Genomic DNA, 113,209 nt, shown 5'->3' with positions numbered 1-113,209 from the left:
ATCCTTATGCTCATCATACCATGCGCTTTCAGGAATGAGAGCGTAGCCAAAATTTTCCTTTACCAGTGAAAGAATATTAGTATAACTACTGATCTCTTTAAGATTTGGGGTTGAAGATATACTTTTCAGAAATGTAGAGGTGATATGGTGTGTGCCTGCGCAGGCATTGGCGTCAATACAAAAGAATTCGTTATTCATTAAAATATCGCTAATGTCCTGTGCCTCAATAAGCGATTTTTTACTGTGATGGTAAATTAAAATAAGACGATCGCGCCTGATAAACATTTGTTTTAGCGGCGTACTGGCTTGTTCGCGCATAAATGCCAAATCCAGCTCGCCGGAAAGCAACTTCTCATTTTGTTGGGAGGTTGCAAGATCGATGAGGGTGATGTTCTTTTGTGGGCATTTTTTTGTGAATCCATTGAGTAATGCAGGTGCCAGATCCCGTGTCGCCATCCCAAATCCAACCGTCAAATCATTAGGGTTAGTTAAGGTGATGGCTTTGTGCCTTAATAAATCATAGGCGTTTAATATGTTATTTATTTCATTAAATAACAATTGCCCATTCTTAGTCAAGATTGTACCACTCTTGATTCTGGAAAAAAGATTAAGCCCCAACTCCCCTTCAAGCGCCTGTATCTGTTTTGTTAGTGTTGACTGTGTAACGCACAAACGCTCTGCCGCACGTTGAAAATTGCCAGTATTGGCTAGCTCAATAAAAGCCTTGAGAACCTTTTGATTCATATTCGTTTGAGGAAATAGTCAATTATTTTTTTTCATTATACAAACGATTAAGCGGTATGTAAAAAGATAAATGTTGAATCCGGGCGGGAAACGTTAGCTTTTTTTATTAATTAGGTAATATAAGCCGCAGGTGGATTGTTGCCAGACTTTAATTTTTAAAATGCTGAACGAGCACGTTTACCGAGTTTTTGCGGGGTAATTCCCTTATTGGAAGATTATTAATATTCACTCAAGCAATGTTTTTGGTTCTATGTATAGAAAACGGTAATGATTTAAAAGGAATGTACCGTCATTTACGTGGAACATTGCTATGTGCATTTTTTATGATGCAAGGAAAACAGCATGTCGATAGTGACTTCTAAGTTGCGAAACTCAAAGAGGATATTAAATTCATTTTCGGAGATTATAAGTAACTCAAAGTTAATTTACGGTGAGAATGATTCCTCTGAACTCCCTGTAATAAATGTTATTGAAATTCACCCCACTGACATTTGTGATTTGCAGTGTAGCTATTGTAGTTATAAAAATCAGCAGCACAGAGGGTTGCTTAATTTTAATACCGTTAAAAATATATTGCGATTGAATCCAAAAGCCGTAGTTATTGCCGGTGGAGGAGAACCCACTCTCTATAAAAATGACGGAGTTGACTTAAATGATGTTATTGATTTTTTATCAGCAAATAATATTGCGGTAGGGCTGATAACCAATGGTAGTCGAAAATTAGAGAAGGCCACCCTGGATAAACTAAGCTGGCTTCGCGTTTCTCTGGATGCAATCAACGAAGCGGAGTTTTTTAATCTTAAACATGGTAAGTTATCTGTCCGCAAAACGTTTCTGCATGCGGCAATAAATTCGAAATGCCAGCATGTAGGGATTGGTTTTTTATATGGCGATCATAACATTAATAATTTGCTCAGCATTTGTCGTGATATTTTTAGCGACTTTAATCACCATGTCAATATTCAGTTCAGACCCATATGTCGTATTCAGTCATGTGATTGTCCCTCACCGAATTATGCGACTGATAAAAGCTTTACGTCCGATCGCGAACTTTTTTGGCAGGAAAGTATTGCACGGTTAAAGGAGCAGCTATCAGCGACGGCCAGCGAAGATGAAGCCTTATATAATTTTGTGGTCAATAATACAAATTTATTAAATGTACTGACCAATACAGGGGAAAGAACGCTTAATTTCACACATTGCTATTCTACTTTAGCTCGCTGGTTGATCAGGGCCGATGGTAATATTTATCCATGCGTGATGAAGGCAACCAACGAGGGATTACCTGTAGGAAATCTATCTTCTCTTTCGGTTGCAGAAATAAATAATAACCTGAAGGGTTATTATGATTTATCGCCTGAATTTTGCCGGGGTTGTGAAGTATGTTGTCGCTTAGCTGGAGTCGTGAATGAAACAGTAGACAAGGCAGCGCAGCAAGGATTTATACCGAATAACGATAGTAATATTAGTGATTATTTTTATTGAGGAGCTGTAATGAAAAATTTTCCAGGTTGGCCTCAGTTCGATAAACAAAGCTATGCTGATATCGAAGAGATCTTGTCCAGTGGTAAGGTAAATTACTGGACCGGAAAAAAAGGGGTGCAGTTTGAGCGAGATTTTGCTGAGTGGAATGGCTCGGCATATGCTATTTCCTGCTCATCAGGAACATCGGCAGTACACATTGCGGTGAGTTCATTAAATATAGGGCCAGGTGATGAAGTCATTGTACCTTCATACACGTTCATCGCCACGTCTTTCGCGGTGTTACAGGCTGGTGCTATTCCCGTTTTTTGTGATGTAACGCCTGACCATACTATTGATCCAAATAAAATAGCCGAGCTCATCACACCCCGAACGAAAGCGATTATTGTTGTTCATCTGTATGGGGTGGTATGTGACATGGCCCCTATTATGGCTATTGCTAAAAGCCATAACTTAAAGGTTATTGAAGATAGCGCACAGTGTATTGGTGGGCGGTATAAAGGGAAAAAGACAGGCAATATCGGTGATATCGGTACGTTTAGCTTCTGTCAGGGTAAGCATTTTACTACCGGCGGCGAGGGCGGAATGGTTGTCACGAATAACGAGGATGTTGCCTGGGAATGTCGGGCATTCCGCGATCATGGTTTCGATGTAAAACGCAAAATAGATTTGTTGACGTTAGAAGAACAAACATTCCATGTGCATAACCGCATTGGTTTTAATTATCGCATGACCGAAATGCAATCTGCGATTGGGATAAATGAACTTAAACGCTTTGATAGCTGGAATTTAACACGCAGAAAAACGTTTGCGGCTATTTACGATGAGGCATTTGCAAATATGCCTGAGATCGCCTCTATCCCTTTCACGTCTGAGGAGAGAGAGAACGCGTACTGGTTGTATCCGTTAGTATTAAATCACGATAACTTTCCTGTTGATGCGGCAAAGGTTTTATCTGAACTAAAAAAAGCAGGCATTCCTGCATTTAAAATTCAGTGGCCTGAAGCTTATGGCGAAAAAGTTTACCGTGAGTTAAACGGCTTTGGTAGCGTCGATTTTCCATTTAAATCAAAAGAGTATACCGATCCAAAGTCCGTAGAGTATTCAAAGGTTGTTTGTGAAAAAGCAAGAAGCCTGCTGCCTGTTACCTTCAGTCTTTATCTTCATCCGACATGGAGTGTGGAGCATATTAATACCTGTATTAAAGGTGTTAAGCAGGTTTTTGATAAATGCAAACAAGATCTATAATGGCGGGGAAAGAAATTATGCAAAATATCGACCTTCACGTTCACTCCTCATGGAGTGATGATGCTGACTTTTCCGTCAGTCGGCTGATGACAATCGCAGAAAAAGAGAATGTTTCTGTATTATCCATCGCCGATCATAACTCATCTTCCTCGGTGGAAGAGGCTATCTACTGGGGGCATAAGTATAATATCCACGTACTGCCGGGTATTGAGATTGACTGCTCATTTGGCAATAATAACTATCACCTCCTGGGCTATGGTTATCGCCGCCATAGTACTGACTTTGCCGAGGTTAAGCGTAATTTTGATCGGCTACAACACGCGGCAACACCGATAAAGATTGAGAAGCTAAAAGCGCTCGGTTTGTTCCTTGATGAAGAGCGGCTTTTTGCGCTGGCGGGAGATCGTGTACCGCAGGAAGAGGAGATGGCGGAGCTGATCCTTGAGGATGAACGCAACGCCGGAAACGCGCTGCTTATTCCCTACAGAAAAGGCAATGCGCGGGGAGATATGCCGCTGATCAATTTCTTCTGGGATTTTTTTGGTAAAGGAAAATCCTGTCATGTAGAGATTGCGTTTCCTCCCTTACAGGACATGGTTGAGATTATTCGCAGTAACGGGGGAATTCCTGTTATTGCGCATATTGGTGCTAACGTAAAGAGCGGGCATACCGATGTGATTAGCGAGATGGTGAAATCAGGGGTCATGGGGGTGGAAGTTTTCTCCAGCTACCATAATAACGATCTTCGCCAGCAGCTATATGACTATGCCCAGGAACGCTCGCTGTTAATGACCTGCGGGAGTGACTTTCACGGTAAAAATAAGCCCAACATTCGGATGGGAAGTTGCCAGCTGAATCAGGCTGAAAGCGCAAAAGTGGAAGCCTTTTTGGATCGCGTTACGCTTTTCTAAATCTGTTGCTTAACCTGTGCCCGGTCAGTCGTTGTGCCGGGCATAACATCACGTTTCTGCACCGTATAAAGGCGTTTATTTTAAACCAGGTGATATATTCCCCCTCTGTTTAAAAGGCGTTTTTTGCCCGCAAACGGACTGATTTGATTCACCCCAGCTGTGCGATGCCATATCCAATAGTAAAGATTAACAAAATAATGGATACCCAGCAAAACTTATAAAATGCATTATTTGCGCCAATTCCAGTGCGAGCGAGAAAAGTATTTTCTTCTTTGATATGCCGGGCAGAGATCTCACGGAAGCGGCGAATATAATAAATGCAATAACACAGTAAGAGGGGGAGAATCAGTGCGCCAGTTATTTTTGAAAAAGCGACGCTGAGCAATACGGCGGCAGCAATAAAACCCACATAGACTATCGTTGCAGTTGATTCTAATTCTTTTAACTCGCTGCGTACTTCCGCCGCGTGCAACTCCCGCCAGCGCCGGAGCGTGCTGATGCTGAATCCATAGGTTTCGCACAAGACTTTATCAGGGACGCCGCTTTTAGACTGTTGCAGAAAATCAGCAATTTGTTCCTCGGTAAAGCGCGCTTTTGCCATTATCGTCCCTCCCTGGCCGGGCGGACAAGCGCCCGGCGTAGCACCTTCACGTCATGCGATTAACGACGCAAGGCGATGGCTTCAATCTCAATCTTCACATCTTTCGGCAGACGGGCCACTTCCACGCAGGAGCGTGCCGGGAAAGAGGCGTTATGCTCGGTGAAAAATGCTTCGTAAGTCGCGTTAACGGTAGCGAAGTCATTCAGATCCTTCACGAAAACGGTGGTTTTCACGATATCTCCGACTTTCAGGCCCGCCGCTTCGACGATGGCTTTCACATTCTCCAGCGACTGACGCGCCTGAGCGGAAACATCGTCCGCCACGCTGCCGGTTTTTGGATCGACCGGGATCTGGCCTGACGTAATGATCATGCTGCCAAGGTCAACGCCCTGAACATAAGGGCCGATAGCTGCTGGTGCATTTTCCGTCGCAATAGTTTTAGACATACTCTCTCCTGAAGTTATTCAATGTGTTCATGTAGGATGGCCCCATTATACAAACATTCTTCCGGCACAGGCGAAAAAGTGGGTAACGTAAAGTGTTATCCAATGTAATAGGGGGCAGTGCGGATGCGGTGTAACTCAGACGCAGACGCGGGGGGGCAACCTGCCCGGCGGCGCTTCGCTTGCGCGGGCCTACATTTGATGGGTTTTTTAGGCCGGGTAAGGCATAGCCGCCACCCGGCATTGCCCGGCACAATAGCCAGCGTAGTCTGTCATCCATCCCCGCCACATCTTAATCAGTGCCGGGAATGAAATTAATTTGCCAGCACCACCTGATGCGAGAACTCTTTCTCGCAGTATTTACACTTCAGCGCAATATCGTCCGCGCGCTTTTTAACGCTGAAGCTGGACTTCACCGGCTCCGCATGGCTGATGCAGTTGCTGTTCGGGCAGGTCAGCACCGCATCAATCCGCTCGGGCAGGTTAGGGTGCGATTTACCCACCACTTCATAATCGTCAATACGGTTAACCGTTGCCAGCGGGGCATACAGCGCCAGCTGGTCAACCTGCTCATCGGTCAGAAAGGTGTTTTCAATCTTGATGATGTCCTTACGGCCCATCGCGCCAGACGGCAGGTTGAGGCCGACCGTCACGCGCTGCTCGGTCTCGGTCAGTTTAAACAGCGTCAGCAGCCGGAAGCCGACCTGCGCAGGGATGTGATCGATAACGGTGCCGCGTTTAATGGCTTCAACCTGTAGTTTATTATCGTGTGTCATGGTCTTCCCCTTACAGTGCTAAGTCTTGATTCAGAACCAGTGCCAGCAGCGCCTGGCGGGCGAAAATTCCGTTGCCGGCCTGCTGGAAATACCAGGCGTGCGGCGTTTTATCGACGTCGGTGGCGATTTCGTCAATGCGCGGCAGCGGGTGCAGCACCTTCATATTCGCGCGCGCGCCGTTAAGGTCGCTGGCGCGCAGGACAAACTGTGCTTTCACGTTGGCGTACTCCGACGGGTCCAGACGCTCTTTCTGCACGCGCGTCATATAGAGAATATCGACCTCAGTCACCACCTCATCAATGGCGTGATGCACGCTCCAGGCGATCCCTTTCTCATCCAGCATATCCAGGATGTACTGCGGCATCGCCAGCGCGTCCGGGGCGATAAAGCAGAAGCGGTTGCCGCTAAATTTCGCCAGCGCCTGCGCCAGCGAGTGCACGGTACGGCCATATTTCAAATCGCCGACCATCGCGATAGTGAGATTCTCCAGCCGCCCCTGGGTTTCCTGGATGGTGAAGAGATCCAGCAGCGTCTGCGTTGGATGCTGGTTCGCGCCGTCGCCCGCGTTCAGTACCGGCACCGCGCCGGAGAATTCGGTCGCCAGACGCGCCGCGCCTTCCTGCGGGTGACGCATTACAATGGCGTCCACATAAGTGCTGATGACGGAGATAGTATCCGCCAGGGTCTCTCCCTTTTTGCCAAGCGAAGTGTTGGCGCTGTCTGAGAAACCGACCACGCTGGCACCCAGGCGATGCATCGATGTTTCAAACGACAGACGGGTGCGCGTCGACGCTTCGAAGAAACAGCTGGCGATCACTTTATGCTTCAGAAGTTCCGGCTGCGGGCTGGCCTTAAGCTTTGCCGCGGTCACCAGCACCAGCTCAAGCTCCTCGCGGCTGAGATCGTTTATGGAAATGATATGTCTCTGAAATAACGGATTAGCCATGTTTATCTCCTGACGCCTGGGCAAAAAAAAGCCCCTGCAATGAGGGGCTTTGAGAATGTATTGAGCAACGGAAAGAAAAACGGCAGGCCTGCACCCTGTTTCAGGTGCGCTAAGACAGTATGTCGTAGACACTGGACCATGCTTCCTCCCGGCAAATTGTCGGCGATTATACTCAGCTCTAAAACGGGATCAAGCGATTCATGGCGTTTTTATTCAACGCAAACGGTTCTATTGAATATTAATTCATATTTAGTATGTAATTAATCTGCTTGTGGACCAGCGCGGTGCGCTTCACCGCCCGCGGCGCGACCCAGACGATATTGCCGCTCGCCACAATGCCCAACACCTCCGGCAGCGCGCGATGATCGAGGATCCGCGCCACCGCCCGGCCATAGCCCGGCACGGTATGAATAAGAATAAATTCGCTGTTGTGCTCCACGCTGACCACCATCTCCGCCACCGATCGCGCCGCGTCCGGCGCGGGGCGTAGTTTAGGGTTCAGCGAATAAATTTTTTGCCCGCGGGCGTTGCGAATTTTTATCACCCCCAGCAGCGTGAGCAGGCGCGAGACTGAAGACTGGCTAATATTTTCAAAGCCATGCAGCTGTAAGTCACGGCGAATCTCTTCCTGCGAAAAGTAGCTTTTTTCGGCAATCAAACGCTGACACACGGTGAGCTGAAGCTGTTCTTTGGGGGAGTATTCACCATATTCCTTCATTCTTTTATCCTGTAATATCAGTTTGTTATCAGCCTCTCCCTTCTCCCGCATGCGAAGGGATACCGTATGATGTCATTGAGTTCGAATGAATGGCGCTGCGTCCTTCAGGTGCAGCGCCACCGTACCTATAGTAATGCCCCGATGCTTAAAGTTGCCATAATAACCAGCGTCAGGATGACGAGCAGCGGCGCAACCCACTTCAGATAACGTACGTAAGGAACGCGGGCAATCGCCAGTCCGCCCATTACCACTGCCGAAGTTGGCGTCACCAGGTTAACAATCCCGGAGGCGGACTGGTAAGCGGTGACCACCAGATCGCGCGGCACGCCAGCAAAATCCGCCAGCGGTGCCATAATGGGCATGGTTAACACGGCAAGACCCGACGACGACGGCACGAGGAAGGAAAGTACCACCTCCAGCCAGTACATCACGTTGATAAAGGCCATGCTGGAAAGGCCGCTGACGGTCTCCTCCGCGCTGTGCAGGATCGTGTGGGTAATCATGCCTTTATCCATAATCACCACAATGCCGCGCGCGATACCGATAATCAGCGCCACGCCCAGCAACTCCCGTGCACCGTTGATAAAGGTCGAGGTCAGTTCCTCTTCACTCATTCGGGCAATGATACCGACGATAATCGCCGCGACGAGAAAAACCGCCGAAATTTCCGCCATCCACCATCCCTGCACCGCCACGCCATAAATCATCACGGCGAACGCGAGGGCAAAAATCACCAGGATCAGCTTACGCACTGGCGTAAATGCCAGCGAGTCCTGCGTTTTTTCCCCGAGAAAATGCGCCCGGTTTTCTTCTTGTTTATCGGCGACGATAGAACGGGAAGGGTCGAGCCGGACCTGACGGGCATAGCGCATCACCCAGACCACGCAAATGATCCAGCCTGCCACCAGCAACACCGCGCGCATCCCGATCCCGTCGGTAAAAGGAATTCCGGCAGCGTTAGCGGCAATGACCGTTGCAAAAGGATTGATAGTGGAGCCCAGCGTGCCAATCCCCGCGCCGAGCAGGATCGTCGAGGCGGCAACCACCGGGTCAAACCGTGCCGCCAGCATGACCGGCACCAGCAGAGTATAAAAAGGCAGCGACTCTTCTGCCATCCCGTAAATGGTACCGCCGGCGGCAAACAGGGCCATCAGGATGGGGATCATCCACTCTTCGCGTCCGCGCAGACGCAGGGTAACGCACTCGATCCCGGCATCGATGGCTCCGGTTCTGGTCACAATGCCGAGGAAGCCACCGATGATCAAAATAAACAGCGCCACGTCGATGGCACCCGCCTGACCAGTTTCGGGATCGTACAGTCCGCTAATCGGGGCCATCACTACCGCGATAATGCCTTGCGGATGGGCCGCCACGTGCGCGTAGGTGCCGGCTACCGGCACCGCTTTGCCCAGCGCGTCGTTCATCGCCATATGATATTGCCCGGCCGGGATCAGCCACGTCAGCACGGCGACCAGGGCGATAAGAATAAACAAAATCGTGTAAGCCGAGGGGAATTTGAATTTACTCATGATAGGTTCCCTGTCCCGGCCTGCCAGTCAGCAGGCCGGAGCGTGATTACTCGCCGAGTGTCGCCACCATCACCGCTTTGATGGTATGCATACGGTTTTCCGCTTCATCAAAGACGATGGAGTGCGGCGACTCGAACACCTCTTCCGTGACCTCCAGCCCTTTCATGCCGTAAGCCATTTCGATTTCACGACCGGTTTTAGTGTGTTCGTTATGGAAGGCGGGAAGGCAGTGCATAAATTTCACCTGCGCATTGCCGGTAGCGTCCAGCACCTGCTGATTAATCTGGTAGGGTTTCATCAGGCTGACGCGTTCCGCCCACGCTTCTTTCGGCTCGCCCATTGATACCCATACATCGGTGTAGAGGAAATCGACGCCGTGGACGCCTTCTTCAACGTCCTCGGTGAGGGTGATGCGTGCGCCGGTTTCCCGGGCGATGGTCTGACACTGTGCGACCAGTGCCTCGTCGGGCCAGAAGGATGTCGGGGCCACCAGGCGGATGTCCATCCCCATTTTCGCCGCGCCGACCATCAGGGAGTTGCCCATGTTATTGCGCGCATCGCCCAGATAGGCAAAGCGCAGTTCCGCCAGCGATTTGCCCGGCGCATGCTCCAGCATGGTCATCAGATCGGCGAGAATTTGCGTCGGGTGAAATTCGTCCGTCAGTCCGTTCCACACCGGCACGCCGGCATAAGCGCCCAGCTCCTCAACAATTTGCTGACCAAAGCCGCGGTACTCAATACCGTCGTACATCCGTCCCAGCACCCGCGCGGTATCTTTCATCGACTCTTTATGACCGATTTGCGAGCCGCTGGGGCCGAGGTAGGTGACCTGAGCGCCCTGATCGAAGGCCCCGACTTCAAAGGCGCAGCGGGTACGGGTGGAGGTTTTTTCAAAAATCAGCGCGATATTTTTGCCTTTCAGCATCGGCTTTTCGCGCCCCGCTTTTTTGGCGGCTTTCAGTTCAATGGCCAGATCGATCAGGTACTGTATTTCTGCCGGGGTATAGTCCAGCAGTTTGAGAAAATTGCGGTTTTTTAGAGAGATAGCCATGATTCATTCCTTTTTTTAAATTACAGGGCAGCAGACGTCATGTTTTCCATGCGAATCAACGTGCCTTTATCCCCGGACAAAATGGCTGGGCCATCTGCCAGCGCGCCGATCCCGGCGCGCCCGTGGCAGGCTTCAACGTAGCGGCAGCAGGCCGCGATTTTTGGCCCCATTGACCCGGCATCGAACTGCATATTTCTGAGCAACTCCGGCGTCGCCTGAATCAAGGGGCGCTGCCCCGGCGTGCCCCAGTCGAGGTACACCGCATCTGCATCGGTCAGGATAAGCAGCGCGTCGGCATGAAGCTGGCGGGCCAGCAGCGCGGCAGAGAGATCTTTGTCGATCACCGCTTCAACGCCGTGGTAGCCGTCGGCTTTTTGCACCACCGGAACGCCGCCGCCGCCGTTGCAGATCACCAGGTGATCGCGTTCGAGCAGCGCCTGAATGGCATCGCTTTCCACAATGTGAGCGGGGAGAGGTGAGGGCACGACGCGGCGAAACCAGCGGCCATCGGCCTTAAACGTCCAGCCTTTCTCCTGGCTGAGCGCGTCGGCCTGCATCTGGTCATACACCGGACCAATGTATTTGGTCGGGTTGCTGAAGGCCGGATCGTCGGCATCGACTTCGACCTGTGTGAGCAGCACGCTGATATGGCGTTCAGGAAGTTGATTTTTAAGCGACTGCTGAAGCATATAGCCAATCATCCCCTGACTTTCCGCGCCGAGAATGTCGAGCGGATAAGGCGTAACGGCATCGCAGGCGCTGTTCTGTAACGCCAGCAGGCCCACCTGCGGCCCGTTGCCATGCACCAGCACCACGCGCCATTGCCGGGTCAGGCTGGCAATTGTCGCCGCCGCCAGATCGATATTTTTACGCTGAATATCCGCTTCCAGCGGCTCGCCGCGTTTTAACAGCGCGTTGCCGCCGAGCGCGACGACCAGAGTGGGTTTCATGTCCATCACAGGCTCCTTAAATGCCATCGCGTTGCAGTGGGCAGCTCATGCAGCGTGCGCCGCCGCGTCCGCGACCCAGTTCGTCGCCGGGGATCGGCAGCACGGTGATACCGGCTTTGTCATATTTTTCGTTGGTCCAGACGTTGCGCTCGTAGCCCACCACCACGCCAGGGCGCAGGGTCAGCACGTTATTGGCGTCGTTCCACTGTTCGCGCTCGGCTTCGAAGGCATCGCCGCCGGTGGTGATCAGCTGCACCTGATCAATACCCAGCGCTTTTTCGATGGCGTGCAGCAGGCTGGTTTCCTGAACGCGATCCAGCCCGCCTCGTCCGTCCGGCGTCAGGGTCCAGCACTGGGATTCTTTGCGAACCACTTCGGGGTAAACGGAGAAGGTGTCAACATCGATGTGGGTCATCACCGTATCGAGATGCATACAGGAGCGATGTTTGGGCAGTTCGACCACCACCACGCGTTCGGCCTGGCGGTGTTTAAATAAGGCGGTGGCAAGGAATTCCACGCCCTGCGGGGTCGTCCGTTCGGAGAGACCAATCAGGACAGCCCCGCGTCCAATGACTAATACATCGCCCCCTTCGAGGGTGGCGTGATCGTAATTAATATTCTCGTCGCCGAAATATTTTATAAAATCGCCGTTGGCAAATGCCGGATGCCAGCGATAAATAGCCCGCAAATTGTTGGTTTCCCGCTGACGTGCCGGTTTTGCCATGGGATTAATCGACACACCGTTATAAATCCAGCATGACGTATCGCGGGTAAATAAATGATTAGGCAACGGCTTCATAATAAAATCATTCGCGTCGTGGGTATCCACTACAATATTTTTTATAAATGAAGGAATTTCTCCGTAGGTCAGACCGCCGCTTAAATGACGCGCCAGTTGCCGGTGCTGCATATCCGCCAGCCAGCTGCGAACGTCGGAAGCAAAGCCCGGCCCGAGGCGATAATCCGACACCTGAGTGGTCAGCAGCCACTCTTTCGCTTCAGGAATATCAAGCGTTTGCGCCAGAAGATCGGTTAATAACAGCACTTCCACGCCCTGATCGCGCAGGGTGCTGGCAAAAATGTCATGCTCGGCTCCCGCCCGTTCAACGGATAAGACATCATCAAACAGCAATTCCTGGCAATTTGACGGGGTTAATCTTTTCAGGCTCAGATTAGGTCGATGAAGCATCACGCTTCGCAATGTTCCCACCTCGGAACCGACATAATTTTTTTCCATAATTATTCCTTGATGCTTTTTATAAATAAAAAGAGAGGTCGGCTAAAATGTATTTCGCGTTTGCCGGTAGCAATTAATGTCGTGATGGATAATAGGTTTTTTAAAGGCGGAAAATGTGATGCAGGTCACGCGATAATAGCTGTTGAAAGAATTGTTTATTATTTATGACGGTTGTCAGGAATTCGTTATTTAAATTACCACAGAGAATGAATGAATACGCTTTAATGGCCTGGATTATTCTTGTTTGTTAATAATATGTTGTTCCGTTAAATATATCTTAATATTGTAAGTGATTGAAAAGAAGCAACTTAATAAGTTGTCTTTTATCGTTATGCAGAAATACCACGATATTATTTAGCCCCTAAGCTAAATCAGTAAATAATTATGCCTTATTGCTGCAAAAATCCTGGCATCTAAAGTGTGATGGATCAATTGTTTTTATTATAAATACTTATTTTTCAATCAATTAAGTGTGGATTCTGTATTTACATTTTTCAGAGTATGCATAATTAGTGCATAAAAAGCGAAGCGCGATCACAGCTGATTAATCTCTTATCCGATAAACATGCGCTATCGCAAGTCTTCGACAGAAACGGGTGGCGGGCTGGTTTGATTGATCGTATAACGGAGGAAATGAAACATCGTTTTAATTAAGAGGGGTTATCATGATTGTTGGCAACATTCACCATCTGCAAAGCTGGCTACCGACGGAACTGCGTCAGGCTATTGAACATGTTAAAGCGCACGTCACCGATGCTACCGCAACCGGCAAATATGAGATCGACGGCAGCCGCCTGTTCTATATTCTTTCTGAAGATATGACCGAGCCTTTCGAAAAGCGTCGCGCGGAATACCATGCCCGTTATCTCGACATCCAAATCATTCTGAAAGGCCAGGAAGGAATGACCTTCAGTACGCTCCCGGCGGGTACACCGGACACGGACTGGCTGGCGGATAAAGACATCGCCTTCTTACCGGAGGGCGAGCAGGAGAAAACGGTAGTGCTGAGCGAAGGGGATTTTGTGGTGTTCTATCCGGGCGAAGTCCACAAGCCGCTTTGCGCGGTCGGTACGCCAGCGCAGGGGCGTAAAGTGGTGGTGAAACTGCTGGTGGAATGAGGCGGGAATTAGCGCTGCGAACGATCGCAGCGCTACAGCGTCTATTTCGCCAGTGTCGCCACCATCACTGCCTTAATGGTGTGCATCCGGTTTTCCGCCTGATCGAACACAATGCTGGCGGCAGACTCAAACACCTCATCCGTCACTTCCATGCCGCCTTGCAGACCATACTCTGCGACCATCTGCTTACCGAGAAGGGTTTGATCATCGTGGAACGCGGGGAGACAGTGCAGAAACTTCACCTGCGGGTTGCCGGTTAACTGCATCATATTGCTGTTCACCTGATAATCACGCAGCAGGGCGATACGCTCGGCCCACTTCTCTTTGGCTTCCCCCATCGATACCCAGACGTCGGTATAGATAAAGTCCGCGCCCTTCACGCCCGCCGCGACATCCTCCGTCAGGGTGATTTTACCGCCGGTCTGCGCCGCCAGCGCCTTGCACTCGGCAACCAGGCGCTCTTCCGGCCAGCAGGCTTTTGGGGCCACCAGACGCAAATCAAGCCCGGTAAGCGCTGCGGCTTCCAGCATGGTATTGCCCATGTTATTGCGTGCATCGCCTGCATAGACCAGCGTCATCTCATTAAATTTTTTACCCGGCAGATGCTCCTGCATGGTCAGCAGATCGGCCAGCAGCTGCGTCGGGTGAAACTCATTGGTCAGCCCGTTCCACACCGGCACCCCGGCAAACTCCGCCAGCGTTTCGACCACCTCCTGCCCGTGGCCGCGGTACTGAATGCCGTCATACATCCGGCCCAGCACGCGGGCGGTATCTTTGATCGATTCTTTATGACCAATCTGGCTGCCGCTGGGGCCAAGATACGTGACGCGCGCGCCCTGGTCGTATGCGGCAACTTCGAAAGAGCATCGTGTACGGGTGGAGTCTTTTTCGAAGATGAGCGCGATGTTTTTACCGCTAAGCTGCGGCACTTCCTGGCCCTGTTTTTTGTCCGCCTTCAGTCTGGCGGCGAGTTGCAGCAGGGTGTTGATTTCCGCAGGGGTGAAATCAAGTAACTTTAAAAAGTGTTTCTGGTAGAACGACGACATATTTCCCTCTCATGACGTAGGTCACTAGTTGCATTAAAATTCAATTTATCTGTATGAATATTCAATTGCAAGCCCTGTGCATAAATCTTTGCTGGATGGACTGGAGGCAATGTCAGCGGTGTGTGACAATAGAAGTAACTGCGGCAATTTATGAGGAACTCGCCATGGCAAACCCGGAATACCTGGAAGAGCAGCGCGAAGAGACGCGCTTGACCATTGAAGAATTAATTGAAGACGGCAGCGATCCTGATGCCCTGTACACCATTGAACATCATCTTTCCGCTGACGACTTCGATACGCTGGAGAAATTTGCGGTAGAAGCCTTCAAACTGGGTTACGAAGTGACCGAGCCGGAAGAGCTGGAAGTGGAAGAGGGCGATACAGTCATCTGTTGCGACATCCTCAGCGAATGCGCGCTGAATGCCGATCTGATCGACGCGCAGGTGGAACAGCTGATGACGCTGGCTGAAAAATTCAACGTCGAATATGACGGCTGGGGCACCTACTTCGAAGATCCCGACGCCGAAGACGGCGACGAGGATGACATCGACGAAGATGACGACGGCGTGCGTCACTAAGTTACCGACCCGGTGCGGCAGCCTCGGCTGCCGCACGCTCAGGACCGTTCATGAATTACCAGCACTTACTCTCTCCCGTTACCCAATTCCTGCACTGCCCGACGCCTCAGGCGTGGATCGATAAAGCCCGCGATCCGGCAAACCTCCCGCTGTTACTCACCGACCATATGGTCTGCGAACTGAAAGCCGCGCAAACCGCGATGCTGCTGGTGCGTAAGTATGTTGCCGATAAAGAGGGCGGCGATGTGCTGCTGGCGTGGCTGCAACCTTATGAAGCCTTTACTTTCCGCGAAGGGCCAGAGCCTGACTTCCTGGCGCTGCATAAGCAAATTGGTAAAAGCGTGATGCCCCGTACCGACGATCCGTGGGGACGCCAGCTGATCGACAGCATGCTGCTGTTAATCAAAGAAGAATTACACCATTTCTGGCAGGTGCGCGAGGCGATGGCGGTGCGTAGTATTCCTTACGTCAAAATCACCGCCAGCCGCTATGCTAAAGGCATGCTGAAAGAGGTGCGCACCCACGAGCCGCTGACGCTGATCGACAAGCTGATTTGCGGTGCGTATATCGAAGCCCGCTCCTGCGAACGCTTTGCCGCGCTTGCGCCGTATCTGGATGAGGATCTGCAAAAGTTCTACCTCTCCCTGCTACGCTCAGAAGCGCGTCATTATCAGGATTATCTCGCGCTGGCGCAGCAGATTGCCGGTGATGACATCACGCCACGCGTGCGGCATTTCGGGCACATCGAGGCGGCGCTTATTACGACAGAGGACAATGAGTTCCGTTTTCATAGCGGGGTTCCGGTCTGACAACACAGGACATCACATGAAAAAATGGTCAACTGCAGTGCTGGCAGGCATCATCTCGTTTATGGCTTTTGCCTGGATCGCCCACCGCTCCCCGGCTAAAACGGACGATGAACAATTCGACGCGATTGTCAGTACCATGCCGACTTATCAGGTATTGAAAGAGCAGGAGCCGCAGCTTTGGGAGTCTATTCGTACCCGCGCGTTGACCATGCAAAAAGAGGGTAAAACCGAGCAGCAGATCGTTGATGCGATCCAGCCGCAGGTGTTGAACCTGCAAATGCAGCGTCTGCAAACTGCGCCGGATGAAAATGTAGTGGCTTACATGAAAATCAATATGGAGCAGACCGCCGCCGTGCAGAAAGTCAGCGATGATGACTGCTACCGTTTTCTGTTCCCGGATGTGAAAGGGGGAATTAACCCGATGCGCATTCTGTCGCAGGAGATGTTCAATCGCCGCATGGAGATTGACGCCGCCATGATGCGTGCCGCTATGGGGCCGAACAAGCATACCGTGACGCCGCAGGAGCGGGAACATGCGCAGCAGGATATCCAGCCTGTTGCGCAGCAGATGAGTAAAAAATATGGGCAGGATTTGTCGATTATGTCCAATCCGGCCAGTGGTGTTGGCAAAGAGAAAATCACCTGTAATATCGTGCAGGATCTGTGGAATAGCGTCCTGACGTTACCGCAGGATAAAGCGGCGGGCGTGATTCGTTTTGCGATTGATTCATCGAATTAATTCCGACGGGCCTGTGTGAAATCATTTCAGGCCCGCAGTTCTTTATTCTCTTTTATAGATGCCAAAATAGCGCTTCAGACATTTATATCCTGTAAAAAGAGAATAAATGTTATTTAAAGATCTTTAAGCATCCGCACTTCACAATCCACATGGCCGGTGCAGCCCAGCGGGCCATCAATATGTTTAAAGCCCAGCCGTTCATATAGCCCTATCGCTTCTTTAAGAAAGGCGGTAGTTTCCAGATAGCAGCGTTTAAACCCCAGCTCACGGGCATGATCCAGCGCCATCAGCGCCAGCTTTTTCGCCAGTCCCTGACCGCGAATCGACGGCAGAAAATACATCTTCTGTAATTCACAGATATCCGGCTCGCTACAGGCCAGCGGCGCAATGCCGCCGCCACCAACGACCTTACCATTCTGCTCAACCACCCAATAGGCGTGACCCGGCTGACTATAGAGTTGATACAGTTCATCCAGATTCGGATCGGCTACCGTATAGCCTTTATCGGCCGTGAGGCCGTATTCGGCGGAAACCTGACGGATAACGGCGGCAATAGCCGGGTTATCCTGAGCCGTCAGGCGGCGCAGCGCGAGCGTGCTGACTACATTCATAACATTACCCAATTGCACATATCATACTTATGCATTTATTTAATACCATTCTCTCTAATGCGGCGCAAGCGACTTATAAAGTGGCAAATTTTTTTGTCAGACAGGACGGGAAGAGAGTATTGTACTGCCACAGGCCTTAGCCTGTTTTAAAAACAGTTATCTTAGTTATGGATTTGTTAATTTAGGGACGTTTTATGAACAAAGCTATAAATAGCACGGATGCTCAGTGCCATCCGTTTGTCTTTCGCGGCGATGGCGGAAAATATTTTCTTATTTGTTTGGTGAATGTTTTATTGTGCATTATTACGCTGGGTATTTATACCCCGTGGGCGCTGATGAAATGCCGCCGCTATATTTATTCTAATATGGAAGTTAACGGCCAGAGTTTTTCTTATGGCGTAACGGGTGGGAATATTTTCGTAAGTTTGCTGTTTTTCATGGTTATTTATATTGCCGTTCTGGTATCGATAGTAGCGCGTATTCCCGCTTTGGCCATTGTCCTGGTGATTGCCTTGTTTGTCCTGTTGCCATTTATGGTCGTGAAAGGGTTACGCTATCAGGCGGTGATGACCAGTCTGAACGGCGTACGTTTCGGCTTTAGTTGTTCGATGAAACGGTTCTGGTGGGTAATGGTGGGCTTGCCGATCGTATTGGCTATCGTACTGGGCCTGTGCGTTTTACTCATTGCAAAGATGTGTCCGGCAGATAGTGCGAGCGAAATGATTATATCAGGCGTTGTCCTGGCGCTGGTATGTATAGTGGCGATTGGCATTTTTAACGGTACCTTGTTTAGTAAGATAATGCCGTTCCTCTGGAATAATATTAGTTTTGGCATACATCGTTTCGAGGTGAAATTAGATACTGGCTACTGTATTAAATTCGCGATTCTGGCGTTTGTTACTCTGATCCCCTTTATAGGCGTGGCGGGGTATATCATGTTCGATCAGTTTATGGATGAAATGCGGGGCGGTTCCTTATACGGAGCCAGTGACATAATGGACATGAGCGAGATTATGGAGGGACTGCGCACGAGGATTATCGCGCAGGTGGTTTATTATTTTGGTATTGCGATCAGTACCAGTTATTTAACGGTCTCCCTGCGTAACCATTTCATGAGCCGACTTTCACTGGACGGCGGGCGTATTCGTTTCCGCTCGACAATGAACTACTCCGGTATGCTTTACCGGATGTGTGCATTAGTGGTGGTTTCTGGCATTACTGGCGGCCTGGCGTATCCTTTGCTGAAAATCTGGATGATCTCCTGGCAGGCGCAAAACACGCAGGTGATTGGCGATCTGGACGCGCTGGCGTTAGAGAATAATGACCAGCAAGCCGATGCTGGCGTCCTGGCGAAAGTGTCGCGTGGTGTCATGCCCGCCTTGCCGTTCCTGTAATCATAAAAAAGGCCGGAACAGGTTCCGGCCTCAGCGTGTTGTCGAACGTTAATCCGGGGAAGCATGCCGGGTGGCGCTTCGCTTACCCGGCCTACAAAACCCAAGATATCAATGTGTTATGCCTGTAGGCCCGCGCAAGCGAAGCGCCGCCAGGCAGAGCGGGCTTACAGCGCGCTAATTACCGCCTGCTGCTCAATCAGCTTCGCTTTCGCTTCGGCATACCCTTCCAGCTTCTCACGCTCTTTAGCAATCACCGCTTCCGGCGCGCGCGCTACAAAACCTTCGTTGGACAGCTTGGCTTCGATACGGCTCACTTCACCCTCGACTTTCGCTACTTCTTTCGCCAGACGCGCCAGCTCGGCATCTTTGTCGATAAGCCCCGCCATCGGGATCAGCAGCTCGGCACCGTCGATGATTTTAGTGACCGAAACCGGACCTTTATCATCAGCTGGCAGCACGGTAATGCTTTCCAGACGCGCCAGGGTTTGCAGGAAGCTGCGGTTGTCGTTCACGCGACGGGTCGCGTCGGCGCTTGCGCCGCGCAGCAGCAGTTCCAGCGGTTTACCCGGAGAGATATTCATCTCCGCACGAATGTTACGCACCGCGATGATCGCCTGCTTCAGCCACTCGGTATCGGCCAGCGCCGCTTCATCAACCTGCGCCGCATCATACTGCGGGAACGGTTGCAGCATGATAGTGTCGCCGGTGTTACCGCAAATCACTTTCACGCGCTGCCAGATAGTCTCGGTAATGAACGGGATGATCGGATGCGCCAGGCGCAGCAGACCTTCCAGCACGGTTACCAGCGTGTGACGCGTACCGCGCAGTTCAGACTCAGAACCGCCGTTCATCACCGGCTTGGTCAGCTCCAGATACCAGTCGCAGAACTGGTTCCAGGTGAACTCATACAGGATGCCCGCCGCGATGTCGAAGCGGTAGCTATCCAGCGCGTCACGGTAGGCTTTGATGGTCTGGTTGAACTCCGCCAGGATCCAGCGATCTGCCAGCGACAGGGTCATTTCGCCGCCGTTGAAGCCGCAATCCTGATCTTCGGTGTTCATCAGCACAAAACGGCTGGCGTTCCACAGCTTGTTACAGAAGTTACGGTAACCTTCCAGACGCTTCATATCCCAGTTGATATCGCGACCGGTAGAGGCCAGCGCCGCCAGGGTGAAGCGCAGGGCGTCGGTGCCGTGCGGCTCGATGCCGTTCGGGAACTGCTTCTCGGTGCGCTTGCGAATTTTGTCCGCCAGCTGCGGCTGCATCATGTTACCGGTACGTTTCTCCAGCAGATCCGCCAGGGAGATACCGTCAACCATATCCAGCGGGTCGATGACGTTGCCCTTGGACTTGGACATCTTCTGCCCTTCGTCATCACGGATCAGGCCGGTCATATAGACGGTATGGAACGGCACTTGCGGCTTACCGTTTTCATCTTTGATAAAGTGCATGGTCATCATGATCATGCGGGCGATCCAGAAGAAGATGATGTCAAAGCCGGAGACCATCACGCTGGTCGGGTGGAACTGACGCAGGGCGTCGGTATTTTCCGGCCAGCCGAGGGTGGAGAAGGTCCACAGCGCGGAGGAGAACCAGGTGTCCAGAACGTCTTCGTCCTGACGAAGCGCAACGTCCGCGCCCAGGCTGTTTTCCTGACGCACTTCGTCCTCGGTGCGGCCAACGTAGACGTTGCCTTCGTTGTCATACCATGCCGGGATGCGGTGACCCCACCACAGCTGACGGGAGATACACCAGTCCTGAATATCGCGCATCCAGGAGAAGTACATGTTTTCGTACTGTTTCGGTACGAACTGAATATCGCCATTCTCAACCGCTTCAACCGCCGGTTTCGCCAGTACATCGGCACGGACGTACCACTGGTCGGTCAGCATTGGTTCAATGACCACGCCGCCACGGTCGCCGTACGGGACGGTCAGGTCGTGCGGTTTGATCTCTTCCAGCAGGCCGAGGGCGTCAACGGCGGCGACCATCGCTTTACGCGCGGCAAAGCGCTCCAGCTTCTGGAACTCCGCCGGGATATCGCTGGCATAAACCTCAGACTCTTCGCCTTTGGTATCGAACACCTGGGCGCTTTCACGGATATCGCCGTCAAAGGTCAGAATGTTAATCATCGGAAGCTGGTGGCGTTTGCCGACTTCATAGTCGTTAAAGTCGTGCGCCGGGGTGATTTTCACGCAGCCGGTGCCTTTTTCCATATCGGCGTGTTCGTCGCCGACAATCGGAATGCGACGGTTAACCAGCGGCAGCACCACGAATTTGCCAATCAGATCTTTATAACGCGGATCTTCCGGGTTAACGGCCACGCCGGTATCGCCAAGCAGGGTTTCCGGACGGGTGGTGGCGACCACCAGGTAATCTTTACCGTCGGCGGTTTTTGCGCCGTCGGCCAGCGGATAGCGGATGTGCCACATTGAGCCTTTCGACTCGCGGTTTTCCACTTCGAGGTCAGAAATCGCGGTACGCAGTTTCGGGTCCCAGTTGACCAGACGCTTACCGCGATAAATCAGATCTTCTTTGTACAGGCGGACAAAGACTTCTTTCACGGCATTGGAAAGACCTTCGTCCATGGTGAAGCGCTCGCGCTCCCAGTCCACGGAGTTGCCGAGACGGCGCATCTGACGGGTAATCGTGCCGCCGGATTCCGCTTTCCACTGCCAGATTTTGTCGATAAAGGCATCGCGACCGTAATCGTGGCGGGTTTTGCCCTCTTCGGCAGCGATTTTACGCTCAACCACCATCTGAGTCGCGATACCCGCGTGGTCGGTCCCCGCCTGCCACAGGGTGTTTTTACCCTGCATGCGCTGGTAGCGGATCATGGTATCCATGATGGTTTGCTGGAAAGCATGACCCATATGCAAGCTGCCGGTGACGTTCGGCGGCGGGATCATGATGCAGAAGCTGTCCTGGCTTTCATCACCGTTGGGTTTGAAATAGCCCTGCTTTTCCCACTGCTCGTAAAGCGGCTGTTCGATATCTTGCGGGTTGTATGTCTTTTCCATTATTTCCAGGCTGCCGTATTCAGGTTAAAACCAGCCACGCGGTAGGCTTTGTAGCGTTCGCGTGCCAGTTGTTTCAAAGAGTCTTCATAAGGGACGAAGTCTACCACTTCTGTGAAAGCGGTGGCAAAATCTGCGAAGTTTGTCCGCAGGCTGATGAGGATATCGCGCGGACTGCTGTTACGCTTCTGCGGCCAGGCGATCTCCACCGGCGCGCCGCCGCGCGGACCTTCGCCTGCCAGATTATGCGGCACAAAGCTCTCCGCCGGGCGCGCCCACAGCGCTTCATCGAGGCGGATCGCCTGTTGCTCATCTTCGCAGGCGATCAGCACGCGTTTGCCGTTGCGCCAACGTTCTGCGGCAATTTCACACACCAGTTGTTCCACGGCGCTCAGGCCGTCGGTAGTGGTGTCGTTGTCCAGAAGGTAGAACGTTGCGTTTTTCATATAGGGCTTCTTGTGATGACGTTACCGGTGAAGGCCGGGTAGCCCGGCCTGGGTTTGGTGCTTTTAATGCCGGGTGGCGCTGCGCTTACCCGGCCTGGGATTTGGTGCCTTTAATGCCGGGTGGCGCTGCGCTTACCCGGCCTGGGATTTGTTGCCTTAATGCCGGGTGGCGCTGCGCTTACCCGGCCTACGATTTGCTGCCGTTTGTAGGCCGGGTAAGGCGAAGCCGCCACCCGGCATGGCGCATTACTCGTCGCCGTTCAATCCGGCGCGATTCAACAGGAACTGCGACAGCAGCGCCACCGGACGTCCGGTCGCCCCTTTGGCCTTGCCGGAGCGCCAGGCGGTACCGGCGATATCCAGGTGCGCCCAGTTATATTTACGGGCAAAACGCGCCAGGAAGCAACCGGCGGTGATAGCACCACCAGGACGCCCGCCGATATTCGCCATATCCGCAAAATTGGACTCCAGCTGATCCTGGAACTCATCGGCTAGCGGCAGACGCCATGCGCGATCGCCCGCCTGTTCGGACGCGCCGATCAGCTCGTGCGCCAGCGGGTTATGATTTGCCATCAGGCCGGTAATATGGTGGCCCAGGGCGATCACGCAGGCACCGGTCAGCGTCGCCACGTCAATCACCGTCTCCGGCTCGAAACGCTCAACATAGGTCAGCACGTCGCACAGCACCAGACGGCCTTCGGCGTCAGTATTCAGCACCTCAACCGTCTGACCGGACATGGTGGTCAGCACGTCACCCGGACGATACGCGCGGCCGCCAGGCATATTTTCACAGCCCGCCAGCACACCGATGACGTTAATCGGAAGCTGAAGTTCCGCCACCATCCGCATCACGCCGTACACCGCCGCCGCGCCGCACATGTCATACTTCATCTCGTCCATCCCTTCGGACGGCTTGATGGAGATACCGCCGGAGTCAAAGGTCAGCCCTTTGCCCACCAGCACAATCGGACGTGCGTCTTCGGAGGTATCGCCTTTGTACTCGATCACCGACATCAGCGACTCGTTCTGCGAGCCCGCGCCGACCGCCAGATAGGAGTGCATCCCCAGCTCTTTCATCTGCTGCTCGCCAATCACGCGAGTAATGACGTTTTTGCTGTAGCTGTCTGCCAGCTGGCGCGCCTGAGAGGCGAGGTAGGCAGCGTTACAGATATTCGGCGGCATATTGCCGAGATCTTTCGCGGCCTTGATCCCGGCGGCAATCGCCAGACCGTGCTGGATGGCGCGCTCGCCGCTGGTCAGCTCTCGGCGGGTCGGCACGTTGAACACCAGCTTACGCAGCGGACGACGCGGCTCGCTCCTGGTGGTTTTGAGCTGATCAAAGGTGTACAGCGTCTCTTTCGCCGTCTCCACCGCCTGACGCACTTTCCAGTAGTTATTGCGCCCTTTGACGTGCAGTTCGGTCAGGAAGCAGACCGCTTCCATCGAACCGGTGTCGTTAAGGGTATTGATCGTTTTCTGAATCACCTGCTTATACTGACGCTCATCCAGCTCACGCTCTTTGCCGCAGCCGATCAGCAGAATACGCTCTGACAGGACGTTCGGCACATGATGAAGCAGCAAGGTCTGCCCCGGTTTACCCTCCAGCTCGCCACGACGCAGCAACGCGCTAATATAGCCGTCGCTGATTTTATCGAGCTGTTCGGCAATCGGGGAGAGGCGGCGCGGTTCAAAGACGCCCACGACGATACACGCGCTCCGCTGTTTCTCCGGGCTACCGCTTTTTACACTGAACTCCATGCACTACGCTCCTGAATCTTAAAGACAACAGCGGAAGCTGCGGATAGAATTGCAAGCTTTCGTAACTCATGTCCGCTGTTGCGGTGACTTCGTGATAATCTTACTGTGACGGTTTAAACACCTCAGAGCGTTTCTGAAGCGACCATACTGCTAAGTAAAACTATCTTAGCGATGTTTTCAACGACTCAAGAGCATAAATGACGTTTAAGCCATGAAACAAGCGATTTTCCAGCAAAAAGACGGGTTTTTACAGGCGTATTTAAAGTGATAATCATAAGATATCTGGTGCGGGAGACGCTCAAAAGCCAGCTGGCGATCCTTTTCATCCTGCTTCTGATCTTCTTCTGTCAGAAACTGGTACGAATTCTGGGCGCGGCGGTTGACGGCGAAATCCCAACGAACCTGGTGCTCTCGCTGCTGGGGCTGGGCGTGCCTGAGATGGCGCAGCTTATTCTGCCGCTCAGCCTGTTCCTCGGGCTGCTGATGACGCTGGGCAAACTGTATACCGAAAGTGAAATTACGGTAATGCACGCCTGCGGCCTGAGCAAGGCTGTGCTGGTGAAGGCGGCGCTGATCCTCGCGCTGTTCACCGGCATCGTCGCGGCGGTGAACGTAATGTGGGCGGGGCCGTGGTCCTCCCGGCATCAGGATGAAGTGCTGGCGGATGCCAAAGCCAACCCCGGCATGGCGGCGCTGGCGCAGGGCCAGTTCCAGCAGGCCACCGACGGCAACTCGGTGCTGTTTATTGAGAGCGTCAGCGGCAACAGCTTCCACGACGTGTTCCTCGCCCAGTTGCGGCCAAAAGGCAACGCGCGTCCTTCTGTCGTGGTCGCGGACTCCGGCCAGATGGCCCAGCATAAAGACGGCTCCCAGAGCGTGACCTTAAACAAAGGCACCCGCTTCGAAGGCACCGCGATGCTGCGCGACTTCCGTATTACCGATTTCCAGAACTACCAGGCGATTATCGGCCATCAGGCGGTGACGCTCGATCCTGACGATACCGATCAGATGAACATGCGTACTCTGTGGAACACTGATACTGACCGGGCGCGGGCCGAACTACACTGGCGCTTCACGCTGGTGGCCACCGTGTTCATTATGGCATTGATGGTGGTGCCGCTGAGCGTGGTCAACCCGCGTCAGGGACGCGTACTGTCGATGCTGCCGGCAATGCTGCTGTACCTGATTTTCTTCCTGGTGCAGACCTCGCTAAAATCCAACGGCAGCAAAGGCAAGCTGGACCCGATGATCTGGATGTGGGCGGTGAACCTGCTTTACTTTGCGGTTGCCGTCGCCCTGAACCTGTGGGATACGGTGCCGATGCGCCGTCTGCGTGCCGGTTTCACGCGTAAAGGAGCGGTATAATGCAGGCATTTGGCGTACTTGACCGCTATATCGGCAAGACCATTTTCAACACCATCATGATGACGTTGTTCATGCTGGTGTCGCTCTCCGGCATCATCAAGTTTGTCGACCAGCTAAAAAAAGCCGGGCAGGGGAGCTATGACGCGCTGGGTGCGGGGATGTTTACCATCCTCAGCGTGCCGAAAGATATCCAGACCTTCTTCCCGATGGCGGCGCTGCTTGGCGCGCTGTTAGGGCTGGGGATGCTGGCGCAGCGCAGCGAGCTGGTGGTGATGCAGGCTTCCGGCTACACCCGCCTCCAGGTGGCGCTGTCGGTAATGAAAACCGCTATCCCGCTGGTCTTGCTGACGATGGCCATCGGTGAGTGGGTCGCGCCGCAGGGCGAGCAGATGGCGCGTAACTACCGCGCCCAGGCGATGTACGGCGGCTCGCTGCTGTCAACGCAGCAGGGCTTGTGGGCGAAAGACGGCGACGATTTCGTCTACATTGAGCGCATCAAAGGTGACGATGAACTGGGCGGCGTGAGCATTTATGCGTTTAACGACCAGCGTCGCTTGCAGTCGGTGCGCTACGCCGCCTCGGCTAAATTCGACAAAGACCGCGGGCAGTGGAATCTGTCGCAGGTGGACGAGTCCAACCTGAAAGATCCGAAACAGATCACCGGCACCCAGACCGTCACCAGCACCTGGAAAACTAACCTTACCCCGGACAAACTGGGTGTGGTGGCGCTGGAGCCGGACGCGCTCTCCATCAGCGGCCTGCACAGCTACAGCCGCTACTTGCAGTCGAGCGGCCAGGATGCGGGGCGCTACCAGCTTAAGATGTGGAGTAAAATCTTCCAGCCGCTGTCGGTGGCGGTGATGATGCTGATGGCGCTGTCGTTTATCTTCGGTCCGCTGCGTAGCGTGCCAATGGGCGTGCGGGTAGTCACCGGCATCAGCTTCGGCTTTATCTTCTACGTGCTGGATCAGATCTTCGGTCCGCTGACGCTGGTGTATAACATTCCGCCGATCCTCGGCGCACTGCTGCCCAGCGCGCTGTTTTTCCTCATCAGCCTGCTGTTGATGATGAAACGGGCCTGACGCCTCTCCCTTCATCCGCCTGCGGATGAAGGGATTTTCTGCTTTTCTCGGTTTATCCCGCTGCGCGAACTATGCTTTCCCTGTGTTCCACTTATTTCAGGGAAATTATGTCCAGATTCTTTTTTAATGACCGCAAACAGCTGGTCAACGACGCCATCGAAGGGATTGTTCTCTCCGCTCCACACGCCAACCTCGTTCGCCTCGACATCGACCCGGCGATCCGCGTTGTCGCCCGCGCCGACTGGGATAAAGGCCGCGTGGCGGTGATCTCCGGTGGCGGCTCCGGCCACGAACCGGCCCACGCCGGGTTTGTCGGTAAAGGGATGCTCACCGCCGCCGTCTGCGGCGACCTCTTCGCCTCGCCGAGCGTCGATGCGGTACTGAACGCCATCGTCGCCGTCACCGGCGATCGCGGCTGCCTGCTGATCGTCAAAAACTACACCGGCGACCGTCTCAACTTTGGTCTCGCCGCCGAGAAAGCCAAACGCTACGGCCTGAAGGTCGAGATGGTGATCGTCGCCGACGATATCGCGCTGCCGGACAATAAACAGCCGCGCGGCATCGCCGGCACAGCGCTGGTGCATAAAATCGCGGGCTACGCCGCCGAGCAGGGCAAAAGCCTGAGCGAAGTGCGTGACATCGCGCAGGAGACCAGCGACAACCTGTACAGCCTCGGCGTGGCGATGCAGACCTGCAACCTGCCGGGCAGCGGCGACGAAGAAGGCCGCATTCCGGCGGGCCAGGCCGAGCTGGGGCTGGGCATCCACGGCGAACCGGGCGCGTCCACCCTCGACACCCATAACAGCAAAGCCATCATCGACGCGCTGGTCGCCCCGCTGCGCGAACAGGCGGGTGAGGGCCGCTTTGCCGTCCTTATCAACAACCTCGGCGGCGTCTCGGCGCTGGAGATGGCGCTGCTCACCAGAGAGCTGGCGCACTCGGCGTTAAAAGATCAGATTGCGTATCTGATCGGCCCCGCGCCGCTGGTCAGCTCGCTGGACATGAAAGGCTTCTCCCTCTCGCTGCTGCGTCTTAACGAGCACTTTGAACAGGCGCTCAACGCCAGCGTCGAGACCGTCGGCTGGCAAAAACCGGTGGCCTTCGCACCGTTAAAAACCGCGCCGCATACCAAAATTTATGACAGCGTGGAGGCCGAGCCGTCGGACCACCCACGAGTAAAACAGCTCGTTGCCACCGCCACCCGGACGCTGATCGACCTTGAGAACCGCCTTAACGCGCTGGATGCCAAAGTGGGCGACGGCGACACCGGCTCTACCTTCGCCGAAGGCGCGCGCGACATCGCGCAGTTGCTTGAACAGGGCAAACTGCCGCTCAACAATCCCGCCCAGCTTCTGCTACTGGTCGGCGAGCGGCTGGCCACGGTGATGGGCGGCTCCAGCGGCGTACTGATGTCGATCTTCTTCACCGCCGCCGGGCAGGCAGTACAGGATGGCACCGCGCTGCCGGAGGCGCTGCTCACCGGACTGAAACAGATGAAACACTACGGCGGAGCCGATTTGGGCGACCGAACGTTGATCGACGCCCTGCAACCGGCGCTGGACGCGCTGCGCAAAGGCGATATTCAAACCGCCGCCAAAGCCGCGCAGCAGGGCGCTGACAATACCGCAACAATGCAGAAGGCGGGCGCAGGACGCTCATCCTACGTCAACAGCCAGAACCTCGACGGCGTCACCGACCCCGGTGCCGTCGCGGTCGCCGAGGTCTTTGCCGCGCTGGTAAAAGGCTAATAAAAAGGCCGGGGCATTTACCCCGGCCAGTTAATCGCGCTCGCTCAACCACTCCAGGCTGTAGGCCGGTGCAAGCGTAGCGCAACGCCCGACATTTCAGACCGTAGGCCGGTGCAAGCGCAGCGCCGCCCGGCATTCACAACGCCAGAGTCAACGCCCGACATTTCAGATCGTAGGCCGGTGCAAGCGTAGCGCCGTCCGGCATTTAAGCGCCCAAAGCCTGAGCCTTGCCCTTAAAAATCCGCCTTCAATACCACGCGATAACGGGCTTTCCCCTCGCGCACGTGCTTCAGCGCTTCGTTAATCTGCGACATCGGGAACTCCTCGGTCGTCGGCGCAACCTTCGCCCGACCGGCAAACTTCATCAGCTTACGCAGTTCATACGGCGTACCCGTCGCCGACCCGGAGATACTGCGGTCCCCGCCAATCAGGGTAAACGCCGGTACCGGCAGCGGCTTCAGTACCGCACCCACCGTGTGGAAATTACCGCCATACGCCAGCGCTTCAAAATAGGGCTGCCAGTCCAGATCGACGTTCACCGTATTAATAATCAGATCGAACTGACCCGCCAGCGCCTTCAGCGCCTGTGGATCGCGGCTGTTCACCACCTTATCCGCGCCCATCTTCAGCACTTCCTGCTCCTTCGCCGGGTTCGAACTGAACGCCGTCACCTCGCAGCCCATCGCGTGCAGCAGCTTAATGGCGATATGCCCCAGCCCGCCGATTCCAATCACCCCGACGCGGCTGGTGGCCGTCACATGATGCATCAGCAGCGGCTTAAACACGGTGATCCCGCCGCACAGCAGCGGACCCGCCGACTCGATATCAATACTCTCCGGCAGCGGAATAACCCACTGCCAGTCCGCGCGCAGCTTATCGGCAAAACCGCCACGATTTAAAATGGTCGGCACCGCGCCTTCCAGACAGTTAATCTGATTGCCGCTGATACAGGCATCGCAGTGCCCGCAGCTACGCGCCGTCCAGCCAACTCCCACGCGCTGACCCACTTTCAGGCCCTTGTCCTGCGCATCGCTGCCGAGCGCCACCACGCGACCAATCACCTCATGACCGGCCACCAGCGGATAGTGCGACATTCCCCACTCGTTATCGATCATCGACAAATCCGAGTGGCAGATCCCGCAGTAATCCACCTGCACCTCGACGTCCTGCGCCTTTAGTTCACCCGCGTCGTACTCGTACAATTCCAGATCGCTACCGGCTTCTTTTGCGGCATAGCTTTTAATTGTGGACATGGTTTACCCCTCGTGTGGTGTTGAATGGGAAGTGTAGAGCATGGGAAGAGGGGGCGCTTGGCTGAAGAGGGCATGGGGGGAGTGGGCTATTTTAGGAATGAGTTGATTACGCTGTTTTTTTCGACACTTAGCGCGGCGTATGTACGCTGCCGCTTGCAAGGTTGCGTATGACAGGTATAATCCACAACGTTTTCCGCATACCTCTTCCAGTGCCGGAGTGGCGAAATCGGTAGACGCAGTTGATTCAAAATCAACCGTAGAAATACGTGCCGGTTCGAGTCCGGCCTTCGGCACCAAAATTACATAAATAGACGTCAATCGACGTCTTTTTTATGTCCGAAATCCGCGCCACACAAGGCTTTACCCGCTTTTTCCCTCAACTGAAGTCAACCTAACTCAACCCACATCAACAAGCTTGTGAGTATACTAATGAGTATATTTGTCGATTCGATATTGCTTGTATACTCACGATATACCAATGGAAGGAGGACCATTATGGCCCTAACGGATACTAAAGTTCGTTCTGCGAAACCTGAGGAGAAAGAGTATTCACTTGTTGACGGCGACGGCATGTCCTTACTTGTAAAACCTAACGGCTCAAAGTATTGGCGATTTCGTTTCCGTTTTGGCGGTAAACAGCATTTGATGGCGTTTGGCGTCTATCCTGAAATCTCGTTAGCTAATGCCAGACAAAAGAGAGAAGAGGCCAGAAAGCTGGTTGCTGCTGGCATTGATCCTCGTGAGCATAAGCGTGCTTTAAAAGAAGAGCAGGCTAAAGAGATTATTACTTTCGAGAAGGTTGCCAGAGAGTGGCTTGCGACTAACCAAAAATGGTCGGAAGATCATGCTAATCGCGTAAAAAAGAGCCTGGAGGACAATATCTTCCCGGCAATTGGTACTCGCAATATTGCTGAATTGGGCACTCGTGACTTACTGGCACCCATTAAAGCGGTGGAACTGTCTGGACGTCTTGAGGTGGCTTCTCGTCTCCAGCAGCGTACCACGGCCATCATGCGTTATGCAGTGCAAAGCGGCCTGATTGATTACAACCCAGCGCAGGAGATGGCTGGAGCCGTCGCCTCTGGCAATCGACAACATCGCCCGGCGCTGGAATTAAAGCGTATCCCTGAGTTACTTGAGAAAATAGACGGCTATACCGGCAGGCCGCTAACCCGCTGGGCAACTGAGCTCACTTTGCTTATCTTTATTCGCTCCAGTGAGCTGCGCTTTGCTCGCTGGTCAGAGATCGATTTTGAAACGTCAATATGGACTATCCCGCCTGAGCGAGAGCCTATTCCCGGCGTGAAACATTCTCAGCGAGGAGCAAAGATGCGTACACCTCATCTGGTCCCGCTTTCAAAGCAGGCGCTGGCGATTCTGAAGCAGATAAAACAGTTTTGCGGAGAGCACGAGCTCATTTTTATTGGCGATCACGATCCGCGTAAGCCTATGAGCGAGAACACGGTAAACAGTGCGCTACGGGTGATGGGCTATGACACTAAAGTTGAGGTTTGCGGCCACGGCTTCCGCACAATGGCTTGTAGTTCGTTAATTGAGTCAGGGCTATGGTCGAAGGATGCGGTGGAGCGCCAGATGAGCCATATGGAACGTAACTCGGTACGCGCAGCATATATCCATAAAGCGGAACATCTGGATGAACGCAAGTTGATGCTGCAATGGTGGGCGGATTTTCTGGATGCGAACCGGGAGAAGACTATCAGCCCGTTTGATTTTGCGAAAATTAATAACCCCATGCTGACCAGATGATACGTGCTGCAATATGTTGGCCCATAACTCCGTAGAGTAAACATGAGTTATTACATAAAGAAGGCATCCGTACTTTAATGTTCGGATGCTTTTTTGCTTTCTAACAAACTGAAATTAAGGAGAATTATATAATGACTACGATATGCCCGCAATGTGGTTCTGACCGTGTAAGTGAGCGAAATATTGGTAGGACGGCAGGTGGTATCGCTGGAGGCGTGGCGACAGACTGCTTTGATGTTGTGCCCTTACTATGTATCGACACCACAAGAGATTATCATTATAAATCTCTGGAATTTATGCTTTTAAGCATTATCCTGTCACAATGGGCAACAAGAGTCGCGGCTCCTCCTGATTAATCAAAAGTAAAATGTAGGTTCATACACATGATTCGCAGATTGAACATAATTGGATTCAAATCGCTCATTCTTGAACAACCTATAGAATTAGGAAGGGTGAATTGTTTTATTGGTGCGAACGGCGTTGGGAAGAGCAATATCCTTGAGGCTCTGGGGGTCATTGGTGCTGCAGCAAATGGTTCTGTTGATGCTGAAAGTCTACTCCGTCGTGGAGTGAGAGCTGGGGTCGCAGGACTCTATAAAAGTTCTTTTAAAAGTGAACGTGCTCCTGCTCACATCGGACTTGAGGCCATTGGTGATGCAAATGAATGTTACAGAGTGTCATTGCTGAACCCGGTAAAGACTCCCGAACCTGCCTGGTCCTTCAAAACGGAATACCTCAGCGATGGCTTTCACGATGTCATTTCGCAAGGTGTCCGTGGAAGGAAAAACCTGAATCCCAAGCTGGGTCTTGCGGCACTTAAGCTCGTTGAACTTGAGGAAGAAAACGCTGCAAGTCGTTTGATGAGTACATTGCAAAATTACGCAATTTATACACCTAATACCCCTTCCCTCCGAGGGATAGCACCAGACCAACAGAGTCGAAGTCCAATGGGGCTTAACGGTGGTTTGTTGGCAGAAGCTTTTGATTCATTACGCAAACAACTGAACAATCAAGACGATGGATCTCAACTGCTGGCAGAGGTTCTGGGACTTATTGATTGGGTCAATAATATTGATGTTACATCACAAGCAAGTTCAATTTTGTCCCCAAGTGTACCCCGCTCAAAACATATTCTCAGGTTTACAGATAAATATATGATGAGCAGTCGTAGCGAATTAACTGCCTATGATGCCAGTGAAGGAGCGCTGTATATCCTTTTCACAGCCTGTTTATGTTTGCTAAAAAATTCTCCGCGTTGCTTTTCTATTGACAATCTAGATCAAGCGCTGAACCCAAGATTGCTCACAAGGCTCATTAAGTGTTTGTCAGGATGGTTACTGGCATCCGATAAAGAGAAACAATTACTTTTCACTGCACATAATCCTGCTGTCTTAGATGGATTAGATCTGGATAATCCGGATGTAAGGTTGTTTGCTGTTGACAGGAACAATAATGGATTAACACGAGTACGCCGTATTGAACTCACAGACGGCGTTCGAAAATTAAACAGCCAATATCCTCTTTCGAGATTATGGCTGATGGGCAATCTTGGAGCAGTACCGAATGTCTGATTTACAGATCGCTTTGGTTGCCGAGGGGGCTACCGATTATCCGATCATCAAAGCTGCACTTGATGCATTTATGCCCCGGCCTTTTATTTTAAAATGGCTGCAACCTGAACCTGTGCTATCAGAGCTGGGGGGCGGATGGGGCGGGGTTTTGAAATGGTGCAATGCATATCGCGAATTGCACGATGGACTCATTGATGAGCATCCCCTTCTTGAACTTTATGACATGTTGATTATCCATCTTGATGTGGATGTTTCGACAAAGAAATATAGCGATTACGGACAGCAAATCACAAATTTTGCAGTGGAAAACGGTTGGGGAGCGTTACCCTGTGCCCAACCCTGCCCCCCAGTTAGCGATACAGTTCGCGCACTAACAAGAGTCCTAGAAAGTTGGTTATTACCGATGACTCGTGGACCTCGCACCGTGCTGTGTTTACCGGCCCAATCTTCAGGCACCTGGTTAGCGGTTGCCACGGTTCCTGAAGGTGAGCGAATGATGAGAGGGGACATTGAGTGTGATAAATCCGCTGAAAATAAACTTTCTGGTGCTGGTGGCGGCGTAAAGAAAAAATTCAGAATTGATAAAAGTGAGCCATCATACACAGCTAATTCTCCTGCTATTACGGCTCGCTGGGCTCATGTGAAAGAAAAATGTTCACAAGCAGCGATATTTGAAACAGACATGGTAAATGCCACCCCACCTTAAATTAATCAAAAATGTTCATATATCTCTAAGTTCTGGGTCTAAAATTACAAGCTATTCATGCTGTAAGTACACCCGTTTTAGTTCCACGCACTTTTTGAGATTTCCGGGTTTTCAGTTATCAGCCGGTATTCTTCCGGTGTCAGGTTATTCAGGGATTCATGAGGGCGCTCGCTGTTATATTCAGCCAGCCAGCGCTCTGTAATTTCCCGTGCTTCATTCAGTGTTCTGAACAGATAAAAATCCAGTATTTCTGTCCTGTACGTACGGTTGAACCGTTCGATAAAGGCATTCTGCGTGGGCTTGCCGGGCCTGATAAATTCCAGCATCACCCCATGTTCTTCTGCCCATTGTGCCAGCGTCAGCGAGATCAGCTCCGGACCGTTATCCATCCGCATTTTCAGCGGATATCCGCGGTTTAACACGATCCTGTCCAGCACTCTCACGACCCGCTGCGCCGGGATATTCAGGTCAATTTCGATCGCCAGTGCTTCGCGGTTAAAATCATCCACCACGTTGAAGGTCCTGAAGCGCCTGCCGCACATCTGTCAACACTAGGATTTATGGCCGCTTTTCGCCATTTTTAATGTCCGCTATTTGATCACTTCTGTTGTCCGCTTTCCGCCATTTCATCATCACTGATTGGCGTTGCGTTTTTGGCCAGCACCCCGGCTTTGCGTTTTTCCTTCAACCGGTAACTTTCTCCTTTTATATTGACTGTGGTTGAGTGGTGCAGCAACCGATCTAGGATCGCCGTTGCCAGTACGTTATCGCCGAACATCTCTCCCCAGTCGGCGAAGCCTTTGTTTGAGGTCAGGATAATGCTCGCTTTTTCATACCGCCGGTTCAGCAGGCGGAAGAACAGACTGGCTTCCTCTCTGTTCATCGGCAGATAGCCTATTTCGTCCAGGATCAACACTCGCGCATAACTTAGTTGTTGTAGCTGACGCTCCAGCCGGTTTTCCTGCTTCGCTTTCATCAGCGTAGCTACCAGCCTGTCCAGCGGCATGAACAACACCCGATGGCCCGCATCTGCTGCTTTCACGCCGAGGGCCACAGCCAGATGGGTTTTACCCACTCCAGGTGGCCCCAGCAGGATTACGTTCTCACAGCGCTCCACGAACGCCAGGCCGGACAGCTCCCGGACGACCTTACGATCGATACCTGGCTGGAAGCTGAAGTCGAACTGCTCCAGTGTTTTGACCCAGGGCAGGCGGGCCTGTTTCAGCCGGGATTCCATTCCACGCTGATGTCTGCCGTTCCATTCCTGCTGCAACGCCATACACAGGAACTCCCGGTAGTTCAGCTCTTTTTTAGCGGCCTGTTCTAACAAGCTTTCAACGTGGTAGCCCAGGTGCTCCATTTTTAACCGGCTCAACAGAGCTTCAAGTTCATGCATCACAGCAACTCCTCATAGGCACTCAGGGGACGATGTTCCACCATGCTGACCTGCTGCCACAGCGGGGCATGGTGTTCCGGGACCGTTTGCCAGCCAGATGATGATGAACACAGCCGGTGTGATGCAACCAACTGCTCATTGCTGTAGACCCGCAACTCATCATCCAGTGAGATCCGTATCGAGACCGGCTGCCCGCACAAGGTTTCAGGAACACTGTAACGATTGCCGCCAACCTCGATATAGCTGTCCCAGGACACATGGCGGATGTCGAAGTAGCTGGTATCGAAGTCCTTATCCGGCAACGGCTGCAGATGCTCCTGTTCCAGCGCGAAGCGTTGTTCTGGCGTCTGTCTGAACTGGCGAAGCTCCCGTTTATCAGCCACATCAGCCATCCACTGATCCAGTTGTTGGTTAACATGGGCGAAGCTGTCGAACCTGCGGTACCGGACGAAGAAGTTCTCCTTAAGATATTTCACCATTCGTTCCACCTTGCCTTTGGTTCTGGCCCTGCGCGGACGGCAGGCACGTGGCAGGAAGTCATAGTGGTCGGCCAGCAACAGGAACCCGGAGTTGAACACCACTTTTCCGTCGTTATTTTTCAGCACCGCCGCCTTCTGGTTATCAACCAGCACGGTTTTCACACTGCCACCGAAGTATCGGAAGGCGCGAACCAGCGACTCATAGGTGTGTTCAGCATCCTGCTTTGGCGCGGCGAAGACATGGGAGCGACGGGAGAACCCCAGCGTGTTAACCGCGAAGTTAACTTTGCATCGCTGCCCGGCAACCTCCACTTCGACTTCACCCCAGTCGTGCTGCAACTGGTAACCGGGCTGGGTTTCGAAGCGGACCGTTTTCTTCGACGGACGCATTTTACGTTTGGGCTGGATGTAATAGCGCAACATGGAGCGCCCACCGGTGTAACCCATTGCTTTGATTTCTGCGAGGATGACCTCGCCATTCCAGACATTCTCAGCCAGACGTGTGTCGATGTAGTCCATGAACGGCTTCAGTTTGGCCATTTTGTGGCGCGTTTTTCTGGCCGGTGGCTCAGGGTATTTGAGATACCGTCTGACGGTACGCTCAGAGCAACCGAGCTGAGTCGCAATATCGACAATGTACGCACCTTGCTTGCGCATTTGCTTTATCATGTAAAAGTCCTCTCTGCTCAACATGTTGATGTCCTTTCTGGTGTGAGAACCTCAAGGAAACAACATGTTGGGTGGAGCGGACAAATCAAATGGTGAATTACAGTCTTATATCATTGGCGCTAACACATCAGCGCATCGTGCATAAAATCGATGGACCAGCTCTGGTTCATCGCCTCTGGCGTCGCCAGCGGAGCCGGGTTACGCACTGGCAGGCGCTGTTTTCCCTTACGGCGAAAATTCAGTTTCAACAGGCAGTAAATCCGGTGCACGCGTTTGTGGTTCCATGTATTGCCCTGCCTGCGCAGCACCTGAAAAAGCTTTTTAAAGCCGTATCGCGGATAGCGTTCAGCCGCCACGGTCAGCGCCATAATCACCGGCTCATCACGTCGCGTATCCGGCTGATAACGAAATACCGTCCTGCTCAGCGACAATGTCCTGCATGCCTGACGTAAGCTCATGGCAAACTGCGCGGTCAGATAGCTGACCAGCTCACGCTTTATCGCTGGTTTTAAAGCTTTTTTTCAATAACGTCTTTCAGGGCGCGACACTCGAGACTCAGGTCCGCAAACATCTGTTTCAGTCGACGGTTTTCATCCTCAAGATCCTTCATCTTTTTGATATCAGAGGCTTCCATGCCGCCGAACTTCGCTTTCCAGTTGTAGTACGAGGCCTCCGATATTCCCGCTTCGCGGCAGACATCTTTGACGGTGCGTCCGGCTTCGACGGACTTCAGAACGGCGATGATCTGGTGTTCAGTGAATCGTGCTTTTCGCATGGCGATCTCCTCCGGGGACATAATCAGTATGCCGGAAGATCTCTAAATGTGAATGGTCCGTTTTGCAGGGATACTTACAGGAGGAGCTTGCCGGAGTGGGGGCTGACTGGCTGATAGCTGAACGACCGGGAAAATTGAGAAAGTTAAAACAGCATCCACGTAAGAATAAACTTACTATCCACATCGAATATCTGAAAGCCATTATCCGGGCCAGGGTTGAGCATCCATTCCGGATCATCAAATGCCAGTTTGGTTTTGTGAAAACCCGATATAAGGGGCTGATGAAAAACGACAACCAGATGGCCATGTTATTCACACTGGCGAATCTGTTCCGGGTGGATCAGCTGATACGCCAGCGGGAAAGAGCTGTCTGAAATAGGGGGATAACAGAGGAAATAACGCCTTTATGGTGCTGACAGGTCGTAAAGTGATGGAAATTTCATCAAAAATCGCCAAAACCATCTTCTGAAATAAATTAGCAAACAGATAAAGGAAACACAGCTAACTTATTCTCACCTTCCCTAGATTAGCCTCGACCTAAACTGTAATGGTAATAGCGAAGATTATACAGATTTTCTTCAGCTTCAGAATCCACAAATTCTGTTGATTAAGGTATCCATTACACCACTTTTATAATCTTTGTATTGAGTTGGCTAATCTCTTTTCATTACCAAATCTAGTAGTGTAAAATCTTTGTTCGATACCATACAGCAAATATTTTAACTCTTCTTCTGATGATACTTCGAATTTACTCTCAGTTGTGTCATATTTAAGTTTTTCAGCACAATAATCATTAATGTAATTCAGCATCTCACCTCTGTCTTCCACTGGCATCGCTGCAAGAGTATCCATAGCTAATGCAATTCTCTTTCGGTTTGGCTTTGATACCTTTTCTACATCATAGTCAGTTGAAAGTACAATGAAGGATTCACTTAAAAACGACTTAACTTCTTCTTCCGTGGCTTCTTTGTACAGAACATCGATACCTTTAAATATACTTGAAATTGTGGCGAGATTTCTGAATAATAATATATTTCTTTCCTTTAGGTATACAGCATCAGGTATATGATTAACAATCAACCGCCCTTCATTTTCTTCTATTTTTGCTGATTCACCAAAAGCAATTGTTTTTCTCTTGATAAACAGGGATGGGGTTATTTTCTGAAAATAAAAGTCTTCATCCTGATGAGAGAATATATATGAAATCTTCGTGAAATATTTTTTTGTTAAATCGTCGAAGTCTTTAGAATCAAATTCATCCTTAATGCATGATAAGCAGAATGATTGCTGACTAAAATTTTCAATTTTGAACCATGAATCTTCATCAAGATTATGGTCAGGGTTATATGGAATGAGGCTAAGAGTAGATAAATCTAAAGCGTCAAACAAAGTGTAGTCTGATACCAATTTAAAAAAAGGTTTCTTACGAGGTCCTTTTACTTTCGCAAAAATGTTATTCATTATTTTTTCCTTTCGATAAATGTATAGTTGTTTATTCTAAATGCAACGGGGATCTTGATTTCTTTGGGGGTTTTGTATTTATGACGACTAATTAAAAAAATGGATGCGCCGCTCTTGTTTTTAATGTTATAAAACTCATATCTAAACAGTAGAAATAAAGGGTTAAAGTATAATGCTTGAGACATAAAGGTAAAAATAAATAAAACGGCATAAACAAAAAATAAGGCAGACCAACTAGTTATACTTAAAGCCACAAAGAAATAACCAAGATAACTTGGAAGAAATGAGTTGTTCGCATGCTCCACAGAAACTACTTCGCCTTCTTTAAACTCATCCTTGCCAAGTCTGGAACTTAAAAACAAACTAATCCAAGTTAGTAATATGGGGATTAGCATGTAAAAAACGTATGATGTCATTTGTGGTAATAAACTCAACCAATGACTGTGTTCAAACCCTTGGAAAAAGTAATAAAGAGTGTACTTCTTTTGTACAAAGAAAATTATAGCCAACAACGATGTTGCGTTAAATGTTAAAAGAACTCTAAAAAGGAAATTTATTATCATAATGTTTTACTGTATCAAATACTGCGTACAATTATTTTATAGTATATCAATTAATCATTTACTTTTCACCTACAATATTTCGCTCAACCGGGTAAATATATCAATAGCGAAGCCCCAATTGGGGCTTCGCTACCGTCAGAACCCACGCATTCCGTTGATAAAAGTATCAATCACGCCACAAACCTTGTCATATACACGTTTAAGCACCATCTTCCTTTCAAGGATCTTTGGCGTCCACGTTAGAGCCCTGGCTACCTCGTCCTCGCGTGGGGCCACATCTGTAAAGAGGTAGTTATCCAGTAATGCGGTAACTTTGCTTTCATCAAGATTTTCTTCAGCACATAGCGTTGCAACCGCTTTACGCTTTTCACGTTCAACGTAGGTTTCAAAGGTCTGGGTGATATCTTCATCATGCGAAACATTCAGCAGATTTTCTTCGATGAAATTATCAATCAGTTCGCGTTTGCTGCGCAGCGTGACGTCACTGTCAACGATATCCATGACCTTCTTCTTCTGCTCCTGCTGCGCTTCAGGTGGCATAGCCTGGATGCCAGCCAGTAGCCTCAGGATATAGCCGACATTAATTTCATCCCGATGAATTAGTGTCACTTCAAAATCGACCTCATCCAGAATCGAGACTTTATCTTTGCCAGTGCGTTTTTTCACCTTGTCATAAATATCGAGATATTTACTGGTGTAATCGGCAAGAGTCTGATCCGATAAAGGCTTACTCACTTCATCAAAATCAGCAAAGCTCTCCAGGATATTCTTCAGTCGCATCATGTCACGGAAAGCCGTCACAAAAGCAAGCTGAGCTTTTTCATCAGGGAGGCTGTCCACGCTTTCCACTGTAGGTGTCAGGGTCAACAAGGTATCTACAGCAGCCTGATAGTCGCTCAGGTACTCTTCAAAAGGCTTAACCAGCACGACTGAAGATGCGTCTTTGTTCGAGAATAACGCTATGGCATCATCAGTGGCTTTCTTGAGATTACGGAAGCAGACGATGTTACCGTGGCTTTTCTTCTCATTAAGAATACGATTGGTACGGGAGAATGCCTGTATCAGCCCGTGGTAACGCAGGTTTTTATCAACGTAAAGCGTATTGAGAGCTGGGCTATCAAATCCCGTCAGGAACATATTGACCACCAGCAGGATATCAATCCCTTTTTCTTTGGTTCGTTGTGCAATGTTTTTGTAATAATTGTAAAAGCTTTGCGAATCATTAGCTGAATAGCTGGTGCCATACAGCGTATTGTAATCCTTGATGAAGCTGTCTAGATGATCCCGGCTCGAGATATCGATTTTCCCGCCTTGAGGCAGGCTGATGTCTTCTTCATCCAGTAAGCCGTTAACCGCTTCCTTATCGCTTTTGTCCGCTTCGTTTGCTGCATAAGTAAATATTGTTGCGATACGCAGCGGCTTGTAACCTGGATCGGCCTGCTGAAGCTCTGTTTGTTTGTCTTTAAAGAGTTTGTAGTATTTAATCAGCATGTCCACCGAGCCCACGCAGAACATTGCGGTAAACTCACGGTTTCGGGTCTTTGCATTATGGTGAGCTAGGATGTAGTCGGTTATCTTGCCCAGCCTGATATCGCTTTCCATGACCTCTTTGGTGTCGATATCTTCCACATCGATATCGATCTCATTACTGGTTTCTTTACGGCGATATGTTCCTACATACTCCACGGCAAAGCGCAATACGTTCTCATCACGGATGGCATCGACAATGACATACTTGTGGAGGCATTTGTCAAACAGCATTTCAGTAGTCTGCTTGATACCATTAGTAATATTGACGTTATCGGCAAAAATCGGGGTCCCGGTAAAGCCAAACAGTTGTGCATTTTCAAAGAAACTTACGATAGCCTTGTGAGTTTCACCGAACTGACTGCGGTGGCATTCATCAAAGATAAAGACAATACGTTCCTTACGCAGGTGCTCCAGCTGTGCCTTATATCCTTCATGGGTAATGGCATTGTTCAGTTTCTGAATGGTGGTCAGTATCAGTTTACTGTTGTTGGCCTTTAACTGCTTAATTAGTGTACTGGTATTGTTAGTGGTATCTACGCTGTCTTTAGCGAAACTGTTAAACTCTTTGGCTGTCTGATAATCCAGATCGCGACGATCGACAACGAAAATAACCCGATCAACTTCAGGCATGGACATGATCACCTGACTGGCCTTAAAGCTGGTTAAGGTCTTCCCGCTACCTGTGGTATGCCAGATATAGCCATTACGGGGTTTGCCCTGTAGGTGAAGACTGTCCTTAACATGGCGAATCATCGCCTCACAGGCATAGTACTGATAGGGTCGCATGGCCATCAGGCACTTACGGGTTTCATTCAGTACCGTGTAGTGAGTGATCATTTTTGCAATGTGACAAACTTTCAGGAAGGCTTCTGTAAACTTCTCCAGCGACTTAATGGGTTCATTTTTCTCGTCTGTCCAGAAAAAGGACTGCTCGAAATGGTTAGCCCGATTATTAGCGTAATACTTAGTATCAACACCATTACTGATAATAAACAACTGAACATACTGGAACAGACCACTACCAACCCAGAATGCATCCCGATGGTAACGGTCAATCTGATTAAAGGCTTCTTTCAGGCCCAGCCCACGTCGCTTAAGCTCTATCTGTACTAAAGGCAAGCCATTAATCAAAAGCGTAACGTCAAAGCGCGTTTTACGAGTTTTTTGCTCGGCATTAAACTGCTTAACCTGACGAGTGACTTGAAACTCGTTCTGGCACCATTCGTCTTTGTTGATAAAGCTGAGCCATTTCTCCGTACCGTCATCACGCAGCAACTGGTAGCGATCACGCAGGATTCTGGCACGATCGATCACTTCATTGCCTTTGGTCAGATGCAGGAAAACACGGTTAAATTCGCTGTCGGTGAGAGGGGCAGCCTCCAGCCGATTATGAATCTCGATCTGCTTGCGCAGGTTGGCTTTCATACTGGCTTCGTCTGTAACATTCACCAGTTCGTAGTGCATCCCCACCAGCTGGTTGATCAGGTGCGTTTCTAACTCGTATTCGCTTTGCGTTGCCATCAGTATGTTGTGCCTTTCGTTGTTATGCGGGTCTGGATCTGGCCGAGCCGAATTATTTTTATACAAACATTTGCTGGAGCAGGCCTTGCTTCCAGATTTTTAATTTGTCTAGTTCCACCTTTTTTAAAGTGAGTTTATGATCGATAGAAGAAAGAAAATGTGAAATCTTCAATTGTTCCTGTAAGCAAGGAACTTTAACTTTTATAGTTTTTAATTGAGCATATTTTAGATTCCATGTGTCAGATGTCAGTCCCTGAGAGTGCCTTTGAAACTCAAAAATCATTTTGTCCGTTTTGAACATATAACTAAAAAAAATACTACTATGTTTACTATTACCTTTAAGCACTGTATATGCGGGGCTAACAATACCATCAAAGGATGACACACCACTCGCACCTTGCCACATTCTCATTGAGTTGTAAGCAATATCACCACAGTATACTCTCAAATAATTACTTTTATCGTAACTGGAATTATTCTTTCTGACTGTCTCATCAAATTTTTTGATACCTCCATTAATAGAGATAGATAATAATTCCTCATCTCCGAAAGCTCTTTCTGTACGTTGTTCAAATACATTACCTAAAACTAGTTCACGCCATTGAGAAAACTTTTCTTCCTTATCATCTTTAAAGAAGATTTCTTGACAGAAAATCTTTTGCATTGCTCCTTTTTTATACAGATTCAATAAAACATACTGTTTGTTTAAAAGTGCTATTTTTTTATCAATAGAAGACAAAAAATCAGCAATTTTATTTTGCTCTTCCAATTCAGGGAAAAAAGCCGTAACCTTTCCTAAAGATTCTTGTCCAATATTATATCTGGTGCTACCGCCGCTTCTCTGGGTTAAGTCTTTTCTCAATATGTCAGTTTTTAGTTGATAATTTATAAAAGCGCTATTTAGCTTAACTAACGGCCTGCCTCTGATTACAAAACCACCAAATAAGACAGTGTTAGTATCAGCATATACATTAGCTTGCCCAACTTCTTCCCTTGTTTCCGAACTACGCTGAAAAAGTATATCGCCTTGCTTTACTTGATAAGAAGATATCTGCTCATCTGTGGCTTGTACACTTTCTTGAATCGTATCGAATGTAATTTTATCATTATTAATGATATCTAGAACATTAATAAATTTAATGCCATTTCCATACATCTCTTTGCTGGCATTGAGTCCATTCTTAAATGAAAAAATATTTTCCAGTTTATTACTATACCAATTTTTACTAAAACCTTTAAATCTTAACTTTGGCACCATCATTTTTTATCCTCCGCCTGTACAAATGGCGCATCGATCCCCAATTCTTTACAGAATCCAGCAATGGTCTTATCGATCTGAGCCACTTTTCCTTCCAGCTCACGAATCTCATGTGCTACCGCATTGAGGTCAATTTCATCTTTTGCTTCAAAAGTATCGACATAGCGCGGGATATTGAGGTTGTAATCGTTGTTGCGGATCTCTTCCAGCGTCGCAATATGGCTGTACTTCTCTTGAGCTTTCCAGTCGTTGTAAGTATCTGCAATCTTGTCGATATGTTCCGGCAGCAGGCGATTCTGAGTTTTCACCTTCTCAAAGTCGTTGCTTGCGTCAATAAACAAAATACCGTCGTTGTGTTTACGGCACTTACGCAGCACCAGCACACAGGTTGGGATACTGGTACCATAGAAGATATTCGCAGGTAGCCCGATAACGGCGTCAATACAGTTCAACTGTTCAATCATGAACTTGCGGATGTGTCCTTCTGCCGCACCACGGAATAAGACCCCATGAGGCAGAACCACCGCCATCGTGCCGTCATCTTCCAGGTGGTAAAACATATGTTGCACAAATGCCATATCCGCTTTACTGGACGGCGCGAGCTTACCGTATTGCGCAAAGCGGTCATCGTTCATAAACAGCTGGCTGGCGCTCCATTTGGCTGAGAACGGTGGGTTGGCGACAATCGCATCAAATTTCAGATGCGTATGCTGCGGATGTTCCAGCGTATCTTCCTGCATGATTTCAAAGTCAGCATAGTGAACGCCATGCAAAATCATGTTCATACGTGCCAGGTTGTAGGTGGTGCGGTTCATCTCCTGACCGTAGATTTTACCTACGGAAGAGGCTTCACGTTTTACACGCAGCAGTAGAGAGCCAGAGCCACAGGTCGGGTCATAGACGTTTTTCAGTTTGAGCTTGTGAGTAGTAACAATTTTTGCCAGCAACGTAGAAACCGGCTGCGGTGTATAGAACTCTCCCGCTTTTTTACCTGCACCTGAAGCGAATTGCCCAATCAAATACTCGTAAGCATCGCCCAGTATGTCAGAACTGGCTTCACTCAGATTAAAACTCAGTTTGTCGAGTTCGGTGATAACCTTACCAATCAGCTCATTTTTTGCTTTGGCAGTATTACCCAGTTTACTGGAGCCTAAATCCAGGTCTTCAAACAGGTTGCTGAAGTCATCTGCGGAGTCAGTGCCCAGGGTGCTCTGCTCAATATTACGTAGAGTAGTAGCAAGATCTTCGAGAATAAAACCTTCTCCTGCACCTTTCTGATCTTTCGCTACACGCTGAGCCATGGTGTGGAACAGGTCAGTTGGGGGCAGAAAGTAACCCAGCGTCTGAATGCTGTCGTCTTTTACCGCATCAATGATGTCCTGATAAGCCGGATGCTCAGTGGTCAGCTCGTTATACTTAATCCCGTCTTCTTTCAGGATTTTGTTGGCATAAGTGACAAACTTCTCGGAAAGATATTTGTAAAAGATGAAACCAAGGCAATAGTCACGAAACTCATCGGCATTCATCTTGCCACGTAGCGTATCAGCAATATTCCAAAGGCGGCTTTGCAGTTCATTCAAATTTTGCGCTTCAATCTGGGGCGACATACTTCTTCCTGTTGTTTTTGTAAGTCCCGGTTAAGGGATAGTTACTGAATCATATCACTGAGCTGGCTCAGGATCTGTTGTTCGTTTAGTGTGGCCAGGCGCTCCTGGTAATGGCGTTTTTCAATAGTTGCCAAATAGAGTCCACCGATTGCCTTCTGCTTATTAAGAGGAGGCAGCGTTGCAGTAAACTGACGTACCTCAGTAAGAGACAAACGTAATACAAACGTTGACCCTTGCGTTGCCATAGCTTGCTGGCGGCAGCTTTCCCTGCTTTCATTGAAGTGCCAGACAAACCACGCCGGAACAACCTTACTGCCGTCAACTTCGACCCTGACATAGTTATTACTGAGCAGACGCCCGGTATGCTCAGGGCTGACGATAGCGGCCTTACCATGGATCAGGCTAATGACCACATCTCCCGTCCGGACTGACAGAACAGCCTGGGTGGGGCGCACAACCTGCTCTTTATAAACGTTGATGGTATTACCCGGTTGCCAGCAGTCACTCATGAACTGCTCGGTCGCGTAAAAGCGACATGCTTTAGCCTCATCATTTTGTCTGATGCGACTGACATGGGCACCGGGAGTAAATGAAGCAACGGTGGAATAGGGTACTGGCTCAGCTTTCATTGAATAAACTTAAATTACAATGCGTGTGGTGAGTCTATCAATCCGGGTGGTGAAGTCAACTGAATTTAAATTTATTACGTATAACTCTCGTTTTCAGGCCAAGGTGAAAGAGCTTGGTCTCGATGTTTCGCTTAAGGGGACTCCCGGGATGCGAAAAGCCATATGGGCGGTCTCAGCAGATCTGCAACTGACGGAAATGCTACTTCCCGTCAGCAAAGCCAAAGAGGACACAAAGCGTATCTGGGAGCAAATCGAGAGCTGGTTGCCCATGTTTGCACTCTTCCAGAGCGACAGAAGCAGCCGGGATTCCGACGATGAAGTACAAAGTCCGATGAAAGCCGCCATTACGGCTGCACTGGCGGAAGTCCAGGACGACATCGCCAGCATCCAGTTGAAGCTCCAGCAAAAGGCAGAAGAGATTGCCCGAAACACACATGAAGCGCTGAAGACCATTGAGCCAGGCCTGGCAAGCGAGCTTACCCCTGAATTTACCCCTTCCACATCGGCAAAATGGCTGGGGCTATTCTCCGTTGGTCTCAACACTGACGGAGGGATCCCGCTGAATAAGCGTGGCAGTGGAGTCCGTCGTCTGGTGCTGGTGAGCTTTTTTTAAGGCCGAAGCAGAACGACGACTTAAGTCCTGCAATCGTCGTAGTATCATCTACGCTATTGAAGAGCCCGAAACCTCACAGCATCCTAATTAGCAGCGGTTCCTGATTGAGTCATTTAAATCCCTGTCTCTCGAAGCCGTCTGTCAGGTTATCCTTACCACGCACAGTCCCGGCTTTGCTGCAGAGCTCACGTGCTGATCACGCCCGTTCTCGCCGTCATGACGGGCAAGGTCATGCCCTTAACCCTCTCCTGTAGCTGACCGAAGCGCAATGCGAAAGTCCCCTGCGCGGAACGGTTAATGACAAGCGGCGTGATATCCACCACGCCTTCATGCTTCCCGTCTGTTACCCTTCGCCAGGCGTCACGGATGATGCCACTGAACGCCTGCAGAGAGCTTTCAGCAGGTTGTGTAATGGGCGCCAGCGTATCAAGATTCATCATCAGCACCATTTGGTATTCTGGCGCACAGGTTGAACCCCATATCCAGCGTAACAACGTCGGCGGTGAATTCTTACGTTCCTGCTGGCGCGCCTGTGAGTATTCCCCCGTTCGCTGCCAGACCTCAGTGTGAAATCGCAGGATCAGCGAGCGGTAATCGGTCATGGTTTCTTGATACGGCAACACCAGCGTAAAGCTGAACGCTACCAGTCGGGGGTAATGGTCAACGGCCTGCTGCAGAAATGCGCGTGTATTCGCTGCATCCGAAGCGTTACCGCCTGCAGCGACGGAGTAATGGTTATTCATGGGATTCTTTTCTCTTCTGGCTGAAGCCGGCAGAATGCTGGCGGGCAGGACGGTCTGTCTGATGTGAAAAACCCGCACCGGGCTTACCCGGGGAGGGTGTTACAGCGGTAATTCATCTGCCAGTTCACCTCCTCGATGCTGTAGATACCGGTCAGGCACCGGGGGCAACGCTTCACGCCCTGGTAATGGTTACCGCACCACACGCAGTACCAGGCAAGCGACATCACCGTCGTTTCCAGCCCGTTGATGATACTGCGCAGCTTTCGCTGCCGGACTTCAGCTTTCACTTCCGGGTCAAGATGGGCGCAGGCCATCAGCACATTGCGGGCCACGCTCTGCTGGTCATGCTCAAACCACGGGTCTTCATACATACCCGCATGCAGTATCAGACGGCATCCACAGGATGCGCAGCTCCATATCTGTCCCGGTGCACTCATGGCCTCCCCGGCTGTCGCGAAGTGGCCCTCGCGGTCGTTTGCCAGATAACACTTCAGCATGCGCATGCCGTCACCTCCGTTATCCGGCTATCAGCATCATTGAACGCATAGCTGCGCTCCCCCGTTCGGCAGGTCATACAGTAGCGTTCACCGTGGTAATCACTGCTGCAGCCGTGACAGTGCCAGTCGGCGCGGTAAACCAGCGGACGGGCTTCCGGTACATAAGATTGCAGTTGCCGGATAATGCGGGTTTCTTTCAGTTCAGGATTAACATACGGGCAGTACTGTCGCCCGTTCTCCGAAAGCGTTGCTGCATGATGTTCAAACCACGGGCGTTCAGTCTGGTATTCAGGATGGTACTGCAGGGCACTGCCGCACAGATGGCAGCTATAGCGGTCATACGGCGCGGTCTGCGCAGTTCTGGCACCGGTAAGGCGGTCGTTGCCGTCCAGAGCCATAAAGGATTTTGCGTACATCGTATTCATAATTTTTGCGCCTTACCGCCAGACGACACGCAGGCATCAGCCGTCCCGGTACGGGCAGCATGGCAGGATGTGAATGGCGGTTTAGTTATGCGTTAGCAGGTCGGTACCGGCGATGACCGGTCCAGGGCTACAGAAAGGTTACGGTTGCGCAGATGCGCCGGAGGGACGAAAACAAACGGGGCAAGGTCTGGCACCACAGTACTGTCGCCGGCAACGGGGACACGTCCAGCACGGGGGTATTTTCCATGGCTGAGTACGGCGTCGCTTTTCCATTCAGCTGTCTCCTCTGCTCAGACGCCACGGGAATCCGCAATGCGCTGTCGTATCCAGGATTCCACTTCACTTTTATACCAGCGGGAACTGCGCCCCAGCTTGATGGGTTTCGGAAACAGCCCGTCGCCAATCAGTTTGTAGAACCATTTGTCGGTCATCCCGGTAAACGTGGTAATGAAAGTCATGTCGATAAGCGGGTCTTCTGCGCAAAGCAGTGTGGTGGTTGCGGTGCTGACGTTATTCGTATTCGGTGTGGTCATGTTCGTTATCTCCCTCTGAAGAATGGTTGTCGGGAGACGTCCGGTGCCGTTGAATCAACGACATGCCGGTTCTCCTTCAGAGGATAAGGTTCATCTGTAAAAAAATACCGGGCTGCGGTCAGTGCCCGACAGAATGGACTGTTGACACTCAAGCTCAGCCTCGGCTGCAACCGAAGTTACGCTCGCCATCATCGGTGACTTTGGTTTCGCGTTTGGCAAGATAAGCGGCCTGCGCCAGTGCCTGTTGCAGCTGTGCATGGTTCCCACGCTCCAGCCAGGACACCGGGCTTTTCGGAAAGCGGGCCAGTACGGTGTGAGCCTCAGCATCCACCTGCAGGGCGCTGCACCACGCCTGCTTAATCATTCCGGCAAGCGTGTCCGGGTCTTTATAATCCCCCGGCCCGCACCAGGTATCGCGGTTCAGCAACAGCACCGCGTGGTAATGCTTCTTCCCTTTGATTTCACCAAACTCACGCGCCCAGACAAAACGCAGCGTGGTCGGCCAGACGCGTTTGCCCTCGCGACGTTGACGTGTCTGAAGGGCAGCAATGCGGGCTTTCAGGGCATCGGTGAAGCGGGAGATAACAGCAGCATCAGTGGCCGCTGGCGTATCCGGCAGACGGAGGTCAACGCGCAGAGCCAGTACACGGGTGTAAGCGTTAAGTGCGCAATTGAACGTATCAGCAATACGTTGCTGCCAGTAAGGGTGGTAGGTGTAACTCATTGAAATGGACTCCGGTGGGTTATCGTTCATAACCATTACCGGTGCTGTAAAAAAGTACTTTCTGGCGTTCGTACAGTAACGACTCCACGGGTGCAGCTCACAGTCTCGCGGGAATACGTCAGAAACAACGAAGTACCCCGAAAGCTGTATAAAAACGCCCCTCCCGTTACCGACACATAAGGGACATTCGTGAATAATGGCAATCAGAAGATGAAAACCAGAGGAAATATCGATGATTATTAACGTTGATGAAGCCGCCGCTATTGCGCTGGCACTGCTGGAAGAGAAAATTCACAACTGGCAAAAGACCGTTCCGCCATCCTGGCCTTCAACCTGGCCTGTTTTTAATCGGCTGATTGAACGTCATGATGAGATGGCATTGGTGTACAGGTAGATAGCGTCCAGTAACCTCTCCAGGCAACAGTTCTGGATACTGATTGAGCAGATTATTCATGCCGGTAGCTTTGGCACCGATGAGCGTTTTGCGACACTGCGGGCTGATCATCAGGAGCTTGTAGTCCTGAATGACGATATCAGCGCCCTGAGCATGCAACTGGCTGAAATGCTGGAACGACGCTCAGCGTTGATAGATAAGAGCGGCCACTTTCATTGCGAACGCATGCATAAACTCACCGAATTTATCGATGATGCCGGAGAGGGGAACGGTCATTACCAGTTGTACCTGAAGCCAGAATTGCAGCGACTTAATCGTTTCGATCTCAAATACTGGCCTGACATTGCCGGTATCGTTCGCTCACTGGGGATGGAAGAGGTGGAGATTACCTTTGCAGATGACGCGACAGAGGCGATTATCAACGCCCGCAGGCCTTCAATGACGGATTTCTTCAGGAAGCTATTTGATAATATTAACGAGCAAAAAACAGGGAACTACTACTCTTTGCCGCGGATGTTTAAACTTTCGGATGCAGCACTGGCGACAATTTTTAATATCACACGCGATCTTCCACCGGATGAGCTCATTGACGCAACTTATGTGAAGCGTACCCGTCATCGACTGAAAGAACAGGGTTACAGTGCAGTACGGTAAAGCGAGCCGTCGTCATTACCCCTTTTTCATCGTGGGCCAGTGGGGGCTGATCCTGATGACAGGGGGAGCTGATGGCCCTCTGAGCATCTCACTTGCAATACAGACTCCCCTGACCGGATGCTGCACGCGCCCACAGTTCCTCATCGCTGAGCGTGGTTTCAATCAGCTCAACCGGCACGCCACTGTCGTCAATTACGGCCACCCGGTAATCGTCTATGGGTTCATAAGGCCCCAGAATAACCGTCTCACCTGCTATTGCCTCAGCCACGCTGCTGACCTTAAACGCCACATGCCGAACCGTTTTCAGCAAGGGATGGAGTGGAGAGTCATCGGTAAAACGATGCCACTGCACCCGAAACTTACCGGGATTATCCGTGGTATACAGACCGGCACTGGCACTGAACTTACCGGCGCTATCCCCGTCCTGCACCGGGATACCGAAATGATGAAACTCGTACCTGACGTTTGCTTTCACTGGATTGTTTTACCTTACGCTGATTCCGTTCTTAAGACATTACCCGGACAATACCAAACGATGCAGCAACCAGCATCAGTTTAAACACACTGTAACGCATCAGGCGCAGCGCAGGTCATTCAGACACAGATTCACCTCCCTGATGTATTTAATACGCTAATACGGATGCACAGGAAGCCTGTGAGACAGACAGAAGTATAACGTTCACTCGTTAAGTCAATAACGCACATTCAGTGCGTTACTTATTCCTGGTATAAACACCCGCCAGTCATTTGCAATAATGCACAACAGGTATTCTGCTTAATGTCGTTATCCCGCCAGAAATATCTGCTTTGGCTATTACTCCCGATAAAGGTTACCGTCCCTGCAGGATAGTTCACTGACGTAAACCATGCCCGGATACGCACCCCATGGATAAGCACAGAGCGTATCGTAATAACTGGTGACGCTATTACCTGTCAAAGCCAGCGATGGTAAAAGAACGTTATGCCTGGTGAATAGCGCTAATAACGCTCACCAGATACTGAGTGCGGGTTAACTGCCAGTACATACACGGGCTAATCTGATAACAGCCATACCCTGCTTAATGAAGACTTATGCACCAGTGACAATATCTCTCAGTCTGATGATTGCCTGTTAACGCATTAATGCTCTGACAATCCCTCACTACCACAGATATCGAATAAACGGCAGTCTGTTATCACGTCGTTATTCTCGAATTTATAATCTTTACACCTTTAGCTTTTGTAATAATCCAGCCCGAATAACCGTCACCCTCTCAATGCCGTCTAACACTCTGACAATGGCATTTCCTTCACAAGGATATATGACTTCCCGCAATGATAACTTCCCGACTCAGTTACAGTCATCACAATTTACTCCCACGGTTAAAACTGTTCACTGATTCAGCATCTTTCAACATAGGTAATCGTTACCGGGTAGTGACATCTTCTCTCAGGCAGTATATCGACTGAACAGCATTACTTACCTCTTACCCTTAAGTAACCTTTGAAGTTAATCCTTAAGATAATAACCCACTAAGATAATAATCTCTTCTTTAATATATTAATACCAATCCAACACACCATACCTGACAGTAATACCAGAGCCAGCGGCACCAGGCGGTGGCCACACGAGATAAAAGCGATGTACATTCACTCTGGAATTATCTCTTCAGCAAGAAGAATAAAAAACCGAGACATCACATGACCTCAACCTGTTAATACCCTGCTCCAAAGAAGCCCTTACTCCTGCTACTGAGCAACAAATTATAAATACGAAGGGTGAACCCTGTGTGATGCCGTCAATACGTCCTGAGTAAAAACAGACATCACTGATGGAGGTGAAGACGATAGCGTGCAGGAAGACGAACAGGAGGATAAGATGAGCTTGAAGAGAGCCATGTAAGAATGAAAAATGCAGAAAAACAGAGACAGGAAAGAGTGAAAACATTAAAAACAACGATGATAATACCGTAGTAAAACCCTTAACCAACCCACATCAAACCAGCATATCACTTCACGATGACTACCAGATGTACTTTTCAGTGACGATAAAACCATCACCATGCTACTGTGTTGCTACGATAATCACTACATCAACAACTACTGTGTAGTTTAGTTTATGAGGTACTGATAATGGCAATACATTATAATGATGGCAGGAAAACACCGATAAAGACCCGCGACAGCCGAATCTGTAATTTCTGTCTTGACTGGCTGGGTATTAATAAAAACATCAGAACAAATGGCGTAAACCGTCAGGATGCAGACAGCTGCCATCAGGTCGCCAATCAACTCATCAATCAGCACTATCCTGATAAAGAACAGCAGGACAGGCTTCTGGCAGAAATAAATACCGCCTGTGACGAGAATATCTTACCGGCTGACCGTTTTGACTGGCTTGAACGCGATGAACGGGCCGCTTTCTGGTTATGGGGTTATCTTTATACCGTGGGCGATCTGACGCTTGGGATTTCTTCATCAAGAGATGCACGTTACGATCAGAACTGGTATCAGTTCCTTCAGCTCAATAAATCCCCGACAAGTCACCGGGAAAGAATACAGCTGCTCTTCAATTTCTTTGACTGGATTATTATTCCTGCCCCACCGGTTAATCACCTCAAGAGCCAGGTAATGGACAGGCTCAAAGATCAGTGGAAAAATATTTACAGCAAACCCGTCCCGCTGAAATGGTTACCTGATGAAGAAGAGGCGGTACTGTGGGCATGGAATAGCCTTAAATCACTACAGGAAGAAAGAAATGTGCCCACCGGCGGGCTTTCATTTATGCTTTCCTCTCTGGGATTGAGTACCTGGTTTACCCCCCTGAGTCATTCTGAGCGCAATTTAGCCCTGCGTGCCGCGATCGATTTATGGGATGATGCTCCAGATACAAAGCGTTTATTCCTGCTGAATCTGAATAAAGCCTGGAACCAGCAAAAATTGCGTCAGTCCCGCACCGATAAAAAAGCACTCAATACGTACCTGAAGAACGAAACCAAAACACGACTGGACTTTATGGCTGAACGCAGCGGGGTTCGTATCAGCGATATGCTGGAAACGTTGATTAATGACCATTACCGTAAAACTTGTGGTGGTGAGTGAGAGCATCGCGCGGAAACAAAACAATTGGCGACGATAATGCAGACCGATAACTGCATTCAAAAAATTTCAGACCTATATTACCTGTGTGAGAACGGCAGCAGAAATGCTGCCGTTTCGTTATTTCACTCACGGAGGTTAATGTGCCTGATAAGAAAAAACGGGGTTCTGATGCCCTGCCGCTCCCCTTGTTCCGTCTCCCCGGTGAACTGCCCTGCAAAATACCCGCGTGCATGTTTCCCCCGTTCCGGCGCTGCCATCGCCACATTCCCTGTTCCGGTATCAGGGCCGTTTTTATACACGGCCCACCTGTTTATTCAGGCGGCTTTATTGCCAGTAACAAGGGAGAAAAGAAATGCAGTGTCCGAATTGCGGTTCGCAAAACATCCAGATGCGCCATATGGGTAAAAAAACAGGAGGGGTGACCGGGGCAATTGCCGGGGGGCTTGCCGGTCTTGAAGGGGCGACGGCCGGTGCGTTGATTGGTTCAGCGGTCCCGGTGGTCGGCACACTGGCGGGAGGACTAATCGGTTTTCTGTCGGGGGCCTGCGCTGGCGCAGTAGCGGGAGCGGTTGCCGGTGCAAAGCTGGACGGGACGGTATTTGATGAATATGGCTGCACGCAGTGTGAACATACCTTCAGTGTGCCGTGAGGTTCAGTGGTATCAGCCATAAGTGCCACCGGGCCCTGTAGCCCGGTGTTTTCTGAGCCAGAGCCGCCCCTGTTTTATCCCTCCGGCCACCCGGCTTAAACGACAGGATGTGTCGTCAGACCATCACATTCCTTGCCCGAACTTCCCCATATTCCTTTTCTTACAGCCACTTAACGAAAGAGGGTTGTTGTCATAATTATTACGTTATCCACCATAAAGCGACGACATAACGTGGCGAACCGGTACGGCATAATTATCCACCATCAACAGGAGCATACGGAGAGCCGGAGGCTGATTTCAGAATGAAAGGACAACACGATCGTTATGACCGCCTGGCCGTCAGGCTGTCTGTCATCATCAGTCGGCTACTGACAGGCCATGCCCTGGTACTGAAATCACTGGCTGATGAATTTGCTGTCTCAGAACGCACGCTGCAACGGGATTTCCAGCAGCGCCTGCTCCACCTGGGTATTGAGTATTCCGGCGGGGCCTACCGCCTTGCCCGGCGCCCTCTCCGGCCCCATTCGCCGGATACATCCACCTTTATCCACAATACGGGGATTTCTGGGATTATCCCCATTCAGAACAGAAAGCTCATCCGGCTGCTCACCAGCACGTCGGGGATATCGCCCTGTCTTATCGGGCATGGCGGCTTACCGTCGGCAGTCACACAGTCAGCGTCATTTTTACTGCTGGCGGAAGCCATTCGCGATCACCACACCGTCACGCTGCAGGTTAACGGACGCACTCATGAAACCGTGGCACCACACCGTCTTATCTTCCAGAGCAAAAACTGGTTTCTGGTCACCACCCGCGCCAGAACCCTCCAGGTTTTCAGGATGGAAGAAATCAATGCCGTTACGGTCCTGGAAACCTCATTTCGCAACAAGCCTGAGCTTGATGCCCTGACGGCCAGCGAGGAGTTTATCTCAGCGCTGCCTCACTTTCGCTTCATCAGTAACGTTATTCATTCCTTCCGGGGAGTGTTCCCGGAAGCCACCTCCGGACTAAAAGGAGCCCGGCTATGAAACACCCCACAGCCCTGCTGTTGTTATGCGTCGGAATGACGCTGGCATTATTGCCTGCGGCGCACGCAGACACATCCGATACCCTGCGCGACGCGCATTATCATCGCTGCGCAAAGCCCGTCTTTTATGCACAGACCCTGAACCACAAAAAGGAGGTCGAAATCTGCATCGTCACCCCATCGGTATCGTATTCGTTTGGTAAGACCGGTGCGGAACATAAGGAGATGGATATTACCGTTCCGGCTCAGGCAACACGCTACGCGTACCAGAGCAACCAGGTTATCAGCCTGCAGGAGTTTAGCGTCCGCAACGGCGATACCACCTACCAGGTGTCAGCCGGGAGCAATGATGAAGGTAAACCCTTTGCCGCGCTCGATGTGTACCGGGGGAGTCCCGATACCGGAAAGCATCTGGCGACAATTACGCTTGATCCGGACACGGTGGTTAACGACATCAGCCACGCCCTGCAGGATGAAGACATTCCCCAACAGGATGGCTTTTAACCAGTTTAATCAAACTCAACCCTCTGCTTATTCCAGGACGTTTTCATGAATATTTCCCTCTCTGGTGGTTCGCGCCACCCGGCCCCCGTTTTGTCCGTACTCTGCCTGCTGCTCTCTGTTGTGGCACTCAGCGGCTGCGGCGACGAAAAATCCAAAGCCGAAAGCGAGTTTATCCGGGGCTGTAAATCCGGTGGCGGCACCACCGCTATTTGTGGCTGCGTTTACGACATCCTGCTGACGAAATACCCCCACGGCGAGTTGCTCAGGATGAACCAGCAGTACGGTTATGTCCCACCACGTTTCATGGACAACATGCTGAGTGCCGCTCAGCAGTGCAGAAAATAAGGAAATCTGAACATGGCTCTTGTCATTAAATATTTCGCGATTGCCTTCGCCATCGCGCTTGTGGTCGTGCTGTTTAACGTGTTCGGGAGTACCGGCGAAATTCGTAGCTTTGGTCAGGGGATGGGGTACCTGTTCTGGATGACGCTGGGGCCAGGTGCCGGTATGACAGTTGGCGCAGCGCTTCGACTGTGGCTGATGCCGGACGCGGTATACACCCGCGAAGGGATGACCGGGCTGCTCAAGGCCCGCCTGTTCTGGCTCGCAGGCCCACAGTGTATCGGCTGGCTGGCCGGACTTATCGCCGTGGGTAAACAACTCATGTAACAGGACTGCCCCTCAACAACATTTTTAACTCAGAAGGAAAAACACCATGCGATTCATGCACGCCATCCTGTCAGCAGGATTACTGACCTTTGCCATGTCGGCACAGGCTGTCCCCAATATGTGGAGCAGCGGTTTCGGTATGGGGGTGACCGAATACATCATCACCAGCCCGGAAAACGTGATGCTGAACCTGAACTGCACCGGCAACCCTGACGACCAGAATATCCTGCAGCATCACGTCATGCTCACCCTGCCTGACGGCAACGGCAGCGGTGCCGATTCACAGGATGAGAAAACCGCCATCACCGTCGTCACGGATGACCAGCCGTTCCCGTTGCCATCCTCTCTCGGCTGGCGTAACGGCGATAACGCCTGGCTGTCGTTCATTGATGCCATCAGAAAGGCAACGTCATTTGACGTTTACGTCAACGACAAAAAAGTGGGGCATTTTACCCCTTCGGCCGGCAACGTCCACAAGGTTCTGGCTGATATGCCCGAATGCACGACACTCACCGCCGGGTAGTCGCCGTTCAGCATGATATCTCCATTTTTCACAGCTCAACTCATTAAGGAAAAACACGATATGACCGACATCGCCACCCTCAGCCAGCGCCTGGCAACCCCGACCCTGCATTTTGTACTACTCACCGTCGCCACCTGCGGCATCTGGCCGCTGCTCTGGCTGTACCGAAAACAGCAGATTATCAGCGACACCACCGGTTTTCCGGTGAGCAGCGATATCTTCGTTATCTGGCTGGCCGTCTGCTTTGGACTCGGGCGACAGTTCGGCGTCATGGCCTCACCAGACCTGGCAGGGTACGACACGGGCAGCGATACGCTGCTGGCCTTAAGCGGCATTCTGTCGCTCTCCTGTGGCGTGATGTACATCGTCTGGGCCTTTAAGGCCAGAGCCGCGCTGCGTCACTATGCGCTGAACACCTTCCGCTTCGACCTCAGAATGAACGCGTTCTGGACCGTCGCCTTTAACGTCTTCTACATTACATACTGCATTAACGACATGCCACAGGCGCTGGCGAAACACCGGATTATTCATGGTCAGGTCCCCGTGCCGCCGGAATCACCGTCACCGCAGTAACATCGTTCCTCTCTTATTTACCCGGCAGGGGCATCCCAGAATGCCCCAAATCCGTCCGGGTGCTCTCCCCATGAGATTTAACCCAATGACATTAATGAAAATGATGTTCAGCACCCTGCGTCAGCAGTTGGGCACAGCAGTTTGCGGAAAACCACTTCCGCGAAGAAGGCTACGACGAAGACAGCATTGATATCGCCAGGCAGACGGCAACCCTGCTGGTAGCGGCCTTAATCACGGCGCTCATGGAGCAGATACTGCAACTCATCGCGACACACTTAACCCACTGATGCCCTGCTCACTGAGCGGGGCATTTTGTTTTATGACGCTTATCAGGAGATGACGATGCTCAACACTGACGATATCCCACTACCGTCCGGCCCATTTACCCGCAGGCAGGCTGAGGTCATCGTGTCGGCGTACCAGAACGTCTCCATTGAAGACGACCAGGGGACGCATTTTCGGCTGGTCATCCGTGACAGCGAGGGGACATTGATCTGGCGGGCGTGGAATTTTGAAGCCAGCGCCGGGTATTGGTTTAACCGCTACCTGCTCAGCCACGGGATCCCCCGGCACTGACGCGCCATCGCTCACCCCACCAGCAACCCCACCAACAGGCCATGTTCCTTTAGGAGCATGGCTTTTTTGTTTATGCCGTTTAAGCAATCACAGAGGTATTAACCATGAAACTAGCCAGCCGTTTTGGGCGGACAAACCAGATCCGCCGCGACCGCCCCTTAACCCGTGACGAACTGATGCAGGTCGTTCCCAGTGTCTTCAGTGAAGATCGCCACGGATCCAGGAGCGAAAAATACGCTTATATCCCCACCATCACTCTGCTCGAAAATCTTCAACGTGAAGGCTTTGAACCCTTCTTCGCCTGCCAGTCACGCGTACGAGACCCGGGCCGCCGCGAGCACACTAAACACCTGCTGCGCCTGCGTCGTACCGGCCAGATAACCGGTCAGCAGGCACCGGAGATCATTTTGCTCAACTCGCACGATGGCTCCAGCTCATATCAGATGCTGCCAGGGCTGTTTAGAGCCATCTGCACCAACGGACTCGTCTGCGGACAGTCGTTCGGTGAAATTCGCGTGCCGCATCGTGGCGATGTGGCCGGGAAAGTGATTGAGGGGGCTTATGAAGTGCTCAGCGTCTTTGATCGGGTGGAAGAGAAACGTGACGCCATGCAGTCGCTGCTGTTACCACCACCTGCACAACACGCCCTGGCGAACGCCGCACTGACGTACCGCTTTGGGGAAGAGCACCAGCCGGTGACTGCTGCTCAGATACTGACACCACGTCGCTATGAGGACCGGCAGGACGACCTGTGGACCATCTATAACCGCATTCAGGAGTCTTTGCTCAAAGGAGGTCTGAGCGGACGCACCGCACAGGGAAAACGTACTCACACCCGTGCAGTTAACGGCATAGAGGGTGACGTTAAGTTAAACAGGGCGCTCTGGGTGATGGCGGAAAGTCTGCTGGAGACGCTGAAGTAATGCCACGTATTCCCGAGGGAGTGATTCAGGTGGCGCCATATCCGCTTTCACTGACCCACCGGACAGGTTGCCGTTCCGTCTCTGACGACGACCTGTGCGCCTGGTGCTCACATCTTCTCTACCGACCCGGTGAGCTCAGCCTCTGCCAGTTAAGTCTTCCTGAAGGCCACTGGCCATCACGTTGTGATGAGGATGGCTATGCGCAGTCCTGCCCACAGTTACATCTGAACGTACCTCCTGCAGATATCACCTGCCGGTAACACAACACGCATGTTACCCAAAAATCACACGACTTACACGCCACCTGCCCGGAGGGAGTGCGCGTATGACCTCTACAAAAGGAACAACTGACATGGCCGACATTATCAACCTTAACGATAACAAACTGTTACGTCCGAAATCTACCGATGAAGCCTCCACACTGACCGCCACGCTCGTACCGGACGAACAGCGTGTGGACTTCTGGCCGCAACACTTCGGCAGCATACCGCAGTGGATCACTTTAGAACCCACCGTCTTCGCCTGGATGGACCGCTTCTGCGCGGCCTACAGCGGGGGTATCTGGAATTTTTATACGCTCAGCAACGGCGGCGCGTTTATGGCCCTGGAAGCTGACGATGACAGCAATGAGCCCTGGTCGCTGTTCAGCACCATGAACGGCAATGGCGGTGAGCTCAGCGCTGAAGCAGCCGGGATAGCAGCTTGTCTGATGACTTACAGCCACCACGCCATGCGCACCGAATGCGATGCCATGACGGAGCACTACTACCGCCTGCGGGACTACGCGCTGAACCACGCAGAATGTAACGCCATCATGCACATCATCGACTGAGGTCAGCCGCTATGGAACAACAGTTACCGCTGTTTGCCCGTGAATTAGCCCCTGCCGACCAGCAGACGGTCAGGAAAGCATTAATCCTGCTGGAATGCCAGCTACGCGAACCCGGCGCGTCATTTACGTCCAGTAATACGGTCCGCGACTGGCTGCGTCTTTAACTTGCCTCACTGGAGCGCGAAGAATTTACCGCACTCTTCCTCGATAACCAGCATCGCCTCATAGCCCACGAAACGCTCTTCACAGGTACCATCAACCATACGCAGGTCCATCCCCGTGAAGTGGTGAAATCCGGTCTGAAGCATAACTGCGCCGCAATCATTGTCGCTCATTGCCATCCCTCCGGGGAGGCGGAACCCAGCCAGGCAGACCGTAACATTATAGAACGCCTGCGAGCCGCACTGGAACTGGTCGATATTCGTCTTCTGGATCACCTGGTAGTGGGCGGTATGGAGATCACCTCGTTTTCTGAACGTGGCTGGCTCTGAGGAGAAATGGGATGAAAATCATCAGCAAACGTCAGGCAATGACAATATACCGCCAGCATCCGCAGTCCCGATTGTTTCGCTTGTGCACGGGTAAATATAAATGGTCTGGCAGCGTCTGCCACTATGCCGGGCGGGAGGTCCAGGATATCAGCGGTGTGCTGGCCGTCTTCGCAGAACGGCGTCAGAACCGCAACGGCCCGTATGTCGTATTGCGCAGCGTTACCCTGAATTAACGCATCGTTAAGGATTACTTAAATGCAGAACACAACAAATGTAGCAAACCATGATATTGCCGAACCCTGGTGGGGGCTTAAACCCACCGTCACGCCGTGCTTTGGCGCACGACTGGTGCAGGAGGGCAACCGGCTTTACTACCTGGCTGACCGCGCCAGCATCACCGGAACGTTCAGCAAGGCGGATTTACGCCATCTCGATCAGGCGTTTCCGGTTCTGCTCAAACAGCTGGAATTAATGCTGGTTTCCGGTGAACTCAATCCCCGCCATCAGCACTGCGTCACGTTCTACGCAAAAGGGCTGGTATGCGAGGCGGACACCCTCGGATCGCATGGTTACGTGTACCTGGCGATTTATCCCACGCCAGCTGCAACCGCGTAAACCTTCTTCCTGCTTACCCTCGTTTTTACCTATCAACAAAGAGATCCAACAATGAAAATTTATCCTGTATCCGCAAAACGGGCCGCTGAGATTGAGCGGTTATCGCCTGTGTCACCGATTGCCGTGTGGCAGCGCCTACTGAGCCACCTGCTGGACCGCCACTACGGTCTCACGCTCAACGACACACCTTTCGGCAACGATGGCGTGATTCAGGAGCATATTGACGCCGGTATATCACTGTGCGACGCCGTGAATTTTATTGTGGAAAAATACGATTTGGTTCGCACCGATCGTCACGGCTTCAGTGCCGAAACACAGTCGCCGCTTCTCACCCGTATCGATATTCTCCGCGCCCGCAAAGCCACCGGGCTGATGACCCGCAACGGCTACAAAGTGGTGACCGATATCACCACCGGCAAATACCGTGGGGTGCAGCAATGAAGTTATCCCTGACGGTAGAAGCTGATGTCATCAACGTTCTGGCCCTGAATGCGGGCCGGATTGCTGTGGATATTGACGGCATTGAACTGGCTGCGCTGATCGATGTGGTCTGTGACAACGGTTATTCCCTTCGCGTTGCTGACGAGCCCGGAAAACTGGTTGTCGAAGATCCGCTTCCGCCCGTCGCCCGCGTTAACGGCATTCAGTGCAGTACCGCACATATCTCCGAAGCTGATAACAGCCTGCTGTATACCCTTTCGCACCAGCATGAAGACTTTGGCGACCAGGAATGGATTTCGTACACCGGATCGGGTTATCTGCTCTACCTGGGCGCGTTGTCATTTCCGGTCTTACGGCTCAAACGTCTCGGCCTGTCGAAAGCCTGCCGTCGGTTAGTGGTGACGCTTATCCGTCGCTACGCCGCTGGTATTGTTCATCTGGATGCCTTTGGCGAAGTGCTGCCAGGCTTCGCCACCTTCGACTGGTAACACAACCACAATCACCACAAGGTTTTCACCTGCCGGAATTAACCACCGAAGCGGCACTCAATATTCTGATTGGCTGGCTGCAGGACAACATCGATTGTGGCAGCGAGATTATTTTTGACAACGACGAGGACAACACCGATTCAGCAGTGCTGTTGCCCTGGATTGAACGTGCGCGTCAGGACGTTCGCGATCTCCGTCATCTCCAGCTTCTGCATCATGCCAGAACTGATTAGCCGCCTGACAATATTCATAACACACGTATAAGCGCCAGCCCTCACTGGCTGGCGCTTTGCTTTATATAAAGGAAATAAAAATGATGTCAGAACTTACTCTCACCAAACCCGAAGTATTAACCGACCACACCGACGTGATTTGCTCCACCAGCATTGAGCGCATCGTCACCGGACGTAATGCAGCGTTGAGCCTGACAGAAATCCTTATCCACCAACTTAGTGATATTTCTGCACTAACCGACAGTATTGGCGGGGGCAAAGCGAATGAATGGGGAGTGCGGCAATACCGTTACGACTGCTGGTTGATGGAGAAACCAGAAACGGCGATGAAAGCCATCACCCGCAATATTGATCGCAGCATCTGGAAGGATTTGATGCAACGGTCAGGAATGATTTCGCTCATGGACGCTCAGGCCCGTGACGAGTGGTACAACAGCCTGGAGAAAGACGACATTCCGGCGATCTCTAAAGCCAATATACTGAGCACGTTCAGGCAACTGCATCAGAGCAAAGGTGAGGTTTTTGAGCGTGGCGTAATTAACGTGTTCAAAGGTCTGAGCTGGAACTATAAAACCAACTCGCCCTGCAAATTTGGCGCAAAAATAATTGTCAGCGGTCTGGTGAAATACGACAGATGGGGATTTGGACTTAATTGGGGCTGGCAACGTGATCGGTTAGCGGATCTTGAGCGCATGTTGATGATCCTTGATGGAAAACCCATTCCAGACAACCGTGCCGATGTCTCCCGCCGTCTTGGAGATCACATCAATGAGAACAGACACAGCAATCGTTATGAGGACGAGAGGTTTACAATCAAGTATTTTCAGAAAGGAACAGCCCATATCACCATGAAACGTCCCGATCTGGTGGATAAGCTGAACGATATCATCGCGAAGCACTATCCGGGAATGCTGGCTGCTAAGTGTGTGTAAAAGGTCTTCTCTTTTGGAATGGTCTTTCAAATCTTCCATGCTTATGTCAAATTTTATTTGAAAACACATAAATGTGTATTTACTCTTTTTTGTGTTTTAATGCTTGTCATCAATCTCATCAGAAGAGCGATGCCATGTTACAGAACAACATCAAACAGCTTCGTACTCAATTGTCGATCACCCAACGCGAGCTGGCGTATATGGTCGGCACCAGCCAACAGCAAATCCAGCGTATCGAAACCGGAAAGGTCGCAGCAAAGCTGGGCCTTGCACAGGCAATATGCAATGCCCTGGATAAGCCTTTAAATATCGTATTCCCGGAAAGCGATCAGTTGATTACCGACTTTCACAAAAAGCGCCGTAAAACCGATGAAGATCTTGAGGCGATAGCCACAAGCGGTATTGAAATGGATAACGGTCTCTGGACCGTAAAACTCTGGCTACAGGGGCAGCAGGACTATTTATTGTTGTCCATTTCTGCTGCGGATAAGCGGAGGTTTTATTATTATTTTCAGGAAACAGCTAGCCCGAATGTAGAGCGGTTCTTTGTCTTTGACTCGGACCAGTATCGCTATGCGTTAAATATGCGCGAAGTAGTATTTCACCAGTTCTTGTCTGATGGTCTACCGCCAATCATTGCTGAAGAAGATGATGATTACGAAGACGATTATTTTAATGTCCATATCACCTTAATGAACGGTGGCCCAGTGATTCCGCTTAGCGTTGAGCCTGATGCGCCGCAAAACGAAGAGACGGATGATATCGGTCAGTTGAATGAGTTTTTTGAAAAGTTGGAGTGCGAGCCTGAAACGAAAGATCGTTATATGCTAACCGACGAAGATGGAGAAGATGCTTTTATCCGCATTGGTTCTATTGCCATGGTGCGAGTCGTACTTGACGCGCTGGAGCCTGTGGAAGAAGATGAAGAGTAGTTTTTAGCTAGCTGTATTCACAAGGAATCGCGTTGAGTATACATGTGAGTATACAATGTGGTTTCTTATTTTTATAAATCTAATTATTTCAATTTCTTATGGTGTAAATCGCGGTGCGGCCTTCGCCCTATCCTCCCAACCAGGCCGCCCAAGCGGCCCAATCCCCCTAACTCTTTAAACCTCTTTTCCCCCGCATCAATCTCCCTCTGTCAATCAACTCCCCATCCTTCCCAAAATACCTCTCCGGCCATATCGCACTTGGATGCACCTCAAGCGCTTCGGCTATCAACATTTCTCCTTTAGGCCACGGTCTGATCAACGCATTCGCCAGCGTGGACGAACTTAGCCCAGCTGCCCGGGAGAGCGCTGCCATTGATGTTCCGCGTTTATGCAGACCCGCAATAATGTCTGCGGTATGCCAACCCTGATGCATATTTCCTCCTGATATCTGCCAATGGGTAGAACGACTACTGATGTAATACTACGTTATTCGTAGTATCTGGCAAGCGAAAAAGCTACGACTATCGTAGCTATGAGCACATCAATTAATTACCCGGATATCTTCTGTCAGCGTCTGAAGGCCGCGCGTCTTGCGAAAGGGCTGTCGCAGAAAAAACTCGGCATTCTGGCCGGGATCGACGAGTTCGTGGCGAGCACGCGGATCAACCGTTACGAAAAGGGTGTACATCAGGCCAATATCGACATCGCGCAGCAGCTTGCGTCCGCGCTGGATGTGCCCTTGGCGTATTTTTATATTGTGGATGATGAACTGGCTGAGTTGGCGCTTGGGTGGGCAAATCTCTCCGCGCAGGGCAAAGCGCAAATCCTGACACTGGTAAAAAACAAAACATCTTAACGTCTGTCATCCCCAACCGGAGCCTTCTCTATGCCTCACTACTGGTGGAAAGATTTCCTCGACCGCAACGATCACTGGCAGGGCCTTGAACTTATCGTCCGCGATAGCGAAAAAGCACAAACCCTGGAGATGCTGAGTGGTCACCACGGGCGGATGGCGCTGAACGTGCGCGGTGAGACGCTATTCTGGGCGACGGTACTCAACGACTATTCCGGCGTCTGGCTGGTGTTTAACGCCGATCACCCGGACCAGCAAAATCTGCTGCCGCCCGTCACGTCGCAGGATATCGAAACCATTCTTCGCAAAGGCCCTGAGGCATGGACCCGTGAATGGTGCCGCTATTTTGCCCGTCAGTTAATGGAATCACCTTCGCCGCTGTTGCCCGCGCGCCGCTGGCTGATGCGTCCGATGGAGCAGGTGAAAGAGCGTGCCTCGTACTCGCTCAAAAAGCCGTTTACCCCGGAAAACTGGCATTTTCGCTCTCCGGCCAGCGCCGATAACATGGGCTGCGACTGGATGCTCTATGCCGAGGATATGGCCGATCTCAGCCAGCCGGAGAAGGTAAAAATGGTGGACTGGTGGTGGGGAGGGAATTTACTGCTGGGCCGTTACGCGGTCGATACTGACGCCGGACGGCTGAAGTGGTGGCGGAAAAAATGCCGCGAGGGGCAGCTTCCGCCCGTCCTCGTCTGGTATATCGCCGGGCTGGCGTCCTTTGTGATCCTCGACGGGCATTATCGTTTTCAGGCGGCGCGGGAAGAGGGCATCCCGCCCGAATTCCTGGTGATCAGCGAGCTGAACGAGCAGGTTTTTACTCCGGACCCTGAGAAGCAGGAGCGAATACTGCGTTCGCTGGAGCATCAGCAGCGCAAAAAGCCGGGCTTCAATGTTGATTCAATGAATCAGACGCTGATTAACCTCTACGATAACCGCTATTTGCACGCTTCCACCAGCAGCCGCGCGATATTAGGAAACGGTGAAAGCTGGGTACGGGAAGTGAGCGACTATCTGCGGCGGCACCAGCTTGAGGAATATCTGGAGAAGATCCTTAGCCGGGAGGAATAAACGCCCTGCCAGCCGGGCTTTCCCTGTGCTGGCAGGACGAGGCGTGTTACGCCCCCTTGTGCTGATGAATCGCTAAACCCGATTCCCCCACTGCCAGCTCCTCCCGCAGCGTCAGTTCCGGGATCGCATAATCCCCGCCGTTCTGCTTACGGTACGCCAGCGGCGCGGTGTGCCATAAATCATCCAGCCGCTGCGTTAACTGCCGGGTCAGCTCGCCATACCGCGCCTCGTCCATCTTTTCTGAGCGATACACCACCAGCGGCGGCAGTACATCAAACCCCGGATAGTGCAACATCCCGTGCTGAATAGGAAAGAGGATGTCGTCGATCGCGCCGTTGATCCCGCGCGGGCTATAGTGCGACTCCCAGCCGCCAGTGGTGACGATCAGCATGGCGCGTTTACCTGCCATCGTCCCTTCACCATAGCGATCGCCCCAGTGACGATCGTTATGCTCGCCGACGCCGTAGGCAAAGCCATAAGCATAAACCCGATCAAACCAGCCTTTGAGGATCGCGGGCATTGAAAACCACCACAGCGGAAACTGGAAAATCACCGCGTCGGCCCAGCGTAATTTCTCCTGCTCGCGGGCGATGTCGTCACTCTGCATGCCATGTTCAAACGCATATTTTGAATCCAGGGAGGGATCAAAACGATCGCCCTGAACCGGCGCAAGACTGTCAGCAGGATCGATTTGCGATTTCCACTGCATAGCATAGAGATCCGACACCTGTACCTGATGACCTGCCTGCTCAAGGTACTTAACCGCTACGTTTTTCAGCGATCCATTCAGCGAACGTGGCTCCGGGTGAGCATAAACAATAAGGATATTCATAAGCGTTACCTGACCTGAGAAAGTCACTGCATGGTAAGTTGCAGGCCGCTATAGTAGAAATTGATTGCTTAAATTACAGGTATAGTGATGGTTAATTTCCGCAACCTGGATCTGAATTTACTCCTGACGCTGGACGTGTTGTTAACCGAGCACAACGTCACGCGTGCCGCGCGGCGGCTGAATTTATCGCAGCCTTCGGTCAGCGTACAGCTGGCGCGGCTGAGGGATATTTTTGCCGATCCGCTCTTGTTGCCCGGCCCGCGCGGTATGCAGCCCACCGCCAGAGCTGAGGCGCTGCGTGAACCGCTGCGTCAGGCACTGGAGGTGCTGGAGAAGGCCATCGCTCCCGCTACAGCCTTCGATCCGGCGCAGGCGACGGCCACCTGGCGTATCGTTGCCACCGACTACATGGCATCGGCGATTATCCTTCCGGCATTAAGCGAATTACGTCGCGTTGCGCCGGGCACCCGGCTGGCGGTGCTGGAACTGCGGCCGGATCAGATCGTCCGCCAGGCGGAGCAGCAGGATGTCGATCTGGTTTTTCATACTCGCGACGGCGCGCCGCTGTCGCTGCATCAGCGACATCTGTTTACCGAACGTTATGTACTGGCAGGGCGGGTCGATCATCCGGCGCTTAAACGGCAGCCCACGCTGGCGCAGTTCTGCCAGCTGGAGCACGTCATCGTCTCTCCGGACGGCGGCGGCTTCCATGCGGCGACCGATGTAGCGCTGGCGAATAAAGGTCTGTCGCGGCGGGTGGTATTGTCAGTACCCCATTTTTTAGTGATGCTGGAGACGCTGGCGCGTACCGATCTGGTGGCGATGCTACCGGAGCGTCTTGTTAAACAAACCGCCACGCTGAAAATTGTTGAGCCGCCGCTGGAGATTGCCGGGTTCGATATGATGATGCTGTGGCACGAACGCGTGCATCGCGATCCCGGTCATATCTGGCTGCGACAGCACATTGTCGATTCCCTCCGGTGAGCGGCTGTGATAAACCGGGGGAGATAAATTTACAGTGAAGGAAAGGATGACCCGATGAATCAATCATTACAACCTGGCCAGAATACCACGCTGGCGCAGGCGCGCGGACAAGTGCGCGTAAGTCACACCGCGAGCGCCGATCTCGACGTCAACCTGACGGCGTTTCTGGTCACCGCTTCCGGAAAGGTGATTAACGATGACGATATGGTTTTTTTTAACGCGCCGCAGCACGCCTCGGGAGCCGCAACCTTTATTGCGCCTGCTGCCAGCGGTGCAACGCTAAGCCACTGCATTGATTTTGATCTCTCACGTTTGCCGGCGGAGATCGTCAAAATCGCCGTCACGTTAACCCAGGATGGCAGTGCGGCAGGGTTCGCCAGCGTAAACGATCTGCGGGCGCAGATCGTCGCGGGCAGCCAGACGCTTGAACTTGCTCCCGGCGCGTTTAGCCAGGAGACCGGGATCATCGTGCTCGAGCTGTACGTGCGTAACGGCGAAAACAAAGCGCGTGCGGTATGGCAGGGGTTCAACTCCGGGCTGGCGGGACTGTGTAATCTGTACGGCATTGAGGTGGAATCGCCAGCGCCGGTCACCCCGCCGGTCAGCCTGAAAAAAGTCACCCTCACCAAACCCGATGCCCAGCATAAAGTCTCACTTGTTAAGGGCGCGGGAGCACCAAAAAGTATTCGCGTCAGCGCGACCTGGATTGATAACGGTGATGGCGAGGATAACGACGATCTCGATCTGCGCATCGGTATTTTGCGCCCGGACGGTCAAATGTCGCTGGTCTGCGCGCCGGATAATCCTGGCGCGTTTGATGCGTATCCGTGGATCCTCCACGGTGGCGATGTGGTCGCCGCCAGCGCCTCGGCACCCGGCACGGAAACCGTGGAGATCAACCCGGCCATTTCACGCCTGATGGGCGGGAAAGTGGCTATCGTGTGCAGCGTGTACTCTGCGGTCAGCAACGGCGCGGTATCCGTGGCCTCGTTGCAACCGACGATGCGCATGGAGTATGGCGAGCAGGTCGTTGAGTGTGCGTATGACTTCAACAACGGCGACGATGACGAAGGCATTTATACCTACGTTATTGGCCTGATTGAAATTGATGAAGACAGCATCGTGCTGCGTCCGGCAGGCGTCACCTCGGAAGAGGGCAGCGAAGATACGCCGTGGCTGACCCGCAAGGGCGATAACGTGGTACTGACCGTTGATGGTCCGTGGGTATTCAAGGGTAAACCGGCCAGCACTAAAAAGGGCAAGCGCTACGTATAAAGACTTTCTGAAGCCGTCTCGCAAAACCTGAACCCGGCGGTTGCGCCGTGCCGTTGCCGGGTTACACTTCTCCTCAGCCGCGATGCTACTCCGAATAGCCGCGCGGTCAGCGGAATGAGTATGCTTCCGCATAGTCATTCCGCGACTATCGAAGCTGTAATTTAACGCTGGCGGCGGGCCAGACTGGCGGAGAGCCGGTCGAGCAGGATCGCCATCAGCACCACCACAATGCCGCTTTGCAGGCCGGGACCAATATCCAGTTGCTGAATGCTGCTCAGGATGTCGTTGCCCAGTCCGCCCGCGCCGACCATCGAGGCGATAATCACCATCGACATCGCCATCATGATGGTCTGGTTCACGCCGGCCATAATTGCGGGCTGCGCGGCAGGAAGTTGCACCTTCCACAGCAGTTGTCGCGGCGTACAGCCAAACGCCAGTCCGGCCTCAATACGCGCCGCGTTGACCTGGCGAATGCCGAGGTCGGTCAGCCTGACTACCGGCGGCATGGAAAACAACACGGTTGCGAAAATCCCCGGCGGTCGCCCCAGCCCGAACAGGATGGTCGCCGGGATCAGATAAACAAACGCGGGCATGGTCTGCATAAAGTCGAGCAGGGTGCGTACTATGCTGCCCACCGCCGCCCGGCGCGCGCTCCAGATGCCGAGCGGAATGCCGATCAGCAGGCTGAAAAACGTGGAAGAGAGCGTCAGGGCCAGCGTCACCGCGGCGTGATCGCTGTAGCCGCTATAGATGATGTACAGCATCGCCAGCAGGGCGAAAACCGCAAAGCCTTTGCCGATGCGCCACAGTCCCAGCGCCACCGTCAGTACCACCAGCCCCCACGGGTTGAGCCAGTTAATCACCGTCTCCAGCCCGCCAGCAAAACCGTCAATGACGGCCGCAAGACCGTCAAAAAATCCGCCTGCGTGCGTCAGCAGCGCCTGAATACCGTGGTCGATCTCACGGCTGAAATCTAAGGGATAAGCCATATCATTCTCTTTTTAGTGCGAGGGCCAGACGTCGGCATAGTTCTCCGCCAGCTGCCAGCGGGAGACATCAACGCCGGAGAAGAAGTGGCGCACGTATGGCGTCGCGGGCGCGTTAATCAGCGCTTCCGGCGAGCCGACCTGCACCAGCTGGCCCTTCTCCATAATGGCGATGCGCGAACCGAGCCGCAGCGCCTCTTCCATATCATGAGTGACAAACACCACCGTGCGCTGATGCTCAGCCTGCAAGTTCAGTAGCAGGGACTGCATCTCGCGGCGAATAATCGGGTCCAGCGCCGAGAACGCTTCGTCCATCAGCAGCACCGACGGGTTCACCACCAGCGCCCGTGCGAGGCCAACGCGCTGCTGCATCCCGCCGGAAAGCTGGTGCGGATACTGGTCGGCAACGGCGGCGAGACCGACTTTCTCCAGCATGGCGCGGGCGCGCTGGTGGCGCTCCGTCTTCTCCACGCCCGCCACTTCAAGGCCAAAAGCAACGTTGTCCAGCACCGTGCGCTCGTCGAATAGCGCGAAGGACTGAAAGACCATCCCGATATGCTGGCGGCGCAGGGCGATCAGGCTGGCTGCGGAAAGCGTCGCCAGCGGCTGCCGTTCAAACGTGACCTCGCCCTCTTCAGGCGGGATCAAATGGTTAAGCGTGCGCAGCAGGGTAGATTTTCCCGAGCCGGACAGACCGACGATGACGAAAATCTCACCGGGGAAAATCTCCAGGTTAATGTCATTCAGGGCCTGCACCGTGGCTTTGGGATCCTGGCGTGAAAAAAAGGAGCCTTGTGCCGAGGTTGAATAGTATTTATTCACCTTGCGCAGTTCAATTATCGGTTTTGTCATCATGCAATCACATATTTAATGGGCGCAACGCTACCCTACCTTAAAATAAGTATCAGACGGAAAATGTTTTACGGTTTTTTAATAGTCATTTTATTGCTTAAGTTATAACAATTATGGCAAAGCGAGATCGGAATAGTGAAAATTCCACGCTTCATCCAGCAGCCACGATTTCACTTTTTGCTGCTGCGGTGATAAAGATTTACTGGCGGATGAAATTAAAAAATAGCCGCGTTCGCTGCGCATTTCCGGGCCGCAGATAAACAGCTGGCGGCTGGCGATTAACGGGGCGATCAGCGGCCGCCAGCCCAGCGCAATGCCCTGTCCCTCAAGCGCCGCCTGGATCACTAACGAGTAGGCGTTGAAGGTGCGCGAAGCATTGATATTACCGGGCTGTAGCCGCTGCTGGCGAAACCAGTCATCCCAGGTCAGCCAGCGCTGAGGGCGGGTCTCCGGCAGCTTCAGCAGCGGAAAACGCAGCAGCGACGCTGGCGTGGGATTATCACCCAGCGCCTGCATAATATGTTGATTACACACGGGAACCACATGCTCGGGAAACAGGCGCTGGCTCTGGGTTCCCGGCCAGTGTCCGCCGCCAAAACAGATGGTGAGCGGGGCGTTACTGTCACGAAAATTGTAGTCATTGGGCGAGGTGGAAACCTGCACTTCGACGCCGGGGATCAGCGCCTGAATAGCGTTAAGGCGCGGCATCAGCCAGTAGCTGGCGAAGCCCATATCGGTGTCGATACGCAGCACGCTGCGCTGGTGGCGGGTGCGCTCCAGCTGCTCGCTGATATCATTCAGGCTGCTGCGTACAATGTGATACAGGCTGTTGCCTGCCTCGGTCAGTTGCACCCCGCGGTGACGACGCTCGAACAGCGGCGCGTCCAGCTGGCTCTCCAGCAGCTGAATGCGCTGACTCACCGCTGGCTGCGAAAGTCCAAGTTCATTGCCAGCGGCGGTAAAATTACCGTGGCGCGCCGCCGCTTCAAATACCACTAAAACCTGTAATGGAGGGAGCTGTAATTTTCCAGCCATAATTGCACCTTATGCCACGATAATAAAATAATGACTTCACAGCGCGAAATTCGCGTGCGATAAAAATATCACGGTTACAGAATTAATTTTATCTTTGGCGGAACAATGCTTATAAATAAACCGAATATCGTTATTCTTATGGCGGATCAGTTAACGGCGAGCGCTTTAAAAGCGTATGGGAATAATGTCAGTCTGACGCCGAATATTGATAAATTAGCGCGCGAAGGGGTGGTATTTGAATCGGCCTATTGCAATAGCCCGCTGTGCGCGCCGTCGCGCGCGTCGCTGATGACCGGGCAGTTTATCTCGCGTAACGCGGTTTATGACAACGCGGCCGAGTTCCATGCCGATTCGCCGACGTTCTGCCACTATCTGCGCGAGCAGGGCTATCGCACCTGGCTGTCCGGCAAAATGCACTTTTGCGGCCCGGATCAGCTGCACGGTTTTGATGAGCGTCTGACCACTGATATCTATCCGGCGGATTTTGGCTGGACGCCGGACTGGAAACATCCTGAGCGTCGGCTCAACTGGTATCACAACATGAGTTCGGTGCTGGAGGCGGGAGAGTGTGTGCGCACTAACCAGCTCGATTTTGATGACGAAGCGCTGTTCCTCGCCCGTCAACGGCTGTATGACGCCGCCCGTCGCCCGGACGAGCAACCGTTTCTGTTGCACCTGTCGCTGACCCACCCGCACGATCCGTTCGCGATCCCCAAACGTTATCTTGACAGGATCAACGAAGCAGAGGTCGATCTGCCGCAGATCGGCGCGCGGGATGTGGAAAACGATCCGCATTCAGAGCGTTTGCGCGCCATGTATCAGCTTGAAGAAGGGCTGTTGACCGACGAGCACATTCGCCGCGCACGTCACGCCTATTATGGCGCGCTGGCCTATGTGGACGACTGCTTTGGCGAGATCGTCAACACCCTCGAAGAGACCGGGCTGGCGAAGAATACGGTGGTGTTTGTGATTGCCGACCACGGCGAAATGCTCGGCGAGCGCGGCCTGTGGTACAAGATGTCGTTTTTTGAAAATGCCGTGCGCGTGCCGCTGATTGTGCATAACCCGCATCTTTTTGCACCGCGCCGCGTGGCAGAGAGTGTATCGCTGGTCGATCTGTTGCCGACATTTGTCGAGCTGGCAAGCGGGGAAGATCGTCGCGCCAGCGCGGTTGCGCCACTCGACGGGCATAGCCTGGTGCCGCATCTGCGCGGGGAGGCCGGACCGGACGGGGCCTGCGCCGAATATCTGGCGGAGGGTGCGGTGGGCCCGCAGGTGATGATCCGTCGTGGGCCGTGGAAATATGTCTGTACCTGGCATGAAGCGCCGCAGCTGTTCAATTTACCGGACGATCCGCATGAGTTGCGCAATCTGACTGCCGATGAACACTATCAGGATGTCGCGCAGGCGTTTGCTGAAGAAGTGGCATCGCGCTGGGATCTGGCACAGCTGAATCAACAGGTGCTGGCCAGCCAGCAAAAACGGCTTTTTTTGACCCGCGTGGCGGGCCGGGATGCGATCCCGCAGTGGGACTTCCAGCCTCATCAGCAGGCGTCGCAGCGTTTTATTCGTAACCATCAGACGCTGGATGAGCAGGAGGCTTTTGCCCGCTATCCGCGTCCCCATAAAAATAGCGTCGGAGAGCAATGATGAAAGCAAAAAACCTGACTCCTTTACTGCTGCTGGCAACGGCGGCGATAGCGCCCATCACCGCTTCGGCCGCCGAAGCGGACCGTTGCGCGGTGGTGAACCAGTCCGATCCCGGCTGGACCGATATCGCAGCGACCAACGCGCTCTCCGGCGTGGTGCTGAATGCACTGGGCTATCAGCAGAAAGTGCAGAACCTGTCGGTGGCGCTGGCCTTTCAGGGGCTGAAGTCCGGCCAGCTGGACGTGTTTCTCGGCAACTGGATGCCTGCGCAGGAACCGGTGATTAGCAAGTTTAATCCGGGCCAGGATATTAAGGTGGTGGGTGCCAACCTGCCTGCGGCGAAGTTTACCCTCGCGGTGCCGAAATACGTCTCCGACGCGGGCGTGAAGGATTTTGCCGATCTGCAAAAATATGCCGATAAGTTCGGGCATAAAATTTACGGCATCGCGCCGGGCGCACCGGCGAACCAGAATATTAAAAAGATGCTGGATAAGCATGATTTCGGGCTGAAGGACTGGAACCTGGTAGAGTCGAGCGAGAGTGGGATGCTGGCGCAGGTGAGCCGCGCGGTGAGCCGCAAGGAGTGGATCGTGTTCCTCGGCTGGGAGCCGCATGCCATGAATACCCGCTTTCCCTTAACCTATCTGAGCGGCGGCGATACCTGGTTTGGGCCGAATTACGGTAGCGCCACGGTCAATACCGTCACGCGCAAGGATTTCGCCAGCGACTGTCCGAACCTCAACCGTTTCTTCAGCCAGCTGAAGTTTGACGTGGCGGTGGAGAACGCGGTGATTACCCGCGTGCTGGACGATAAGCAGGACGTCAACGAGGCCGCCCGCGCCGAGCTGGCGAAACGGCCGGAACTGTTGAGCCAGTGGTTAAATGGCGTGACCAGCCGCGACGGTCAGCCAGCGGAACCGGCGGTGAAAAAGGCACTGGGGCTGTAAAAGGGCTTTTGGCCGCGTTCATGTAATGCCGGGGGCGCTACGCTTGCCCGGCCTACAATGGGGCGTTTGCGCTATTTGGCTGGATGATTGTCCTCCGCGCTGTAATGCCGGGGGCGCTACGCTTGCCCGGCCTACGATGGGGCGTTTGCGCTATATGGCCGGATGATTGTCCTCCGCGCTGTAATGCCGGGGGCGCTGCGCTTGCCCGGCCTACGATGGGGCGTTTGCGCTATTTGGCCGGATGATTGTCCTCCGCGCTGTAATGCCGGGGGCGCTGCGCTTGCCCGGCCTACGATGAGGCGTTCGCGCTATATGGCTGGATGATTGTCCTCCGCGCTGTAATGCCGGGGGCGCTACGCTTGCCCGGCCTACGATGGGGCGTTTGCGCTATATGGCCGGATGATTGTCCTCCGCACTGTAATGCCGGGGGCGCTGCGCTTGCCCGGCCTACAATGGGGCGTTTGCGCTATATGGCCGGATGATTATCCTCCGCGCTGTAATGCCGGGGGCGCTACGCTTGCCCGGCCTACAATGGGGCGTTTGCGCTATTTGGCCGGATGGTTATCCTCCGTGTTTTAATGCCGGGGGCGCTGCGCTTGCCCGGCCTGCGATGGGGCGTTTGCGCTATTTGGCTGGATGATTGTCCACCTTGTAGGCCCGGTAAGCGCAGCGCCACCGGGCATGGCGGCCCCGGCCTGGCATCGATCGTAACCTGACCACCTTTTCGCAATCCATGCGCTTAACCCTCCCGTTTCTTGATACTTACTCTGATAAGTATTACCTTTCCCTACGCAACGAGAGGAGACGCGATGACCGAAGATGAACTGTTTGCCCGCCGCCCGTTAGGGATGCGCATGGCGATGGTGGTACGCCAGTGGCGTTCCGTCATCGATCAGGCAGTACTGGATACCGGCCTGACGCAATCAAGCTGGACGGTCCTCATGCAACTGCATCAACTGGGTAATAACGTCTCGGTCACCGAACTGGCGGAAGTGCAGGGCATTGAACTGCCGCCGCTGATGCGGACCCTCGCGCTGCTGGAAAAACAGGGATATCTGCTGCGGAGCACATCACCTTACGACAAGCGGATACGCCTGCTGGCACTGACGCCTGCCGGGGAAGCGGTACTGGAAAAGCTGACTCGGGTCATTGAGCAGTTCCAGGAACGCGTTACGCACAATATTCCGGCTCCGGACAGGGACCTGTTCAACGCCACATTAAATCAAATCGCCTGCAATTTGCGGTCTATCCGCGAAGAAGATAACAAGACAAAACCATAATTATGATGACCCCTGAACAAAAATTTGCCCGCTGGGTAAGGGTGAGTATTGCCTCTTTCCTGCTGATGTTCGTCTACTTTATCGTGGCGGACATCTGGATCCCCCTGACGCCGGATTCCACGGTAATGCGCGTCGTCACGCCGGTTTCCGCCCGCGTCTCCGGCTACGTCGCCGCGGTACACGTGCGCAACAACAGCCCGGTGAAGAAGGGCGATCTGCTGTATGAACTGGATACCACGCCATTTCTTAATCGCGTCGAAGCCGCGCAAATCGCCCTGCATCAGGCACAGCTGACCAACCAGCAGCTTGATGCGCAGATCGCCGCCGCGCGCGCGAACCTCAAAACGGCACAGCTGACCGCGCATAATGAGGAGGTCACTTTTCAGCGCTATCAACGGCTGAGCACCAGCCAGAACGTATCGCAGCAGGAGCTGGATAAAGCACGCACTAGCTGGCAGACCAGCGAACAGTCGGTGACCTCGCTCAACGCGACGATCCATCAGCTGACCATTGAGCGTGGCGAGCGTGACGATGCCCGCAACGTCACCCTGCAAAAATACCGCAACGCGCTGGATGAAGCGCAGCTTAACCTCGGCTGGGCGCAAATCCGTGCCGAGGCCGACGGCACGGTGAGTAACCTTCAGCTTAGCCCTGGGCTTTACGCCTCAGCAGGTACGCCCTTGCTGGCGTTAGTAAGTGCTCACACCGATATCGTGGCCGATTTCCGGGAGAAAAGCCTGCGCCATACCCGCCCCGGCACCGATGCCGCCGTGGTGTTTGACGCCATGCCCGGCAAAGTTTTTGCCGCCCACGTCACCAGCAGCGACGCCGGGATCCTTGCCGGACAGGAGGCGGTTAACGGTCAGCTTTCGCAGCCCGAGCAGTCTAACCGCTGGGTCCGGGACGCGCAGCGGATGCGCATCCACGTTGCGCTCGATGAACCGCTGGCGCAGCCGCTACCGACCGGCGCACGCGCTACCGTTCAGCTCTATAACAGTGAAGGCCCGTTTGCCCACTTCTTTTCCGGGCTGCAAATTCACCTGGTGAGCCTGCTGCACTATGTCTATTAACACTCTGGCGCGCGTTTTTACGCCGCATGGCAACATCACCTTTACGGCCAATGATTTCCGCCAGACGCTGCGCATTGTCGTGGCGGGCACGCTCGCGCTCAGCGTTTCCACCTTCTATAACGTGCAATATGGCGTCTTTTTTGTGGTCTATCCGATCATGCTGCTCTCGCTGGTGCCGGTTTTTAACCGCCACGTGGCGAAGCAGTTCATCTTCAGCGCGGTGCTGAATTGTATTGAGATGGTGTTCATTATCGGCTTTCTGTCGCGCTGGCCGGCGATCATGACGCTGGTGGTATTCGCGCTGTACGTGATGCGTTTTCGCTTTATGAGTCAGGGGCCGCTGTTTCTTTTCGGCTCAATGGGCGTGGTCTGCCAGAGCGTGATGCTCAACTTTATGAGCTATCCCACTAACGACTGGCATACGCTGATGTTCTCGAACGTTGAAGCCAGCGTGATGGCGGTGTGCCTGAGCGCACTGATGAACTACCTGATTCCGGACGTCGAGCCGCGCGGTCGTCCGCCGCTGATCGAGAAAGATGCGGCGCGGGTGCGTCACGAATCGCTCCTCTCCGGCACGGTGGCGACCATTATCTTTGTGATTTTTCAGGTAAGCGATCTCAGCGATTCGCTTTCAGCGTTGATGGCGGGGATCTTAATCCTCTTTCCAATGAACTATCGCGGCGCGGTGATGAGCTCATTATGGCGGGTGGTGGGCGTGGTGCTGGCCTGTCTTTATATCCTTATCGTGCAGTTGCTGCTTTACGATCACAGCAGTCATATGCTGCTGATGATGCCGCTGATCGGCCTCGGGCTGGCGTTCAGCGCGCGCCTGCATGTGATGGAGAAGGTGGGCGCAGGCGTCGGATTTTCCAGTATTACCACCATTGGCATTATGTTTGGCCAGAACCTGCACCCGGAGCAGGATCTGGTGTTCAGCGATCTGTACCGCGTGACCTCGGTGACCGTCGCGCTGCTGGCGACGCTGACGATGGTGTTCCTGGTACACCTGATCCTTAACCGTTTCGCCGCCACCCGGTTTGTGATTGCCGACTAACGCGGCGGCGCTTTGGTAAACAGATAAAACAGATTCGGCTCGCCGACGATATACAAATTGCCCCCGCCGTCGCGGGCGATCCCTTCCGCCTGTTTGATATCGTGCGCCAGCCCGTTTTCACCCTCTTTTAACGATACTTCGCCCAGAATGTCCCCGGAAAGCGTCACTTCCTGAAGGTTTTTTGACTCATGAGATAAAACTAATAGCGAATTATTTTCAGCGTTGAAATCCGCGCCGGAGATATCTTTTACGTCCAGCTGGCTTTGCAGATTTTTGTCATCGGAGATTTGCAGATCGTTATTGTCGAGCAGACCTTCAATACGATAGATAGCGACAGGTTTTTTCTCTTTGAAGAAATAAAATACGCGATCTTTGGCGGAATATGCCAGCCCTTCAAAGCCGGTATTGGTAGGCGTTTTTTGCAGAGCGATCTGGAGTTTTTTTACCACCGAAACATGTGAGGCAGCGTCGAGAGTGATGACATAAATCGAATAATCCTTTTCGTCCGTGATGACGAAAACGTTGTCATCAACGTACTCAATGGTCTCAATATCTTTTGCAAAATCAATGGGAATAGTGCGGATAACCTCACCCTGTTTGCTCAACTCGACAATAGTTGGCGGACGGTTAATGGTGCTGAACAGCGTATCGCTTTTTGCCGACCAGGTGAGGGAGGAAATGTTGTTATCCACACCGGCGATTTTTTTACCGTCAATCGCGATATGATAATTACGCAGCGACGAATGGTGACTGCTCCAGCTTTCCGCGTTAGCGCGTGAATACAGCTGCCAGCCGATACAGATTATCCCTATGAGTATTAAAAAGAGAAAAAGGAATAGCTTTTTTGGATGCTGTTTTAACGTCACGGCCCTGAACATTGAGGCTCCACGGGAATGAATGGAAAATTATTTTCCCGATTATACGCGCTAATCTTAAATTATTCTTAACGGTTACGACGTTGCCAGCAGAGAATACAGTTACCCGGCGGCGGCAAACGTTGCCACACAGTGCCAGGCTTCATCCTCGCCGCGGCGGTAAATCGCTTCCGTATGACCAGCAAGCACCCACTGTTGCGCTTCGGCCTCCGGGCAACTGAGGTAAATACACAGTCCGCAGCCGCCGCGCAGCTGGCGGGGAATATCCGCCACCCGAAACGTTGCTCCCGCCGCCTGTAGCGCCTTACGGGTCAACACTACGCCAACCGTTGAATGGAATAAAAACAGATGCTCCGTCATCCGCGTTTCCTCTGGCGTTGGCCGATCAGCGCCGCGCCAATGGCCCCGGCAAACTGCGCGTCCGGATGCGTATGCACCGCCATCCCCACATGGCTTTCCAGCATCCGCGCAAAGGCCGCACAGTGGCTGACGCCGCCGGTAAACAGCAGCGGCCCCTGCGCTGAAAGCCGACCGATAAAGTTGGCGCTGCGCCGGGCCATCGCATTCACGACGCCCGCAAGGATCGCTTCTGGGGGCACGCCCGCCGAGCGCAGGCTGATCACTTCGGACTCGGCAAACACGGTGCACATGCTGGTGATGGCATGCGGCGCAACGCCGTCGGTGATGACATCAAGCTGCTCCACGCTGGCTCCCAGCGTGCGGGATATGACCTCCAGAAAGCGTCCGGTCCCCGCCGCACATTTGTCGTTCATCAGAAAATCGCAGAGATTGCCGTCGCGATCGAGCTGGATCACCTTGCTGTCCTGACCGCCAATGTCAATGACCGTGCGGGTAGCCGGAGCCAGCAGGCGCGCCCCCTGCCCGTGACAGGAGATTTCCGTAACCTGTTTATCGGCAAAATCGACCAGCTGTCGACCATAACCGGTCAGCGTCAAAAACGGGCGCGTTTCCAGCCCGGCGCGCAGCGTTTCCCAGGCCTCGTTTATCGCGTCGGCAGGGCGAAACGGCGTCGGACAGAGAAATCGTCGGCGGATAATGCCCTCTTCCAGCAAAATGCCTTTGGTGGCGGTGGAGCCGGAATCAATGCCAATCGTAAAGGTCACGCGCGCTCCTTAAAGCATCTCAATAAAGGCCGCGACGCGGGTGCTAAGCTGACCAATATCTGCACCAGAGTAGTCGGTCTCAATGGCGATGTAGGGAATACCATGCTGCTGGCGCACGTGGCGTTTAATCGCCATCGATTCAACGGCGTAGGTATGGCAGGCTTGTAAAATCACATCCACCACGCCGTCCGCCTGGTACTCCTCTACCATCTGGCTGAGCAGCGTTAAGCGCTGGTCGTTTGGTGAAATGCAGGAGCAGCCGATAGCGAGGTATTTGTCGGTCAGCGCCTCGTAAACGTCGCCGCTTTCCTCCACGCAGCGCTCGGTGGCTTTTGCCCCGGTGCAGTTTTCATAGCCGACCACCCAGCCGCCATTGTCTTCAATCGCGCGGACCACTTTTTCCGCCGCGCCGCCGATGGGACAGCCGGTGATCAGAATGCGCGGACGCGCTTCCAGTCGTTTGCCTTCCTGCCACTGCTGCCGGGTGCGGTCGGCCATTTCATTGAGTTCGACAATTAGCGCGTCTTTATCGAAGCGGAAGGTCGCGCCGTAGACCACCTTCAGGATATCGCTGCCGCTGAGCGCGGGCGGATTAAGCTGGCCGACGCGGTAGAAATTCGCCAGCGCGCGGCGTTCCCGGTTTTTCAGCGCGATAGCGTTGCGCAGTGCTGCTTCGCTGATGGGCACGCCAAACCGCGCTTCCACCGCCTGTTGCAGGCGCAAAATTTCGGCTTTCCACAGCGCGCGGGAGGCGGCGTCGTTAGCGCTGTTGGGGAGCTGCATGACGTGTACCGGCTTGAACTCCGCCATGTACTCATACATTTTCTTTTTGCCGTCGCAGGTGGTTTCACCCACCACCAGATCGGAAAAATAGAAATAGGGACATTTATCCGTTTTGCCGAAGCCGTAGCTGCTTTTAATCAGCGGGCAGAGGTTGCGCGGCAGGTCTTTTTCGGCTTCTTCGATGGTTTCATCAGAGGTTGAGCACAGCGACACGACCACCGCGCCGGCCGCCATCGGGATTTCCTGCGGCATAAAGGTGCAGTAGGTTCCTACCAGCGGAACGCCCTGTTCTTTAAGATCCATTACGGTGAGAAAGCCTTTTTGCCGGGCGTCGGAGAATTGATCGAAAATGGTGGGGAGATTGGTAATAAGTGACATGGTTTCCTTCCCCGTGACACGGGAGAGAGTGAAAGATCACCTATTATAACCCTGCAATAACTGCGTGAATATTGATCTCCCTTCGGGCATTCACTTATAAAATTTTCTTCAGATCCATCTCTTCCTGAATCCGCTCGCTGTACGCTAAATGCGTGCTGATCGCCTCTTCAATACCGGCGTTGTAGAACGCGGGCCCCAGTTTTTCAATAATAAAATCGATGAAAAACTCGGCATCGAACTGTTCAAGCTCAAGGTCAAAATGGTCGCTGCAATAGGTGGCAAGCTCGCTGCGCAGGCGATCGCGCTCCGTTGAAGACAGGGTGATGTCAGCCATTTTTTCTCCTTAAAAATTGGGTAATGTCAGCAGGGCGGGAAGTTGCGACAACAGATACAGCACCAGCCCGATAAATCCGCCCACCAGCGTCCCGTTCACGCGAATAAACTGGAGATCTTTGCCGATATTAAGCTCAATTTGCTGCGACATATCCCGCGCATCCCAGCTTTTTACCGTGTCGCTGATATGGTGGGTCAGGAAGGTGGCAAACTCCGGCGCGATGCGGATCACCGCCTGCTCCATATGGCTGTTCAGCGAGGCGCGCAGCGCGTCATCGGCGGTTAGCGTTTCACCAAACCACAGGCCCGCCTCGGCGATACGTTTTTGCACCCGCGAGTCTTCGCTGCGCATATCCTCTTTTAGCCAGTTGCGCAGGTCCGCCCATAGCTCGCCCAGATAGCGGTTAAAGGCGTCATCATTCTTGATATAGCTTTTAATATTTTCTGCTTTCGCGAGCATCTCCGGATCGGTTTTCAGATTGTCGATCAGTTTTAGCGTCGCGCGATCGAACGCCCGGCGGATCTGGTGGGTGCGATCCTGGGTAATATCGTCGAGCAGCGAATTTACCGCGTCAGAGACCAGATCCGCGCTGTGCTCGCCCAGCCATTCGGTCGGCAGGAGCATCGCCTTACGCGGGTGCTCGGTTTTCAGCCAGTGGACAATTTGCCGGGCAATAAACTCCCGCGAATTGTCACGCTTAAGCAGGGCGATCAACTGAGCGATAATGGCGTCCAGCAGCCGCTGGTGACGGTTATTTTTGGTCATGCTCTCCAGCATCATCGCGCTGGTCTGGGTCAGATCGACTTTATCGATCGCTTTATGCACCGCGCGCTTCAGCAGCCGCTGGATCCGCGTGTCGTCGGTCAGCTCCAGAAAACCGCTCATCACCTGAAGTAAATGCTGCCCGACCCGGCGGGCGTTGTCCGGCTGACTAAACCAGGTGCCGATCATCCTTGCCGGTTCGTGACGGCGAATTAACGTCAGCAGCGACTGGGTATCCAGAAACTTCTCCTGCACAAACTGACCGAGATTGTCGCCGATGCGATCTTTATTGCGCGGGATAATCGCCGTGTGCCGGGAGATAAATGGGATCGGCAGATGGTGGAACAACGCCGACACGGCGAACCAGTCCGCCAGCGCGCCGACCATCGCCGCTTCAGAGATCGCCTTCACCCCGCTGACCCAGAAGTTCGGCGGTAAAAACAGCGTGGTGACAAAGGTTGCCACTGCAATCAGCAGTAGCGACAGCGCCAGGCGCTTGGCGCGTTTGAGTTCAGTGATTTTGTCCATAGGGTTAAGCATATAACCTGACGGCAGGTTCGCAAAATAGCGGCGCGGTGAGATGTGTCACTTTGCGAGGCTGATTCCAGCGAAGCGGCAATCGTTGCGATCGTGCATAATCTTCCTTCGTAATTCCTCGCAATGCCGAAAATAGCGAGGTGCTGTACAGATCGCTGAGGGGTAGAGTCGCATCACGTTGTTTTACCCGGTGACGGAACGCCATGGCACAAAGTACCACCTCTACGCCGCACGATGCGGTGTTCAAACATTTTATGCGGCACAAAGCGTCGGTTTGCGATTTTCTGGCGATCCATCTTCCGCCTGCGCTACGGCAACATTGCGATTTGCGTACTCTTAAGCCGGAGTCCACCAGTTTCATCGAAGAAGATCTACGCGCTTATTACTCCGATATGCTGTGGTCAATGAAAACGACGGCGGGCGAGGGCTATATTTATGTGGTCATTGAGCATCAAAGTTCGTCGGTGGCGCATATGCCATTTCGCATGATGCGCTATGCGATAGCCGCCATGCAGAACCATCTGGATGCCGGACATAAAACCTTGCCGCTGGTGGTGCCAATACTGTTTTATCACGGAGACACCAGCCCGTATCCGTCTTCCCTGTGCTGGCTGGATGAATTTGCCGATCCGGCGCTGGCGCGGCAGCTGTATTCGACAGCGTTTCCGCTGGTCGATATCACCGTCACACCGGATGATGACATCATGGCGCACCGGCACGTCGCGCTACTTGAATTCATGCTCAAACATATCCGCCGGCGCGATCTGCTGGCCTTGCTTGACCCGCTAGTCTCACTTTTGGGGATGGGATACACTACTGACAATCAGTTAAAAGCATTGTTTAACTATATGATGGTGCACGGCGATGTATCTCGCCATCGCGAGTTTCTCCGTCAGCTTGCCCATCGAATGCCCCAACATAAGGAGGAGATGATGACTCTCGCAGAAAGATTGCGCCAGGAGGGCCATTTCAGCGGTCGCCAGGAAGGTTTAAAAGACGGTTTAGAGCAAGGTTTAGAGCAAGGCTTGCAGCAGGGGAAACACGTTGAAGCGTTGCGCATCGCCCGCACCATGCTGGCGAATGGGCTGGATCGCGACACGGTGTTAAAAATTACCGGACTCCCTGCGAGTGAGCTTGACGCGGTGAGCCATTAACCGCGCATTGTTACGTAACCGTGCATCTATATTAAGGCGGCATCCATCAGTAGGCCGCCTTCAGAAACCTCCGTTTTATCCGCCTTTTTCCCGGTATTGCACTCTGTTTTGACTACCCTTAATACTCTTCGCAGTACGTTTTGCTGCACATTCACTAGTATAAGGAGAAAGGTATTATGGCCTACCAGACAGTAAATCCTTTTACCAATCAGCTTATTAAAGAATACCCGGCGCACAGCGACGCCGATGTGGAAGCCGCGCTGAAAAAAGCCGATGCGCTCTATCATTCCGCCTGGGCGAAAGGCGATATCGACCAGCGCCTGCCAGTGCTGCACAAACTTGCCGATCTGCTGGATAAGCAAAACGAAGAACTGGCGAAAATCGCCAGCCGCGAGATGGGCAAGCTCATTGAACAAAGCCGTGCTGAAGTGACGCTTTGCGCGCAGATTGCGCGTTACTACGCGGATCATGCGAAAGATTTCCTGGCCCCCGTAAAATATGACTCTGAACTGGGCGAGGCTTGGGTGGAACATCATCCGATAGGCGTATTGATGGCAGTTGAGCCATGGAACTTCCCGTATTATCAACTGATGCGCGTGCTGGCACCGAACCTGGCGGCAGGTAACCCCATTATCGTTAAACATGCGAGCATCGTGCCGCATTGCGCAGAGACCTTCGAACATCTGGTTCACGAGGCGGGTGCACCGGAAGGGGCGTATAACAACCTGTTTATCTCATCCGATCAGGTTGCCGCCATTATCGAGGACGATCGCGTGCAGGGCGTGGCGCTGACCGGTTCTGAAAAAGCCGGTGCCGTGGTCGCCGCGCAGGCCGCGAAGAAACTGAAAAAAGCGACGCTGGAGCTGGGCGGTAATGACGTCTTTGTCGTGCTGGACGACAGCGACCTGGAAAAAGCGGTGAAGGTGGGCGTGCAGGCGCGTCTGCAAAACGCCGGGCAGGTCTGTACCGCCGCCAAACGCTTTATCATTCATGAGAAAGTGGCCGACCGCTTCCTCAGTCAATTTACCGCAGCGTTCCGTGAGGTGAAACTGGGCGATCCGCTGGATGAGAGTACCACCCTTGGTCCACTCTCATCTAAAGATGCGCTGGAAACATTAACCAAACAGGTTAATGAAGCTGTGAAAAACGGTGCGAAAGTGCATATTGGCGGCAAGCCGGTTGAACATCGAGGGAACTTCTTTGAGCCAACCATCCTGACTCACATTACCCGCGATAACCCGGCGTATTTTGAGGAGTTTTTCGGCCCGGTTGCGCAGGTGTACGTGGTGAAAGATAACGATGAGATTGTGAAGCTGGCGAACGATTCGCACTACGGACTGGGCGGGGCAATTTTCAGTCAGAACATTGAACGTGCCAAAGGTCTGGCGTCGCGTATTGAAACCGGGATGGTCTATATCAACTCCCTGACCGATACGGCGGCGGACTTACCCTTCGGCGGCGTAAAACGTTCCGGATTCGGGCGCGAGTTGTCTGATTTAGGGATTAAGGAGTTTGTGAATCAGAAACTGGTGGTAGTGAGCCATCAGTAATAGATTGCAAAGCTCCTCCGGATAACGGGGGAGTTTATTTTATTATTAGTATTTACAGATAATATTGCTATTTTAGTTACTCTATAAGTATTAATACGATTGGTTGATTTTATCTGTGAAATTTAGTCTGGGCAGATATTTAGATCGCGATCACATTTTGTCGCTGAATCTTATTCCATTATTCATTTACGCCGTAGCGATGAAATAATCCACGGTAATGCATAGTTACGCATAATAAATTAATTTAGATGCTATCTACGACACACGATCATACAAGGAGTTTATCATGATTGGCTTTTTTAAATATACTTCCTGCCCGAATATGGTTATCGGCATTTCCGATCAGCAGGCAGGTTCCGCACTGGTATTAAAACCGATTAATACGGAGCTAAGAAAAATCCTCTGGAATGTAAATATGAAAACCGGAGAGATTATTCTGGTCGCCAGCGATGACATGGTCATGGATACCAGCGGCTCAAGTATCACTCTACAGCAACGCAGCAAAGGTAAACTCTCCCAGCAGTGGGATATGGCAACTACCCGGGGTTTTATTCGTAATAAACAATACACCACCCATGTTATTGATAGCCTGAGTCGCGGAACGTATGACGGTAACTCGGTTATCCTTTATCCCTATAATGGTTCGGAAGCCCAGCAATGGAAATTTGTGCCGATGGATGAGATGTCGCTAAATAACCTTGCCGAAGAGGTTATGGCTGAAGAAGAACCGTCGCAAGGCTAATTGTTTCAGTAATAATGAGGGCTTCTTTCGCGGTACAAATTGAAGCCCTCAACGCATTAATACTTATTCCATCGCAATACTCACCGCTTCACCCAACTGTCGCAGCGCCTCACGATTTTTATCCGTCAGCGGCAGCGCGCAGTTAATCCGCAGGCAGTTGCGATATTTCCCCGATGCCGAGAACAGCGACCCCGGTGCCACCTGGATTTTCAGGCGGCAGAGCTGTTTTGCTACGCAGACCATATCGACGATTTCCGGCAGCTCGATCCACAGCATAAAACTGCCCTGTGGCCGGGTAACACAGATATCGCAGGGAAAATACTGGCGCACCCAGCAGGTCCAGGTTTCCATATTGTGCTGATAAATCTGGCGCATCCGCCGTACGTGGCGATGATAGTGCCCGTCGCGGATAAAGGCCGTCACCGCCATTTGCATCGCGGGCACGCTGGTGCTGCTGGTGGCGTACTTCATATGCAGCACGCGATCGCGGTAGCGACCCGGTACGATCCAGCCAACGCGCAGGCCCGGCGCGATGCTTTTAGTAAATGAACTGCACAGCAGTACCCGCCCGTCGATATCCCAGGATTTAATCGTGCGCGGCCGCGGATACTCGCGCGCCAGCTCGCCATAAATATCATCTTCAAAAATCACGATATCGTGACGCTGAGCGAGAGAAAGCACCGCCCGTTTGCGGGCGTCCGGCATAATAAAACCCAGCGGATTATTGCAGTTCGGCACGAGGATCACCCCCTTGATCGGCCACTGCTCCAGCGCCAGTTCCAGCGCTTCGATGCTGATGCCGGTTTGTGGATCGGTTGGGATCTCAATAGCTTTAATATCAAAGCCGCGCAGCATCTGTATGGTGCCGTAGTAGCACGGCGACTCCACCGCCACGATATCGCCCGGTTTGCAGACTGCCAGAAGGGCGATGGCGATAGCGCTATGGCAACCGCTGGTGATGACGATATCGTCTGCCGCTACCACGGTCTCACTGTCCAGCATGACGCGGGCGATCTGCGCGCGCAGATCCTGCCGTCCTGAAAGTTCATCGTAGCTGAGCACATCGCACGGATTATGCTGCACGATGCGGCTCATCTCGCGCCACAGCGGTTTCAGGCTCGGCTGACTGACATCCGGTGCACCGCTGCCGAAAGCAATCAGCGATTTATCATGATGGTCGGCCAGCAGCGTATTCACCTCATCCCACTGGGTGATCTCCACCGGGCGCTGTACCGGCGAACTCATTGCCGGGACGGGCGGCTGCGCTTTACGCGGCGCAATAAAATAGCCAGAGCGAGGCTGCGGGGTGATCAGCTGAAGGTTCTCCAGCGTCTGATACGCCTGCTGGACGGTACTGATACTGACGCCGTGCTCCTGGCTCAGGCTGCGCACCGACGGTAGCTTTTCTCCGTGGCGGTATAGCCCCTGCTCGATCCGCTCCGCCAGTAAATTCGCCAGATGTTGATAACGCGTCATACTGTATCCTTTTATTTCACCATACAGATTCAAAAACCAGTACAGATAAGCGCGATTAACGCCGTGCAGATCCCGTTGTACGTCATCTGTATGTTAAATAAAAGTGTTTTTTGAATCTGTATTGTTGCGGGTGATCCATCTGAAAATAGCCTCACAGACAGGGTGAGGAGACAGACGATGGAATTTCATGAGAATCGGGCTAAACGGCCTTTTGTCGGTTTCGTGATGATCTGGCGGGCGTTTAAGCAGTGGCGTCGGCAGGTGCAGGCGAAAAAGGTGTTGCAGAGAATGAGCGACGCGCAGCTGCGGGATGTGGGGCTGAAGCGGGATGATGTGTGTTGACTGAGGTGGGGCAGGCCGGAAAAGTATCCTGTCCGGAATTATGCTTGCCCGGTTAAGCAAGGCGCCAGCGGGGAAGGAGGATAATGTTGGCATACGCTAACCAATTGAAAGCATTAACCCCTCACCCCGCAAACCTGTGCTCCGGCTCCATCTCAAGCGCCAGCGCCGTCAGCGCCTTTTTATTGCTGATAACATATCCGCCTTTTTGCTTTTCCAGCAAACCGTCGCGGGTGAATTGTGCGATCACGTATAATAAATGGCGATAGGACACGCCCATATATTCTGCCGCCTGGGTATGTTTTTCGTGATATAGGTCACAATGTTGCGTTAATAAAATAAACGCGGCCAGTCGGTTCTCCAGCGGAAATGACTGGTTCTGGGTCAGGGAGACAATATTACGGTAGTTTTTCTGGCTTAACGCAATACTGAGATTACGTAAGAACAGCGTGTCGTTTAATAGTAACGAACGAAAGGATTTCATTGGCAGAGCGAGGCACCAACACTCTTCAAGTGCCTGCACGGCGCGCGGTTCGTGGTGCTGATCCAGCAGTTCTATTTCACCGATAAAACAGGGTGCCCCGAAGAAATCAATCAGTGAAACCCGGCCATTGGCAAGGGTTGCATACAGTTTTGCTCGCCCACGGGCGAGGTAAAAGAGGTGCATCGGCTGATGGCCTTCTTTCACAATATAGTCACCGGCGACAATGCGAAATAATCGGGTATCATGCATGACATCAATAGAAAACTGATCGTTATAACCTGAATTTTTTATCAGTTGTTGCCTGAGATCGTCATTTTTTATTTCTTGCATAATAGTTTTCCGGTATGAGATTTCTCATATTTAGCATACGTTTTCTGTTGTTATGATTCAATCATCGACAGGGTTAGTTTTCCGTTGATGAAACGAAAATAACGTAGCAGCTAACAGAGGAAATAAAAAATGCAAAAGAGAAAAATTATTCTGGATTGCGATCCTGGTCATGATGATGCTATTGCGATAATGATGGCGGCGCGGCATCCGGCGATTGATTTACTGGGTATTACCATCGTGGCGGGTAATCAAACTCTGGATAAAACCGTGATCAACGGCTTAAACGTCTGTCAGAAGCTGGGAATTGACGTGCCGGTGTACGCAGGGATGCCGCAGCCGCTAATGCGTGAACAGATTGTGGCGGATAATATCCACGGCGAAACCGGGCTGGACGGTCCGGTATTTGAGCCGCTGACCCGTAAAGCCGAAAGCACGAACGCGGTTAATTATATTATCGATACGCTGATGGCCAGCGACGGTGATATTACGCTTATTCCCACCGCACCGCTGACTAACATTGCAGTGGCAATGCGGATGCAGCCTGCGATTATTCCCAAAATCCGCGAAATTATCCTGATGGGCGGGGCCTATGGTACCGGGAATTTCACACCCTCAGCCGAGTTTAATATTTTTGCCGATCCGGAAGCGGCCCGCGTGGTATTTACCTCAGGCGCGCCGCTGGTGATGATGGGTCTGGACTTAACCAATCAGACCGTCTGCACGCCTGACGTTATTGCCAGGATGGAAAAAGCGGGCGGTGTCGCGGGGCAGCTATTCAGCGACATCATGAATTTCACCCTGAAAACCCAGTTTGAAAACTACGGCTTAGCCGGTGGGCCAGTGCACGATGCCACCTGTATCGGCTATCTGATTAATCCGCAGGGCATTAAAACCCAGGAGATGTACGTCGAGATCGACGTCAACAGCGGCCCCTGCTATGGCCGTACCGTCTGCGATGAACTGGGCGTTCTCGGCAAACCAGCGAACGCGAAAGTGGGTATCACTATTGATACCGACTGGTTCTGGGGACTGGTGGAAGAGTGCGTGCGGATGTATCACTAACGTGCCAGTAAACATCCTCTGTAACAGGCGAGCAGGGTAGCTGTATCGCCTGACCCCCTGGCACGGGCAGTCAGCGGTCGCCCGTAACGATATCAGACATACCAAAAGACCAATATAAAGGGATCATCATTATGGAAGTAATGAGAAGCGTTCTGGGTATGGTGGTATTACTGGCAATTGCTTTTCTGCTGTCAGTAAATAAAAAGCGTATTAGCCTGCGGACAACTGGTGCGGCACTATTATTACAAATCATTATTGGCGGTATGATGCTTTATCTGCCGCCGGGGAAGTGGCTGGCGGAAAAGGCAGCCAATGGTATTCATCAGGTCATCACCTATAGCGATGCCGGTAGCGCGTTTATATTTGGTTCGCTGGTTGGGCCGAAAATGGATACGCTATTTGACGGTGCCGGTTTTATTTTTGCCTTTAGAGTACTGCCCGCCATTATTTTTATCACCGCGTTAGTGAGCTTACTTTATTATATTGGCGTAATGGGGATACTGATCCGCCTCCTGGGTGGTATTTTTCAGAAAGCGCTCAATATTAGTAAGATCGAATCTTTTGTCGCCGTCACCACTATTTTTCTCGGGCAAAATGAGATCCCGGCGATCGTTAAGCCGTTTATGAATCGCCTGAACCGTAATGAGCTGTTTACCGCCATTTGTAGTGGAATGGCGTCGATTGCCGGTTCGACGATGATTGGGTATGCCAGCCTTGGCGTGCCGATTGAGTATCTGCTGGCGGCGTCGCTGATGGCGATCCCCGGCGGTATTTTGTTTGCCCGTCTGCTCAGCCCGGCAACTGAGCCTTCGCAGGTGACGTTCGATAATCTGTCGTTTAGCGAAACGCCGCCGAAAAGTCTTATTGAAGCGGTGGCGAGCGGGGCGATGACCGGTACTAAAATCGCGGTTGGCGTGGCAACGGTGGTGATGGCATTCGTGGCGATCATCGCGCTGATTAACGGCATTATTGGCGGCGTGGGTGACTGGTTCGGTTTTGGTGACGCCACGCTGCAAAGCCTCCTGGGCTATCTCCTTGCGCCGCTGGCCTGGCTGATGGGCGTTGACTGGAGCGATGCGACGCTGGCGGGAAGTTTGATTGGGCAAAAGCTGGCGATTAACGAATTTGTGGCTTATCTCAGCTTCTCACCATATCTACAGGCAGCCGGAACGCTGGATGTGAAAACCATTGCCATTGTGTCATTCGCCCTGTGCGGCTTCGCCAACTTTGGCTCCATCGGCGTGGTGGTCGGCGCGTTCTCCGCCATTGCGCCCCAGCGGGCGTCCGAAATTGCGCAGCTTGGTATGCGCGCGCTGGCGGCGGCAACGCTGTCAAACCTGATGAGCGCCACCATCGCCGGTTTGTTTATCGGTATGGCCTGACGAAGGCGCGCCGGGAAACTGGCGCGCACTTTTATTACCCCCGCAACTCCTCAAACGCCGCCCGAATCTCCTCTTCCGGCAACTGGACGCCGATAAACACCAGCGTGCTGTGCGGCGGCTCGTCGCCCCACGGGCGGTCCCAGTCGGCGCTGTACAGCCTCTGGACGCCCTGGAACAGCAGGCGGTTCGGTGCATCCTTGATCCACAGCATACCTTTATAGCGCAGCAGTTTTTCCGCTGACTCCAGCAGCAACGTCTCCATAACGCGCGACACGCCGCTGATATCGACCGGGTAATCCAGCTCGACCACAATGGACGAGATGTCGTTCTGCTTGTCGGCCATAAAATGAAAGCGCGGTTTAGCGGCGACCACGTTCTCTTCCAGCATAAAACCGTTGGTGTTAAACAGCAGGGAAAGGTCGACATCGCCGTAAGTGGCGGTATAAATCGGCGCGCGGGCGTTGATGCGCGTCAGACGATCACGCAGTTTTTCCGTCTCTTCGGCGACGTCGGTTTTGGTCAGCAGAATGCGATCCGCATAGCCCACCTGCGACTGGGCGAGGGTGAACTGGTTCATCTGCGCGTCGGCATGAACGGCATCGACCAGCGCTATCACGCCGTCCAGCAAATAGCGCTGGCAGAGGATCTCATGCGAGAAGAAGGTCTGAATGATCGGGCCGGGATCGGCCATGCCGGTGCATTCAATCACCAGGCGGTCAAAGTCGATTTCTCCCCGGTCGAGACCGTCGAGCAGATCCAGCAGGGCATCTTCCAGTTCGTTGGAGCGGCTACAGCAGATGCAGCCGTTCGTCAGGGTTTTGATCTGCGTTGCGCGATCGCCAATCAGCTGATCGTCAACGGAAACTTCGCCGAACTCGTTTTCGATCACGGCAATTTTTAAGCCGTGGTGTTCATTAAGGATATGGCGCAGGAGGGTAGTTTTCCCTGCGCCAAGAAAGCCCGTAAGGAGGGTGACAGCAATCGGCGTCATAATCGTTCCTATTAACAGCAACTGCTTCCGCCGCTACCGTAGCGCGCTTCCTGGCGCTCGCGGAAGAACTCGTTGTAGGTCATGTAAGGTTTATCCGGATGGTTGGTTTTCATATGATCAACATAGTTGTCATAGTCCGGAATGCCAATCAGCATCTTTGCCGCCTGGCCGAGGTATTTTTTTGCCTGTCCTAAGTTACCAAACATTGCGCCATCCAGATATGAATAAAGCCAGGCGTCGGCTTGCGCCCCGTCTGGCTCAGGTTCAGGCCGGATAAGCGAAAGGCTATCCGGCATTAACATTAATGGTGTGAAGAGGTTTTCACGCCACCTTCTGGCACCGGAACGAACGGTGTTTCTTTATCCGTGCGGCCGTTGGTATTACGCGCTTTCATCCAGGTTTTCAGGCCGTAGAAGATAATGCTGTAGACCACCACCAGGAACAGAATACTTAAGCCCGCGTTGGTGTAGTTGTTCACCACGATATGATTCATGTTCGCGACTTCCTGTGCGGTCAGTTCACCACCGGCGGCAATACGTTCTTTATATTGGTTCGCCATGTAGAAGAAGCCTTCCATCTGCGGGTTGGCGCTGAACAATTTCAGGCCCAGCGCCCAGGTGGTGCAGATCAGCAGCCATACCGCCGGGATCACAGTGACCCAGATGTATTTGGTGCGCTGCATTTTAACCAGGACTACGGTGCCGAGAACCAGCGCGACGGCGGCCAGCATCTGATTCGAGATGCCGAACAGCGGCCACAGACTCTTCACGCCGCCCAGCGGATCGACCACGCCCTGATACAGCAGGTAGCCCCACAGGCCCACGCAGCCTGCCGTACCGATAGCTCCTGCTACCAGCGAGTCGGTTTTCTTCAGGAACGGCACGAAGTTACCCAGCAGATCCTGCAACATGAAGCGGCCGGAACGGGTGCCTGCATCCAGTGCGGTCAGGATAAACAGCGCTTCAAACAGGATCCCGAAGTGGTACCAGAAGCCCATATCCATCGCCGGAATGATCTTGTGGAACACGTGAGCGATACCGACCGCCAGCGTCGGCGCGCCACCGGCACGGTTCAGGACGGAAGGTTCGCCGATATCTTTCGCGGTTTGCAGGATCTGCTCAGGCGATATCACAAAGCCCCAGCTACTGACGGTGGCCGCCGCATGAACAGTAACGTCTTTAAGCTGTGCCAGGATCACCGGCGCGTTTTCAGTACCCAGCTCATGCAGGTTCGGCATGGTGATGCCGAGGCCCGCTGGCGGGGTGTTCATCGCAAAGTAGAGGCCCGGTTCGATGATAGAGGCCGCCACCAGTGCCATGATCGCCACGAAGGATTCCATCAACATCGCGCCATAGCCAATGAAACGCGCGTCGGTTTCGCAGGCCAGCAGCTTCGGTGTGGTGCCGGAGGCGATCAGTGCATGGAAGCCGGAGACCGCGCCGCAGGCGATGGTGATAAACAGGAACGGGAACAGTGCACCTTTCCACAGCGGACCCGTGCCGTCAATGTACTGGGTCATGGCGGGCATTTTCAGTTCCGGGTTGAGGATCACGATGCCAATTGCCAGACCGACGATCACGCCGATTTTCAGGAAGGTCGCGAGGTAGTCACGCGGGGCCAGGATCAGCCATACCGGCAGCAGCGCGGAGATAAACGCGTAACCAATCAGGGTAAAGGTGATGGTGGTATCTTTGAAAGTCAGCGCCGGGCCCCAGTACGGGTCGTGCGCGATCACGCCGCCAAAGTAAATAGAGGCCACCAGCAGCACAATACCAATCACTGATACCTCGCCCACGCGACCGGGGCGCAGGAAGCGCATGTAAATCCCCATAAACAGCGCAATCGGCACCGTTGAGCAGACGGTAAACACGCCCCACGGACTTTCGGCCAGCGCTTTCACCACGATCAGCGCCAGCACGGCGAGGATGATGATCATAATCAGGAAGCAGCCAAACAGCGCGATGGTGCCAGGGACCGGGCCCATCTCTTCTTTAATCATCTCGCCGAGAGACGCGCCGTTACGACGGGAAGAGATAAACAGCACCATAAAGTCCTGGACCGCACCGGCAAGAACCACCCCGGCGAGTAGCCACAGAGTGCCGGGCAGATACCCCATCTGCGCTGCCAGCACCGGCCCGACCAGCGGACCCGCGCCCGCGATGGCCGCAAAGTGGTGACCAAACAGCACGTTACGGTTAGTCGGAACGTAGTTCAGACCGTCGTTATTGATGACCGCTGGCGTTGCGCGCGTCGGGTCAAGCTGCATCACTTTCTGGGCGATATAGAGGCTGTAGTAGCGGTACGCCACCAGATAGACCGAGACGGAGGCCACTACGATCCACAGGGCGCTGACGTGCTCACCCCGCCGCAGGGCGACAACCGACAAACAGAATGCACCGATGATCCCGAGGATCACCCAGGGTATGTGCCTGAAAAGTTTTTTAGTATCCATAGTGAAACCTGGCTATTTAAGAGAATAGTATGGGTAAGAAGTGTTCTGAAATTGCTATGTCAGCGCGGATGATGCCAGAGGCGCGCGCGTAAAAAATGGGCAATTTGCATGAGTGGTCGTATGCAAAATTAAGCGGTCAGGGAGGGGCGCGAGTGGTTGGCGGAGGTGAAGGAAATAAAAGCAATATGTGATTGAGATCACAATAAAAAACTGGATGAAGGACGCCATATACACGGAACGACCTGCATCAAAAATCATTTATAAAGCGACGAACGCAGCACGATTTTCCGTAAAGTTTTCTCTTCCCAGGCCGAAAACCCGATATCAGTTCAATGGAAGAGAAAACATGTTAAATCGTATCAAGATTGTCACCGGCTTAATGCTGGTGCTGGGACTATTCGGCCTTTTACAACTCACCTCGGGCGGTCTGTTCTTCAACGCCCTCAAGCATGACAAAGAGAACTTCACCGTCCTGCAAACCATCCGCCAGCAGCAATCCACGCTCAATGAGAGCTGGGTGGCACTATTGCAGACCCGCAACACGCTGAACCGCGCGGGTATCCGCTATATGATGGATCAGAACAATATCGGTAGCGGTGCGACCGTCTCTGATTTGTCGCAGATTGCCAGCCGCACGCTGAAGCAGGCTGAAGCAGCATGGGCGGAATACGAAGCGCAGCCGCGCGATCCGCGTCAAAGCAACGTGGCGGCGATGGAGATCAAACGTAACTACGGTATCTACCACGATGCGCTGGCGGACCTGATCCGACTTTTAGGTGCGGGTAAAATTAACGAGTTCTTCGATCAGCCGACCCAGGGCTATCAGGATAATTTTGAGAAGCAGTACCGTGAATATCTGCAACAGAACGACACCCTCTATCAACAGGCAGTTGAAGAAAACCAGGGGTCGTATAACCAGACGTTATGGGTGCTGGGGGGCACGTTACTGGTTGTGCTGCTGGTCATCATGGTGGTGTGGATGGGGATCACCCGCGCATTATTGACGCCGCTGCACCGTATTATTGAAAGTATCCGCCATATTGCCAGCGGTGACCTGGTCAAGCCCATCGACGTGGAAGGCTCTAACGAGATGGGACAGCTGGCGAACAGCCTGCGTCATATGCAGGGCGAGCTGGTACGTACCGTGGGTGATGTGCGCGACGGCGCGGATGCTATCTATAGCGGTGCCAGTGAAATCGCGATGGGCAACAACGATCTCTCTTCCCGTACCGAGCAGCAGGCGGCCTCGCTGGAAGAGACCGCTGCCAGCATGGAAGAACTGACAGCTACCGTGAAGCAGAACGCCGAGAACGCCCGTCAGGCCAGCCAGCTGGCACTGAGCGCCTCGGAAACCGCGCAGAAAGGCGGCAAAGTGGTCGACAACGTGGTGCAAACCATGCGTGACATCGCCGGCAGTTCGCAGAAAATCGCCGATATTATCAGCGTGATTGACGGTATCGCCTTCCAGACCAACATTCTGGCGCTCAACGCCGCGGTCGAAGCAGCGCGTGCGGGCGAGCAGGGACGAGGCTTTGCAGTGGTTGCGGGCGAAGTGCGTAATCTGGCACAGCGCAGTGCCCAGGCGGCGCGTGAAATTAAAAGTCTGATCGAAGACTCAGTAAACCGTGTCGATCTGGGTTCTACTCTGGTTGAGAGTGCTGGCGAAACGATGGACGAGATCGTCAATGCGGTAACCCGCGTGACCGACATTATGGGCGAAATCGCCTCCGCGTCTGACGAGCAGAGCCGCGGTATCGACCAGGTCGGGCTGGCGGTGGCTGAGATGGACCGCGTTACTCAGCAGAACGCCTCGCTGGTGGAAGAATCCGCCGCCGCTGCCGCCGCGCTGGAAGAACAGGCCAGCCGACTGACCCAGGCGGTCGCGGTGTTCCGTATTATGCAGGCGCAGCAGCGTGATGCGACGACGGCGAAAACCGTCACGGCTGCGGCTGCGGCTCCGGTGATGGCGCGTAAAGCGGTTGCCACCGAGGGCGGCGAGAACTGGGAAACCTTCTGATGCCCGGCTGAATAAGCCGGACATCAGATTGCTGACAAACGTTATACCGTAGAATGATGCCTGGCGGCGCTTCGCTTGCACAGGCCTACGGATTACGAATAAAGTATTGATATTGATGCATTTTGTAGGCCGGGTAAGGCGAAGCCGCCACCCGGCAAAACGGCGAATAAAGTTCGATTATTAACAGTTATTGCCCGGTGTTTTCCGCGCCGGGCAACTTTTTTCCGAGGAGGCTCGTAAATATCTATACCCGAAATGGACGTGAGGGCGAGCGGTGATACAGTCCGGCTACTTTCTCTTATCCGGGCACGGATCGCCATGAAAAAGAACCACACTGTTACACCCCATGATGCCGTTTTTAAACAATTTCTCCGCCATGCGGATACCGCGCGTGATTTCCTTGATATTCATCTTCCTCCAGCATTACACCAACGATGCGATTTACAGACGCTGAAGCTGGAGTCGGCCAGCTTCGTGGAAGAAGATCTCAGAGCATGTTACTCCGACGTCCTTTACTCAGTAAAAATGCAGGATGATGACGGGTATATTTATGTTGTGATTGAACATCAGAGTTCGCCCGATAGCCATATGGCATTTCGTTTGATGCGTTATGCTATCGGTGCCATGCAGCATCATCTGGATGCCGGACATAAACAGCTACCGCTGGTGGTCCCAATGCTGTTTTATCATGGCGTCGAGACGCCTTATCCCCGGCCGCTTAACTGGCTGGCAGAATTCAGCGATCCGGCGCTGGCCCAACAGCTTTACTGCCAGCCCTTTCCGCTAATTGATATTACCGTTATTCCGGATGACGTGATAATGCAGCATCGGCGGATTGCATTACTGGAACTGTTACAGAAGCATATCCGCCAGCGCGATCTTGCCGGATTACTCGAGCAACTGGTCACGCTATTATTGCCGGGATATACTACCCACAGGCAACTAGTAACCTTGTTTAACTATATCGGTCAGTACGGCAGCACCCTGGATGCTGGCACCTTTTTCCGCCAGCTGGCGCGCCGTTTACCGCAACATGAGGAAACGTTGATGACCATTGCTGAACAGCTGGAGCAGAAGGGCCGCGAGGAAGGACGTGAAGAAGGCCATAAAGAAGGCCGCCGCGCGGAAGCGCTGAGGATTGCCCGTAATCTTCTGCGTGATGGCGTAGGCCAGGAAAGTGTGCTGCGCGCCACGGGCTTAAGCACCAGCGATTTACAACGCCTTTTGCCGCAGTAAGTAAACGCCCGGCAGGCAGCGCCAGCCGGGCGGCAAAGACAGATTATCCTTCCGATTTAACCACTTTGATATCCACCATCCCAATCCCCAACTGACGCGGAGAATGGCCGAGAATATTGCCCTCGTTAGTGGACTGCGGTTCTGGCGGGACAATCACCAGCGTTTTGCTGCGCGACGGATTGTCAAAATGCAGCGTAGTGGTGGAAACCTCATTACTTAAAGTCAGTATCTGCTCTTGATTGCCCACGCGTACCGGGATAGGACGATTAGCGTTGGGTCCCCAGGCTTTCGCGGTGATCACCAGATCGAATTTCTCCGGTAGCGGCGCTTTGTACTCAATCTTCACCTCTTTGCCGAGCTGTGCGTTGGACCAGCGTCCCCAGGACTCCGGACGCGAGATGCCGCTGAACTGCTGCACTTCCTCCGGCGCGCCTGCCACGTTAAAGACAAAGCTGTCGGCTTTATAGCGGATATCGTTATCGACGATTTTGAGCAGATCAACGTTGTGCTTGTAGCGATCGGTATCGATCACCGTGTCTTTGAAAGCCGTTTTCCCTTGCCACTGGGCTTTATCAACGTGCTGTACCTTTTGCTCTCCACCCAACTGGCCCTGCGAAACACACCAGTCGGTAGAGAGTGCGAGCGCAGGTGCCCACAGCTGCGCCATTTTATAGCAGCGATCGACCCAGACGAAGTTGTCACGCGGGGCAAAGTCCGCCAGCTGGAAGCGCAATGGAGCGGAGTATTCACTCTCCGGTAGCGGCTCGACGCGTTTATCCGAAATACGCAGTAACAGCGGTAGACGGAAATGCGTACCCGAAAAGGCGATAGTATTTTTCTCGCTGTCGACGGTAAATTCTTTCATCTCTTTGGGGAATTTCCATAGCCGCACGATATCGGGCTTCCAGCCCATCACTTTCTCTTTCATGTTCAGGAATACTTCGGAAAGCGACTGCCCGGACAGGCTGCTGCGCCCGAGGCCGATAAAATTATCGCCACCCATAATATCCAGCACCGTTACGCCGTTATCCATGGTATTGCGTTTTACGCCCGAGACATCCTGCTGGGGCTTATCGCCGCGCAGGATAAAAAACAGATCGTTGCGATCCTGCTTATTCAGGTACTTCCAGGCGGTGTTATTCATTGCCAGATGATCGGACGAAACGACAATCACCGTATTTTTGAACCACGGCGACGCTTTAATTTTTTCGATGAGTGCGGCAATGTGCTCCTGGCTACAGCTTACGGCGCTGAACGACTGGTTTGGTTTACCGTCGTACTGGTAGCTTTTTCGCTTACAAGTACGGGAAATAAAGCCGTCAGGGTGATGGGTATCAACGGTCAGGGCAAACAGCGAGAAGCGCTTACCGCTGCGGGAAAGCTCCTCGAATTTCTTCCAGGTTTCATCCAGCACGGTGTCATCGTAAAAGCCCCAGTCGTTACGGTAGCTCGGATCGGCAACGGTGGTTTTGAGTTCTTCTGCACCGTAGAGGTGATCGAAGCCGTGAGATTTCAAAAACACATCTTTTCCGGCAAAGCGCAGGTTGGCCCCCTGCATGAAATAGTTTTCATAGCCGGAGTTTTTCAGGATGTCGCCGAGGCAGATATTCTGCGGGAAGAAGCTGGACACCGAAGCCGAGGCATTGCCTTCAAACGGGGCAAACAAAGGAATACCGCACTGGGAGGCGACCATACCGGCAATCGTGTAGTCGGTTCCGGGCAGCTGCGCAGTATGGCTAAAGTCGATGCTTTCTTTTTTTATGGCACCGAGTTCAGGAGCCAAATCGGGAAAAGCCTCTTCATCAAAATAGGTGCGTTCCAGACTTTCGCCGTAAATATAAACCAGGTTCAGCTTCGGATTGGCAATGCTTTTCGCCGGTTCTTTGTACCAGTCGGCAAAATCCGGATCGCCGTCGCGGGATTGCGATTTTACCAGCTCGGTGATTTGATGAAACGCGGGGCTGGCGTCAACCGAAGCCAGCGCCAGCACCAGCGCGAGCAAACTGTATCCCAGATGATGCGGATGATGACGACGGCGGCGTAATACCCAGCCGAGCGCGAAAAATACGCCGACCAGTGCCAGTATCAGGCCGACACCCGGCAGAATATATTTACTGACGCCTGCGCCGGTGAGGCTGTTGGTCAGGGTATAGAGGACCGCATCGTTAATGCCGTCGCCGGTAAAGTAATCGCTGGCGTAAAGCGTAATATTTAATACGACAAACACGCCCAGTACTGCCAATGTGACGGCAAACCACCAGGTATTACGGCCAGCTTTCCAGGCGTAAATCACCACGGAGGCCAGAAACAGGGCAATAGAAATGAGTTCTGACAACGGGATATCCTCAACAGCGCCAGGCCCACCTGGCTTAACATCGTTTTTAAGCGCCTACAATGTAATGGTGTTGCCGCATTGCTGCAATTATGGCGTCATAAAAATGTGCTGTGGTTCGGAATTCGCCTGAAAGGGGCGTTTTACGATGGTTATCGCATTATTGTGAGGCGGGAAGGAGGGCCGCGCAGTTGCTGGCGCGGCCACAGAGGAAATCAGGAGAGGAAGTTAACGCCCTGTTTTAATACTAAGTCGCAGGCTTTGGTTTTCACCTTCTGGGCCAGCGGCGTATCGCCGAGATTGCTCAGGTTAAGCTGCTCGCCATTTTTGGTATTCAGCAGGCCCTGAATACCTTCCAGGTAGTTGGTATCTTCTTTCTGTTCCTGCTGATTTAAGCCTAATTTATCCAGCACCTGATTTTTAATGTTCTCGGTGCTGGTCACCGAGGCCAGTTTCTGTTTGGCGCAGTATTGCAGGATCCCCGCGGCGTTATTCATTGTGTCGGCGCTTAACGCCTGATTACCACCGTTAAGCAGGCTGCCCAGCGAAGAGAGCTGATTACCGTTCTGGCTGTTTAACTGGCTGGCCGCGCTGGAGAGCGAGTCCTGCCAGCTGGCGGCATGGGAGAAGCACGCGGCGCTGAGGAGTGCGCCGCAAAGCAGGGATTTTGCAGTTTTCATAGTCATACTCACGTTGAACAGGGCCGATTTCCTCTGAGTATACCTCGCCTGCGGGCAAGAATTATCTCAATACTCTTTGCCGGTCACGCGGCTGCGGTAGCTGTCCCAGTTGAAGATCACCCACAGGCTGTTGCCAAGGCGCATTCGGTCCATTACCCGTTCACCAAGCAGTTTGTTCATCTCCTCGATGTTGCTATTGGTCAGCATCCCGGTCGGGCGTTTGGAAGAGGAACGGCGATCGACGATCTGATTAATGATCACTTTTTCATAGCGCGATTCGTTCTGCATACCAATCTCATCGATCACCAGCAGATCGACACGACTCAGATCGGTGAGCAGTTGTTCTTCGCTGGTTTCCCGGTTGCCGAACGAGTCTTTCATCGCCGACATAATATCGGCTACCGTAATAATCAGTACCGATTTGCCGCGCAGCAGCAACTCGTTACAGATCGCCGCTGCAAGATGGTTTTTACCGGTTCCGGGCTTGCCGGAGAAGATGAAGCTGGCGATATTGCCATCAAACTCTTCCACGTACTGCCGTGCCTTTGCCAGCGCATTCATTTGCCCTTCGCTTTCCACGCGGTAATTTTCAAAAGAGCAGTTTTGATGCAGAGGACGAATGCCGGAGCGGTTAAAGGTTCGCTGCATTTTCATCGCCCGATTTTCACGTTCGATGGCGGCGGAACGGATGTCACCCTGCTCCTTTTGCCAGGCCAGCAGTTCTTCACCCGTTTTGAATGCGGGTTTAACGTGCGATGGCATCACTTTCTGCAAACGTTTCATTAATTCGCCGACGTTTTTCATGGTCAACCTCTGAAGCCGGGGGGGATATGATCGTCTGGTTCACTCAGGCTATTGATATCACGTTTTGCCGTCCCGCCACTACTGGCCCGGCTTATTTGTACGCTGCGCGCCAGTTTTTGCTGCCACTGGACATGATGGAAGACTCTGCCTTCGGCCTGCCAGTAAGCGATAAACGAGGCCAGTTCTTCTGCCGTGACGGGCTGAGACAGGGCAATGCCCCACAAGGCCGCGAGGCGCTGGAAATCCGCATCCGGCTGCCAGTCGGAATACATGGCGAATTTACCCATCGGCACGGCCACCGGTGCGGCGGCCGGCTCTTCATATAAACGCTCGTCCAGCGTAACGTCGCTGCCCGGACGCGCCAGTTTAGCCTCCAGCGCCAGCAATTGCGCCAGACGGGCAGGGGAGAGTGCGTAAAATGCCGGGGCATTATTGGCAAATACCGCGACCGCCTGCCCCTCTGCCTCTGCCAGCACGCTGGCATAATTCTGCATAAAGGCGTCGATACCGACAACATCAGGCGTCAAGATTCTGGAAGACATACGCTATCTCAATACATAAAAGGGGCGACTGGGTAATAATGGCACATAGTAACACAGTGCACCGAATGGCTGGCAGGCGGGAAAGGGATTAAAAAAGCGTACTGGCAACCCGGTGGTCGCCCCGTTGACTACGGAGCGTTTACAACCGCCTGCTTCAATGCCAATGCCGACCTCGCCTTCATCGTTCACTATAAAATAGCGTGCACAATGTAATGGCAAGCGATTATAAAAACTACCTTTAGGGATTTTATTACACCCGAGGACGCTTCCGGTAGAGCCACAGACCGGGGATCGACAGCCCGATGGAAAGCGCACCCACAATAGAAGACGCCTTCAGAAAATTAGTCAGCAGCATAATCATCAGATCCTCTGAATAGCCAAAGTGGCTAATTTTCACCGCCGAGACCATAGCGGTATAGGCGGAAATACCGGGGAACATGGGGATCACCGCTGCCACAGTGAAAATTTTCGGGTGCGCCAGATACCAGCGTGACCAGCGAATACCGATGGTCCCCACCAGCATCGAGGCCATAAACGTTGACCACTCGATATTAAAACCGGCGGTAAACATCACCATTCGCGAACCATGTCCGATAGCACCCAGCAGCGCACACCAGGGAAGCGCCCGGTGAGGCACGTTAAACACCATCGCAAAGCCGACCGCAGGGATAGCGGAGAGCAGCATGTCCTGTATCAGCGCCAGCAGAAAATCGATTACGCCCATCCGCGCAGCCCCCATAATGTCAGCGCCATAACCACGCCAATACAGGTCGCCAGAGTTAACAGGCTGGCGATGGCCCAGCGGGCAAGCCCGGTATTAATATGCCCTTTAAACATATCCGCCACCGCGTTAATCAGCGGAAAACCCGGCACCAGCAGCAGAACGCTGGCGGCCATGGCGACGCTCGGGGTGTCATGGAACAGGGGCAGTCTTAACAGCAATCCGGAAACGGTGGTAGCGACAAAGGCGGTAATGCAGAAGTTAATTTGTGGATGCAGAGAGCGATGGGTCAACACCTGGCGCACATACATGGCCACCGCGCTGGCGCAAAAAGTGATAAAAGCACCGTCCCAACCGCCGTTATTCAATTTACAGAAGCAGGCACAAGAGAGTCCGACCATCAACACCAGCAGCCAGCGCGGATAACGTAGCGGTTTAATATGGCTGAACCGTTTTTCAACATCCCGGTAATCCAGAAGCTTATGTTCCGCCATAATGACAATGTGCTGAACTTCGGTCACCACATGCATATTAATACCGCGATCGCTATTTTTACGCGTCGAGGTCAGGCAGAGCCCGTCTTTAATGGTGGTTAAGACGATGGCATTAGAGGAGATCGAGCTTTCAACGCTGTCCATCCCCAGCGCGCGCCCCAGACGCGTCGATAGCTCCTCCACGAGTGCGCTTTCCGCGCCGTGCTGCAATAGAAAAAGCCCACATTGAATACATAATCGCGTAATGGTTCGTTGTAATGACTGATCAACTTGCATGGATCGCCCTGAAATGGAAAAAAAGAAAAAAGCAGCGCATAAAGCTGTTTTACCATGAAGTAACTATGCGATGGCTGTGGCTAAGATCAAAAAACGTGCAAAAAATCCCCGGTTCTGAAACCGGACTTACTGCGGCAGCAGATCAGAAAGAGAGTGCCTGCGATGACGAGTAGTGTTAAAGTAACAAGCTCGCTTTTAAAAAACACAGTCAATATTTACGTAATGAATATTTTTAGTTTTTCTTAAAAAACATTTCTTTTTTTCTAATTTGGAATTGATTAAGTTTTTTCTAGTATTGTGAGATATTTACGCGGTTCACATTATCCTGCGAAAGGTATAATGTAATACACGAAACTGTTGTACGTTGTTAAATGTACAATAATGGACACTTACAGGGAAGAGAAAGATTCACTAAGTTGCATATGAATATATAACTTTTATTTATTCATATGAATGATGTATGCGGTCATAAAATAAAGTGATTCTTCGACAGGATGCGGAGGGTATTTGTATGGTATCAGGACATTGCAAGCATGGAGTCATTATCAGCAAGATACCGGTAATGCAAACCGGACTCAGCGGAATAATGGAACTGCATTTCCCTGACTATGAACTTACCTCATGTCAATCTCCTGAAGAGTTAACGCTTTTCCAGCTTCGCCGCGCCGCTCTGGTGCTGGTCGATCTTTCTGGTGAGTTTCGCCATGCCCGCACCATTTGCGAGCAGTACTATGCATTAATATCGCAATACCGTGATATTCACTGGATATTTCTCGTTTCCCGCTCCATTTACCCGTTAGCCGTCGAATTTTTAATGCGTCCTGAAAGCACATTGCTTTCTGATGCAGAGCCTGTCGATCACGTGGTCAAAGCGATTCATGCGGGTGGGCTTTCTGCGGAGCGTATTAGCCAGACGTTACTGGCAGCTGAGACGCAAGAAACCGTTGGCGAAGAAGACTCCCTGGCTGTGCTGACGCTATCTGAACGTAAAGTGCTGCGTCTTCTTGGGAAGGGCTGGGGAATTAATCAGATTGCGGCATTACTGAAAAAAAGCAATAAAACCATTAGCGCGCAAAAAAATAGTGCAATGCGCCGTTTAGCGTTACGCAGCAATGCGGAGATGTACGCATGGATAAATAGCGCACAGGGAATGAAAGAGCTGAATTTATTTTCAGCCTATGGAGATTCAATCGAATGGAAAAGAGCCCCGCAAAGCGACATGTCGCTATCGTAGAACCTTGCAGAATGACCGAAGTTGGGCTTCGTCATCTTTTTGGAACGGCGTCTACTAATAGCTATACGATACATTTTTTTAGAGACTACGTTGAGTTGAAAAAGGCGCTCAGCACGCGTGGTTTTTTTTCAGTCATTTACTCACTTTCAGGCAGCAGGGAACAGCGGCGTGAAGGACTGATGCTGTTAAGCGAGCTGAGTCAACTGTATCCAAAAACGCAGAGGATCATGCTGGCAAATGATGAGCGTGAAGCACGCCTGGTCAGTCACCTGGCCCCGTCAGGCTTACATGGCATTATCAGTAAAACGGCACCTCTGGATGTATTGCAGGCCCAGTTGGTTACGCTGCTGCGTGAAACCCGTCGGGTTAATGTAAATGCCCATAATCACTGGTACGTCAGCAGTTCCCGGATGCTCAGCCCAACGGAACGCGCTATTCTTCAGTTTATGGCTTACGGGTATTCCATGCCTGAGATTGCCGCGCAGCTTGAGCGCAACATCAAGACGATTCGCGCGCACAAGTTTAATGCCATGACCAAACTGGGCGTAAGCTCTGATATGGGGTTGTTGCACGCGGCGGATATTCTGATCAACATCCCGCTTGCGGGTGAGGAATATGCGCTGGGGGAAGGTGCCATCGTCGCGCATTAAGACCGCACGACTCTGGCAAAGGACACTCTCCTTTGCCAGTTTCCTCTACAGGCAAACATCTACCCAGGTTGCATCAGTCAGCTGCGCCATGCGCTCCGGCGCGATCCTCACCGCGCTATGAATTGCGCCTGCGGCAGGTAAAACCTCCTGATATTGCCGCAGCGAGATATCACAATACACGGCCAGCGGGTTTTCCAGCCCAAAAGGGCAGACGCCGCCCACCGGATGACCCGTCAGGATGACGACTTCATCGCTACTTAGCATCCGCGCTTTCGCACCAAATACCGATTTCAGTTTTTTATTATCCAGCCGCGCATCGCCTTTCGCCACGACCAGAATCACTTCATCTTTGACTTTAAGCGACAGCGTTTTCGCAATTTGCCCCGGCTCAACACGATGAGCGGCAGCGGCAAGCGCTACGGTGGCAGTACTTTGACTGAGTTCAATTATTTCAACATCGGGTGCGCGATCGGCAAAAAACTGTCGCACAGATTGCAGACTCATGAGGATCTCCTGACTATTATCCGTTTTAATCTGTCACATACGCCAGGTCAATGTAAATAACTACCCTCATATGTCATGAATATTGAGATTTATCGATCCCCTTCACATTCGCTGCAACCGGTTACAGTAACCGGTTGCAGATTGGTGAAATGCAGTTTATTACTACGGCTGTAACTTCCACTGTATTGAAATAATAAGAGCCGTGCATGATAAATACCTTTGTGAACGAACGCGCTGGAAAATTACCCGGCATGGAACCGCGCTCACAGGGCGACAGCACGTACGGCTATAAAATAAGGGCCGCTATGCTTACGTCTATAGCCTGTCAGGAGGGCTGCTATGTCTGCTAACAATGCTGCGTTTAATCTGATCTTCCGCTTCGTTGAGAACTACGTGAGTCCCATCGCTGGACGCGTTTCTGCGCAGCGTCACGTCATGGCAATCAAGGATGGTTTTATTTCCGCCATGCCGTTTATGATTGTCGGATCGTTTTTACTGGTTTTTGTTTACCCGCCGTTCTCGCCAGATACCACTTGGGGATTTGCGCGCGCCTGGCTGGATCTGGCAAAGCAGTATGAAAGTCGTATCCTGACGCCGTTCGATATGACGATGGGCATTATGTCGATTTATATCTGTGCGGCCATTGCCTATAACCTGGGCAAGCACTACGAGAAAAAATTCCAGCTCGATCCTTTTATGGGCGCGATGCTGTCGATCATGGCCTTTCTGCTGGTGGCTTCGCCGAAAACAAACGGCGCGCTGCCGGTAGATAGCCTCGGTGGTACCGGGATTTTCACGGCAATTCTGGTCGCAATTTACTGTGTCGAAGTGATGCGTTTTCTGAAAGCGCATAATATTGGCATTCGTCTGCCGGACGCGGTGCCGCCGATGATCAAAAACTCGTTTGATCTGCTGATCCCAATTCTGGTGGTGGTAGTGACGCTTTACCCGCTGAGCCTGTGGCTCCAGAGCGAGTTTGGTATGCTGATCCCACAGGCGATCATGTCCATCTTTAAACCGCTGGTTTCAGCGGCGGATTCCCTGCCGGCCATTTTGCTGGCGGTATTGATCGGCCACCTGCTGTGGTTTGCGGGTATTCACGGTGCGGCGATTGTCTCCGGGATGCTGCAAATGTTCTGGCTGACTAATCTGGGCATGAACCAGAGTGCGCTGGCGCAAGGTGCTCCGCTGCCGCATATCTTTATGGAAGCGTTCTGGACGTTCTTTATCGTGGTGGGTGGCTCCGGCGCAACCATGGGGCTGGTGATTTGTTATCTGCGTAGCCGCTCTGCCCACTTACGCTCGATTGGTCGCCTCAGTATCGTGCCAAGTATTTTCAACATCAACGAACCGGTGATTTTCGGTACCCCTATCGTGATGAACCCGGTGTTCTTCATTCCTTTCCTGCTGGCTCCGATGGTTAACGCCATTCTCGCCTGGGGCGTGATGAAGATGGATTTAATTGGCCGGGTTATTTCAGTGGTTCCGTGGACAGCACCCGCGCCAATCGGTGCCGCATGGGCGCTGGGCTGGGACTTCCGGGCAGCGATTCTGGTCATTGTGCTGGCAATTGTCTCTGCGATTATTTATTTCCCGTTCTTTAAAGTGTACGAGAAACAACTGCTGGAGCAGGAAGCGCAGGAGGCCGCACGCGTGGAAGGGGAGCAGGTCGCATAACATAAACATCGCCCGGTGGCGTAATACTGGCGGGCGAGTTATTTGGTCAACGTGCAGTCGCCGCACTGCTGAACATCTGGCAGGCGGTAACGCTGACAGCAGGTACGACGTACCAGTAGCCCGTCGCGCGGAACCACGGTACGCCACAGCGGATTATCGTTGCCATCCGCAAGTGCTTTGCTGAAGAAAATATGCTGGCGGAGCGTCTCCGTCAGCGCATCGCCCAGCAGCGGTTTCATCTCACCCAGATACCAGTTAATCAGATAGCCGGTATTACTCCAGATAAGCTTGCCGTTAATTTCCCCCGTCGCTTCCAGGGCGTTGACTACCGGCATTAATGCCTGAGTGACCAGCTTTTCTATACGTCCGACAGGGGAGAGCGCTGAGCTTTGTGGATCTTCAATAACATCAATCCAGAAGCAGGCCGCACGGCCCGTCTCATGAAACTCAACGTGAAAATGTTCAGGTGAAAGGTCAGGCGCGTTTTGTCCACTCAGCAGGGCCAGCATCAGCGGTGGGACCAGTAATCCAAGATACCACTGTGCCCACAGCGAAATCAGCGGTTTGTCTTCACGGGGCAGCAAGGGCTGATTGCGGTAGATATGATCGCCATAGATTGTCAGCAGACGGCTTAACGCTACCGGACGTGCCCAGGTTGCCAGCGTCATCGTATGGACGGGAGGCAACTCATCAAGACGGATAAAATCGAGCATATGCGCCCGGTTTTCCGCGATAGTATTGCGTATGGCTTCCGCCAGCGTCGCGCTTTTTTCTGCAAAAGGGGTCAGCCAGATGACATCTTCAATGATCGGTGCGGAACGATAGGCCATACGCAAAGAAAGATATGAATCTAAATGATAATGATTTCCAATCCTAGCTATAGATAAACCCAATCGCAACTCTTTTTCGCCTCATGAACGAGGTTCAGGCGAAGCGAATTTGGTCGCTGCTGAGAATATTGTTACGTCCCAGATGCTTAGCTTCGTACAGCGCCTTATCGGCATTTTCGAGGGCAACATCGACCGCATCACCTTGCAAATCCGCAATACCAATACTAACGGTGACATTGGTCGCTACGCTCTCGTTAAACATATGCGGTATTTTCAAATCGTAGACCTGCTGGCGAATGCGTTCGGCGGTGTCCGTGGCCTGCGCGGCATCGATATTCGTCACCAGCACCATAAACTCTTCCCCGCCGAAACGGGTGACGATATCACGCGAGCGTACGGCATCGCGGATCGCCGCTGAGACGCGGATAAGTGCCTGGTCACCCATCATATGCCCATAGTGATCGTTGTAGGCTTTAAAATGGTCGATGTCGATCAGCAGCACGTAGTGCTGCCCGGAGTCGAGTGAGAGGAGGGTGTCAAGGCGGTTTTTCAGGCCACGCCGGTTATACAGCCCGGTAAGCGGGTCCAGCATGCTGAGATCGTTCAGCGTCTCCCGCTCTTCCAGCAGTTTATACATCAGGCTTTGCGCAAAGTGATCGTTACGCTTCTGAATAACGTGCTGAATCGCAATCCCCACCATCGGCAGGGCGAAGCAGTACACCATCCGCGGCCACAGTTCGCCATCATTGAGCCACAGGCAGGTTAAAAATATCGGCAGAGAGTGCAGGGTGAAGGCGCTAATGTTATTGGGAAACGAGATGGTGCCAATAAATAGCACACTTAATAAGGCAATAATCAGATAGCTAAAATCTGATGGGGCGATCTGCGCATATTTAATGGCGACGTGCCAGGCCCACAGGCAACCCGATACTATCGAGATAGCATCTATATTTATTTTCTTATGCGGATACAGGAAATGCCATATCAATACCCCTGAACTTACCAGGGTAATAATAACAATCGGCAGCGTCAGCGCGCGAGCATTATAAAGCGGGCTGAGGATGATGAAGATGGTTGAGACTATGTTGAGGAACAAAAAAAGTCGCAGTGAAAGCTGATATTTCTTGTTCTTCAGGGACCGCCATGTGTGTGCTGTCATATCAGTAATTCGTTATTTTACTTGGGGTTAAAAGTTTACATCGCCAAAAGGAAAAATAACGCGCGTGAAAACAGGCGCAAATATCAGGTATTCATGGGTCTCGTTTTTAGGGCGCACAATTTATCACCTTAAGGAATGTCTGTCATTACCGTGAAAGTAAATGTAGTGCTGCTTTTTTAATTAGCGCTGACAAATGAGAAAATATGCCATATGATATTGGTTATCATTATCACTGTGAGAGGCGGAAGCATGTTGCAGCGAGCGCTGGGAAGTGGCTGGGGGGTGTTGATCCCCGGCATCATTATTGCGGGTCTGACGTTTGCCGATCTGTCTATGAGCGCCTGGCGCGGGTTAATTGTGCTGGGGCTGTTGCTGACGTCCGGTATGATCTGGCATAAGCGGTTGCGTCATTTTGTCCTGCTGCCGTCGGGTATCGCGCTGATAGGTGGAATTATGCTGGTGATGATGAATCTGAAGCTTATGAGATAAGAAAAGAAGGGGAAGGTAAGATATCTGGTGCGAGGGGGGGGACTCGAACCCCCACATCCTAAGGACACTAACACCTGAAGCTAGCGCGTCTACCAATTCCGCCACCTTCGCACAGTCATCTTACTTTTCTTGATATCGCCTCGTTGGTGCGAGGGGGGGGACTTGAACCCCCACGTCCGTAAGAACACTAACACCTGAAGCTAGCGCGTCTACCAATTCCGCCACCTTCGCCCAGTGCGAGCAATATCAACGTGGATCATGGTGCGAGGGGGGGGACTTGAACCCCCACGTCCGTAAGGACACTAACACCTGAAGCTAGCGCGTCTACCAATTCCGCCACCTTCGCATACCATCGACACTCAAAAAGTATCGTTACCACGGAGGCGCATTCTAGATGTTTTCAACTTTTCGTCAATAGTTAATTATGACGTATGGGTTGATTGCTGCAAAAATGGCCGTTTACAGACGGCGGCGGAAAGCCGGACAAGCGAAACGCCCTCCGGCGTTAATACCGAATTACTTCTTCGCCTGACGCGTCATGATCGCACGATACACCTTAAAGCGACCCGTCTGCGCGAGCACCTCATGGAAGCCAAAGGTTTCATCCAGCGCCTGCGGATAAGGCAGGAAGGCGTTAGCCACAATCCGCAATTCGCCACCGCTATTCAAATGGCGTACCGCGCCACGAATCAGGGTTTGCGCGGCCTCGAAGCTGGTCTGCATCCCGTCATGGAACGGCGGGTTGGAGATAATCATGTCAAAACGCCCCGTCACTTCGGAGAAGACGTTGCTGGCAAACACCTCGCCTTCCAGCTCGTTGGCGGCAAGCGTTGCGCGGCTGGCTTCCACCGCTGGCGCGCTGACGTCGCAGAGCGTCAGACGCACTTTTGGCGAGTGGCTGGCAAGCACCGTAGCGAGCACGCCTGCGCCACAGCCTACATCCAGCACTTTGCCTTTCGTATGCGGAGTGAGCGTAGAGAGCAGAAGCTGGCTGCCTGTATCCAGCCCATCGCGGCTAAAGACGCCCGGCAGGGTTTTAATGGTCAGGCCGTCAAGGGCGTACTCGTTCCAGAACGCCTGTGCATCAAATGTCGGCTGTTTTTCCAGACGACCGTGATACAGACCGCAGCGGCGCGCGCTGTCGATTTTATTGAGCGGGGCGTAGTCTGCCAGCATCTGCTCGGCGCTACGCACGCCGCTGCGGTTTTCACCGACCACAAAAATATCGGTGCCGACGGGGAGCAGGGAAAGCAGATTCATCAACTGGAACTGCGCTTCCGGTTTGTTCTTCGGCCAGTAATAAATCAGCGTGTCGCACTCGGCGACATCCGCGGCTTCAGCCACCAGGCTGAAACGCACGCGATCGCCCATCTGGCGATCCAGCACCTGCCAGTGGTGATATTGTTGCGTATGGGCGCGGCTGGCCGCCGTTTCCAGGCGAGCGGGCAGGTCATCCTGCAAATCACCGGCAAAAATTATACGGCTCTGTTCGAAATCATCACTGTGGCGCAGCAAGACTTCACTTGCCGGGGTAAAAGCAGACATGAAAGGTTCCTCTATTGTACCTGACGGCGATTATAGAGGTTTGTTGGCGCAGTTTCGACGAATTTGCTATATTTGCGCCCCTGACAGACAGGAGCGTTCCCCTATGACAACCCGACGAGAGTGGCAATTACAGCAACTGGGGATCACCCGGTGGTCGCTACGCCGTCCCGGCGCGCTACAGGGTGAAATCGCCATTACGCTACCGGCGCATGTACGTCTGGTGATGGCCGGCAACGATCTGCCCGCGCTTAATGAGCCTTTAATCCGCGATATTCTGCGGGCCTTAGCCCTTACGCCCGATCAGGTCCTGCAACTGACGCCGGACCGGGTTGCCATGTTGCCTGAAGGTAGCCGCTGTAATAGCTGGCGACTGGGCACCGACGAGCCGGTGTTGCTTGAGGGCGCGCAAATGGCAACGCCGACCTGGGCTGACTTACGTTCTAATCCGGCGGCCCGTGCCGCGTTATGGCAACAAATTTGCACCTATGAACACGATTTCTTTCCTCAACACGACTGATCTCCCCCGCGCCTGGGAAATTGAAAAACGCGCCCATGCTTTTCCGTGGAGCGAAGCCACCTTTGCCAGCAATCAGGGCGAGCGCTACCTTAACTATCAGCTCACCGTTGAGGGAGAAATGGCGGCGTTTGCCATCACTCATATGGTGCTGGATGAAGCCACGCTGTTCAATATTGCCGTCGACCCCGCGTTTCAACGCCGGGGTTTTGGCCGCGAACTGCTGGAACACTTGATCGATGAGCTGGAAAAACGCGGCGTCGTCACATTATGGCTGGAGGTGCGGGCCTCTAACGCCGCCGCCATCGCGCTGTACGAACATTTAGGCTTTAACGAGGCGACGATCCGCCGCAACTATTACCCCACCGCCGACGGGCGGGAAGACGCAATAATAATGGCGCTGCCAATAAGCATGTAACAGAAGGTGAAATGATGAAGTGGGACTGGATATTTTTTGACGCGGACGAAACGCTGTTTACCTTTGATTCGTTCGGCGGCTTACAGCGGATGTTTCTCGACTACAGCGTGACCTTCACCGCAGACGATTTTCAGGACTACCAGGCCGTCAATAAACCGCTATGGGTGGATTATCAGAACGGAGCCATCACTTCACTACAGTTACAGCATCAGCGTTTTCAGGGCTGGTCTGACCGTCTTAGCGTCCCGCCGGGCGATCTCAACGCCGCTTTTCTGAACGCGATGGCGGAAATCTGCGCGCCGCTGCCGGGCGCGGTATCACTGCTTGATGCGCTGCGTGGTAAAGCGAAGCTCGGGATTATTACCAATGGCTTCACCGCGCTACAGCAAATTCGTCTTGAACGCACCGGTCTGCGCGATTATTTTGATTTGTTGATCGTCTCTGAAGAAGTGGGCGTTGCCAAGCCCGATGCGCGCATCTTTGATTACGCGCTGGCGCAGGCGGGCAACCCGGATCGTTCGCGGGTATTGATGGTGGGCGATACCGCCGAGTCGGATATTCGCGGCGGTATCAACGCCGGGTTATCGACCCGCTGGCTGAACGCGCACGGTCACGTCCTGCCATCGGACCTTCAGCCGACCTGGACCGTCACCTCATTACGCGAACTGGAGCAGCTCCTGTGTAAACATTGATTGTCTGACCGATGCTCTTGAGTACAATAGCCGCAATTTTCGTATTTTACGCTGCGTGGCCTGCTGCCGCGCACTTACACAGAAGATGTTAACTATGACGTTGTCTCCTTATTTGCAAGAGGTGGCGAAGCGCCGTACTTTTGCCATTAT

The 113,209-nt window shown here is 52.6% G+C and carries 118 protein-coding genes, 4 tRNA genes and 5 pseudogenes (2 of these 127 running past the window's edge); 65 read left to right on the top strand and 62 right to left on the bottom strand.

The window, feature by feature from the left end; genetic code table 11:
* Positions 1-744, bottom strand: partial view of a LysR family transcriptional regulator gene (locus tag INT84_RS18735; RefSeq protein WP_194208005.1) — the 5' portion only. Its footprint begins 144 nt before the window's first position; 744 of the gene's 888 nt are visible here — the first part of the coding sequence; its start codon is at positions 742-744; its stop codon lies beyond the left edge, outside the window.
* A gap of 342 nt (positions 745-1,086) precedes the next feature.
* On the opposite strand from INT84_RS18735, the gene INT84_RS18730 reads away from it, so the two are divergent.
* The 3 genes from INT84_RS18730 to INT84_RS18720 are packed head-to-tail and all read left to right on the top strand — an operon-like array spanning position 1,087 to position 4,385.
* Positions 1,087-2,229, top strand: a complete 1,143-nt coding sequence (locus tag INT84_RS18730) for a radical SAM protein (RefSeq protein ID WP_194208004.1) — start codon at positions 1,087-1,089, stop codon at positions 2,227-2,229.
* Positions 2,230-2,238: 9 nt separating this feature from the next.
* A complete protein-coding gene (locus tag INT84_RS18725) occupies positions 2,239-3,474 on the top strand; it encodes a DegT/DnrJ/EryC1/StrS aminotransferase family protein (protein WP_194208003.1) in 1,236 nt (411 codons plus the stop codon).
* A gap of 17 nt (positions 3,475-3,491) precedes the next feature.
* Positions 3,492-4,385 (top strand): PHP domain-containing protein, encoded by an 894-nt coding sequence (locus INT84_RS18720; protein ID WP_194208002.1) that lies wholly within the window; start codon positions 3,492-3,494, stop codon positions 4,383-4,385.
* A gap of 148 nt (positions 4,386-4,533) precedes the next feature.
* Here the strand turns inward: INT84_RS18720 and INT84_RS24355 are convergent, their stop codons facing one another.
* From INT84_RS24355 to arcA, 10 genes are all read right to left on the bottom strand, one after another.
* Positions 4,534-4,986 carry a transposase gene (locus INT84_RS24355; RefSeq protein WP_194208001.1) on the bottom strand — a complete coding sequence of 151 codons (453 nt, stop codon included), beginning with the start codon at positions 4,984-4,986 and terminating at the stop codon, positions 4,534-4,536.
* A 59-nt stretch (positions 4,987-5,045) separates the two neighbouring features.
* Positions 5,046-5,432, bottom strand: a complete 387-nt coding sequence (gene ridA, locus INT84_RS18710; protein ID WP_194208000.1) for a 2-iminobutanoate/2-iminopropanoate deaminase — start codon at positions 5,430-5,432, stop codon at positions 5,046-5,048.
* A gap of 311 nt (positions 5,433-5,743) precedes the next feature.
* Complete coding sequence (pyrI, locus tag INT84_RS18705; protein WP_194207999.1) at positions 5,744-6,205, bottom strand: aspartate carbamoyltransferase regulatory subunit; 462 nt, start codon at positions 6,203-6,205, stop codon at positions 5,744-5,746.
* Positions 6,206-6,215: 10 nt separating this feature from the next.
* Positions 6,216-7,151, bottom strand: coding sequence for an aspartate carbamoyltransferase (gene pyrB, locus INT84_RS18700; protein ID WP_194207998.1), 936 nt, complete (start codon positions 7,149-7,151; stop codon positions 6,216-6,218).
* Positions 7,152-7,153: 2 nt separating this feature from the next.
* Positions 7,154-7,291: a pyr operon leader peptide gene (gene pyrL, locus INT84_RS18695; RefSeq protein WP_194207997.1), complete on the bottom strand. Its 138-nt coding sequence runs from the start codon at positions 7,289-7,291 to the stop codon at positions 7,154-7,156.
* 98 nt (positions 7,292-7,389) lie between these two features.
* Entirely contained in the window at positions 7,390-7,869 is a 480-nt protein-coding gene (locus INT84_RS18690; protein WP_176919505.1) for an arginine repressor, read from the bottom strand.
* A 125-nt stretch (positions 7,870-7,994) separates the two neighbouring features.
* The gene (locus INT84_RS18685; RefSeq protein WP_194207996.1) at positions 7,995-9,398 is read right to left on the bottom strand and encodes a YfcC family protein; all 1,404 of its coding nucleotides are present in this window, start codon (positions 9,396-9,398) and stop codon (positions 7,995-7,997) included.
* A 46-nt stretch (positions 9,399-9,444) separates the two neighbouring features.
* Positions 9,445-10,449, bottom strand: coding sequence for an ornithine carbamoyltransferase (gene argF, locus INT84_RS18680; RefSeq protein ID WP_194207995.1), 1,005 nt, complete (start codon positions 10,447-10,449; stop codon positions 9,445-9,447).
* 20 nt (positions 10,450-10,469) lie between these two features.
* The gene (arcC, locus tag INT84_RS18675) at positions 10,470-11,405 is read right to left on the bottom strand and encodes a carbamate kinase (protein WP_194207994.1); all 936 of its coding nucleotides are present in this window, start codon (positions 11,403-11,405) and stop codon (positions 10,470-10,472) included.
* A gap of 10 nt (positions 11,406-11,415) precedes the next feature.
* The gene (gene arcA / locus INT84_RS18670; protein ID WP_194207993.1) at positions 11,416-12,636 is read right to left on the bottom strand and encodes an arginine deiminase; all 1,221 of its coding nucleotides are present in this window, start codon (positions 12,634-12,636) and stop codon (positions 11,416-11,418) included.
* Positions 12,637-13,301: 665 nt separating this feature from the next.
* Between arcA and INT84_RS18665 the strand changes: the two genes are divergently transcribed.
* Positions 13,302-13,754 (top strand): YhcH/YjgK/YiaL family protein, encoded by a 453-nt coding sequence (locus INT84_RS18665; RefSeq protein WP_194207992.1) that lies wholly within the window; start codon positions 13,302-13,304, stop codon positions 13,752-13,754.
* A 41-nt stretch (positions 13,755-13,795) separates the two neighbouring features.
* Here the strand turns inward: INT84_RS18665 and argF (INT84_RS18660) are convergent, their stop codons facing one another.
* Entirely contained in the window at positions 13,796-14,800 is a 1,005-nt protein-coding gene (argF, locus tag INT84_RS18660) for an ornithine carbamoyltransferase (protein WP_194207991.1), read from the bottom strand.
* Between the two features lie 164 nt (positions 14,801-14,964).
* Here argF (INT84_RS18660) and rraB point away from each other — a divergent pair, with 164 nt between their 5' ends.
* The 3 genes from rraB to INT84_RS18645 are packed head-to-tail and all read left to right on the top strand — an operon-like array spanning position 14,965 to position 16,926.
* Positions 14,965-15,378: a ribonuclease E inhibitor RraB gene (gene rraB, locus INT84_RS18655; RefSeq protein WP_176919512.1), complete on the top strand. Its 414-nt coding sequence runs from the start codon at positions 14,965-14,967 to the stop codon at positions 15,376-15,378.
* Positions 15,379-15,428: 50 nt separating this feature from the next.
* Positions 15,429-16,187, top strand: a complete 759-nt coding sequence (gene miaE / locus INT84_RS18650; RefSeq protein ID WP_194207990.1) for a tRNA isopentenyl-2-thiomethyl-A-37 hydroxylase MiaE — start codon at positions 15,429-15,431, stop codon at positions 16,185-16,187.
* A gap of 16 nt (positions 16,188-16,203) precedes the next feature.
* Positions 16,204-16,926: a topoisomerase II gene (locus INT84_RS18645; RefSeq protein WP_194207989.1), complete on the top strand. Its 723-nt coding sequence runs from the start codon at positions 16,204-16,206 to the stop codon at positions 16,924-16,926.
* A gap of 113 nt (positions 16,927-17,039) precedes the next feature.
* Here the strand turns inward: INT84_RS18645 and INT84_RS18640 are convergent, their stop codons facing one another.
* A complete protein-coding gene (locus INT84_RS18640; RefSeq protein WP_194207988.1) occupies positions 17,040-17,537 on the bottom strand; it encodes a GNAT family N-acetyltransferase in 498 nt (165 codons plus the stop codon).
* Between the two features lie 194 nt (positions 17,538-17,731).
* On the opposite strand from INT84_RS18640, the gene INT84_RS18635 reads away from it, so the two are divergent.
* Positions 17,732-18,931 (top strand): YjgN family protein, encoded by a 1,200-nt coding sequence (locus INT84_RS18635; protein WP_194207987.1) that lies wholly within the window; start codon positions 17,732-17,734, stop codon positions 18,929-18,931.
* 164 nt (positions 18,932-19,095) lie between these two features.
* Here INT84_RS18635 and INT84_RS18630 read toward each other — a convergent pair whose 3' ends face one another.
* The 3 genes from INT84_RS18630 to pepA form a co-directional block, all read right to left on the bottom strand.
* Positions 19,096-21,951, bottom strand: coding sequence for a valine--tRNA ligase (locus tag INT84_RS18630; protein WP_194207986.1), 2,856 nt, complete (start codon positions 21,949-21,951; stop codon positions 19,096-19,098).
* Positions 21,951-22,394, bottom strand: coding sequence for a DNA polymerase III subunit chi (holC, locus tag INT84_RS18625; RefSeq protein WP_194207985.1), 444 nt, complete (start codon positions 22,392-22,394; stop codon positions 21,951-21,953). The genes INT84_RS18630 and holC overlap by 1 nt, the downstream gene beginning before the upstream one ends.
* A 246-nt stretch (positions 22,395-22,640) precedes the next feature.
* A complete protein-coding gene (gene pepA, locus INT84_RS18620) occupies positions 22,641-24,152 on the bottom strand; it encodes a leucyl aminopeptidase (protein WP_194207984.1) in 1,512 nt (503 codons plus the stop codon).
* Positions 24,153-24,416: 264 nt separating this feature from the next.
* Between pepA and lptF the strand changes: the two genes are divergently transcribed.
* The 3 genes from lptF to INT84_RS18605 all read left to right on the top strand — a co-directional run bounded on the left by lptF (position 24,417) and on the right by INT84_RS18605 (position 28,347).
* Entirely contained in the window at positions 24,417-25,517 is a 1,101-nt protein-coding gene (gene lptF / locus INT84_RS18615; RefSeq protein ID WP_194207983.1) for an LPS export ABC transporter permease LptF, read from the top strand.
* Positions 25,517-26,599, top strand: coding sequence for an LPS export ABC transporter permease LptG (gene lptG, locus INT84_RS18610; protein ID WP_194207982.1), 1,083 nt, complete (start codon positions 25,517-25,519; stop codon positions 26,597-26,599). Before lptF ends, lptG begins: the two co-directional genes overlap by 1 nt.
* Before the next feature lie 107 nt (positions 26,600-26,706).
* Positions 26,707-28,347, top strand: coding sequence for a dihydroxyacetone kinase subunit DhaK (locus INT84_RS18605; RefSeq protein ID WP_194207981.1), 1,641 nt, complete (start codon positions 26,707-26,709; stop codon positions 28,345-28,347).
* A gap of 233 nt (positions 28,348-28,580) precedes the next feature.
* Here the strand turns inward: INT84_RS18605 and INT84_RS18600 are convergent, their stop codons facing one another.
* Positions 28,581-29,600, bottom strand: a complete 1,020-nt coding sequence (locus INT84_RS18600) for an NAD(P)-dependent alcohol dehydrogenase (RefSeq protein ID WP_176919523.1) — start codon at positions 29,598-29,600, stop codon at positions 28,581-28,583.
* A 211-nt stretch (positions 29,601-29,811) separates the two neighbouring features.
* Here INT84_RS18600 and INT84_RS18595 point away from each other — a divergent pair.
* From INT84_RS18595 to INT84_RS18580, 4 genes are all read left to right on the top strand, one after another.
* A tRNA-Leu gene (locus INT84_RS18595) sits at positions 29,812-29,896 on the top strand.
* A gap of 199 nt (positions 29,897-30,095) precedes the next feature.
* A complete protein-coding gene (locus tag INT84_RS18590; protein ID WP_194207980.1) occupies positions 30,096-31,367 on the top strand; it encodes an integrase arm-type DNA-binding domain-containing protein in 1,272 nt (423 codons plus the stop codon).
* Positions 31,368-31,750: 383 nt separating this feature from the next.
* Positions 31,751-32,938, top strand: a complete 1,188-nt coding sequence (locus INT84_RS18585; RefSeq protein WP_194207979.1) for an AAA family ATPase — start codon at positions 31,751-31,753, stop codon at positions 32,936-32,938.
* On the top strand, positions 32,931-33,644 hold the full coding sequence (locus INT84_RS18580; RefSeq protein WP_194207978.1) for a hypothetical protein: 714 nt from the start codon (positions 32,931-32,933) through the stop codon (positions 33,642-33,644). Before INT84_RS18585 ends, INT84_RS18580 begins: the two co-directional genes overlap by 8 nt.
* 77 nt (positions 33,645-33,721) lie before the next feature.
* On the opposite strand, the pseudogene INT84_RS18575 reads toward INT84_RS18580, so the two are convergent.
* The 4 genes and pseudogenes from INT84_RS18575 to INT84_RS18560 form a co-directional block, all read right to left on the bottom strand.
* Positions 33,722-34,183: pseudogene (locus tag INT84_RS18575) on the bottom strand (integrase core domain-containing protein); the annotation flags it as partial.
* 59 nt (positions 34,184-34,242) lie between these two features.
* Positions 34,243-35,040, bottom strand: a complete 798-nt coding sequence (istB, locus tag INT84_RS18570) for an IS21-like element helper ATPase IstB (protein ID WP_194208095.1) — start codon at positions 35,038-35,040, stop codon at positions 34,243-34,245.
* Positions 35,040-36,212 (bottom strand): IS21 family transposase, encoded by a 1,173-nt coding sequence (gene istA / locus INT84_RS18565; protein WP_194207977.1) that lies wholly within the window; start codon positions 36,210-36,212, stop codon positions 35,040-35,042. Before istA ends, istB begins: the two co-directional genes overlap by 1 nt.
* A gap of 98 nt (positions 36,213-36,310) precedes the next feature.
* A pseudogene (locus tag INT84_RS18560) lies at positions 36,311-36,963 on the bottom strand (transposase); the annotation flags it as partial.
* 77 nt (positions 36,964-37,040) lie between these two features.
* Between INT84_RS18560 and INT84_RS18555 the strand changes: the two are divergent.
* Positions 37,041-37,337: pseudogene (locus INT84_RS18555) on the top strand (transposase); the annotation flags it as partial.
* 256 nt (positions 37,338-37,593) lie between these two features.
* On the opposite strand, the gene INT84_RS18550 reads toward INT84_RS18555, so the two are convergent.
* From INT84_RS18550 to INT84_RS18530, 6 genes are all read right to left on the bottom strand, one after another.
* On the bottom strand, positions 37,594-38,424 hold the full coding sequence (locus tag INT84_RS18550) for an ATP F0F1 synthase synthase (protein WP_194207976.1): 831 nt from the start codon (positions 38,422-38,424) through the stop codon (positions 37,594-37,596).
* Positions 38,424-38,987 carry a hypothetical protein gene (locus INT84_RS24255; RefSeq protein WP_228066342.1) on the bottom strand — a complete coding sequence of 188 codons (564 nt, stop codon included), beginning with the start codon at positions 38,985-38,987 and terminating at the stop codon, positions 38,424-38,426. Before INT84_RS24255 ends, INT84_RS18550 begins: the two co-directional genes overlap by 1 nt.
* A 135-nt stretch (positions 38,988-39,122) precedes the next feature.
* Positions 39,123-42,038 (bottom strand): type I restriction endonuclease subunit R, encoded by a 2,916-nt coding sequence (locus INT84_RS18545; RefSeq protein WP_194207975.1) that lies wholly within the window; start codon positions 42,036-42,038, stop codon positions 39,123-39,125.
* A 58-nt stretch (positions 42,039-42,096) separates the two neighbouring features.
* Positions 42,097-43,299, bottom strand: a complete 1,203-nt coding sequence (locus tag INT84_RS18540) for a restriction endonuclease subunit S (RefSeq protein ID WP_194207974.1) — start codon at positions 43,297-43,299, stop codon at positions 42,097-42,099.
* Positions 43,296-44,903 (bottom strand): type I restriction-modification system subunit M, encoded by a 1,608-nt coding sequence (locus INT84_RS18535; RefSeq protein WP_194207973.1) that lies wholly within the window; start codon positions 44,901-44,903, stop codon positions 43,296-43,298. The genes INT84_RS18540 and INT84_RS18535 overlap by 4 nt, the downstream gene beginning before the upstream one ends.
* Positions 44,904-44,944: 41 nt before the next feature.
* Entirely contained in the window at positions 44,945-45,532 is a 588-nt protein-coding gene (locus INT84_RS18530; protein WP_194207972.1) for a restriction endonuclease subunit S, read from the bottom strand.
* Between the two features lie 19 nt (positions 45,533-45,551).
* Here INT84_RS18530 and INT84_RS18525 point away from each other — a divergent pair, with 19 nt between their 5' ends.
* Both INT84_RS18525 and INT84_RS24455 read left to right on the top strand, forming a co-directional pair.
* Entirely contained in the window at positions 45,552-46,145 is a 594-nt protein-coding gene (locus tag INT84_RS18525; protein ID WP_228066341.1) for an AAA family ATPase, read from the top strand.
* A 40-nt stretch (positions 46,146-46,185) separates the two neighbouring features.
* A pseudogene (locus tag INT84_RS24455) lies at positions 46,186-46,236 on the top strand (hypothetical protein); the annotation flags it as partial.
* 94 nt (positions 46,237-46,330) lie between these two features.
* Here the strand turns inward: INT84_RS24455 and INT84_RS18520 are convergent.
* From INT84_RS18520 to INT84_RS18500, 5 genes are all read right to left on the bottom strand, one after another.
* The gene (locus INT84_RS18520; protein ID WP_194207971.1) at positions 46,331-46,888 is read right to left on the bottom strand and encodes an inovirus-type Gp2 protein; all 558 of its coding nucleotides are present in this window, start codon (positions 46,886-46,888) and stop codon (positions 46,331-46,333) included.
* Between the two features lie 83 nt (positions 46,889-46,971).
* Positions 46,972-47,391, bottom strand: a complete 420-nt coding sequence (locus tag INT84_RS18515) for a putative zinc ribbon protein (RefSeq protein ID WP_194207970.1) — start codon at positions 47,389-47,391, stop codon at positions 46,972-46,974.
* Complete coding sequence (locus INT84_RS18510; protein ID WP_194208094.1) at positions 47,379-47,801, bottom strand: putative zinc ribbon protein; 423 nt, start codon at positions 47,799-47,801, stop codon at positions 47,379-47,381. The genes INT84_RS18515 and INT84_RS18510 overlap by 13 nt, the downstream gene beginning before the upstream one ends.
* 299 nt (positions 47,802-48,100) lie before the next feature.
* Positions 48,101-48,343 carry an AlpA family transcriptional regulator gene (locus INT84_RS18505; protein WP_194207969.1) on the bottom strand — a complete coding sequence of 81 codons (243 nt, stop codon included), beginning with the start codon at positions 48,341-48,343 and terminating at the stop codon, positions 48,101-48,103.
* Between the two features lie 154 nt (positions 48,344-48,497).
* Positions 48,498-49,067 (bottom strand): inovirus Gp2 family protein, encoded by a 570-nt coding sequence (locus tag INT84_RS18500; RefSeq protein WP_194208093.1) that lies wholly within the window; start codon positions 49,065-49,067, stop codon positions 48,498-48,500.
* Between the two features lie 232 nt (positions 49,068-49,299).
* Here INT84_RS18500 and INT84_RS18495 point away from each other — a divergent pair, with 232 nt between their 5' ends.
* On the top strand, positions 49,300-49,461 hold the full coding sequence (locus INT84_RS18495; protein WP_194207968.1) for a hypothetical protein: 162 nt from the start codon (positions 49,300-49,302) through the stop codon (positions 49,459-49,461).
* A gap of 153 nt (positions 49,462-49,614) precedes the next feature.
* Positions 49,615-50,115 (top strand): hypothetical protein, encoded by a 501-nt coding sequence (locus INT84_RS18490; RefSeq protein ID WP_228066340.1) that lies wholly within the window; start codon positions 49,615-49,617, stop codon positions 50,113-50,115.
* An 88-nt stretch (positions 50,116-50,203) separates the two neighbouring features.
* Here the strand turns inward: INT84_RS18490 and INT84_RS18485 are convergent, their stop codons facing one another.
* Positions 50,204-50,590: a VOC family protein gene (locus tag INT84_RS18485; protein WP_194207967.1), complete on the bottom strand. Its 387-nt coding sequence runs from the start codon at positions 50,588-50,590 to the stop codon at positions 50,204-50,206.
* A 1,637-nt stretch (positions 50,591-52,227) separates the two neighbouring features.
* On the opposite strand from INT84_RS18485, the gene INT84_RS18480 reads away from it, so the two are divergent.
* From INT84_RS18480 to INT84_RS18390, 19 genes and pseudogenes are all read left to right on the top strand, one after another.
* Complete coding sequence (locus INT84_RS18480; RefSeq protein ID WP_194207966.1) at positions 52,228-53,196, top strand: hypothetical protein; 969 nt, start codon at positions 52,228-52,230, stop codon at positions 53,194-53,196.
* 352 nt (positions 53,197-53,548) lie between these two features.
* The gene (locus INT84_RS18475; protein WP_194207965.1) at positions 53,549-53,845 is read left to right on the top strand and encodes a hypothetical protein; all 297 of its coding nucleotides are present in this window, start codon (positions 53,549-53,551) and stop codon (positions 53,843-53,845) included.
* A gap of 302 nt (positions 53,846-54,147) precedes the next feature.
* Complete coding sequence (locus INT84_RS18470) at positions 54,148-54,873, top strand: YafY family protein (protein WP_194207964.1); 726 nt, start codon at positions 54,148-54,150, stop codon at positions 54,871-54,873.
* Positions 54,870-55,376: a hypothetical protein gene (locus INT84_RS24250; protein WP_228066339.1), complete on the top strand. Its 507-nt coding sequence runs from the start codon at positions 54,870-54,872 to the stop codon at positions 55,374-55,376. The genes INT84_RS18470 and INT84_RS24250 overlap by 4 nt, the downstream gene beginning before the upstream one ends.
* Before the next feature lie 45 nt (positions 55,377-55,421).
* Positions 55,422-55,721, top strand: a complete 300-nt coding sequence (locus tag INT84_RS18460; protein WP_194207963.1) for a hypothetical protein — start codon at positions 55,422-55,424, stop codon at positions 55,719-55,721.
* Between the two features lie 12 nt (positions 55,722-55,733).
* Positions 55,734-56,045, top strand: a complete 312-nt coding sequence (locus INT84_RS18455; protein WP_194207962.1) for a hypothetical protein — start codon at positions 55,734-55,736, stop codon at positions 56,043-56,045.
* Between the two features lie 46 nt (positions 56,046-56,091).
* Complete coding sequence (locus INT84_RS18450) at positions 56,092-56,568, top strand: hypothetical protein (protein ID WP_194207961.1); 477 nt, start codon at positions 56,092-56,094, stop codon at positions 56,566-56,568.
* A 60-nt stretch (positions 56,569-56,628) separates the two neighbouring features.
* Positions 56,629-57,141, top strand: coding sequence for a DUF4234 domain-containing protein (locus tag INT84_RS18445; RefSeq protein ID WP_194207960.1), 513 nt, complete (start codon positions 56,629-56,631; stop codon positions 57,139-57,141).
* 342 nt (positions 57,142-57,483) lie between these two features.
* Positions 57,484-57,717 carry a DUF905 domain-containing protein gene (locus INT84_RS18440; RefSeq protein WP_194207959.1) on the top strand — a complete coding sequence of 78 codons (234 nt, stop codon included), beginning with the start codon at positions 57,484-57,486 and terminating at the stop codon, positions 57,715-57,717.
* Between the two features lie 104 nt (positions 57,718-57,821).
* Positions 57,822-58,640: a DUF932 domain-containing protein gene (locus INT84_RS18435; protein WP_194207958.1), complete on the top strand. Its 819-nt coding sequence runs from the start codon at positions 57,822-57,824 to the stop codon at positions 58,638-58,640.
* A 352-nt stretch (positions 58,641-58,992) separates the two neighbouring features.
* Entirely contained in the window at positions 58,993-59,472 is a 480-nt protein-coding gene (locus INT84_RS18430; RefSeq protein ID WP_194208090.1) for an antirestriction protein, read from the top strand.
* Positions 59,473-59,483: 11 nt separating this feature from the next.
* Positions 59,484-59,963, top strand: a pseudogene (radC, locus tag INT84_RS18425) (DNA repair protein RadC).
* 11 nt (positions 59,964-59,974) lie between these two features.
* Positions 59,975-60,196 (top strand): DUF987 domain-containing protein, encoded by a 222-nt coding sequence (locus INT84_RS18420; RefSeq protein WP_194207957.1) that lies wholly within the window; start codon positions 59,975-59,977, stop codon positions 60,194-60,196.
* Between the two features lie 22 nt (positions 60,197-60,218).
* Entirely contained in the window at positions 60,219-60,578 is a 360-nt protein-coding gene (locus INT84_RS18415; protein ID WP_194207956.1) for a type IV toxin-antitoxin system YeeU family antitoxin, read from the top strand.
* 51 nt (positions 60,579-60,629) lie between these two features.
* Positions 60,630-61,019 carry a TA system toxin CbtA family protein gene (locus INT84_RS18410; RefSeq protein WP_194207955.1) on the top strand — a complete coding sequence of 130 codons (390 nt, stop codon included), beginning with the start codon at positions 60,630-60,632 and terminating at the stop codon, positions 61,017-61,019.
* Positions 61,016-61,507, top strand: coding sequence for a DUF5983 family protein (locus INT84_RS18405; RefSeq protein WP_194207954.1), 492 nt, complete (start codon positions 61,016-61,018; stop codon positions 61,505-61,507). Before INT84_RS18410 ends, INT84_RS18405 begins: the two co-directional genes overlap by 4 nt.
* Positions 61,508-61,536: 29 nt before the next feature.
* Positions 61,537-61,740 carry a hypothetical protein gene (locus INT84_RS18400; RefSeq protein ID WP_194208089.1) on the top strand — a complete coding sequence of 68 codons (204 nt, stop codon included), beginning with the start codon at positions 61,537-61,539 and terminating at the stop codon, positions 61,738-61,740.
* Positions 61,741-61,823: 83 nt separating this feature from the next.
* Entirely contained in the window at positions 61,824-62,672 is an 849-nt protein-coding gene (locus tag INT84_RS18395; protein ID WP_194208088.1) for a DUF4942 domain-containing protein, read from the top strand.
* A 134-nt stretch (positions 62,673-62,806) separates the two neighbouring features.
* The gene (locus INT84_RS18390) at positions 62,807-63,604 is read left to right on the top strand and encodes a helix-turn-helix transcriptional regulator (protein WP_194207953.1); all 798 of its coding nucleotides are present in this window, start codon (positions 62,807-62,809) and stop codon (positions 63,602-63,604) included.
* Positions 63,605-63,770: 166 nt separating this feature from the next.
* Here the strand turns inward: INT84_RS18390 and INT84_RS18385 are convergent, their stop codons facing one another.
* Positions 63,771-64,037: a helix-turn-helix transcriptional regulator gene (locus INT84_RS18385; protein ID WP_194207952.1), complete on the bottom strand. Its 267-nt coding sequence runs from the start codon at positions 64,035-64,037 to the stop codon at positions 63,771-63,773.
* Positions 64,038-64,136: 99 nt separating this feature from the next.
* Here INT84_RS18385 and INT84_RS18380 point away from each other — a divergent pair, with 99 nt between their 5' ends.
* Together INT84_RS18380 and INT84_RS18375 are read left to right on the top strand one after the other, a co-directional pair.
* Entirely contained in the window at positions 64,137-64,460 is a 324-nt protein-coding gene (locus INT84_RS18380; protein WP_194207951.1) for a helix-turn-helix domain-containing protein, read from the top strand.
* Positions 64,461-64,490: 30 nt separating this feature from the next.
* Positions 64,491-65,525 carry a ParB/Srx family N-terminal domain-containing protein gene (locus INT84_RS18375; RefSeq protein WP_194207950.1) on the top strand — a complete coding sequence of 345 codons (1,035 nt, stop codon included), beginning with the start codon at positions 64,491-64,493 and terminating at the stop codon, positions 65,523-65,525.
* A 46-nt stretch (positions 65,526-65,571) separates the two neighbouring features.
* Here INT84_RS18375 and INT84_RS18370 read toward each other — a convergent pair whose 3' ends face one another.
* Positions 65,572-66,357, bottom strand: a complete 786-nt coding sequence (locus INT84_RS18370; RefSeq protein ID WP_194207949.1) for an NAD(P)H-dependent oxidoreductase — start codon at positions 66,355-66,357, stop codon at positions 65,572-65,574.
* A gap of 87 nt (positions 66,358-66,444) precedes the next feature.
* Between INT84_RS18370 and INT84_RS18365 the strand changes: the two genes are divergently transcribed.
* Positions 66,445-67,341, top strand: a complete 897-nt coding sequence (locus INT84_RS18365) for a LysR family transcriptional regulator (protein WP_194207948.1) — start codon at positions 66,445-66,447, stop codon at positions 67,339-67,341.
* A gap of 54 nt (positions 67,342-67,395) precedes the next feature.
* The gene (locus tag INT84_RS18360) at positions 67,396-68,616 is read left to right on the top strand and encodes a TerD family protein (RefSeq protein ID WP_194207947.1); all 1,221 of its coding nucleotides are present in this window, start codon (positions 67,396-67,398) and stop codon (positions 68,614-68,616) included.
* 161 nt (positions 68,617-68,777) lie between these two features.
* Here the strand turns inward: INT84_RS18360 and INT84_RS18355 are convergent, their stop codons facing one another.
* The 3 genes from INT84_RS18355 to INT84_RS18345 form a co-directional block, all read right to left on the bottom strand.
* A complete protein-coding gene (locus tag INT84_RS18355; RefSeq protein WP_194207946.1) occupies positions 68,778-69,605 on the bottom strand; it encodes a proline/glycine betaine ABC transporter permease in 828 nt (275 codons plus the stop codon).
* 12 nt (positions 69,606-69,617) lie between these two features.
* Positions 69,618-70,457, bottom strand: a complete 840-nt coding sequence (locus INT84_RS18350) for an ATP-binding cassette domain-containing protein (RefSeq protein WP_228066338.1) — start codon at positions 70,455-70,457, stop codon at positions 69,618-69,620.
* A 108-nt stretch (positions 70,458-70,565) separates the two neighbouring features.
* Positions 70,566-71,489, bottom strand: a complete 924-nt coding sequence (locus tag INT84_RS18345; RefSeq protein ID WP_194207945.1) for a LysR substrate-binding domain-containing protein — start codon at positions 71,487-71,489, stop codon at positions 70,566-70,568.
* A 105-nt stretch (positions 71,490-71,594) separates the two neighbouring features.
* On the opposite strand from INT84_RS18345, the gene betC reads away from it, so the two are divergent.
* From betC to INT84_RS18320, 5 genes are all read left to right on the top strand, one after another.
* Positions 71,595-73,139, top strand: coding sequence for a choline-sulfatase (gene betC / locus INT84_RS18340; protein ID WP_194207944.1), 1,545 nt, complete (start codon positions 71,595-71,597; stop codon positions 73,137-73,139).
* Positions 73,136-74,086, top strand: a complete 951-nt coding sequence (choX, locus tag INT84_RS18335; RefSeq protein WP_228066337.1) for a choline ABC transporter substrate-binding protein — start codon at positions 73,136-73,138, stop codon at positions 74,084-74,086. The genes betC and choX overlap by 4 nt, the downstream gene beginning before the upstream one ends.
* An 809-nt stretch (positions 74,087-74,895) precedes the next feature.
* A complete protein-coding gene (locus INT84_RS18330; protein ID WP_194207943.1) occupies positions 74,896-75,366 on the top strand; it encodes a MarR family winged helix-turn-helix transcriptional regulator in 471 nt (156 codons plus the stop codon).
* Between the two features lie 2 nt (positions 75,367-75,368).
* The gene (locus INT84_RS18325) at positions 75,369-76,436 is read left to right on the top strand and encodes an HlyD family secretion protein (RefSeq protein WP_194207942.1); all 1,068 of its coding nucleotides are present in this window, start codon (positions 75,369-75,371) and stop codon (positions 76,434-76,436) included.
* Complete coding sequence (locus INT84_RS18320; protein WP_194207941.1) at positions 76,426-77,490, top strand: DUF2955 domain-containing protein; 1,065 nt, start codon at positions 76,426-76,428, stop codon at positions 77,488-77,490. The genes INT84_RS18325 and INT84_RS18320 overlap by 11 nt, the downstream gene beginning before the upstream one ends.
* Here the strand turns inward: INT84_RS18320 and INT84_RS18315 are convergent.
* The 6 genes from INT84_RS18315 to INT84_RS18290 form a co-directional block, all read right to left on the bottom strand.
* Positions 77,487-78,368, bottom strand: a complete 882-nt coding sequence (locus tag INT84_RS18315) for an SdiA-regulated domain-containing protein (RefSeq protein ID WP_194207940.1) — start codon at positions 78,366-78,368, stop codon at positions 77,487-77,489. The two genes, INT84_RS18320 and INT84_RS18315, sit on opposite strands and share 4 nt — an antisense overlap.
* A gap of 99 nt (positions 78,369-78,467) precedes the next feature.
* Positions 78,468-78,725: a DUF3343 domain-containing protein gene (locus INT84_RS18310; protein WP_194207939.1), complete on the bottom strand. Its 258-nt coding sequence runs from the start codon at positions 78,723-78,725 to the stop codon at positions 78,468-78,470.
* Positions 78,722-79,489, bottom strand: a complete 768-nt coding sequence (gene yjiL / locus INT84_RS18305) for a putative 2-hydroxyacyl-CoA dehydratase activator YjiL (RefSeq protein ID WP_194207938.1) — start codon at positions 79,487-79,489, stop codon at positions 78,722-78,724. Before yjiL ends, INT84_RS18310 begins: the two co-directional genes overlap by 4 nt.
* A gap of 9 nt (positions 79,490-79,498) precedes the next feature.
* Entirely contained in the window at positions 79,499-80,650 is a 1,152-nt protein-coding gene (locus INT84_RS18300) for a double-cubane-cluster-containing anaerobic reductase (RefSeq protein WP_194207937.1), read from the bottom strand.
* A 94-nt stretch (positions 80,651-80,744) separates the two neighbouring features.
* Positions 80,745-80,984, bottom strand: coding sequence for a DUF2164 domain-containing protein (locus INT84_RS18295; RefSeq protein ID WP_194207936.1), 240 nt, complete (start codon positions 80,982-80,984; stop codon positions 80,745-80,747).
* A 9-nt stretch (positions 80,985-80,993) separates the two neighbouring features.
* A complete protein-coding gene (locus INT84_RS18290) occupies positions 80,994-82,274 on the bottom strand; it encodes a DUF445 domain-containing protein (RefSeq protein ID WP_194207935.1) in 1,281 nt (426 codons plus the stop codon).
* A gap of 212 nt (positions 82,275-82,486) precedes the next feature.
* Between INT84_RS18290 and INT84_RS18285 the strand changes: the two genes are divergently transcribed.
* The 3 genes from INT84_RS18285 to INT84_RS18275 all read left to right on the top strand — a co-directional run bounded on the left by INT84_RS18285 (position 82,487) and on the right by INT84_RS18275 (position 85,729).
* Positions 82,487-83,437, top strand: a complete 951-nt coding sequence (locus INT84_RS18285) for an Rpn family recombination-promoting nuclease/putative transposase (RefSeq protein WP_194207934.1) — start codon at positions 82,487-82,489, stop codon at positions 83,435-83,437.
* A gap of 176 nt (positions 83,438-83,613) precedes the next feature.
* Positions 83,614-84,987: an NAD-dependent succinate-semialdehyde dehydrogenase gene (locus tag INT84_RS18280; RefSeq protein WP_194207933.1), complete on the top strand. Its 1,374-nt coding sequence runs from the start codon at positions 83,614-83,616 to the stop codon at positions 84,985-84,987.
* 286 nt (positions 84,988-85,273) lie between these two features.
* Entirely contained in the window at positions 85,274-85,729 is a 456-nt protein-coding gene (locus tag INT84_RS18275) for an RICIN domain-containing protein (protein WP_194207932.1), read from the top strand.
* A 63-nt stretch (positions 85,730-85,792) separates the two neighbouring features.
* Here the strand turns inward: INT84_RS18275 and INT84_RS18270 are convergent, their stop codons facing one another.
* Positions 85,793-87,205 carry a PLP-dependent aminotransferase family protein gene (locus INT84_RS18270; RefSeq protein WP_194207931.1) on the bottom strand — a complete coding sequence of 471 codons (1,413 nt, stop codon included), beginning with the start codon at positions 87,203-87,205 and terminating at the stop codon, positions 85,793-85,795.
* Between the two features lie 177 nt (positions 87,206-87,382).
* Between INT84_RS18270 and INT84_RS18265 the strand changes: the two genes are divergently transcribed.
* Entirely contained in the window at positions 87,383-87,547 is a 165-nt protein-coding gene (locus INT84_RS18265) for a DUF1127 domain-containing protein (protein ID WP_194207930.1), read from the top strand.
* Positions 87,548-87,668: 121 nt separating this feature from the next.
* Here INT84_RS18265 and INT84_RS18260 read toward each other — a convergent pair whose 3' ends face one another.
* On the bottom strand, positions 87,669-88,358 hold the full coding sequence (locus tag INT84_RS18260) for a transcriptional regulator YeiL (RefSeq protein WP_194207929.1): 690 nt from the start codon (positions 88,356-88,358) through the stop codon (positions 87,669-87,671).
* A gap of 129 nt (positions 88,359-88,487) precedes the next feature.
* On the opposite strand from INT84_RS18260, the gene rihB reads away from it, so the two are divergent.
* Together rihB and INT84_RS18250 are read left to right on the top strand one after the other, a co-directional pair.
* Complete coding sequence (gene rihB, locus INT84_RS18255; RefSeq protein WP_194207928.1) at positions 88,488-89,420, top strand: ribosylpyrimidine nucleosidase; 933 nt, start codon at positions 88,488-88,490, stop codon at positions 89,418-89,420.
* Positions 89,421-89,551: 131 nt separating this feature from the next.
* Positions 89,552-90,802, top strand: coding sequence for a NupC/NupG family nucleoside CNT transporter (locus tag INT84_RS18250; RefSeq protein ID WP_194207927.1), 1,251 nt, complete (start codon positions 89,552-89,554; stop codon positions 90,800-90,802).
* A 34-nt stretch (positions 90,803-90,836) separates the two neighbouring features.
* On the opposite strand, the gene yjiA is transcribed toward INT84_RS18250, so the two are convergent.
* From yjiA to INT84_RS18235, 3 genes are all read right to left on the bottom strand, one after another.
* Positions 90,837-91,793, bottom strand: a complete 957-nt coding sequence (gene yjiA / locus INT84_RS18245; RefSeq protein WP_194207926.1) for a GTPase — start codon at positions 91,791-91,793, stop codon at positions 90,837-90,839.
* Positions 91,794-91,804: 11 nt separating this feature from the next.
* Positions 91,805-91,999: a YbdD/YjiX family protein gene (locus INT84_RS18240; protein WP_103675748.1), complete on the bottom strand. Its 195-nt coding sequence runs from the start codon at positions 91,997-91,999 to the stop codon at positions 91,805-91,807.
* A gap of 95 nt (positions 92,000-92,094) precedes the next feature.
* Positions 92,095-94,245 carry a carbon starvation CstA family protein gene (locus INT84_RS18235; RefSeq protein WP_194207925.1) on the bottom strand — a complete coding sequence of 717 codons (2,151 nt, stop codon included), beginning with the start codon at positions 94,243-94,245 and terminating at the stop codon, positions 92,095-92,097.
* A gap of 346 nt (positions 94,246-94,591) precedes the next feature.
* Here INT84_RS18235 and tsr point away from each other — a divergent pair, with 346 nt between their 5' ends.
* Together tsr and INT84_RS18225 are read left to right on the top strand one after the other, a co-directional pair.
* Positions 94,592-96,262, top strand: a complete 1,671-nt coding sequence (tsr, locus tag INT84_RS18230) for a methyl-accepting chemotaxis protein (protein WP_194207924.1) — start codon at positions 94,592-94,594, stop codon at positions 96,260-96,262.
* Positions 96,263-96,580: 318 nt separating this feature from the next.
* Positions 96,581-97,498, top strand: a complete 918-nt coding sequence (locus tag INT84_RS18225; protein WP_194207923.1) for an Rpn family recombination-promoting nuclease/putative transposase — start codon at positions 96,581-96,583, stop codon at positions 97,496-97,498.
* Between the two features lie 43 nt (positions 97,499-97,541).
* Here the strand turns inward: INT84_RS18225 and opgB are convergent, their stop codons facing one another.
* The 6 genes from opgB to INT84_RS18195 all read right to left on the bottom strand — a co-directional run bounded on the left by opgB (position 97,542) and on the right by INT84_RS18195 (position 103,347).
* Positions 97,542-99,833: a phosphatidylglycerol--membrane-oligosaccharide glycerophosphotransferase gene (gene opgB, locus INT84_RS18220; RefSeq protein WP_194207922.1), complete on the bottom strand. Its 2,292-nt coding sequence runs from the start codon at positions 99,831-99,833 to the stop codon at positions 97,542-97,544.
* Positions 99,834-100,045: 212 nt separating this feature from the next.
* Positions 100,046-100,516 (bottom strand): DUF2501 domain-containing protein, encoded by a 471-nt coding sequence (locus INT84_RS18215; protein ID WP_176918614.1) that lies wholly within the window; start codon positions 100,514-100,516, stop codon positions 100,046-100,048.
* Positions 100,517-100,576: 60 nt separating this feature from the next.
* The gene (gene dnaC, locus INT84_RS18210; protein ID WP_176918613.1) at positions 100,577-101,314 is read right to left on the bottom strand and encodes a DNA replication protein DnaC; all 738 of its coding nucleotides are present in this window, start codon (positions 101,312-101,314) and stop codon (positions 100,577-100,579) included.
* 2 nt (positions 101,315-101,316) lie between these two features.
* Positions 101,317-101,856, bottom strand: a complete 540-nt coding sequence (gene dnaT, locus INT84_RS18205) for a primosomal protein DnaT (protein ID WP_176918612.1) — start codon at positions 101,854-101,856, stop codon at positions 101,317-101,319.
* A gap of 250 nt (positions 101,857-102,106) precedes the next feature.
* Positions 102,107-102,580: a threonine/serine exporter gene (locus INT84_RS18200; RefSeq protein WP_176918611.1), complete on the bottom strand. Its 474-nt coding sequence runs from the start codon at positions 102,578-102,580 to the stop codon at positions 102,107-102,109.
* Positions 102,571-103,347: a threonine/serine exporter ThrE family protein gene (locus INT84_RS18195; RefSeq protein WP_176918610.1), complete on the bottom strand. Its 777-nt coding sequence runs from the start codon at positions 103,345-103,347 to the stop codon at positions 102,571-102,573. Before INT84_RS18195 ends, INT84_RS18200 begins: the two co-directional genes overlap by 10 nt.
* Here INT84_RS18195 and INT84_RS18190 point away from each other — a divergent pair.
* From INT84_RS18190 to bglJ, 3 genes are all read left to right on the top strand, one after another.
* Positions 103,329-103,520 (top strand): hypothetical protein, encoded by a 192-nt coding sequence (locus tag INT84_RS18190; protein WP_194207921.1) that lies wholly within the window; start codon positions 103,329-103,331, stop codon positions 103,518-103,520. The two genes, INT84_RS18195 and INT84_RS18190, sit on opposite strands and share 19 nt — an antisense overlap.
* A gap of 338 nt (positions 103,521-103,858) precedes the next feature.
* Positions 103,859-104,581, top strand: coding sequence for a response regulator transcription factor (locus INT84_RS18185; RefSeq protein ID WP_176918609.1), 723 nt, complete (start codon positions 103,859-103,861; stop codon positions 104,579-104,581).
* Between the two features lie 11 nt (positions 104,582-104,592).
* Complete coding sequence (gene bglJ / locus INT84_RS18180) at positions 104,593-105,231, top strand: DNA-binding transcriptional activator BglJ (RefSeq protein WP_194207920.1); 639 nt, start codon at positions 104,593-104,595, stop codon at positions 105,229-105,231.
* A 45-nt stretch (positions 105,232-105,276) separates the two neighbouring features.
* On the opposite strand, the gene INT84_RS18175 is transcribed toward bglJ, so the two are convergent.
* The gene (locus INT84_RS18175) at positions 105,277-105,735 is read right to left on the bottom strand and encodes a YbaK/EbsC family protein (RefSeq protein ID WP_194207919.1); all 459 of its coding nucleotides are present in this window, start codon (positions 105,733-105,735) and stop codon (positions 105,277-105,279) included.
* A 339-nt stretch (positions 105,736-106,074) separates the two neighbouring features.
* Here INT84_RS18175 and INT84_RS18170 point away from each other — a divergent pair, with 339 nt between their 5' ends.
* The gene (locus INT84_RS18170; protein ID WP_176918606.1) at positions 106,075-107,412 is read left to right on the top strand and encodes a PTS sugar transporter subunit IIC; all 1,338 of its coding nucleotides are present in this window, start codon (positions 106,075-106,077) and stop codon (positions 107,410-107,412) included.
* A gap of 38 nt (positions 107,413-107,450) precedes the next feature.
* Here the strand turns inward: INT84_RS18170 and fhuF are convergent, their stop codons facing one another.
* Complete coding sequence (gene fhuF, locus INT84_RS18165) at positions 107,451-108,242, bottom strand: siderophore-iron reductase FhuF (protein ID WP_194207918.1); 792 nt, start codon at positions 108,240-108,242, stop codon at positions 107,451-107,453.
* Positions 108,243-108,336: 94 nt separating this feature from the next.
* The gene (locus INT84_RS18160) at positions 108,337-109,401 is read right to left on the bottom strand and encodes a GGDEF domain-containing protein (RefSeq protein WP_194207917.1); all 1,065 of its coding nucleotides are present in this window, start codon (positions 109,399-109,401) and stop codon (positions 108,337-108,339) included.
* Between the two features lie 210 nt (positions 109,402-109,611).
* Between INT84_RS18160 and INT84_RS18155 the strand changes: the two genes are divergently transcribed.
* Entirely contained in the window at positions 109,612-109,890 is a 279-nt protein-coding gene (locus INT84_RS18155) for a DUF1435 domain-containing protein (protein WP_194207916.1), read from the top strand.
* Between the two features lie 25 nt (positions 109,891-109,915).
* On the opposite strand, the gene INT84_RS18150 is transcribed toward INT84_RS18155, so the two are convergent.
* From INT84_RS18150 to rsmC, 4 genes are all read right to left on the bottom strand, one after another.
* Positions 109,916-110,001: transfer RNA gene (locus tag INT84_RS18150), tRNA-Leu, on the bottom strand.
* Between the two features lie 33 nt (positions 110,002-110,034).
* Positions 110,035-110,121: transfer RNA gene (locus INT84_RS18145), tRNA-Leu, on the bottom strand.
* 28 nt (positions 110,122-110,149) lie between these two features.
* Positions 110,150-110,236: transfer RNA gene (locus INT84_RS18140), tRNA-Leu, on the bottom strand.
* Between the two features lie 170 nt (positions 110,237-110,406).
* The gene (rsmC, locus tag INT84_RS18135) at positions 110,407-111,435 is read right to left on the bottom strand and encodes a 16S rRNA (guanine(1207)-N(2))-methyltransferase RsmC (protein WP_194207915.1); all 1,029 of its coding nucleotides are present in this window, start codon (positions 111,433-111,435) and stop codon (positions 110,407-110,409) included.
* Positions 111,436-111,538: 103 nt separating this feature from the next.
* Here rsmC and INT84_RS18130 point away from each other — a divergent pair, with 103 nt between their 5' ends.
* From INT84_RS18130 to prfC, 4 genes are all read left to right on the top strand, one after another.
* Complete coding sequence (locus INT84_RS18130) at positions 111,539-111,952, top strand: DNA polymerase III subunit psi (protein ID WP_176920251.1); 414 nt, start codon at positions 111,539-111,541, stop codon at positions 111,950-111,952.
* Complete coding sequence (rimI, locus tag INT84_RS18125) at positions 111,921-112,367, top strand: ribosomal protein S18-alanine N-acetyltransferase (protein WP_194207914.1); 447 nt, start codon at positions 111,921-111,923, stop codon at positions 112,365-112,367. Before INT84_RS18130 ends, rimI begins: the two co-directional genes overlap by 32 nt.
* A 14-nt stretch (positions 112,368-112,381) precedes the next feature.
* Complete coding sequence (gene yjjG / locus INT84_RS18120) at positions 112,382-113,059, top strand: pyrimidine 5'-nucleotidase (protein ID WP_194208085.1); 678 nt, start codon at positions 112,382-112,384, stop codon at positions 113,057-113,059.
* 94 nt (positions 113,060-113,153) lie between these two features.
* Positions 113,154-113,209 carry the beginning of a peptide chain release factor 3 gene (gene prfC / locus INT84_RS18115; RefSeq protein WP_176920253.1) on the top strand. 1,534 nt of this gene lie beyond the right edge of the window, so the window shows 56 of its 1,590 coding nt (coding positions 1-56); the start codon lies at positions 113,154-113,156; the stop codon falls past the right edge of the window.

Source organism: Superficieibacter sp. 1612_C1 (assembly GCF_015234305.1).
Taxonomy (GTDB): Bacteria; Pseudomonadota; Gammaproteobacteria; order Enterobacterales; family Enterobacteriaceae; genus Superficieibacter.
This window is presented reverse-complemented; position numbering and strand designations above follow the sequence as displayed.

Coding starts and splice junctions, on each gene's coding strand:
- ridA (WP_194208000.1), bottom strand. CDS start 5,432: ATGTCTAAAACTATTGCGACGGAAAATGCACCAGCAGCTATCGGCCCT.
- INT84_RS18415 (WP_194207956.1), top strand. CDS start 60,219: ATGCAGAACACAACAAATGTAGCAAACCATGATATTGCCGAACCCTGG.
- pepA (WP_194207984.1), bottom strand. CDS start 24,152: ATGGAGTTCAGTGTAAAAAGCGGTAGCCCGGAGAAACAGCGGAGCGCG.
- INT84_RS18520 (WP_194207971.1), bottom strand. CDS start 46,888: ATGAATAACCATTACTCCGTCGCTGCAGGCGGTAACGCTTCGGATGCA.
- INT84_RS18475 (WP_194207965.1), top strand. CDS start 53,549: ATGCAGTGTCCGAATTGCGGTTCGCAAAACATCCAGATGCGCCATATG.
- INT84_RS18470 (WP_194207964.1), top strand. CDS start 54,148: ATGAAAGGACAACACGATCGTTATGACCGCCTGGCCGTCAGGCTGTCT.
- INT84_RS18310 (WP_194207939.1), bottom strand. CDS start 78,725: ATGACGGAGCATCTGTTTTTATTCCATTCAACGGTTGGCGTAGTGTTG.
- INT84_RS18600 (WP_176919523.1), bottom strand. CDS start 29,600: ATGTCCACAATTAAAAGCTATGCCGCAAAAGAAGCCGGTAGCGATCTG.
- INT84_RS18315 (WP_194207940.1), bottom strand. CDS start 78,368: ATGTTCAGGGCCGTGACGTTAAAACAGCATCCAAAAAAGCTATTCCTT.
- INT84_RS18515 (WP_194207970.1), bottom strand. CDS start 47,391: ATGCGCATGCTGAAGTGTTATCTGGCAAACGACCGCGAGGGCCACTTC.
- INT84_RS18240 (WP_103675748.1), bottom strand. CDS start 91,999: ATGTTTGGTAACTTAGGACAGGCAAAAAAATACCTCGGCCAGGCGGCA.
- INT84_RS18215 (WP_176918614.1), bottom strand. CDS start 100,516: ATGACTATGAAAACTGCAAAATCCCTGCTTTGCGGCGCACTCCTCAGC.
- INT84_RS18605 (WP_194207981.1), top strand. CDS start 26,707: ATGTCCAGATTCTTTTTTAATGACCGCAAACAGCTGGTCAACGACGCC.
- yjjG (WP_194208085.1), top strand. CDS start 112,382: ATGAAGTGGGACTGGATATTTTTTGACGCGGACGAAACGCTGTTTACC.
- fhuF (WP_194207918.1), bottom strand. CDS start 108,242: ATGGCCTATCGTTCCGCACCGATCATTGAAGATGTCATCTGGCTGACC.
- INT84_RS18250 (WP_194207927.1), top strand. CDS start 89,552: ATGGAAGTAATGAGAAGCGTTCTGGGTATGGTGGTATTACTGGCAATT.
- INT84_RS18170 (WP_176918606.1), top strand. CDS start 106,075: ATGTCTGCTAACAATGCTGCGTTTAATCTGATCTTCCGCTTCGTTGAG.
- INT84_RS18265 (WP_194207930.1), top strand. CDS start 87,383: ATGGAATTTCATGAGAATCGGGCTAAACGGCCTTTTGTCGGTTTCGTG.
- dnaT (WP_176918612.1), bottom strand. CDS start 101,856: ATGTCTTCCAGAATCTTGACGCCTGATGTTGTCGGTATCGACGCCTTT.
- INT84_RS18730 (WP_194208004.1), top strand. CDS start 1,087: ATGTCGATAGTGACTTCTAAGTTGCGAAACTCAAAGAGGATATTAAAT.
- INT84_RS18175 (WP_194207919.1), bottom strand. CDS start 105,735: ATGAGTCTGCAATCTGTGCGACAGTTTTTTGCCGATCGCGCACCCGAT.
- INT84_RS18720 (WP_194208002.1), top strand. CDS start 3,492: ATGCAAAATATCGACCTTCACGTTCACTCCTCATGGAGTGATGATGCT.
- INT84_RS18430 (WP_194208090.1), top strand. CDS start 58,993: ATGGCCGACATTATCAACCTTAACGATAACAAACTGTTACGTCCGAAA.
- INT84_RS18285 (WP_194207934.1), top strand. CDS start 82,487: ATGGCACAAAGTACCACCTCTACGCCGCACGATGCGGTGTTCAAACAT.
- INT84_RS18455 (WP_194207962.1), top strand. CDS start 55,734: ATGGCTCTTGTCATTAAATATTTCGCGATTGCCTTCGCCATCGCGCTT.
- dnaC (WP_176918613.1), bottom strand. CDS start 101,314: ATGAAAAACGTCGGCGAATTAATGAAACGTTTGCAGAAAGTGATGCCA.
- INT84_RS18585 (WP_194207979.1), top strand. CDS start 31,751: ATGATTCGCAGATTGAACATAATTGGATTCAAATCGCTCATTCTTGAA.
- arcA (WP_194207993.1), bottom strand. CDS start 12,636: ATGGAAAAAAATTATGTCGGTTCCGAGGTGGGAACATTGCGAAGCGTG.
- INT84_RS18435 (WP_194207958.1), top strand. CDS start 57,822: ATGAAACTAGCCAGCCGTTTTGGGCGGACAAACCAGATCCGCCGCGAC.
- INT84_RS18190 (WP_194207921.1), top strand. CDS start 103,329: ATGACTGATCAACTTGCATGGATCGCCCTGAAATGGAAAAAAAGAAAA.
- INT84_RS18545 (WP_194207975.1), bottom strand. CDS start 42,038: ATGGCAACGCAAAGCGAATACGAGTTAGAAACGCACCTGATCAACCAG.
- INT84_RS18350 (WP_228066338.1), bottom strand. CDS start 70,457: ATGATGACAAAACCGATAATTGAACTGCGCAAGGTGAATAAATACTAT.
- rihB (WP_194207928.1), top strand. CDS start 88,488: ATGCAAAAGAGAAAAATTATTCTGGATTGCGATCCTGGTCATGATGAT.
- INT84_RS18665 (WP_194207992.1), top strand. CDS start 13,302: ATGATTGTTGGCAACATTCACCATCTGCAAAGCTGGCTACCGACGGAA.
- INT84_RS18370 (WP_194207949.1), bottom strand. CDS start 66,357: ATGAATATCCTTATTGTTTATGCTCACCCGGAGCCACGTTCGCTGAAT.
- istA (WP_194207977.1), bottom strand. CDS start 36,212: ATGTTGAGCAGAGAGGACTTTTACATGATAAAGCAAATGCGCAAGCAA.
- INT84_RS18385 (WP_194207952.1), bottom strand. CDS start 64,037: ATGCATCAGGGTTGGCATACCGCAGACATTATTGCGGGTCTGCATAAA.
- choX (WP_228066337.1), top strand. CDS start 73,136: ATGATGAAAGCAAAAAACCTGACTCCTTTACTGCTGCTGGCAACGGCG.
- INT84_RS18130 (WP_176920251.1), top strand. CDS start 111,539: ATGACAACCCGACGAGAGTGGCAATTACAGCAACTGGGGATCACCCGG.
- INT84_RS24355 (WP_194208001.1), bottom strand. CDS start 4,986: ATGGCAAAAGCGCGCTTTACCGAGGAACAAATTGCTGATTTTCTGCAA.
- INT84_RS18540 (WP_194207974.1), bottom strand. CDS start 43,299: ATGATGGTGCCAAAGTTAAGATTTAAAGGTTTTAGTAAAAATTGGTAT.
- INT84_RS18450 (WP_194207961.1), top strand. CDS start 56,092: ATGCGATTCATGCACGCCATCCTGTCAGCAGGATTACTGACCTTTGCC.
- INT84_RS18320 (WP_194207941.1), top strand. CDS start 76,426: ATGTCTATTAACACTCTGGCGCGCGTTTTTACGCCGCATGGCAACATC.
- INT84_RS24255 (WP_228066342.1), bottom strand. CDS start 38,987: ATGATAATAAATTTCCTTTTTAGAGTTCTTTTAACATTTAACGCAACA.
- INT84_RS18490 (WP_228066340.1), top strand. CDS start 49,615: ATGCAACTGGCTGAAATGCTGGAACGACGCTCAGCGTTGATAGATAAG.
- INT84_RS18290 (WP_194207935.1), bottom strand. CDS start 82,274: ATGGACAAAATCACTGAACTCAAACGCGCCAAGCGCCTGGCGCTGTCG.
- INT84_RS18360 (WP_194207947.1), top strand. CDS start 67,396: ATGAATCAATCATTACAACCTGGCCAGAATACCACGCTGGCGCAGGCG.
- INT84_RS18155 (WP_194207916.1), top strand. CDS start 109,612: ATGATATTGGTTATCATTATCACTGTGAGAGGCGGAAGCATGTTGCAG.
- INT84_RS18330 (WP_194207943.1), top strand. CDS start 74,896: ATGACCGAAGATGAACTGTTTGCCCGCCGCCCGTTAGGGATGCGCATG.
- rsmC (WP_194207915.1), bottom strand. CDS start 111,435: ATGTCTGCTTTTACCCCGGCAAGTGAAGTCTTGCTGCGCCACAGTGAT.
- INT84_RS18530 (WP_194207972.1), bottom strand. CDS start 45,532: ATGAAAGCTGAGCCAGTACCCTATTCCACCGTTGCTTCATTTACTCCC.
- INT84_RS18460 (WP_194207963.1), top strand. CDS start 55,422: ATGAATATTTCCCTCTCTGGTGGTTCGCGCCACCCGGCCCCCGTTTTG.
- rraB (WP_176919512.1), top strand. CDS start 14,965: ATGGCAAACCCGGAATACCTGGAAGAGCAGCGCGAAGAGACGCGCTTG.
- INT84_RS18410 (WP_194207955.1), top strand. CDS start 60,630: ATGAAAATTTATCCTGTATCCGCAAAACGGGCCGCTGAGATTGAGCGG.
- INT84_RS18200 (WP_176918611.1), bottom strand. CDS start 102,580: ATGGGCGTAATCGATTTTCTGCTGGCGCTGATACAGGACATGCTGCTC.
- INT84_RS18580 (WP_194207978.1), top strand. CDS start 32,931: ATGTCTGATTTACAGATCGCTTTGGTTGCCGAGGGGGCTACCGATTAT.
- INT84_RS18590 (WP_194207980.1), top strand. CDS start 30,096: ATGGCCCTAACGGATACTAAAGTTCGTTCTGCGAAACCTGAGGAGAAA.
- argF (WP_194207991.1), bottom strand. CDS start 14,800: ATGTCGTCGTTCTACCAGAAACACTTTTTAAAGTTACTTGATTTCACC.
- INT84_RS18295 (WP_194207936.1), bottom strand. CDS start 80,984: ATGGCTGACATCACCCTGTCTTCAACGGAGCGCGATCGCCTGCGCAGC.
- INT84_RS18390 (WP_194207953.1), top strand. CDS start 62,807: ATGTTACAGAACAACATCAAACAGCTTCGTACTCAATTGTCGATCACC.
- INT84_RS18505 (WP_194207969.1), bottom strand. CDS start 48,343: ATGACCACACCGAATACGAATAACGTCAGCACCGCAACCACCACACTG.
- holC (WP_194207985.1), bottom strand. CDS start 22,394: ATGAAAAACGCAACGTTCTACCTTCTGGACAACGACACCACTACCGAC.
- INT84_RS18365 (WP_194207948.1), top strand. CDS start 66,445: ATGGTTAATTTCCGCAACCTGGATCTGAATTTACTCCTGACGCTGGAC.
- INT84_RS18510 (WP_194208094.1), bottom strand. CDS start 47,801: ATGTACGCAAAATCCTTTATGGCTCTGGACGGCAACGACCGCCTTACC.
- pyrB (WP_194207998.1), bottom strand. CDS start 7,151: ATGGCTAATCCGTTATTTCAGAGACATATCATTTCCATAAACGATCTC.
- INT84_RS18635 (WP_194207987.1), top strand. CDS start 17,732: ATGAACAAAGCTATAAATAGCACGGATGCTCAGTGCCATCCGTTTGTC.
- pyrI (WP_194207999.1), bottom strand. CDS start 6,205: ATGACACACGATAATAAACTACAGGTTGAAGCCATTAAACGCGGCACC.
- INT84_RS18260 (WP_194207929.1), bottom strand. CDS start 88,358: ATGCAAGAAATAAAAAATGACGATCTCAGGCAACAACTGATAAAAAAT.
- INT84_RS18355 (WP_194207946.1), bottom strand. CDS start 69,605: ATGGCTTATCCCTTAGATTTCAGCCGTGAGATCGACCACGGTATTCAG.
- betC (WP_194207944.1), top strand. CDS start 71,595: ATGCTTATAAATAAACCGAATATCGTTATTCTTATGGCGGATCAGTTA.
- INT84_RS18725 (WP_194208003.1), top strand. CDS start 2,239: ATGAAAAATTTTCCAGGTTGGCCTCAGTTCGATAAACAAAGCTATGCT.
- bglJ (WP_194207920.1), top strand. CDS start 104,593: ATGACCGAAGTTGGGCTTCGTCATCTTTTTGGAACGGCGTCTACTAAT.
- INT84_RS18185 (WP_176918609.1), top strand. CDS start 103,859: ATGGTATCAGGACATTGCAAGCATGGAGTCATTATCAGCAAGATACCG.
- INT84_RS18420 (WP_194207957.1), top strand. CDS start 59,975: ATGAAAATCATCAGCAAACGTCAGGCAATGACAATATACCGCCAGCAT.
- INT84_RS18445 (WP_194207960.1), top strand. CDS start 56,629: ATGACCGACATCGCCACCCTCAGCCAGCGCCTGGCAACCCCGACCCTG.
- INT84_RS18270 (WP_194207931.1), bottom strand. CDS start 87,205: ATGACGCGTTATCAACATCTGGCGAATTTACTGGCGGAGCGGATCGAG.
- INT84_RS18195 (WP_176918610.1), bottom strand. CDS start 103,347: ATGCAAGTTGATCAGTCATTACAACGAACCATTACGCGATTATGTATT.
- INT84_RS18325 (WP_194207942.1), top strand. CDS start 75,369: ATGATGACCCCTGAACAAAAATTTGCCCGCTGGGTAAGGGTGAGTATT.
- INT84_RS18550 (WP_194207976.1), bottom strand. CDS start 38,424: ATGAATAACATTTTTGCGAAAGTAAAAGGACCTCGTAAGAAACCTTTT.
- INT84_RS18685 (WP_194207996.1), bottom strand. CDS start 9,398: ATGAGTAAATTCAAATTCCCCTCGGCTTACACGATTTTGTTTATTCTT.
- rimI (WP_194207914.1), top strand. CDS start 111,921: ATGAACACGATTTCTTTCCTCAACACGACTGATCTCCCCCGCGCCTGG.
- INT84_RS18380 (WP_194207951.1), top strand. CDS start 64,137: ATGAGCACATCAATTAATTACCCGGATATCTTCTGTCAGCGTCTGAAG.
- INT84_RS24250 (WP_228066339.1), top strand. CDS start 54,870: ATGAAACACCCCACAGCCCTGCTGTTGTTATGCGTCGGAATGACGCTG.
- INT84_RS18235 (WP_194207925.1), bottom strand. CDS start 94,245: ATGGATACTAAAAAACTTTTCAGGCACATACCCTGGGTGATCCTCGGG.
- INT84_RS18640 (WP_194207988.1), bottom strand. CDS start 17,537: ATGAATGTAGTCAGCACGCTCGCGCTGCGCCGCCTGACGGCTCAGGAT.
- INT84_RS18280 (WP_194207933.1), top strand. CDS start 83,614: ATGGCCTACCAGACAGTAAATCCTTTTACCAATCAGCTTATTAAAGAA.
- INT84_RS18535 (WP_194207973.1), bottom strand. CDS start 44,903: ATGTCGCCCCAGATTGAAGCGCAAAATTTGAATGAACTGCAAAGCCGC.
- arcC (WP_194207994.1), bottom strand. CDS start 11,405: ATGGACATGAAACCCACTCTGGTCGTCGCGCTCGGCGGCAACGCGCTG.
- lptG (WP_194207982.1), top strand. CDS start 25,517: ATGCAGGCATTTGGCGTACTTGACCGCTATATCGGCAAGACCATTTTC.
- INT84_RS18375 (WP_194207950.1), top strand. CDS start 64,491: ATGCCTCACTACTGGTGGAAAGATTTCCTCGACCGCAACGATCACTGG.
- miaE (WP_194207990.1), top strand. CDS start 15,429: ATGAATTACCAGCACTTACTCTCTCCCGTTACCCAATTCCTGCACTGC.
- INT84_RS18405 (WP_194207954.1), top strand. CDS start 61,016: ATGAAGTTATCCCTGACGGTAGAAGCTGATGTCATCAACGTTCTGGCC.
- INT84_RS18275 (WP_194207932.1), top strand. CDS start 85,274: ATGATTGGCTTTTTTAAATATACTTCCTGCCCGAATATGGTTATCGGC.
- INT84_RS18395 (WP_194208088.1), top strand. CDS start 61,824: ATGTCAGAACTTACTCTCACCAAACCCGAAGTATTAACCGACCACACC.
- INT84_RS18160 (WP_194207917.1), bottom strand. CDS start 109,401: ATGACAGCACACACATGGCGGTCCCTGAAGAACAAGAAATATCAGCTT.
- argF (WP_194207995.1), bottom strand. CDS start 10,449: ATGGCTATCTCTCTAAAAAACCGCAATTTTCTCAAACTGCTGGACTAT.
- INT84_RS18300 (WP_194207937.1), bottom strand. CDS start 80,650: ATGTCACTTATTACCAATCTCCCCACCATTTTCGATCAATTCTCCGAC.
- INT84_RS18480 (WP_194207966.1), top strand. CDS start 52,228: ATGGCAATACATTATAATGATGGCAGGAAAACACCGATAAAGACCCGC.
- INT84_RS18225 (WP_194207923.1), top strand. CDS start 96,581: ATGAAAAAGAACCACACTGTTACACCCCATGATGCCGTTTTTAAACAA.
- INT84_RS18500 (WP_194208093.1), bottom strand. CDS start 49,067: ATGAGTTACACCTACCACCCTTACTGGCAGCAACGTATTGCTGATACG.
- pyrL (WP_194207997.1), bottom strand. CDS start 7,291: ATGGTCCAGTGTCTACGACATACTGTCTTAGCGCACCTGAAACAGGGT.
- INT84_RS18645 (WP_194207989.1), top strand. CDS start 16,204: ATGAAAAAATGGTCAACTGCAGTGCTGGCAGGCATCATCTCGTTTATG.
- INT84_RS18690 (WP_176919505.1), bottom strand. CDS start 7,869: ATGAAGGAATATGGTGAATACTCCCCCAAAGAACAGCTTCAGCTCACC.
- INT84_RS18345 (WP_194207945.1), bottom strand. CDS start 71,489: ATGGCTGGAAAATTACAGCTCCCTCCATTACAGGTTTTAGTGGTATTT.
- INT84_RS18495 (WP_194207968.1), top strand. CDS start 49,300: ATGATTATTAACGTTGATGAAGCCGCCGCTATTGCGCTGGCACTGCTG.
- INT84_RS18440 (WP_194207959.1), top strand. CDS start 57,484: ATGCTCAACACTGACGATATCCCACTACCGTCCGGCCCATTTACCCGC.
- INT84_RS18630 (WP_194207986.1), bottom strand. CDS start 21,951: ATGGAAAAGACATACAACCCGCAAGATATCGAACAGCCGCTTTACGAG.
- istB (WP_194208095.1), bottom strand. CDS start 35,040: ATGCATGAACTTGAAGCTCTGTTGAGCCGGTTAAAAATGGAGCACCTG.
- INT84_RS18525 (WP_228066341.1), top strand. CDS start 45,552: ATGCGTGTGGTGAGTCTATCAATCCGGGTGGTGAAGTCAACTGAATTT.
- yjiA (WP_194207926.1), bottom strand. CDS start 91,793: ATGACGCCGATTGCTGTCACCCTCCTTACGGGCTTTCTTGGCGCAGGG.
- tsr (WP_194207924.1), top strand. CDS start 94,592: ATGTTAAATCGTATCAAGATTGTCACCGGCTTAATGCTGGTGCTGGGA.